The organism is Billgrantia ethanolica, assembly GCF_021404305.1.
Classification (GTDB): Bacteria; Pseudomonadota; Gammaproteobacteria; order Pseudomonadales; family Halomonadaceae; genus Halomonas; species Halomonas ethanolica.
Genome location: NZ_JABFTX010000002.1, coordinates 394,647 through 507,898, shown reverse-complemented (window position 1 = coordinate 507,898; position 113,252 = coordinate 394,647). Strand labels below are relative to the sequence as shown.

General features: G+C 65.8%; 103 protein-coding genes (1 of these 103 only partly in view). 42 read left to right on the top strand and 61 right to left on the bottom strand.

The genetic code is table 11. The features are described from left to right. The 8 genes from pyk to HOP53_RS11125 all read right to left on the bottom strand — a co-directional run. Positions 1 to 913, bottom strand: partial view of a pyruvate kinase gene (pyk, locus tag HOP53_RS11160; protein ID WP_234270108.1) — the 5' portion only. Its footprint begins 572 nt before the window's first position; the window shows 913 of its 1,485 coding nt (coding positions 1-913); its start codon is at positions 911 to 913; the stop codon falls past the left edge of the window. Beyond that, positions 910 to 2,214: a glycerate kinase type-2 family protein gene (locus HOP53_RS11155; protein ID WP_234270107.1), complete on the bottom strand. Its 1,305-nt coding sequence runs from the start codon at positions 2,212 to 2,214 to the stop codon at positions 910 to 912. Before HOP53_RS11155 ends, pyk begins: the two co-directional genes overlap by 4 nt. 219 nt (positions 2,215 to 2,433) lie before the next feature. Beyond that, positions 2,434 to 3,321: a 2-hydroxy-3-oxopropionate reductase gene (locus tag HOP53_RS11150; RefSeq protein WP_234270106.1), complete on the bottom strand. Its 888-nt coding sequence runs from the start codon at positions 3,319 to 3,321 to the stop codon at positions 2,434 to 2,436. Between the two features lie 113 nt (positions 3,322 to 3,434). Continuing rightward, complete coding sequence (gene hyi, locus HOP53_RS11145; RefSeq protein WP_234270105.1) at positions 3,435 to 4,211, bottom strand: hydroxypyruvate isomerase; 777 nt, start codon at positions 4,209 to 4,211, stop codon at positions 3,435 to 3,437. Between the two features lie 23 nt (positions 4,212 to 4,234). Then, entirely contained in the window at positions 4,235 to 6,010 is a 1,776-nt protein-coding gene (gene gcl, locus HOP53_RS11140; RefSeq protein WP_234270104.1) for a glyoxylate carboligase, read from the bottom strand. Between the two features lie 185 nt (positions 6,011 to 6,195). Then, positions 6,196 to 6,681, bottom strand: a complete 486-nt coding sequence (locus HOP53_RS11135) for an ureidoglycolate lyase (RefSeq protein ID WP_234270103.1) — start codon at positions 6,679 to 6,681, stop codon at positions 6,196 to 6,198. A gap of 203 nt (positions 6,682 to 6,884) precedes the next feature. Next, on the bottom strand, positions 6,885 to 7,718 hold the full coding sequence (locus HOP53_RS11130; RefSeq protein WP_234270102.1) for a bifunctional allantoicase/(S)-ureidoglycine aminohydrolase: 834 nt from the start codon (positions 7,716 to 7,718) through the stop codon (positions 6,885 to 6,887). Positions 7,719 to 7,916: 198 nt separating this feature from the next. Continuing rightward, a complete protein-coding gene (locus HOP53_RS11125) occupies positions 7,917 to 8,759 on the bottom strand; it encodes a MurR/RpiR family transcriptional regulator (RefSeq protein ID WP_234270101.1) in 843 nt (280 codons plus the stop codon). 220 nt (positions 8,760 to 8,979) lie between these two features. Here HOP53_RS11125 and HOP53_RS11120 point away from each other — a divergent pair, with 220 nt between their 5' ends. Next, positions 8,980 to 10,428 carry a YfcC family protein gene (locus tag HOP53_RS11120; RefSeq protein WP_234270100.1) on the top strand — a complete coding sequence of 483 codons (1,449 nt, stop codon included), beginning with the start codon at positions 8,980 to 8,982 and terminating at the stop codon, positions 10,426 to 10,428. Between the two features lie 130 nt (positions 10,429 to 10,558). Here the strand turns inward: HOP53_RS11120 and puuE are convergent, their stop codons facing one another. Further along, positions 10,559 to 11,485, bottom strand: coding sequence for an allantoinase PuuE (puuE, locus tag HOP53_RS11115; protein ID WP_234270099.1), 927 nt, complete (start codon positions 11,483 to 11,485; stop codon positions 10,559 to 10,561). 622 nt (positions 11,486 to 12,107) lie between these two features. Between puuE and HOP53_RS11110 the strand changes: the two genes are divergently transcribed. Further along, a complete protein-coding gene (locus HOP53_RS11110) occupies positions 12,108 to 12,854 on the top strand; it encodes an aspartate/glutamate racemase family protein (protein ID WP_234270098.1) in 747 nt (248 codons plus the stop codon). Positions 12,855 to 12,994: 140 nt separating this feature from the next. After that, entirely contained in the window at positions 12,995 to 14,386 is a 1,392-nt protein-coding gene (locus HOP53_RS11105) for an NCS1 family transporter (RefSeq protein ID WP_010626999.1), read from the top strand. A gap of 155 nt (positions 14,387 to 14,541) precedes the next feature. Here the strand turns inward: HOP53_RS11105 and HOP53_RS11100 are convergent, their stop codons facing one another. Continuing rightward, positions 14,542 to 15,306 (bottom strand): FadR/GntR family transcriptional regulator, encoded by a 765-nt coding sequence (locus tag HOP53_RS11100; RefSeq protein WP_234270097.1) that lies wholly within the window; start codon positions 15,304 to 15,306, stop codon positions 14,542 to 14,544. A gap of 168 nt (positions 15,307 to 15,474) precedes the next feature. Between HOP53_RS11100 and HOP53_RS11095 the strand changes: the two genes are divergently transcribed. From HOP53_RS11095 to HOP53_RS11085, 3 genes are all read left to right on the top strand, one after another. After that, the gene (locus tag HOP53_RS11095) at positions 15,475 to 16,359 is read left to right on the top strand and encodes a fumarylacetoacetate hydrolase family protein (protein WP_234270096.1); all 885 of its coding nucleotides are present in this window, start codon (positions 15,475 to 15,477) and stop codon (positions 16,357 to 16,359) included. Between the two features lie 69 nt (positions 16,360 to 16,428). Then, complete coding sequence (locus HOP53_RS11090; RefSeq protein ID WP_234270095.1) at positions 16,429 to 17,523, top strand: type 2 periplasmic-binding domain-containing protein; 1,095 nt, start codon at positions 16,429 to 16,431, stop codon at positions 17,521 to 17,523. Between the two features lie 68 nt (positions 17,524 to 17,591). Beyond that, complete coding sequence (locus HOP53_RS11085; RefSeq protein ID WP_234270094.1) at positions 17,592 to 19,550, top strand: tripartite tricarboxylate transporter permease; 1,959 nt, start codon at positions 17,592 to 17,594, stop codon at positions 19,548 to 19,550. A gap of 42 nt (positions 19,551 to 19,592) precedes the next feature. Here the strand turns inward: HOP53_RS11085 and HOP53_RS11080 are convergent, their stop codons facing one another. The 3 genes from HOP53_RS11080 to uraH all read right to left on the bottom strand — a co-directional run bounded on the left by HOP53_RS11080 (position 19,593) and on the right by uraH (position 22,235). Beyond that, complete coding sequence (locus HOP53_RS11080) at positions 19,593 to 20,321, bottom strand: GntR family transcriptional regulator (RefSeq protein ID WP_234270429.1); 729 nt, start codon at positions 20,319 to 20,321, stop codon at positions 19,593 to 19,595. Between the two features lie 147 nt (positions 20,322 to 20,468). Next, on the bottom strand, positions 20,469 to 21,671 hold the full coding sequence (locus tag HOP53_RS11075; protein ID WP_234270093.1) for a urate hydroxylase PuuD: 1,203 nt from the start codon (positions 21,669 to 21,671) through the stop codon (positions 20,469 to 20,471). A gap of 210 nt (positions 21,672 to 21,881) precedes the next feature. Continuing rightward, positions 21,882 to 22,235 carry a hydroxyisourate hydrolase gene (uraH, locus tag HOP53_RS11070; protein WP_103969505.1) on the bottom strand — a complete coding sequence of 118 codons (354 nt, stop codon included), beginning with the start codon at positions 22,233 to 22,235 and terminating at the stop codon, positions 21,882 to 21,884. Between the two features lie 187 nt (positions 22,236 to 22,422). On the opposite strand from uraH, the gene uraD reads away from it, so the two are divergent. From uraD to HOP53_RS11055, 3 genes are all read left to right on the top strand, one after another. Next, positions 22,423 to 22,953 carry a 2-oxo-4-hydroxy-4-carboxy-5-ureidoimidazoline decarboxylase gene (uraD, locus tag HOP53_RS11065; protein WP_234270092.1) on the top strand — a complete coding sequence of 177 codons (531 nt, stop codon included), beginning with the start codon at positions 22,423 to 22,425 and terminating at the stop codon, positions 22,951 to 22,953. 318 nt (positions 22,954 to 23,271) lie between these two features. Beyond that, a complete protein-coding gene (locus HOP53_RS11060) occupies positions 23,272 to 24,654 on the top strand; it encodes a uracil-xanthine permease family protein (protein ID WP_234270091.1) in 1,383 nt (460 codons plus the stop codon). A gap of 137 nt (positions 24,655 to 24,791) precedes the next feature. Beyond that, on the top strand, positions 24,792 to 25,403 hold the full coding sequence (locus HOP53_RS11055) for a phosphoribosyltransferase (RefSeq protein WP_234270090.1): 612 nt from the start codon (positions 24,792 to 24,794) through the stop codon (positions 25,401 to 25,403). Positions 25,404 to 25,467: 64 nt separating this feature from the next. On the opposite strand, the gene HOP53_RS11050 is transcribed toward HOP53_RS11055, so the two are convergent. Both HOP53_RS11050 and HOP53_RS11045 read right to left on the bottom strand, forming a co-directional pair. After that, positions 25,468 to 25,821 (bottom strand): phasin family protein, encoded by a 354-nt coding sequence (locus tag HOP53_RS11050; protein ID WP_234270089.1) that lies wholly within the window; start codon positions 25,819 to 25,821, stop codon positions 25,468 to 25,470. 117 nt (positions 25,822 to 25,938) lie between these two features. Next, positions 25,939 to 26,646 (bottom strand): glutathione S-transferase N-terminal domain-containing protein, encoded by a 708-nt coding sequence (locus HOP53_RS11045; protein WP_234270088.1) that lies wholly within the window; start codon positions 26,644 to 26,646, stop codon positions 25,939 to 25,941. Positions 26,647 to 27,191: 545 nt separating this feature from the next. Here HOP53_RS11045 and HOP53_RS11040 point away from each other — a divergent pair. Beyond that, positions 27,192 to 29,024 carry an L-lactate permease gene (locus tag HOP53_RS11040; protein ID WP_234270087.1) on the top strand — a complete coding sequence of 611 codons (1,833 nt, stop codon included), beginning with the start codon at positions 27,192 to 27,194 and terminating at the stop codon, positions 29,022 to 29,024. 91 nt (positions 29,025 to 29,115) lie between these two features. Here HOP53_RS11040 and HOP53_RS11035 read toward each other — a convergent pair whose 3' ends face one another. The 10 genes from HOP53_RS11035 to HOP53_RS10990 form a co-directional block, all read right to left on the bottom strand. Then, complete coding sequence (locus HOP53_RS11035) at positions 29,116 to 29,640, bottom strand: gamma carbonic anhydrase family protein (RefSeq protein ID WP_234270086.1); 525 nt, start codon at positions 29,638 to 29,640, stop codon at positions 29,116 to 29,118. A 19-nt stretch (positions 29,641 to 29,659) separates the two neighbouring features. Further along, a complete protein-coding gene (gene ltaE, locus HOP53_RS11030) occupies positions 29,660 to 30,694 on the bottom strand; it encodes a low-specificity L-threonine aldolase (RefSeq protein ID WP_234270085.1) in 1,035 nt (344 codons plus the stop codon). A 92-nt stretch (positions 30,695 to 30,786) separates the two neighbouring features. Further along, positions 30,787 to 33,804, bottom strand: a complete 3,018-nt coding sequence (locus HOP53_RS11025) for an FAD-binding and (Fe-S)-binding domain-containing protein (protein ID WP_234270084.1) — start codon at positions 33,802 to 33,804, stop codon at positions 30,787 to 30,789. Positions 33,805 to 33,834: 30 nt separating this feature from the next. Continuing rightward, positions 33,835 to 35,040, bottom strand: a complete 1,206-nt coding sequence (locus HOP53_RS11020) for a pyridoxal-phosphate-dependent aminotransferase family protein (RefSeq protein WP_234270083.1) — start codon at positions 35,038 to 35,040, stop codon at positions 33,835 to 33,837. A gap of 66 nt (positions 35,041 to 35,106) precedes the next feature. Beyond that, entirely contained in the window at positions 35,107 to 36,390 is a 1,284-nt protein-coding gene (locus HOP53_RS11015; protein ID WP_234270082.1) for a TRAP transporter large permease, read from the bottom strand. Next, positions 36,387 to 36,974 (bottom strand): TRAP transporter small permease, encoded by a 588-nt coding sequence (locus tag HOP53_RS11010; RefSeq protein WP_234270081.1) that lies wholly within the window; start codon positions 36,972 to 36,974, stop codon positions 36,387 to 36,389. The genes HOP53_RS11015 and HOP53_RS11010 overlap by 4 nt, the downstream gene beginning before the upstream one ends. Before the next feature lie 89 nt (positions 36,975 to 37,063). Next, positions 37,064 to 38,038: a TRAP transporter substrate-binding protein gene (locus HOP53_RS11005; protein WP_234270080.1), complete on the bottom strand. Its 975-nt coding sequence runs from the start codon at positions 38,036 to 38,038 to the stop codon at positions 37,064 to 37,066. Positions 38,039 to 38,185: 147 nt separating this feature from the next. Continuing rightward, complete coding sequence (locus HOP53_RS11000) at positions 38,186 to 38,647, bottom strand: GlcG/HbpS family heme-binding protein (protein WP_234270079.1); 462 nt, start codon at positions 38,645 to 38,647, stop codon at positions 38,186 to 38,188. 47 nt (positions 38,648 to 38,694) lie between these two features. Continuing rightward, positions 38,695 to 39,867, bottom strand: a complete 1,173-nt coding sequence (locus tag HOP53_RS10995; protein WP_234270078.1) for a CaiB/BaiF CoA transferase family protein — start codon at positions 39,865 to 39,867, stop codon at positions 38,695 to 38,697. 66 nt (positions 39,868 to 39,933) lie between these two features. Then, positions 39,934 to 40,728, bottom strand: coding sequence for an enoyl-CoA hydratase/isomerase family protein (locus HOP53_RS10990; protein ID WP_234270077.1), 795 nt, complete (start codon positions 40,726 to 40,728; stop codon positions 39,934 to 39,936). 342 nt (positions 40,729 to 41,070) lie between these two features. On the opposite strand from HOP53_RS10990, the gene HOP53_RS10985 reads away from it, so the two are divergent. After that, positions 41,071 to 41,595, top strand: a complete 525-nt coding sequence (locus HOP53_RS10985; protein ID WP_234244420.1) for a gamma carbonic anhydrase family protein — start codon at positions 41,071 to 41,073, stop codon at positions 41,593 to 41,595. A gap of 77 nt (positions 41,596 to 41,672) precedes the next feature. On the opposite strand, the gene HOP53_RS10980 is transcribed toward HOP53_RS10985, so the two are convergent. From HOP53_RS10980 to gabD, 7 genes are all read right to left on the bottom strand, one after another. Next, on the bottom strand, positions 41,673 to 43,109 hold the full coding sequence (locus HOP53_RS10980) for an FAD-binding oxidoreductase (RefSeq protein WP_234270076.1): 1,437 nt from the start codon (positions 43,107 to 43,109) through the stop codon (positions 41,673 to 41,675). A gap of 54 nt (positions 43,110 to 43,163) precedes the next feature. Next, positions 43,164 to 44,687 carry a tripartite tricarboxylate transporter permease gene (locus HOP53_RS10975; RefSeq protein ID WP_234270075.1) on the bottom strand — a complete coding sequence of 508 codons (1,524 nt, stop codon included), beginning with the start codon at positions 44,685 to 44,687 and terminating at the stop codon, positions 43,164 to 43,166. Between the two features lie 18 nt (positions 44,688 to 44,705). Next, positions 44,706 to 45,179: a tripartite tricarboxylate transporter TctB family protein gene (locus HOP53_RS10970; protein ID WP_234270074.1), complete on the bottom strand. Its 474-nt coding sequence runs from the start codon at positions 45,177 to 45,179 to the stop codon at positions 44,706 to 44,708. A gap of 100 nt (positions 45,180 to 45,279) precedes the next feature. After that, positions 45,280 to 46,248 carry a Bug family tripartite tricarboxylate transporter substrate binding protein gene (locus tag HOP53_RS10965; RefSeq protein ID WP_234270073.1) on the bottom strand — a complete coding sequence of 323 codons (969 nt, stop codon included), beginning with the start codon at positions 46,246 to 46,248 and terminating at the stop codon, positions 45,280 to 45,282. A 177-nt stretch (positions 46,249 to 46,425) separates the two neighbouring features. Continuing rightward, a complete protein-coding gene (locus HOP53_RS10960) occupies positions 46,426 to 47,385 on the bottom strand; it encodes a LysR family transcriptional regulator (protein ID WP_234270072.1) in 960 nt (319 codons plus the stop codon). A gap of 82 nt (positions 47,386 to 47,467) precedes the next feature. Then, the gene (locus HOP53_RS10955) at positions 47,468 to 48,364 is read right to left on the bottom strand and encodes an NAD(P)-dependent oxidoreductase (protein ID WP_234270071.1); all 897 of its coding nucleotides are present in this window, start codon (positions 48,362 to 48,364) and stop codon (positions 47,468 to 47,470) included. Between the two features lies 1 nt (position 48,365). Then, positions 48,366 to 49,895: an NADP-dependent succinate-semialdehyde dehydrogenase gene (gene gabD, locus HOP53_RS10950; RefSeq protein ID WP_234270070.1), complete on the bottom strand. Its 1,530-nt coding sequence runs from the start codon at positions 49,893 to 49,895 to the stop codon at positions 48,366 to 48,368. Between the two features lie 300 nt (positions 49,896 to 50,195). On the opposite strand from gabD, the gene HOP53_RS10945 reads away from it, so the two are divergent. The 7 genes from HOP53_RS10945 to HOP53_RS10915 all read left to right on the top strand — a co-directional run bounded on the left by HOP53_RS10945 (position 50,196) and on the right by HOP53_RS10915 (position 57,352). Beyond that, positions 50,196 to 51,500, top strand: a complete 1,305-nt coding sequence (locus HOP53_RS10945; protein WP_234270069.1) for an L-fuconate dehydratase — start codon at positions 50,196 to 50,198, stop codon at positions 51,498 to 51,500. 22 nt (positions 51,501 to 51,522) lie between these two features. Then, positions 51,523 to 52,539, top strand: a complete 1,017-nt coding sequence (locus HOP53_RS10940) for a 4-hydroxythreonine-4-phosphate dehydrogenase PdxA (RefSeq protein ID WP_234270068.1) — start codon at positions 51,523 to 51,525, stop codon at positions 52,537 to 52,539. A 147-nt stretch (positions 52,540 to 52,686) separates the two neighbouring features. Beyond that, the gene (locus tag HOP53_RS10935; protein ID WP_234270067.1) at positions 52,687 to 53,679 is read left to right on the top strand and encodes a TRAP transporter substrate-binding protein; all 993 of its coding nucleotides are present in this window, start codon (positions 52,687 to 52,689) and stop codon (positions 53,677 to 53,679) included. Between the two features lie 86 nt (positions 53,680 to 53,765). Continuing rightward, positions 53,766 to 54,233 carry a TRAP transporter small permease gene (locus HOP53_RS10930; RefSeq protein ID WP_234270066.1) on the top strand — a complete coding sequence of 156 codons (468 nt, stop codon included), beginning with the start codon at positions 53,766 to 53,768 and terminating at the stop codon, positions 54,231 to 54,233. A gap of 9 nt (positions 54,234 to 54,242) precedes the next feature. Next, the gene (locus tag HOP53_RS10925; protein ID WP_234270065.1) at positions 54,243 to 55,517 is read left to right on the top strand and encodes a TRAP transporter large permease; all 1,275 of its coding nucleotides are present in this window, start codon (positions 54,243 to 54,245) and stop codon (positions 55,515 to 55,517) included. Between the two features lie 18 nt (positions 55,518 to 55,535). Next, positions 55,536 to 56,429: an NAD(P)-dependent oxidoreductase gene (locus HOP53_RS10920; RefSeq protein ID WP_234270064.1), complete on the top strand. Its 894-nt coding sequence runs from the start codon at positions 55,536 to 55,538 to the stop codon at positions 56,427 to 56,429. Between the two features lie 11 nt (positions 56,430 to 56,440). Next, positions 56,441 to 57,352 (top strand): amidohydrolase family protein, encoded by a 912-nt coding sequence (locus HOP53_RS10915; protein ID WP_234270063.1) that lies wholly within the window; start codon positions 56,441 to 56,443, stop codon positions 57,350 to 57,352. A gap of 73 nt (positions 57,353 to 57,425) precedes the next feature. On the opposite strand, the gene HOP53_RS10910 is transcribed toward HOP53_RS10915, so the two are convergent. Beyond that, entirely contained in the window at positions 57,426 to 58,079 is a 654-nt protein-coding gene (locus HOP53_RS10910; protein ID WP_234270062.1) for a GntR family transcriptional regulator, read from the bottom strand. A 98-nt stretch (positions 58,080 to 58,177) separates the two neighbouring features. Continuing rightward, positions 58,178 to 58,954 (bottom strand): transcriptional regulator GlcC, encoded by a 777-nt coding sequence (glcC, locus tag HOP53_RS10905; RefSeq protein WP_234270061.1) that lies wholly within the window; start codon positions 58,952 to 58,954, stop codon positions 58,178 to 58,180. Between the two features lie 207 nt (positions 58,955 to 59,161). Here glcC and glcD point away from each other — a divergent pair, with 207 nt between their 5' ends. The 4 genes from glcD to HOP53_RS10885 all read left to right on the top strand — a co-directional run bounded on the left by glcD (position 59,162) and on the right by HOP53_RS10885 (position 63,610). Then, positions 59,162 to 60,667 carry a glycolate oxidase subunit GlcD gene (gene glcD, locus HOP53_RS10900; RefSeq protein ID WP_234270060.1) on the top strand — a complete coding sequence of 502 codons (1,506 nt, stop codon included), beginning with the start codon at positions 59,162 to 59,164 and terminating at the stop codon, positions 60,665 to 60,667. A gap of 2 nt (positions 60,668 to 60,669) precedes the next feature. Next, a complete protein-coding gene (gene glcE / locus HOP53_RS10895; RefSeq protein ID WP_234270059.1) occupies positions 60,670 to 61,761 on the top strand; it encodes a glycolate oxidase subunit GlcE in 1,092 nt (363 codons plus the stop codon). A 19-nt stretch (positions 61,762 to 61,780) separates the two neighbouring features. Next, positions 61,781 to 63,043, top strand: a complete 1,263-nt coding sequence (gene glcF, locus HOP53_RS10890) for a glycolate oxidase subunit GlcF (RefSeq protein WP_234270058.1) — start codon at positions 61,781 to 61,783, stop codon at positions 63,041 to 63,043. Between the two features lie 165 nt (positions 63,044 to 63,208). Further along, positions 63,209 to 63,610, top strand: coding sequence for a GlcG/HbpS family heme-binding protein (locus tag HOP53_RS10885; RefSeq protein WP_234270057.1), 402 nt, complete (start codon positions 63,209 to 63,211; stop codon positions 63,608 to 63,610). Between the two features lie 86 nt (positions 63,611 to 63,696). Here the strand turns inward: HOP53_RS10885 and HOP53_RS10880 are convergent, their stop codons facing one another. After that, complete coding sequence (locus HOP53_RS10880; protein WP_234270056.1) at positions 63,697 to 65,301, bottom strand: BCCT family transporter; 1,605 nt, start codon at positions 65,299 to 65,301, stop codon at positions 63,697 to 63,699. Positions 65,302 to 65,609: 308 nt separating this feature from the next. Here HOP53_RS10880 and HOP53_RS10875 point away from each other — a divergent pair, with 308 nt between their 5' ends. Beyond that, entirely contained in the window at positions 65,610 to 65,861 is a 252-nt protein-coding gene (locus tag HOP53_RS10875) for a hypothetical protein (protein WP_234270055.1), read from the top strand. Between the two features lie 107 nt (positions 65,862 to 65,968). Here HOP53_RS10875 and HOP53_RS10870 read toward each other — a convergent pair whose 3' ends face one another. Next, positions 65,969 to 66,394, bottom strand: coding sequence for a hypothetical protein (locus HOP53_RS10870; protein WP_234270054.1), 426 nt, complete (start codon positions 66,392 to 66,394; stop codon positions 65,969 to 65,971). A gap of 193 nt (positions 66,395 to 66,587) precedes the next feature. Here HOP53_RS10870 and HOP53_RS10865 point away from each other — a divergent pair, with 193 nt between their 5' ends. From HOP53_RS10865 to HOP53_RS10855, 3 genes are all read left to right on the top strand, one after another. After that, positions 66,588 to 67,487 (top strand): DMT family transporter, encoded by a 900-nt coding sequence (locus tag HOP53_RS10865; protein ID WP_234270428.1) that lies wholly within the window; start codon positions 66,588 to 66,590, stop codon positions 67,485 to 67,487. After that, positions 67,484 to 68,053, top strand: a complete 570-nt coding sequence (locus HOP53_RS10860) for a gamma-glutamylcyclotransferase (protein WP_234270053.1) — start codon at positions 67,484 to 67,486, stop codon at positions 68,051 to 68,053. The genes HOP53_RS10865 and HOP53_RS10860 overlap by 4 nt, the downstream gene beginning before the upstream one ends. An 83-nt stretch (positions 68,054 to 68,136) precedes the next feature. Further along, the gene (locus HOP53_RS10855; protein ID WP_234270052.1) at positions 68,137 to 69,414 is read left to right on the top strand and encodes a GGDEF domain-containing protein; all 1,278 of its coding nucleotides are present in this window, start codon (positions 68,137 to 68,139) and stop codon (positions 69,412 to 69,414) included. Positions 69,415 to 69,416: 2 nt separating this feature from the next. Here the strand turns inward: HOP53_RS10855 and HOP53_RS10850 are convergent, their stop codons facing one another. The 5 genes from HOP53_RS10850 to HOP53_RS10830 form a co-directional block, all read right to left on the bottom strand. After that, complete coding sequence (locus HOP53_RS10850) at positions 69,417 to 70,184, bottom strand: glutaredoxin (protein WP_234270051.1); 768 nt, start codon at positions 70,182 to 70,184, stop codon at positions 69,417 to 69,419. A 49-nt stretch (positions 70,185 to 70,233) separates the two neighbouring features. After that, the gene (locus HOP53_RS10845; protein WP_086511768.1) at positions 70,234 to 71,076 is read right to left on the bottom strand and encodes a carbohydrate ABC transporter permease; all 843 of its coding nucleotides are present in this window, start codon (positions 71,074 to 71,076) and stop codon (positions 70,234 to 70,236) included. Beyond that, the gene (locus HOP53_RS10840) at positions 71,073 to 71,933 is read right to left on the bottom strand and encodes a carbohydrate ABC transporter permease (RefSeq protein WP_234270427.1); all 861 of its coding nucleotides are present in this window, start codon (positions 71,931 to 71,933) and stop codon (positions 71,073 to 71,075) included. Before HOP53_RS10840 ends, HOP53_RS10845 begins: the two co-directional genes overlap by 4 nt. A 280-nt stretch (positions 71,934 to 72,213) precedes the next feature. Further along, entirely contained in the window at positions 72,214 to 73,548 is a 1,335-nt protein-coding gene (locus tag HOP53_RS10835) for an ABC transporter substrate-binding protein (protein WP_234270050.1), read from the bottom strand. Further along, positions 73,545 to 74,741: an ABC transporter ATP-binding protein gene (locus HOP53_RS10830; RefSeq protein ID WP_276574620.1), complete on the bottom strand. Its 1,197-nt coding sequence runs from the start codon at positions 74,739 to 74,741 to the stop codon at positions 73,545 to 73,547. The genes HOP53_RS10835 and HOP53_RS10830 overlap by 4 nt, the downstream gene beginning before the upstream one ends. 278 nt (positions 74,742 to 75,019) lie before the next feature. Between HOP53_RS10830 and HOP53_RS10825 the strand changes: the two genes are divergently transcribed. Further along, positions 75,020 to 76,591 carry a bifunctional GNAT family N-acetyltransferase/carbon-nitrogen hydrolase family protein gene (locus tag HOP53_RS10825; RefSeq protein ID WP_234270049.1) on the top strand — a complete coding sequence of 524 codons (1,572 nt, stop codon included), beginning with the start codon at positions 75,020 to 75,022 and terminating at the stop codon, positions 76,589 to 76,591. Between the two features lie 4 nt (positions 76,592 to 76,595). Then, positions 76,596 to 77,411, top strand: coding sequence for a M90 family metallopeptidase (locus HOP53_RS10820; RefSeq protein ID WP_234270048.1), 816 nt, complete (start codon positions 76,596 to 76,598; stop codon positions 77,409 to 77,411). Here the strand turns inward: HOP53_RS10820 and HOP53_RS10815 are convergent. From HOP53_RS10815 to ltnD, 10 genes are all read right to left on the bottom strand, one after another. Further along, the gene (locus HOP53_RS10815; RefSeq protein WP_234270047.1) at positions 77,408 to 78,295 is read right to left on the bottom strand and encodes an NAD(P)-dependent oxidoreductase; all 888 of its coding nucleotides are present in this window, start codon (positions 78,293 to 78,295) and stop codon (positions 77,408 to 77,410) included. The genes HOP53_RS10820 and HOP53_RS10815 overlap by 4 nt on opposite strands. 31 nt (positions 78,296 to 78,326) lie before the next feature. Continuing rightward, positions 78,327 to 79,787 carry an aldehyde dehydrogenase family protein gene (locus tag HOP53_RS10810; RefSeq protein WP_234270046.1) on the bottom strand — a complete coding sequence of 487 codons (1,461 nt, stop codon included), beginning with the start codon at positions 79,785 to 79,787 and terminating at the stop codon, positions 78,327 to 78,329. A 40-nt stretch (positions 79,788 to 79,827) separates the two neighbouring features. Next, a complete protein-coding gene (locus tag HOP53_RS10805) occupies positions 79,828 to 81,102 on the bottom strand; it encodes a TRAP transporter large permease (protein ID WP_234270045.1) in 1,275 nt (424 codons plus the stop codon). After that, positions 81,099 to 81,680, bottom strand: a complete 582-nt coding sequence (locus HOP53_RS10800) for a TRAP transporter small permease (protein ID WP_234270044.1) — start codon at positions 81,678 to 81,680, stop codon at positions 81,099 to 81,101. Before HOP53_RS10800 ends, HOP53_RS10805 begins: the two co-directional genes overlap by 4 nt. Positions 81,681 to 81,796: 116 nt before the next feature. Further along, positions 81,797 to 82,795 carry a TRAP transporter substrate-binding protein gene (locus HOP53_RS10795; RefSeq protein ID WP_234270043.1) on the bottom strand — a complete coding sequence of 333 codons (999 nt, stop codon included), beginning with the start codon at positions 82,793 to 82,795 and terminating at the stop codon, positions 81,797 to 81,799. Positions 82,796 to 82,865: 70 nt separating this feature from the next. Beyond that, positions 82,866 to 83,831: a D-erythronate dehydrogenase gene (gene denD / locus HOP53_RS10790; RefSeq protein WP_234270042.1), complete on the bottom strand. Its 966-nt coding sequence runs from the start codon at positions 83,829 to 83,831 to the stop codon at positions 82,866 to 82,868. Positions 83,832 to 83,905: 74 nt separating this feature from the next. Continuing rightward, a complete protein-coding gene (gene otnI, locus HOP53_RS10785; protein ID WP_234270041.1) occupies positions 83,906 to 84,703 on the bottom strand; it encodes a 2-oxo-tetronate isomerase in 798 nt (265 codons plus the stop codon). Between the two features lie 36 nt (positions 84,704 to 84,739). Beyond that, a complete protein-coding gene (gene otnC / locus HOP53_RS10780) occupies positions 84,740 to 85,387 on the bottom strand; it encodes a 3-oxo-tetronate 4-phosphate decarboxylase (RefSeq protein ID WP_234270040.1) in 648 nt (215 codons plus the stop codon). After that, a complete protein-coding gene (gene otnK, locus HOP53_RS10775; protein ID WP_234270426.1) occupies positions 85,384 to 86,679 on the bottom strand; it encodes a 3-oxo-tetronate kinase in 1,296 nt (431 codons plus the stop codon). The genes otnC and otnK overlap by 4 nt, the downstream gene beginning before the upstream one ends. 2 nt (positions 86,680 to 86,681) lie before the next feature. After that, the gene (gene ltnD, locus HOP53_RS10770) at positions 86,682 to 87,605 is read right to left on the bottom strand and encodes an L-threonate dehydrogenase (protein ID WP_338073299.1); all 924 of its coding nucleotides are present in this window, start codon (positions 87,603 to 87,605) and stop codon (positions 86,682 to 86,684) included. A gap of 209 nt (positions 87,606 to 87,814) precedes the next feature. Here ltnD and HOP53_RS10765 point away from each other — a divergent pair, with 209 nt between their 5' ends. Together HOP53_RS10765 and HOP53_RS10760 are read left to right on the top strand one after the other, a co-directional pair. Next, on the top strand, positions 87,815 to 88,843 hold the full coding sequence (locus tag HOP53_RS10765) for a LacI family DNA-binding transcriptional regulator (protein ID WP_234270039.1): 1,029 nt from the start codon (positions 87,815 to 87,817) through the stop codon (positions 88,841 to 88,843). Between the two features lie 78 nt (positions 88,844 to 88,921). After that, positions 88,922 to 89,611, top strand: a complete 690-nt coding sequence (locus HOP53_RS10760) for a TVP38/TMEM64 family protein (RefSeq protein WP_234270038.1) — start codon at positions 88,922 to 88,924, stop codon at positions 89,609 to 89,611. Here the strand turns inward: HOP53_RS10760 and HOP53_RS10755 are convergent. Next, a complete protein-coding gene (locus tag HOP53_RS10755) occupies positions 89,565 to 90,542 on the bottom strand; it encodes a LysR family transcriptional regulator (protein ID WP_234270037.1) in 978 nt (325 codons plus the stop codon). The genes HOP53_RS10760 and HOP53_RS10755 overlap by 47 nt on opposite strands. Before the next feature lie 104 nt (positions 90,543 to 90,646). Between HOP53_RS10755 and HOP53_RS10750 the strand changes: the two genes are divergently transcribed. The 3 genes from HOP53_RS10750 (at position 90,647) to HOP53_RS10740 (ending at position 93,691) form a co-directional block, all read left to right on the top strand. Further along, positions 90,647 to 91,528, top strand: coding sequence for an alpha/beta fold hydrolase (locus HOP53_RS10750; protein WP_234270036.1), 882 nt, complete (start codon positions 90,647 to 90,649; stop codon positions 91,526 to 91,528). 25 nt (positions 91,529 to 91,553) lie between these two features. Next, positions 91,554 to 92,627 carry a tartrate dehydrogenase gene (locus tag HOP53_RS10745; protein ID WP_234270035.1) on the top strand — a complete coding sequence of 358 codons (1,074 nt, stop codon included), beginning with the start codon at positions 91,554 to 91,556 and terminating at the stop codon, positions 92,625 to 92,627. 188 nt (positions 92,628 to 92,815) lie between these two features. Next, a complete protein-coding gene (locus HOP53_RS10740; protein WP_234270034.1) occupies positions 92,816 to 93,691 on the top strand; it encodes a PRC-barrel domain-containing protein in 876 nt (291 codons plus the stop codon). A gap of 121 nt (positions 93,692 to 93,812) precedes the next feature. On the opposite strand, the gene wrbA is transcribed toward HOP53_RS10740, so the two are convergent. Continuing rightward, the gene (wrbA, locus tag HOP53_RS10735; RefSeq protein ID WP_234270033.1) at positions 93,813 to 94,409 is read right to left on the bottom strand and encodes an NAD(P)H:quinone oxidoreductase; all 597 of its coding nucleotides are present in this window, start codon (positions 94,407 to 94,409) and stop codon (positions 93,813 to 93,815) included. Positions 94,410 to 94,514: 105 nt separating this feature from the next. Further along, positions 94,515 to 95,405, bottom strand: a complete 891-nt coding sequence (locus HOP53_RS10730) for a class I SAM-dependent methyltransferase (RefSeq protein WP_234270032.1) — start codon at positions 95,403 to 95,405, stop codon at positions 94,515 to 94,517. Positions 95,406 to 95,597: 192 nt separating this feature from the next. Here HOP53_RS10730 and HOP53_RS10725 point away from each other — a divergent pair, with 192 nt between their 5' ends. The 7 genes from HOP53_RS10725 (at position 95,598) to iadA (ending at position 102,287) form a co-directional block, all read left to right on the top strand. Next, complete coding sequence (locus HOP53_RS10725) at positions 95,598 to 96,584, top strand: succinylglutamate desuccinylase (RefSeq protein ID WP_234270031.1); 987 nt, start codon at positions 95,598 to 95,600, stop codon at positions 96,582 to 96,584. A 239-nt stretch (positions 96,585 to 96,823) separates the two neighbouring features. Next, entirely contained in the window at positions 96,824 to 97,594 is a 771-nt protein-coding gene (locus tag HOP53_RS10720; protein WP_234270030.1) for an ABC transporter ATP-binding protein, read from the top strand. Positions 97,595 to 97,604: 10 nt separating this feature from the next. Next, positions 97,605 to 98,306, top strand: a complete 702-nt coding sequence (locus tag HOP53_RS10715) for an ABC transporter permease (protein ID WP_234270029.1) — start codon at positions 97,605 to 97,607, stop codon at positions 98,304 to 98,306. A 1-nt stretch (position 98,307) separates the two neighbouring features. Next, positions 98,308 to 99,039, top strand: a complete 732-nt coding sequence (locus HOP53_RS10710; RefSeq protein WP_234270028.1) for an ABC transporter permease — start codon at positions 98,308 to 98,310, stop codon at positions 99,037 to 99,039. Positions 99,040 to 99,160: 121 nt separating this feature from the next. Then, entirely contained in the window at positions 99,161 to 99,928 is a 768-nt protein-coding gene (locus HOP53_RS10705; protein ID WP_086508345.1) for a transporter substrate-binding domain-containing protein, read from the top strand. Between the two features lie 361 nt (positions 99,929 to 100,289). Further along, on the top strand, positions 100,290 to 101,075 hold the full coding sequence (locus HOP53_RS10700) for a transporter substrate-binding domain-containing protein (RefSeq protein WP_086508344.1): 786 nt from the start codon (positions 100,290 to 100,292) through the stop codon (positions 101,073 to 101,075). Positions 101,076 to 101,138: 63 nt separating this feature from the next. Further along, positions 101,139 to 102,287: a beta-aspartyl-peptidase gene (iadA, locus tag HOP53_RS10695; RefSeq protein WP_234270027.1), complete on the top strand. Its 1,149-nt coding sequence runs from the start codon at positions 101,139 to 101,141 to the stop codon at positions 102,285 to 102,287. Here the strand turns inward: iadA and HOP53_RS10690 are convergent. Beyond that, a complete protein-coding gene (locus HOP53_RS10690; protein WP_234270026.1) occupies positions 102,284 to 102,901 on the bottom strand; it encodes a C39 family peptidase in 618 nt (205 codons plus the stop codon). The genes iadA and HOP53_RS10690 overlap by 4 nt on opposite strands. A 13-nt stretch (positions 102,902 to 102,914) precedes the next feature. After that, positions 102,915 to 103,370, bottom strand: coding sequence for a Cd(II)/Pb(II)-responsive transcriptional regulator (cadR, locus tag HOP53_RS10685; RefSeq protein WP_234270025.1), 456 nt, complete (start codon positions 103,368 to 103,370; stop codon positions 102,915 to 102,917). A gap of 226 nt (positions 103,371 to 103,596) precedes the next feature. On the opposite strand from cadR, the gene HOP53_RS10680 reads away from it, so the two are divergent. Both HOP53_RS10680 and HOP53_RS10675 read left to right on the top strand, forming a co-directional pair. Beyond that, positions 103,597 to 105,855, top strand: a complete 2,259-nt coding sequence (locus HOP53_RS10680; RefSeq protein ID WP_234270024.1) for a heavy metal translocating P-type ATPase — start codon at positions 103,597 to 103,599, stop codon at positions 105,853 to 105,855. An 8-nt stretch (positions 105,856 to 105,863) separates the two neighbouring features. Further along, the gene (locus HOP53_RS10675) at positions 105,864 to 107,114 is read left to right on the top strand and encodes an NAD(P)/FAD-dependent oxidoreductase (RefSeq protein WP_234270023.1); all 1,251 of its coding nucleotides are present in this window, start codon (positions 105,864 to 105,866) and stop codon (positions 107,112 to 107,114) included. 15 nt (positions 107,115 to 107,129) lie between these two features. On the opposite strand, the gene HOP53_RS10670 is transcribed toward HOP53_RS10675, so the two are convergent. The 5 genes from HOP53_RS10670 to HOP53_RS10650 all read right to left on the bottom strand — a co-directional run bounded on the left by HOP53_RS10670 (position 107,130) and on the right by HOP53_RS10650 (position 113,231). Beyond that, complete coding sequence (locus tag HOP53_RS10670; RefSeq protein WP_234270022.1) at positions 107,130 to 107,849, bottom strand: glutamine amidotransferase-related protein; 720 nt, start codon at positions 107,847 to 107,849, stop codon at positions 107,130 to 107,132. Between the two features lie 103 nt (positions 107,850 to 107,952). Then, positions 107,953 to 109,134: an iron-containing alcohol dehydrogenase gene (locus HOP53_RS10665; protein WP_234270021.1), complete on the bottom strand. Its 1,182-nt coding sequence runs from the start codon at positions 109,132 to 109,134 to the stop codon at positions 107,953 to 107,955. A gap of 19 nt (positions 109,135 to 109,153) precedes the next feature. Next, positions 109,154 to 110,539: an aldehyde dehydrogenase family protein gene (locus HOP53_RS10660; RefSeq protein WP_234270020.1), complete on the bottom strand. Its 1,386-nt coding sequence runs from the start codon at positions 110,537 to 110,539 to the stop codon at positions 109,154 to 109,156. A 164-nt stretch (positions 110,540 to 110,703) separates the two neighbouring features. Further along, positions 110,704 to 112,083 (bottom strand): glutamine synthetase family protein, encoded by a 1,380-nt coding sequence (locus HOP53_RS10655; RefSeq protein ID WP_234270019.1) that lies wholly within the window; start codon positions 112,081 to 112,083, stop codon positions 110,704 to 110,706. A gap of 92 nt (positions 112,084 to 112,175) precedes the next feature. Further along, positions 112,176 to 113,231 carry a TRAP transporter substrate-binding protein gene (locus HOP53_RS10650; RefSeq protein ID WP_103968584.1) on the bottom strand — a complete coding sequence of 352 codons (1,056 nt, stop codon included), beginning with the start codon at positions 113,229 to 113,231 and terminating at the stop codon, positions 112,176 to 112,178. Positions 113,232 to 113,252 lie beyond the last annotated feature (21 nt).

The window sequence follows — 113,252 nt, the reverse complement described above, 5'->3', positions numbered from 1 at the left end:
TGGGCAGCGGTGAGGAGATCATCGACTCCATCATCTGCGTCGCGGTGATCACCGCGCGGTTGAGGGTGCGGGCACGCTTGATGATGCGTTTCTGCATGCCGATCAGCTTCTCGTCGCCGATCTCCACGCCGAGATCGCCACGCGCCACCATCACCGCCTCGCTGGCCTCGATGATGCCGTTGAGGGTGTCGTCGTCGGCCACCGCCTCGGCGCGCTCGAGCTTGGCCACCAGGCCGATCTCCTTGCCCGCTTCGCCGAGCAGGCGACGCGCTTCGCGCATGTCCTCGGCGTGGCGCGGGAAGGAGACGGCGAGATAGTCGACGCCGATCTCGATGGCGGTCTCGAGGTCGGCCTTGTCCTTGTCGGTGAGCGCCGGAGCCGAGAGTCCGCCGCCCTGCTTGTTGATGCCCTTGTTGTTGGAGAGTTTGCCGCCGGTGACCACGACGGTATGGACCTGCTGCCCCTCGATGCGCTCGACGTCGAGCACCAGGCGGCCGTCGTCGAGCAGCAGGCGGTCGCCGGGAGCGACGTCGTCGATCAGCTGCTTGTAGTCGCAGCCGACGCGGCTGGCGTCGCCGGCATCGCTGTCCAGCGCCATGTCGAGGACGAAGGGCTGGCCCTCGGCAAGCGTCACGGCGCCGTCGCGAAAGCGGGCGATACGGATCTTGGGCCCCTGCAGGTCGCCGAGGGCGGCCACGCTCCTGCCCAGGCGGTCGGCGATCTGACGCACGGCGATCAGCCGGCGGCGATGGTCGGCGGCGCTGCCATGGGAGAAGTTGAGGCGCACCACGTCGACGCCGGTGCGGATCATCGCCTCCAGCACGCCCTCACGGTCGCTGGCCGGGCCCAGGGTGGCGACGATCTTGGTGCGGCGGATGGGGGCATGAATGGGAGCGTGTGGCGGAAGCGTCATGGTGTCCTCGGCAAGACCAGGATGGCACGGAAGTCGTTGACATTGGTGCGGGTCGGACCGGTGACGATCAGTCGATCCAATGCCTGGAAGAAAGTATACGCGTCGTTGCGTGACAGGTAATCGGCAGGCTGTAGCCCCTGCTCACGAGCGCGGGCCCAGTCGTCGGGCGAGAACAGCGCGCCGGCGTTGTCTTCGGAGCCGTCGATGCCATCGGTGTCGATGGCCAGGGCATGAATGCCCTCGGCACCGGCCAGGGCCTCGAACAGCCCCAGCAAGTACTCCACGTTGCGCCCACCGCGCCCATCGCCGCGCACGGTGACGCTGGTCTCGCCACCGGAGAGAATCAGCAGCGGCGCTTCGATCTCGTCGCGCGCCGCCAGCGCCAGGCGCGCCTGGGTGCGGCCCAGCTCGCGGGCCTCGCCCTCCAGGTCGTCGCCCAGGACTTCAACCTTCACCCCGGCCGCTTCCGCTGCGGCCCGAGCGGCTTCCAGCGCATCATGAGCGCGGGCCAGAGTCACGCTGTCATCACGCGTGAAAGTCTCGTCGTCGGGGGATGGCGCTCCCCGGGCCTGCTCCAGATGGCGGCGCACGTGGTCGGGTATCTCGATGGCGTAGCGCTCGAGCACCGCCAGCGCATCGGCCGGGGTCGACCGATCCGGCAGGGTCGGCCCCGAAGCGATCTGCGTGGCCACGTCGCCGGGAATATCGGAGATCAGCCAGGTCACCACCTGGGCGGGGTGTGCCGCCGCCGCCAGGCGCCCGCCCTTGATCGCGGAAAGGTGGCGGCGCACGGTGTTCATCTGGCCGATCGGCGCGCCGCAACGCAAAAGCTCGCGATTGATCGCCTGCTTGTCGGCAAGCGAGATGCCCTCGGCGGGCAGCGTCATCAGCGCCGAGCCGCCGCCGGAGATCAAGGCGATCACGCGGTCGTCCTGGCCCAGCTCCGCGACCGCCTCAAGCATGCGCCGGGCCGCCTTCTCGCCCAGGTCGTCGGGCATCGGGTGGGAGGCTTCGAGCACCTCGATCACCTCGCACTCCTCAGCGTGACCGTAGCGGGTCACCACCAGGCCGGTGAGCGGCGCATCGGGGCAGCGTGCCTGCCAGGCGCGCTCCAGCGCCGCAGCCATGGCAGCCGCCGCCTTGCCGGCACCGACCACCACGGTGCGCCCGGGCGGAGGGTCGGGCAGCAGGTCGGCGACCAGGGAATCCGGATGCACGGCGGTCACGGCCACGTCGGCAAGCCGGCGCAGCCATGTCGCGATGTCTGTCGTGTGGTCCAGGGAAGGAAGTTGTTGTGACATGGGCACACCTCGAGCGGATGACAGCAACGACGGTAACAGCAGGGTAGGCAGGAAAAAAGCCCGGCGGCGGGCGGGTTCCACTGGGGATCCCGCCGCCGGACGCAAGGGCCGCTGACGCGGCCGGTTGGCAGGCGACGGCCTGACGCCTGCCAGGAGGGAACACTGACTCACCGTCTGCGCGACTGGCTGGCAGGGTGCTGCCTCCTCAGATGGGACGGATCAGCTGCCCACCTCGTGATCGGCCAGGGCCTCCAGGGCGCGCAGGATGCCAGCGTGATCCCAGTTCTCACCGCCATGCGCAACACAGGCCTGGAACAGCTGCTGGGCATTGGCGGTGCCGGGCAGCGCCAGGTTGAGGCTGCGGGCGCCTTCCAGGGCCAGGTTGAGGTCCTTCTGGTGCAGCTTGATCTTGAAGCCCGGGTCGAAGGTACGCTTGATCATGCGCTCGCCGTGCACGTCGAGGATCTTCGACTGGGCCAGGCCGCCGAGCAGCGACTCGCGCACCTTGGCTACGTCGGCGCCCGCCTTAGAGGCGAACAGCAGGCCTTCGGCCACCGCCTCGATGGTGAGTGCCACCACGATCTGGTTGGCCACCTTGCAGGTCTGCCCGGCACCGTGGCCGCCGATGTGGGTGATGGTCTTGCCCATCACCTCGAGGATCGGCCGGGCGCGCTCGAAGCCCTCCTGGGTGGCACCGACCATGATGGTCAGGGCCGCGTTGATGGCACCGCCCTCGCCGCCGGAAACCGGCGCATCGACGTACTCACCGCCGGCCTCATGGATGCGCTTGGCAAAGCCTTGGGTGGCGATGGGGGCGATGGAGCTCATGTCGATCACCAGGGTGCCCGGTTTGAGTCCTTCGACGACACCATGCTCACCGAACAGCACCAGCTCCACGTCGGGGGTGTCCGGCACCATGGTGATGACGACCTCGGCCTGCTCGGCCACCGCCTTGGGATTGGCCGCCACCCGGGCGCCCTTGTCGGCCAGCTCGCGGGGAATGGCGCTGCCGTGCTCGACTGTGATGATCTCGTAGCCGGCGTCCAGCAGATGCCCCGCCATGGGACGACCCATGATGCCGAGGCCAATGAAACCGATCTTGCTCATGATGATTCTCCTTTCAGCTTGTCTTTGTGTTTTCTATGTCAGGACACGCCTTGCAATGACTGAAGGGGCTTGCCGCCGGATCAGCTCATCGGGGCAGGATGCTTGCTACCCCATCAGCGGACGCTATCGAGCCAGCCCAGACCTTCACGGGTCGTCGTCTTGGGCTTGTACTCGCAGCCGATCCAGCCGTCGTAGCCCAACCGGTCGAGATGGGCGAACAGGAACGGGTAGTGGATCTCGCCGGTGCCCGGCTCGTGGCGACCAGGGTTGTCAGCCAGCTGCACGTGGGCGATGCGAGCCAGGTGCTTCTCGATGGTCGGTGCCAGGTCACCCTCCATGATCTGCATGTGGTAGATGTCGTACTGCAGCTTGAGGTTGGGGCTGCCCACCTCGTCGAAGATCGCCAGGGCCTGCTCGGTGCGATTGAGGAAGAAGCCCGGAATGTCGCGGGTGTTGATTGGCTCGGCCAGCAACAGGATGCCGGCGGCTTCGAGCTTCTCCGCAGCGTAGCGCAGGTTCTCCACCAGGGTGCGCCGCGCCTGCTCCAGGCTCACGCCCTGAGGCTGGATGCCAGCCAGGCAGTTGACCTGCTTGCAGCCGAGCACCGTGGCGTAGTCGATGGCCTTCTCCACGCCGGCACGGAACTCCTCGACCCGATCCGGGTGGCAGGCGATGCCACGCTCACCGGCGCCCCAGTCACCGGCCGGCAGGTTGTGCAGCACCTGGGTCAGGCCGTGCTCATCGAGCCGCGCCTTGAGCTCGACGGCGGAATAGTCATAGGGAAAGAGGTACTCGACGCCCTTGAAGCCGGCCTCGGCGGCGGCCTTGAAGCGGTCGAGGAAATCCTCCTCGGTGAACAGCATGCTGAGGTTGGCGGCAAACTTGGGCATGGTTGTCTCCTTGGGACGGTTTCCTAGGTGAGTTGGGCGATCGAGGTCGGCGCATCCGCGCCCTCATCGGCCAGCGCCTCGAACTCGTTGATGGCGTCGAGATCGGTGCCCATGGCGATGTTGGTCACCCGTTCGAGGATCACCTCCACCACCACCGGCACCCGATATTGAGCCATCAGCTCGCGGGCCTCCTTCAGGGCAGGCACGATCTCGTCCGGCCGGGTGACGCGCAGGGCCTTGCAGCCGAGCCCCTCCACCACCGAGACGTGATCCACGCCGTACTCGTTGATCTCCGGGCAGTTGACGTTTTCGAACGAGAGCTGCACGCAGTAGTCCATGTCGAAGCCGCGCTGGGCCTGGCGAATCAGCCCCAGATAGGAGTTGTTCACCAGCACGTGGATGTAGGGCAGGTTGAACTGCGCGCCCACGGCCAGCTCCTCGATCATGAACTGGAAGTCGTAGTCGCCGGAGAGCGCCACCACTTCCGCGCTGGGGTCGGCCTTGCACACGCCGAGCGCAGCGGGAATGGTCCAGCCCAGCGGGCCGGCCTGGCCGCAGTTGATCCAGTGACGCGGCTTGTAAACGTGCAGGAACTGGGCGCCGGCGATCTGCGACAGGCCGATGGTGCTGATATAGCGGGTGTTCCTGCCGAAGACCTTGTTCATCTCCTCGTAGACCCGCTGCGGCTTCACCGGCACGTCATCGAAGTGGGTCTTGCGCAGCAGGGTGCGCTTGCGCTCCTGGCACGACTCGGCCCAGGCGCTGCGATCCTTGAGCGTACCCGCTGCCTTCCTCTCGCGAGCCAGTTCGACGAACAGTTCGAGCGCCGCCTTGGCGTCGGAAACGATGCCGTAGTCGGGGCCGAAGATGCGCCCGATCTGGGTCGGCTCGATGTCGACGTGGACGAATTTCCGCCCCTTGGTGTAGGTCTCGAGGTTGCCGGTGTGGCGGTTGGCCCAGCGGTTGCCGATGCCCATCACGAAGTCGGACTCGAGCAGCGTGGCGTTGCCATAGCGATGTGAGGTCTGCAGCCCGACCATGCCGGCCATCAGCGGGTGGTCATCGGCAATGCTGCCCCAGCCCATCAGGGTGGGAATGACCGGCACACCGGTGAGCTCGGCGAACTCCTGGAGCAGCGCGCTGGCGTCGGCGTTGATGATGCCGCCGCCGGCGACGATCAACGGCCGCTCGGCCTCGTCGAGCATGGCCATGGCCTTCTCCGCCTGAGTGCGGGAAGCACGCGGCTTGTAGGCCGGCAGCGGCTCGTAGGTGTCCGGATCGAACTCGATCTCGCTCATCTGCACGTCGATGGGCAGGTCGATCAGCACCGGGCCCGGCCGCGACGAACGCATCAGTTGGAAGGCCTGCTGGAACGCACGCGGCACCTGAGCCGGCTCCAGCACGGTAACCGCCCACTTGGTCACCGGCCCGGCAATAGCCTGGATGTCGACGGCCTGGAAGTCCTCCTTGTGCAGCCTGGAACGCGGCGCTTGGCCGGTGATGCACAGGATCGGGATGGAGTCCGCGCTGGCCGAATAGAGCCCGGTGATCATGTCGGTGCCGGCGGGGCCGGAGGTGCCGATGCACACGCCGATGTTGCCGGCTTGGGTGCGGGTGTAGCCCTCGGCCATGTGCGAGGCGCCCTCGACGTGGCGCGCCAGCACGTGATCGATACCGCCGACCTTGCGCAGGGCAGCGTAGAACGGGTTGATGGCGGCACCCGGCACGCCGAAAGCGACATCGACACCTTCCTTCCTGAGAACGTGAACGGCGGCTTCTGCTGCGGTCATTCGAGCCATGACGGTTCCTCCCGTGGGTGGCTTTGTTCTTGTGGAGAGTTGTTTTTGGAAAATATTTCTGTATTTCGAGATTAGAAGCCACGACCCGCCTCGTCAACACATACTGGAAAATATTTTCATAAATTCACTCAAGCACAAAAAACCCAGGCCAAAACAGCAGCCTGGGTCATTCTTTCCCCGTGAGCTCAGAGCGTGATGCGCAGCGCCAGCGGATGCTCGTCGCAGTTGTTGCCCTCACCGCCGCGATCCACCACCAGAAACTCCCCTTCGCGATCGAGCACCGACTGGATGGCGTGCCAGGTGCCGGCGCGATAGTTCACCCCCTGGCGGCCATCGGTGACGAAGGCGCGCACCTCGGCCGGGTCGATGCTGTCGCCCGGCGGCGCCACCACAATCACGAAGCGCTCCTCGTGCAGCGGCATGAAGGCCTGGCTGCCCTGGGGGTGACGTTCGAGGAAGTCGAGTTCCAGCGGGATCGACACCGGCTGGCTGACGAAGATACTGATCAGCGCCCTCGCCTGCTCGCCCAAGGTCTCGACCTTGGCCAGGTCATGGTAGCGCCGGGTGCGCCCGGCATTGATGTGAAAGTAGTCCGCCGTGCGGGTGTCGATGACGTCACCGAAGGGCACGAAGGCCTTAGTCGTCAGCGGCTCGGCTTTGAGTTCCAGCATGTTAGCCCCTCGATTCATTCGGCAATCAGTCTTTATCACCGGGGCTGATCCGGCGGCAGGCCTGCGAGGAGGCGCTGTGAACCCATCCCTGGGCGCTACTTTTGCCATCCCTGGCAAAAGACCTCCTCTCCGGCCTGCCCCCGGCGCCCCTAACGTCGCTGAGATCGGAAAACTCGGCGACGTTACTGCAAGCCCCCTGTGTCTCAGCGAGTACCCAGCCGCAGCGCCGCGTGACGGTTCACGTCCTTGTACAGCAGGTAGCGGAACGGCCCCGGCCCCCCGGCGTAGCACGCCTGCGGGCAGAAGGCGCGCAGCCACATGAAATCGCCCGCCTCGACCTCGACCCAGTCCTGGTTGAGATGGTAGACCGCCTTGCCCTCGAGCACGTAGAGGCCGTGCTCCATGACGTGGGTCTCGTCGAAAGGGATCACTGCCCCGGGCTGGAAGGTGACGATGTTGACGTGCATGTCGTGACGTATGTCATTGGGGTCGACGAAGCGAGTGGTGGCCCAGCGCCCTTCGGTGCCCGGCATCGGGTTGGGCTCGAGGTCGTTCTCGTTGACCACGAAGGCCTGCGGCACCTCGATGCCCTCGACGAATTCGTAGGCCTTGCGCACCCAGTGGAAGCGCACCGGCGCATCCGATTCGTTGCGCAGCTGCCAGTGGCAGCCCGGCGGCAGGAAGGCGTAGCCGCCCGGCGCCATCTCGTGGCGCTCGCCGGCAATGGTCAGGGTCATCTCGCCCTCGACCACGAACAGGACACCCTCGGCACCAGGGTCGAGCTCGGGCTTCTCGCTGCCGCCACCCGGCCCCACCTCCATGATGTACTGAGAGAAGGTCTCGGCGAAACCGGAGAGCGGACGCGCCAGCACCCACAGCCGGGTCTGCTCCCAGAACGGCAGGTTGCTGGTCACGATGTCGCCCATCACGCCCTTGGGAATGAAGGCGTAGGCCTCGGTGAACACCGCCCGGTCGGAGAGCAACTGGGTCTGGGGCGGGTGTCCGCCGTGGGGGGCGTAATAGGTGCGGTTGGTCATGAGCGGCTCCTCATAGGCGGAATCGGCCTTGGCACAGGCCAAAAAATCATTTCATAACTTGTGAAACTAACGTCTCACAAGTAACGTGTCTAGCAACTTTCGTTTCATACATCGACGGCACAAGAGGCTACCGGCATGCCCTTCTCCCATGCCCACCCGCCGAAGGTTGTAAGCGGTCGCAGCGTCTATCCTTCCCTATCAGGAAGAGAGTTCGTCAAGCCCCTGATAAAGTTCGGTGACGGCATCGATGCGGGCCCGCCCCTGGGCCAGCCGCTGGTGCAGCAAACCGTTGGCCAGCAGACTGACAAGACTCATGGCGCTGGCGTAGCTGTCGAAGGCCGAAATACTGTCCAGCGGACACTCCAGCCACCAGTCGGTTCGCTCGGCATGGCTCGCCGCAGTGCCATCCCCGATCAGCAGCACCCGACAGGGCAGGGCCGCGAGGGTCTCCACCAGTTCCTCGAACAATCGCGGACGCCGACGGAAGCCGAACAGAATCACCAGATCCTCCGCCCCCAGACCGACCAGCTCCTCGGCCAGGGACTGATTGGGCTGGGGCGCGAGGCTCACCTCGTCACGAGCCTGAATCAGCTGCTGACGAAAGTGCATGGCCAGGGGATAGCTGTTGCGAAACCCTACCAGCAGCAGCCGTCGCGCCTGATCCATTGCCTGCAGGATCGCCTCGAAGGTATGCGGCTCGATGGCACCGAGGGTTCTGCGCAGGTTCTCCTGCTCCCGTGCCAGATGACGCTTGAAACGTTCGCCATCTCCGCTCGCCGCCTGGGCATCGGTGACCAGGGGCATACCCAAGTTGCGCAGCTGGCGAGCATGGTGCTTCACCGCCTGGAAGCTTTCGAAGCCAAGGCGCTTGAACAACCGGCTGACCGTCGATTTCGACACCCCGGTAACGCGTGCCAGATCGGTCGCGCTATATACCGCCAAGTCGTCGAAATGCTCGAGAATGAAGGCCGCGACACGCTGCTCCTGAGCGCTCAGCTCGGCATATTGGGCCGATATTCGCTGACCGATGTGAGGCGTCATGGCCGTCTGATGCGTCCGCAAAAAAGCTCTCCTCTAACCCGGCCACAGCGCCGGGCGCGCGCCCCTAGGCGTCATTATTCTGTACCCACAATGAGCGGAAGGAATCGCCACCGATACCCGGCCTTACCGTCTCCGCCATCTCCCCGCGACGCTCGCTTCTCGAAGCGAAACAGCGCCGCATCACTATAGCGAGATCATCAACAACAACGCGAGGTGCCCCATGACGAAACCCACTCCCTCAAACAGCCCAACAGGAGCCCAAGACTCCAAGCGGTCTCATTGGCAGATTCCGCATATCTACGTCATCCTCTTCGTATTCATCGCCATGGCGGCCGTGGCGACCTATTTCGTGCCCGCTGGCCAGTACGAGAGAGTGCCCGGGCCCGAAGGCCGCACCACCATCGACGCAGAGTCGTTCCAATACGTCGAGCAGAACCCGACGAGCCTCGTCGACTTCATGCTGGCGATACCCAATGGCTTGATGAGTGCCGGTGAAGTCGTGTTCTTCACCTTCATGATCGGCGGCATGTTCATGGTGCTGCGCCGTACCGGCATCATCGAAATCGGTGTCGACAAGCTGAGCCGACGCTTCGCCAATCGAAGCCTGCTGATGATTCCAGTCTTGATGACGGTCTTTGCCCTGGTCGCGACGATCATCGGCACCCAGGAGCTGGCCCTGGTTTACGTGCCGGTCATTCTGCCGTTGATGATTGCCCTGCGCTTCGACTCGGTAACCGCTGCGGCCGTGGCGCTGTGCGCCACCACCGCCGGTTTCGCTTCGGGTGTACTCAATCCGATCAATACCGGGCTCGGTCAGCAGCTCTCCGACCTGCCGCTCTACTCCGGTTTCGGCCTGCGAGCAGCCGCCTTTGCCATCATCCTGGGTGCTGCCATCTACTTCGTCATGCGCTATGCGCGCCAGGTTCGCGACAACCCCGAATTGAGCCTGATGGCGGGCGACGAAACGGAAGAGGAAAAGCGCTCGCTCTACCAGCACGCCACCGATGAGGGAGCCCTGACCGCCAACGGCCGCCAGAAACTGGCAGCGGTCGCCACCTTCGCCTTCTTCGGCCTGCTGGTCTATGGCGTGCTGCGCCAGGGCTGGTTCATGATGGAGATGGCCGGGCTGTTCATCATCATGGGCATCGTCGTCGGTCTCATCGCCGGCTTGAGCACCACGGCCATCAGCGAAGCCTTCAACAAGGGCTTCCGCGACGTGCTGGTGGGCGCCATGATCGCTGGCGTGGCCCGTGGCGTAGCCGTCGTGCTGGAAGATGGCCAGATCATGGATACCCTGGTCATGGGACTCGGCAGCCTGGTTGGCGAACTGCCGACCATGCTGTCGGCCATCGGCATGTACTTCGCGCAGCTGGCCTTCAACTTCGTGGTGCCCTCGGGCAGCGGGCAGGCCCTGGTGACCATGCCGATCATGGCCCCGCTCTCCGACCTGATCGGCGTGACCCGCCAGACCGCCGTGCTGGCCTTCCAGCTCGGCGACGGCATGGGCAACATCCTCTACCCCACTTCTGGCTATTTCATGGCGACTCTCGCCATTGCCGGCGTGCCTTGGCAGAAGTGGGTAAAGTTCTTCTTCCCGCTGTTCTGTCTCTGGGTAGCGATCGCCATCGGCTTCCTGGCTTTTGCACAAGCCACCCAGTGGGCCGGCTGAGCTTCTTCGCTCTAGCCATCCACTACCCTGCCAGGCCCTGCCCGGCATCGCCGGACAGGGTCTTGTCAGGGTGGCCGGCACCCTCACCGGAACCTCCGCGTTCATCAGGGTCTCAGCGCTCGCCAGATGCTCAGCGCGCCGGCGCCGGATGGTGCTCCACCCAATGCCGCGCGATGTCCACCCGCCGGGCGACCCACACCCGGTCATGGGCCTCGATGTGATCGAGGAAGCGCTGCAGGGCGCGGAAACGCCCGGGGCGGCCGAGCAGCCGGCAGTGCATGCCCACCGAAAGCATCTTGGGCGACTCCTCGCCTTCCGCGTAGAGCACGTCGAAGGCGTCGCGCAGGTAGGTGAAGAAGTGGTCGGCGGTGTTGAAGCCCTGGGGCGCGGCGAAGCGCATGTCGTTGCTGTCCAGGGTATAGGGCACGATCAGATGGTCGTGCTCGACGCCTTGGCTGTCGGCCTCCCGGGTCCAGAACGGCAGGTCGTCGCCGTAGTAGTCGCTGTCGTAGAGGAAGCCGCCCTCGTCGAGGACCAGCCGCCGGGTGTTGGGGCTGTCGCGGCCGGTATACCAGCCTTGGGGCTTCTCGCCGTAGAGGCGCTGAAAGATCTCCATGGCGCGCTGCAGATGCTCGCGCTCGACGTGCTCGGGCACTTCCTGGTAGTGAATCCAGCGGTAGCCATGACAGGCGATCTCGTGGCCCAGCTCCTTGAACGCCTGAGCCACCTCCGGGTGGCGCTCCAGGGCCATGGCCACACCGAACACGGTGAGCGGCAGGCCGCGCCGTTCGAACTCCCGCAGGATGCGCCACACGCCGGCCCGTGAGCCGTACTCGTAGATCGATTCCATGCTCAGGTGGCGATCGGGATAGGCGGCCGCGCCGATGATCTCGGAGAGAAACTGCTCGGAGCCGGCATCGCCATGCAGCACGCAGTTCTCGCCGCCCTCTTCGTAGTTGAGCACGAACTGCACGGCGATCTTCGCCCGCCCCGGCCAGTTGGCGTGGGGTGGGTTACGGCCGTAGCCGATCAGGTCACGGGGGTAATCAATGCTCATCTAGCACCTTCCTCTTTGTTCTGTGTTGCGCAGTTCTGTTTTGCGCAATCTATGTCGCGCAGTTCTGTGCCGCTGTACGAATAACGGGCCAGGCGGCGTCGCGAGCAAAATGTATACAGGATAGAAAATAGACTGTATCCAGCAGTGTTGCAACCAGGCATACCGGCCCTCGCAGGCTAGCGCGATGCCCTCGAGTCCAGGGCCGGCAGCGACGGCGCTTCGCGCCAGCAGGCATTGTTCGGGGGTTGGCTTGGTCGGACGCCACCACCATATTTTTGTATACAAAAATCATTCGACTGACAAGTCCACATCATGCGCTTCGAGCCCCACGGCTATCCGCTTGCTCGATACCGAGACAAACCGCAGGCGAAGCTGGAAAAATTCATCATGTATACAATACAAGTCACATTCGGTACCCAAATTCTCAGGGCTCTTCTCTCTCTTAGACCTATGTATAACAGTCAAGCCATCCGGCACTCCTGCTCGATTGACCGCCAAACCATTGAGATAAAACAAAAAATCCTCGCAGCCCCTGAGGGTAACAAATTTCTTGCGCTGAAGAGTCGCAGCACCTATTTTGTGTACAAAGACATTTTTTATTGTTCACAAAGAGAGAGACTACATGCGACTGCGCGTCATCAACCCCAACACCACGGCTGCCATGACCCGCAAGATCGGCGAAGCGGCACAGCGGATCGCCGCCCCCGGCACGACCGTCGTCACCACTCAGCCCGCTGACGGGCCGGTATCCATCGAGAGTCATTTCGATGAAGCGATCAGCGCCGTGGGCGTGCTGGAAGAGGTGCTGGCGGGAGAGAAGGAAGGCACCGATGCCTATGTGATTGCCTGCTTCGGTGACCCGGGCCTGCTGGCGGCTCGCGAGCTGACCCGCGCCCCGGTGATCGGCATCGCCGAGGCGGCCTTCCATGCCGCCAGCCTGATCAGCACCCGGTTCTCGGTGGTCACCACCCTGTCGCGTACCGGCATCATCGCCGAGCACCTGCTGGAGCAGTACGGCTTTCGCCACCACTGCCGCCGGGTGCGTGCCGCCGAGATCCCTGTGCTCGATCTGGAGGAGGATGGCTCGGCAGCGCTCTCGCGCATCATCGACGAGTGCCGCCGCGCCCGCGACGAGGATGGCATCGGTGCCATCGTGCTGGGCTGCGGCGGCATGGCCGACCTGACCCAGCGCATTTCCCAGGAAGTCGGGCTGCCGGTGGTCGAGGGCGTCACGGCTGCCGTGAAGCTGGCCGAGGCGCTCGTTGGGCTGGGCCTCGGCACCAGCAAGCACGGCGACCTGGCCTTCCCGCGCCCCAAACCCTTCACCGGCCGCTTCGAAAGGTATTCGCAGCTTTCCAACGAGCGCTGAAACGCATCACGACTACGCATCACGCTACGCATCAGGACTACGAATCACCGCAACGCAACGCACCTTGAGCACGTCACGCCAAGCCCGCTGGCAGCATTGGGCACAAACACAACAGAGCCATGACCTGCGAGGATAGACACATGCAGAACAACAACCCGCACAGCACGGCGGCCGCTCCCGCCACTGCCCCGGCATCGCCCACTGCCGGAACGACCGCTGGGGCCACCAAGGCCCCGGGGGCCGAATCGCTCGCTCCTCAGCAAACCCGCATCATGGGGCGGACCTCCTACTTTCTGGCCTGGTTCGGCGGCTGTGTCTCCATCGGCACCTTCGCCATGGGCTCCAGCGTGGTCGGCACGCTGAACTTGATTCAGGCGACTCTGGCCATCGCCATCGGCTGCTTCGTGATCGGTATCGCGCTGGCCATCAATGGCGCCGCCGGCTACAAGTACGGCATTCCCTTCATGGTTCAGGCCCGTAGTGCGTTCGGCTTCGCCGGCACGCGCATTCCCGGCCTGGTGCGCGCGGTGCCGGCGGTGGTGTGGTACGGCTTCCAGAGCTGGATCGGCGCCGGCGCCCTGAACATGGTGTCGGCCACCCTGTTCGGCTTCGACAACCTGATCTTCTACTTCATCGCCTTCCAGTTCCTGCAGATCGGCCTGTCGGTGATGGGCTTCCAGGGCATCAAGTGGCTGGAGAACATCGGCAGCGTGTTCATTCTCGCCTCGCTGACCTACATGTTCTACGCCACGGTGCAGCGCTACGGCGACGAGCTCTCGGCCAACCTGCTGACCATGGAAGGCTCGTGGGGCATGCCGTTCTGGGGTGCCACCATGCTGTTCCTCGGCATCTACAGCACCATGATGCTCAACGTCAGCGACTATTCGCGGGAGCACAAGCACGGTACCCGCCCCAGCATCCTGACCACCATCTATGCCATGTCGATCCTGCCCTGCACCCTGTTCATGGGCCTGATCGGCTACATGGTCTCCGAGGCCACCGGCACCGCCGACCCCATCCAGGTGTTTGCCAACGCGGTGGACAACACCCCGCTGCTGATGACCACGCTGCTGTTCATCGCCTTCGCCCAGGTCACCACCAACGTGCTCAACAACGTGGTGCCGCCGACCTACGTGCTGATGGATGTGTTCAAGCTCAAGTTCGCCACCTCCACGGTGATCGTCGGCCTGCTGGCCTTTGCCACCTTCCCCTGGAAGCTGGTGCAGCCCGAATCCGCCGCCGGCCTGCAGCTCTTCGTGCAGACCTACTCCGCCTTCCTCGGCCCGATCTTCGCCATCCTGGTGGTGGACTACTACCTGATCCGCCGCCGCACGCTGGACCTCGGCAAGCTCTATGACGAGACCGGCCCCTATCAGGGCGTCAACTACGCCGCGCTCATCGCCACCCTGGTGGGTATCGCCGCCGCCCTCACCTTCTCCGCCGTCTCCTGGTACGCCAGCCTGATCCCGGCCGGCCTGACCTACTACCTGCTGATGAAGCACTGGGCACCCTGCCAGCGCTTCCGCCAGTGAAGCATCGGCAAGATAGCTGGCCGGCAAGGTAATGGCCCACTACCAGAAAAAAGTGGGATCGACCCGGCCAGCGGTCTCACGCTGGCCACAACGCAAGCCGCCGGACGCCCTTGGGCGTCCGGCGGCTTGGTTATCCGGCATGTGTCGCGTCGATATCAGCGTCGGCCGAAAAGGTTACGCTGCACCTCCAGCAAGTGCTCTTCCAGCAAGCCCCTCGCCGTGTCTTCGTCGCGGTCGCGCAGCGCGGCCACGATGGCGCGATGCTGCATCTCGTAGCGCTCACGCCGCTCCGGCGTCAGCGAGATCCGCTTGAGCCGCCCCCACTCCCCCTCTTCGCGCACCACGTTGGTCAGCTCCAGGATACGCAGGAAGAAGTTGTTGTGCGTGGCTTCGGCAAAGGCCTGGTGCAGGGCGCCATCCCAGTGCTCGAACTCCTCGATGCTGCCGGCCGCCTCGGATCTCACCAGACACTCTTGCATGCGCTCGAAATCGTCGGCCGTGGCGAAGCGCACGATGAGGGAAACCATCTGCGGCTCGATCAGCAGGCGGGCATCCATCAACTGGGCCGGGCTGACCTGCCCCGCCATGCCGCTCGACTCGGCCATGCCAGTGGCTTTCGTCGCTGGGCCGAGCGGCGCGCCCCCTTCCGCCACGAAGGTACCGCTCCCCACCACCTGAGTGATCAAGCCCAGGGACTTGAAGTGGCCCAGCACCCTGCGTACCGCGCCACGTGACGCGCCGAAGCGCTCGCTCAGTTCACGCTCGGTAGGCAAGCGGTGACCGGGGGGGAAACGTCCGCTGGCAATCTCCGCCTGGATGTATCGCGCCAGGGCTCGTGCACCATCGGAGCGGATCCCGCTCTCGGCCAAGGACTCCTGGAAATCGCTGTCATCGGCGGTACGCACTGGCCTATCGGTCACTTGGCTTCCTTTTCACATCAACCATTACGGGTCCAATCCCTGCTGAATCTAGTCCATTTGGTACATCAAGGCAAAATTTTGGGCTGAATTAGTACTTGAAAGAGTACCAATCGCCTTCTAGGCTCGTTCATTACGGAACCAAACCAGAACCAAGGAGAGCCAATTCACATGAAATTCGCCACTCTGCGGCCGGCGCCCGACCAGCCCACTCTCGTCGCCCTGATCGACGCCACGGGCCAGCGTTACTGGCCGTTGAGCACCCTGCTTCCCGACTTTCAGGGCGACATGCAGCAGCTGATTCGCGACTGGTCCGAGCTGGGCGGTCGTATCGCCCCCAAGGGCGAAGGCCAGCCTCTCGAAGGTACACGCCTCGAAGCTCCGCTTCACCCGCATCGCAACATGTTCTGTGTCGGCAAGAACTATTTCGAGCATGCCGCCGAGTTCAGCAGCTCCGGCTACGACAGCAGTACCAGCGCCGACGACGTGGTACCCAAGCACCCCATCGTCTTCACCAAGGCCTGGAACACCCTGATTGCCCATGGCGATGAGATTCCACGCCATGCCGGGGTCACCGAGCAGCTCGACTACGAAGCGGAGTTCGCCGTCATCATCGGCAAGGGCGGCCGCGGCATCAAGAAGGCCGATGCTTACGATCACGTCTGGGGTTACACCATCGCCAACGACGTCACCGCCCGCGACCTGCAGCAGCGCCACAAGCAGTGGCATCTCGGCAAGTCGCTCGACGGCCTCTGCCCCATGGGGCCGTGGCTCGTCACAGCCGACGAGATTGATCGCGACACTGCCACGATCAAGTGCTGGGTCAATGGCGAACTGCGTCAGGACGCTCGCCTCGACCAGCTGATCTTCGACGTGCCGACGCTGATCGAGACCCTTTCGGCCGGCATCGCGCTCGAGCCCGGCGACGTGATCCTGACCGGCACGCCGGTGGGCGTCGGCATCGGCTTCACCCCGCCCAGATTCCTGCAGACCGGCGACATCGTGCGTATCGAGGTCGCTGGCCTGGGCACACTGGAAAACCGGGTCGGCCGCTGACCGACCTGAACGCGTCGAGCCCAGGTTCATCGTGCGCACCGCGCGCCACAACAATACCAGGAGCACGCCATGATCCTTCCCGATACTCCACTCAAGTCCCTCTCCGCCGCCGTGCTGGTCGCTGCCGGGGGGCTCGCCGCGGCTCCCGCCATGGCCGATGACTTCTACAGCGGCAAGACCATCGAGATGGTGGTGCCGTTCGGCGAGGGCGGCGCCACCTACGTGGCGGCCAAGTTCCTCGAACCCTTCCTCGAGAAGCATCTGCCGGGCAACCCGCAGGTCAACGTACGCACCCGCCCGGGCGGCGGTTCGATCCTCGGGGCCAACTGGTTCCAGCAGAATGCCGAGCCCGACGGCGAGACGATCCTGTTCACCACCTCTTCCACCTCGAACCCCTACGTGCTGGGCATGGAAGAGGTGGAGTACGACCTGGCCGCGATGAGACCGGCCTACAGCCTGCCCTTCGGCGCTGTGATCTACGTCTCGCCGCGCACCGGCATCGAGACACCGACCGACCTGCACTCACCGGACATGCCGCTGATCTACGGCGGTATCGCCGCTGCCGCCAGCGACCTGCCCGTGCTGCTGGCCTTCGAGTTGCTCGACCTCGACCTGCGCGCGGTGCTCGGCTTCGACGGCCGCGGTCCGGCCCGCCTGGCCTTCGAGCGCGGGGAAACCAACATCGACTTCCAGTTCACCCCGGCCTACATGTCGCAGGTGGTGGACATGGTCGAAGCGGGCTCCGCGGTGCCGATCATGACCGGCGGCTCGGTGGGTGACGACGGCGTGCTGAGCGCCCGCGATCTGGCCTTCCCCGACTACCCCTCGGTCTACGAGGTCTACGAGGAGCTCCACGGCGAGCCGCCTTCCGGCGTGGAGTGGGACGCCTTCCAGGCCATCGGCGCCACTACCTTCAACTTCGGCCTCACCGCCTACCTGCCGGAGGGCACGCCGGACGAGGTCATCGAGATCTTCGAGCAGACCATCGCCGCCATCAACGACGATCCCGACTACCAGGAGCAGAGCCAGGACGCCATCGGCGGCTACGACCTGCTGCCGGCTTCGGCGGTCACCGACTCGTTGAGTGAGGCCCTGCAGCCCTCCGACGCGGTGCGCGACTACCTGCGCACCCTGCTCAGCGAGAAGTACGACGTCGAGCTGTAGGCTCGCAACCGATACGGCCGGCCTCTCGGGGCTGGCCGTACTCGACGCTCCCGCATAGGAATCGCAACGTGCTCGAGAATATCGTTTCGGCCCTGGACATCCTGTTCCAGCCCGCGCGGCTGCTGGCGCTCTTTGTCGGCATGCTGGCCGGGATGGTGTTCGGCATGCTGCCGGGGCTGGGTGGCGTGGCCGCCGTTTCCATCCTGTTGCCGTTCATCTATCTGATGGACGGCTACGCCGGCCTGGCCATGCTGCTCGGCGCCATTTCGGTGATTTACACCTCGGATACCATCACCTCGGTGCTGCTCGGTGCACCCGGCTCCCCGGCCTCGGCGCCCACTGCCATCGAGGGCCACGCCTTGGCCAAGCAGGGCAAGGCAGCGCTGGCGCTCGGTGTCGGCTTCCTGGCCTCCATGGTGGGCGGGCTGTTCGGCGCACTGATTCTGTCCGTCGCCATTCCCATAGCCGGCCCGCTGGTGCTGGCCCTGGGCACGCCGGAGCTGTTCATGTTCGCCCTGGTGGGGCTGTGCTTCGCCGCCAGCATGGTCAGCAGGGATATCGCCCTGGGGCTGGCTGCCGCCTGTTTCGGCATTCTGCTGGGCGTGGTCGGCGCCGCACCGGCCGCCGCCAACTACCGCTTCATCTTCGGTCAGTCCTACCTGATGGATGGCCTGTCGCTGCCTATCGTGGCGCTGGGGCTGTTCGCCGTGGCCGAGTTGATCAGCATGGTCGCCTCGGGTGGCGGCATCGCCGGCAAGCCCATGGCCCTGGGCAAGTGGGGCGAGAGCTTTCGCGAATTCTGGCGCAGCCGCTGGCTGGTCTGTCGTGCTTCGGTGATCGGCATTTTCGGTGGCTTCGTCCCGGCGGTAGGCGCCAGCGCCTCCACCTGGATCGCCTACGGTCACGCCATGAGCACCTCCAAGGACAAGCGTCGCTTCGGCAAGGGCGAGATCCGCGGTGTGGCAAGCGCCGAGGGGGCCAACAACGCCACGGTGATCTCCGATCTGGTGCCCACCATGCTGTTCAGCGTGCCGGGCGGCCCCGCCGCGGCCATCTTCCTCGGCGCACTGTTCTCGTTCGGCTTCTATCCCGGCCCACGGATGGTCAGCGAATCGCCGGACCTGATGTACATGATCGTGTGGAGCGTGGCGCTGGCCTCGGTGCTGGGTGCCGCCATCTGCTTCGCCGTGACGCCCTACATCGCCCGACTGACCCGGGTGAACTTCGCCCTGATCGCCGCCCCGCTGCTGCTGATCATGGTGGCCGGCGCCTATCAGGGCACCCAGACCTTCGGCGACATCCTCGCCCTGCTGGTGCTCGGCATCGTCGGCTGGCTGATGAAGAATGCCGGCATTCCCCGGGCGCCGGTGCTGGTCGGCTTCGTGCTGGCCACGCCCATGGAGCAGTACTTCTGGCTGACCACCCAGATCCACGGCTTCACCTGGCTGACTCGCCCCGGCGTATTGATCATCGCCTCGCTGATCGCCATTCCCCTGGTGCTGAACGCGGTGCGCTGGCTACGTCGGCGTCGCACCGCCGTGCCCCAGACGGAGACCGCCGTACCCGGCGAGGAGCCACCGGGCCACGACAGCGGCATCGTGCTGTTCACCGCACTGCTGATGGTGGCGGCCTTCGGCTATGCACTGGTGGAGATGCTGGGCTTTCGCCCCAACGCCCGGCTGATGCCGAGCCTGGGCATCGTGCCCGGTCTGCTGCTGAGCCTCTACGTACTGGGGCGCCAGCTGTTCCGCCTTCATCGTCAGGGGCGCGTTGCCAACCTGGCCAGCCGCCGCGAGCTGCCCATCCTGGGCGGCATCCTGAGCTATGGCCTGGCCATGTGGCTGATCGGCTTCAACCTGGCCACGCCGCTGCTGCTGGGCTGGCTGCTGCTCGGCTGCGCGCGGATGCGCTGGCACACCGCCCTGCTCTACGGGCTGGCGGTGTACGCCGTCGCCCAGGGCATGTTCACGCTGATGCGCCTGACGCCACCGCGAGGCACGCTGCTGGACCTGCCCATGCCGTGGTGAACGTGAACAAGACTCGCTCGATGAGCAGCATCAGCAACAGACTCAGACGCCGAAGATCTCATGCAGGTCGGGTGCCTCCTGCTCCTCCTCGACGATAGACAGCGAGGCCTCGATGGCCTTCAGGTGGCGGCCCATGAACGCAGTTGCCCGCTCGCCGTCGCCCGCTTCGAGAAAGCCGATGAGATCATCGTGGTCGTGGGACTCGCAGCCCAGGTGGCCCGAGCTGCCGTAGACGGCGAGAATCAGGGAAGAGCGCGAGCATAGCTGGCCGACGAAGGCCGCCAGGGTGGCATTGCCCGAGAGCTGGGCCAGACGCTCGTGGAAGGCGGCGGAGAGCTTGATCGCGCGGCTCTGCTCGCCCGACTTGAGCGCCTCGCGCTCACGCCGGGCCATGTCGCGCAGTTCGCGCACGTCGTCGGGCTTGATGTGGCGGGCGACCTCCGGCATCAGGCCGCACTCCACCATCTGGCGGGCGTCGAACACGTCCTTGGCTTCCTCGGCGGTGGGTCGGGTCACGCTGGCACCGCGCCGTGGCGTGAGGGTCACCAGTTGCTCCAGGGCCAGGCGCTGGAGAATCTTGCGCACACCGGTACGGCTGGTGCCGAACACCTCGGCCAGGGCATCCTCGCGCAGGCGCGCGCCGGGCTTCAGGCGGTGCTCGATGATGGCATCGCTGATGGTGCGATAGATCGCCTCGTGGCGCTCCGCCCCGTCGCCGTTCTTGCCCAGGCGCCGAGGCTTTGCCCCGCCCGACTCGCCGGCATCGGTCATGCTCTGCCGCTGATTCATGATCCCCTCCTCGCAGCCCATTCCTGGCTGCCATTGTATACGTATCTTCCTGGAAGTATCGAACCGACGGCAACGCCCCCGGTACCGCAGCGAGCGGCCCGGGGGCGTACCAGCGTGAAGCGGTCAGGGCTATTCCGACCAGGCGGCGATCACCTCGCGCTCCTCGTCGGTCATCCCGGTCATGTTGCCGAGCGGCATGTACTTGCTGCCCACCACCTGCTGGATCTGATTCTTCTGGCGCAGGATCTGGTCCCAGTTGTCGTAGGCCACGCCGGCCGGGGGTGAGGCAAAGCCGGGCTGGGTCGGCTCCCGCGAATGGCAGGCGACACAGTGCTGGTCGATCATGGCATGCACCTCCTCCTGGCTGGGCGCCTCGGCCGTGCCGTTGGCGGCGGGGGTCGCCCCGCCCGGCATCGCCAGCCAGAACGCCACCAGGATCAGCGCCGCCCCGGCCACAGGATAGGCCGGCTGGATCTTGCCTGCGTGCATCAGCACGAAGAACTGGCGAATCAGCGCGCCGGCGAAGATGAACAGCGCCATGAGCACCCAGGCGTATTCGTGGTTGTACACGAAGGAGTAGTGGTTGCTGATCATCAGCAGCACCACCGGCAGGGTGAAGTAGGTGTTGTGTACCGAACGCTGCTTACCGCGCTTGCCATCGAGCGGATTGGGCTGCTCGCCGGCCTTCATCGCGTTGACCATTCGCCGCTGGCCAGGAATGATCCAGAAGAAGACGTTGGCGGACATGGCCGTGGCCATCACCGCCCCGGTCAGCAGGAAGGCCGCGCGGCCCGAGAACATCTGTACGCTGAGATAGGCCACCACGATCATCAGCACGGCGACCGCCAGGCTGAGGATGCCGTCGCGCTCCATGTTGGGACTGATGCGCTTGCACATCTCGTTGTAGACCACCCAACCCGCCAGCAGGAACGCCAGCGCCAGCACGTTGGCCTGCCAGCCGCTCATGTTGGCGGCCCACTCCCAGCTGCTTTCGGGGTTGACCAGATAGAACCCGGGGTTGGTCATGTACATCAGCACGAACAGGGCGAAGCCCGACAGCCAGGTGGTATAGGACTTCCAGAACGACCAGTGCAGGTCCTCGGGCAGCTTGGCGGGAGCCGTGGCATATTTCTGGTTGTGGTAGAAGCCGCCGCCGTGCACGGCCCACATCTCGCCGAAGACGCCCTTCTCACGGTCCTCGGCGGCCTTGGGCTTGCGCAGGCCGTTGTCCAGCATGACGAAATAGATCGACTCGCCGATCCAGGCGATGGCCGCGATGACGTGCAGCCAGCGCAGCATGAAATTGACGAATTCGAGTAGGTAAGCTTGCATCTGAGGGATCTCGGTCGGTGTTGTTGTTCAGTGGCCCGGGGCCAGCGCAGCCAGTTTGAGCCAAACAAGGGATGTGCTGATCAATTGGCGAGCGGGATGAAGAACAAGGCGCACAGCGCACAGAAACCGGAGCCTATGGGGTATAGGTGAGGATTTCGAGCACTGCGCAACGCAGTGATTCGCCCGCGCAGCCATTGGCTCAGTGCTTCCCTAGCTGCCGCGGTAAGTGGAATAACCGTAGGGCGACAACAGCAGCGGCACATGATAGTGCTGGCTGGCATCGGCCACGCCGAAGCGCAGCGGGATGACATCCAGGAAGCGCGGCTCGTCGGCCTGAATGCCCTGCTGACGCAGGTAGTCGCCGGCGTGGAAGACCAGCTCGTATTCGCCCGGCTGGAAGTCGTCGCCCTCGAGAATGGGCGCATCGCAGCGGCCGTCGTCATTGGTGGTAACCGTCTTGAGCGGCGTGCGTCCGCTGCCCGAGAGCCGAAAGACCTCGATTCGGATGCCCTCGCCGGGGCGGCCCTGGGCGGTGTCCAGAACATGGGTGGTGAGTCGTCCCATTGCATTACTCCCTTTTCGTTGGCCCGAGAGTCGTGGAGCGGGTCCGGGCTGGTCAGTGCTGGGCGGGCGCAAGGACCGCCATCGTCATGAAGACAGTTTTAGCGCTTTTGGTAGTACATTTCAAAATTTTTTTGTATACACTTTCACAAGGCACGGCCCGACAAGCATCCTGACTATGGAGACCACCATGACAGACCCCATTCTGGAACCACGCCCCAGCACGCTGACACGCGACGAGTTCGTCTCCCGCTTCGGCGACATCTACGAGCACTCGCCCTGGGTGGCGGAGCTGACCTGGGAGCGCGGGCTTACCTCGGACCAGGACACGCCAGCCGGGCTGGCGGAAGCCATGGGGCAAACGCTGCGAGAGGCTTCCGTAGAGCGCCAATTGGAGGTGATCCGCGCCCACCCCGACCTGGCGGGCAAGGCCGCTATTGCCGGAGAGCTGACGGACGACTCGACCCGTGAGCAGGCCGGGGCCGGGCTGGACCAGTGCACGCCCGAAGAGATGGCACGCTTCGAGCGGTTCAACGGCGCCTACAAGGAGAAGTTCGGCTTTCCCTTCATCATGGCCGTGAAGGGCAGCAACCGGCATGCCATTCTCGCTGCCTTCGAGACCCGCTTGGAGAACACGCCCGCCGAGGAGCGGCGCACCGCCGTCGAACAGATCAACCGCATCGCCCTCTTCCGCCTGGACGACCGCGCGTCACGGTCTTGATCCTCACGACAGCGCCGGCCCGCTCGGCGCTGTCCCTCTTCTCTCACCTGACCCTGCATGTCCCGCCCGTTTTTTCCTTTCTTTTCTTCTCCTGCCCGCTCCTCCTCTCTCTAGCGTGCCCCTTGTTTCCCAGCCAAGAAAATATGACCAAACGGTCAAAACATTGAGCACAAACCATTGTTCTAAATACATATTAGACACTCGTAGACAAAAATAACTTCAAATTGTCTTTCAAAAGATGATCTATTGTGTACATTAATTTTGGAATGTGGTGCACAGATAAGCACTACCAAGACAACAACAACCGAGAGCCTGATCATGACCTACGCTGGACCCGCTCCTCAGCCAACCAAGCCCTCACGTACCGTCAATCAGAACCCGGACGCCATGCCCCCGCTGAGCAAGGCGATTCCGCTGGGCATCCAACACATCATGGCGATGTTCGCCGGCAACGTGACGCCGCCGATCATCATTGCCGGCGTCATCGGCGCCACCACCGGCGAGCAGATCTTTCTCATTCAGGTCGCTCTGTTCGTGGCGGGCATCGCCACCCTGATCCAGACCATCGGCGTGGGCCCCATCGGCGCCCGCCTGCCCATCGTGCAGGGCACCAGTTTCGGTTTCCTGCCGGTGGCGCTGCCCCTGGCCGGCACTTTCGGCCTGCCCGCCGTGCTGGGCGCCTCCCTGGTGGCCGGCCTGCTGCAGGTAGGGTTGGGGGCCTTTCTGAAGAAGATTCGCCACTGGTTCTCGCCGGTGGTGACCGGCATCGTGGTGCTGCTGATCGGCATCACCCTGATGCCGGTGGGACTCAACTACGCCGCCGGCGGTGTCGGCGCCGATGACTTCGCCTCACCCACCAACCTGGGTCTGGCGCTGTTCGTGCTGGTGGTGACCATCATCGTCCACCAGTTCGGCCGCGGCTTCCTCAAGGCCGCTTCCATCCTGGTGGGCCTGGTGAGCGGCTACCTGGTAGCCATTGCGCTGGGCATGGTCGACTTCTCCAGCGTCGCCAATGCCGCCTGGTTCTCCATCCCCAGGCCTTTGCAGTACGGCATGGAGTTCCAGCTGACCGCCATCATCGGCATGACCCTGATCATGTTCGTAGTGGGCCTGGAAACCATCGGCAACATCTCCGCCATCACCATCGGCGGCGCCGGTCGTCAGGCTAAGGACCGCGAACTCTCCGGCGGCGTGATGGCAGACGGCGTGGCTACCTCTTTCGCCGCGGTGTTCAACACGCTGCCCAATACCGCCTATGCCCAGAACGTGGGCTTGATCACCCTGACCGGCGTGGTCAGTCGCCACGTGGTGACCATCGGCGGCATCCTGCTGATCTGCATGGGCCTGTTCCCCAAGCTGGGCGGTCTGGTCGCCGCCATGCCCCATGCCGTTCTGGGCGGTGCCGGCGTGGTGATGTTCGGCATGATCGCCTCGGCCGGCCTCAAGATCATCCAGGAGTGCGAGCTGAACCAGCGCGCCATGCTGATCATTGCCGTGGCCATGAGCCTGGGCATCGGCCTGCCGGCGGTGGAAGCCATCGCCGAGACCATGCCCGGTCAGGCCGGCCTGCTGCTGAAGTCGGGCCTGGTGCCGGCGGCACTCGCCGCGCTGCTGCTGGACGCCGTTCTGCCGGGCAAGCCACAGCGGAAAGCGCCTGAGGAAGCCACGGCCAAAGGCGAAGAAGTCAGCCCCACGCCCTGAACGAAGGGGCCGGTCAGACAGGATCCGACCGGCCCTACCCTGCCCTCGCCCCACCGTACTTTTTCTGCCGCTGCTCGCGAGCCACGCGCATGCGCCATCTACACTGGTGACATGCCTACCCACCCGGAGGATGCGACATGTTTCGTGACCGCCTGGACGCCGCCGAGCATCTCGCCGAACGACTCTCCCATCTCAAGGGTTCCAACCCTCTCGTGCTGGCCATTCCTCGCGGCGGAGTGCCCATGGGGCGCTACCTGGCCGACGCCCTGGAAGGCGAGCTCGACGTGGTGCTGGTGCGCAAGCTGCGCGCCCCCGGCAATCCCGAGTTCGCCATTGGGGCCATCAGCGAGGACGGCACCATGAAGCTCGACGAGGCGGCGTCGCACTATCCGCAAGCGGCGATCGAGCGCGAAGCCGAACAGCAGCGCAAGCTGTTGCAACAGCGGCGCCAGCGATACGCCCCGGTGCGTCCGCCGATTGCGCCGGAAGGTCGAACGGTGGTGATCGTGGATGATGGTAGCGCCACGGGCGCCACCATGGAGGCGGCACTGAAGACCTTGCAAGGCCGTGCCGAACGCCTGATTGCCGCGCTCGGTGTCGCTTCCACCAGCGCCTTCGACAGGCTGGCGGCGGTCGCCGACGAAGTGGTGTGCCTGGAAGTCCCGACACGCTTCATGGCGGTCGGCCAGTTCTATCTCGACTTTGGGCAGGTCGAGGAAGAGGAAGTGATGGAGCTGCTCGTGGAGTGAGGCCAGCGTAAAAAAAAGGCCGCCGCCCAGATGGGCGGCGGCCTCGTGCGATGCCGGCGGCGACTTACTTGGTCGCGGCGCTGGCGGCCTTGACGTTCTGCTCGGCCAGCTGCTGACCTTTCTGCAGGAACTCCTGGCTCAGGTCGACCACCTTCTTGGTGTCGCCCTGCAGACGCTCGCCCAACTCCTTGGCAGCCTTCTGCTGAGTTTCGAGTACCTGCTTGAGGCCATCGGAGTCCTTGACGTCGACCCAGGCACGGGCCTGGGCCAGGGTCAGATCGGAGTAGCTGCGGAAGGCTTCCATCTGGGCCGACAGCAGCTTCTCGTAGTATTCCAGCGTCAGCGAGCCATAGGCACGCGCCGGGGCGATGAACAGGCTTTCGAACTGCTGGGTCGCCTTGTCTTGGGTCTTGCTCATGAGACACCTCCTACGTTGCGTTGCCAAGGCAGGAATGAGCCTTGTTGCAGTGCAACATAGCAGTTCGTTTTGTGCAGTGCAACATTTTCTTTCTCGGCGACGACTCCTCGGGCGGCCTCACCGGTAGGCGCCTTCGATGTCGGTGATTCTCATGGCCTGCCGCCCCAGGCCGTCGTGCAGGTCCAGCATTCGCTCGATCCAGCCGTAGACCGGATCGGCATTCGACACCAGGTCGGCGGTCGACACCACCCGCGCCCACATGAAGGCCCCGAACACCAGGTAGTCGGCAGCGGCCGGCGCCCGGCCATCGATGAAGTCGGCGTCCTTCAAGCAGCCACGCAGCGGCTCGAGCGCCGCATCCAGCTGAGACAGGCCCTTGGCCGGTGAGTGGAACTCCTCCAACGTGCGGCCGAAACGCTTTTCCCGCGTCTCGCGAAAATAGTCGCGATCCCGGGGATCGATGGCATTGAGCAGGTCCATGACGATGGTGCGCATCATGGCCGGCTGCAGGGCACGTTCGGTGTAGTGCTTGAAGAAGCGCGCCCGCGCCTCGGCAACGCCCTCTCCCAGCAGCGGTGCCGCCGGGTAGGTGTCATCGAGATAGCGCAGGATCGCATAGCTGTCGGTGACCGTGGTCTCGCCATCGACGAGCACCGGCACCTTGTCGTAGTCGGCAAAGGCCAGGGCCCCCTTGTCGGTGAAGTGCCATGGCCGCGTCTCGACATTGAGCTGCTTGTGCGCCAGCGCATAGCGTACGCGCCAGCAGTATGGGGAGAAGCGAAGTCCTTCATCGATACCGCAGAGATCGTAGAGAACCCGTGTCATGCCGCCTCCGATGGATGTCGTTTTGCCGTTCTCGGATATTTCGCCGTTCTCGGATGTTTCGCTGCTCTTGGATAGTGCCAGCCTTACTCATGGGATGCCAACCGAGCCGGGCTCGACTACGCTGGAAGCGGAAGCCTGTCCATTAGTCTAATAACGAATTCCTTGCCGGCCGCTATCGGCATCCGCTATTCAAGCACATGCGATTGTTTTCTTTGCGAAAAAATCCCTGACTTCAATTGCCGCACCGCATCATGGATTGGTAAGACCAATGATCCACGGATGGCAACTTGCGCTTTCTCTTCGTATCGTTGCCTTCCTTGCCGGCGAAGGCTCGGCAGTGGCCCTTGTCGGGTGGCTTTCACCCGCCAGCTCTAAGGAAACACTGCACAAATGCCTGCGCGAGCGAATCACTGCGTTGCGCGGTGCGCGGAATCCTCACATATACCCCATATGCTCCGGTTCCTGTGCTCCGTGCGCCTTGTGCTTCATCCCGCTCGCCGATTTGTTCAGCGCTTCCCTAACAAGGAGAAAACCGAGGAAACGTCATGACCGATACGACCCTAGCGCTACTAGCCTTCACGCCGCTGATACTCGCCGGCGTGCTGCTCATCGGCTTTCGCATGGCGGCCAAGACGGCCATGCCGATCGTCTACCTGGTCACGGCCGTCATCGCCCTGTTCGCCTGGGAGATGAGCTTCAACCGCGTCCTGGCCTCGACCTTTCAGGGCCTGATACTCACCGCCTCGATCCTGTGGATCATCTTCGGCGCCATCTTGCTGCTCAATACCCTGAAGCACTCGGGCGGCATCACGGCGATCCGTAACGGCTTCTCCGGGATCAGCCCCGACCGCCGCGTCCAGGCAATCATCGTCGCCTGGCTGTTCGGCTGCTTCATCGAAGGCGCCTCGGGCTTCGGCACCCCCGCGGCGGTGGCCGCACCGCTGATGGTGGCACTCGGCTTCCCCGCCCTGGCCGCCGTCGTGGTCGGCATGATGATCCAGTCCACTCCGGTCTCCTTCGGTGCCGTGGGCACGCCCATCGTGGTGGGGGTAACCGGCGGCATCAACCAGAGCGCCATCACCGAGCAGCTGGAAGCCGGTGGCTACACCTGGCTCGAATACTTCCGCCTGATCGCGGCGGAAGTGGCCATCGTGCACGGCATCATCGGCATCCTGATGCCGCTGATCATGATCGTGATCATGGTCAAGTTCTTCGGCGCCAACAAATCGTGGAAAGAGGGGCTCTCGATCACCCCCTTCGCCCTCTTCGCCGGGGTTGCCTTCGTGGTGCCCTACATGCTGGCAGGCGTGCTGCTGGGGCCGGAATTCCCGTCGATGATCGGCGCCATGGTCGGTCTGGCCATCGTGGTTCCCGCCGCCCGTCGCGGCTTCCTGATCCCGAAGGACACCTGGGACTTCCCCGAACGCAGCAGTTGGCCGGACAACTGGATCGGCAAGATCGAGATCAAGATCGACGACATCGCCGGCAAGACCCCGCTCTCCACCTGGATGGGCTGGCTGCCCTACGTGCTGCTGGCCGTGTTCCTGGTCGCTTCGCGCACCATCGACCCGCTGCGTGAGGCTCTCAACGCCTGGACCTTCGGCTGGAGCAACATCCTGGGTGAAGCCGGCGTCTCGGGCAGCCTCGCGCCGCTCTACCTGCCCGGCGGCATCCTGCTGATGGTGGTGCTGGTCACCGCCGTGCTCCACCGTATGCGTGCCGGTGAGCTGAAGGCGGCCTTCGGCGAGTCCTCGCGCACCATCTTCGGCGCCGGCTTCGTGCTGATCTTCACCATCCCGATGGTGCGTATCCTGATCAACTCCGGGGTCAATGCCGGCGATCTGGTCTCCATGCCGGTGGCGATGGCGCAATTCGTGGCCGACGGGGTGGGCGACGTCTATCCCTTCTTCGCCCCCGCCGTGGGCGGTCTGGGTGCCTTCATTGCCGGTTCCAACACCGCGGCGAACCTGATGCTGGCCGAATTCCAGTTCAACGTCGCCCAGCAGCTCGGCCTCTCCACGGCCTTCATGGTGGCGCTGCAGGCCGTGGGTGCCGCGGCGGGCAACATGATCGCCATCCACAACGTAGTGGCGGCATCGGCCACTGTCGGCCTGCTCGGCCGTGAAGGCGAGACCATCCGCAAGACCATCCTGCCGACGATCTACTACCTGGTGTTCGCCGGGGCGATCGCCATGATCGGCTTCTACGTGCTCAACGTCAGCGACCCGCTGATGGAAGTGGGCGCCACGGAGCCTGCCATCGTCGAGCAGATGGAGCAGGAGCCTGCGGAAGCGGCTGAACCTGACGAGGAAGCGGAGCAGGAGGCGCAGACAGAGCCTGAACCCGAGCCCTTCGAAGAGGCGGAGCAGGAAGACTGAGTCTGAGCTGACCGCCCTGTAACGGACCGCGCCCCCACGGCATCTGCCATGGGGGCGCTCTCTTATGCGGTGCCTTGGCCAGTCTCGCCGCCTAGTCGATTCGCTCGAGTCCTTCCTTGTGCTGACGTGCCTTCTCCACGTAGACCGCGGCATTGAGGCGCAAGCCCTCGAGGGCGCTGTCATCGAGTTCTCGTACTACCCTGGCAGGGGCGCCGACGATCAGCGAGTTGGGTGGAAACTCGGCCCCCTCCTTGACCACGGCGCCGGCCGCCACCAGGCAGTTATCCCCTATCACCGCACCATTGAGAATGACCGCCTGGATGCCGACCAGACTGCCGTCGCCTATGGTGCAACCGTGCAGCATCGCCTGGTGACCAACCGTGACTCCCCTGCCCACCTTGAGCGGAAAACCGGGGTCGGCGTGTAATACCGCGCCGTCCTGGATATTGCTCTGCGCTCCGATCTCGAGATGGTCGGAGTCACCGCGTAGCACTGCCTGATACCAGACGCTGACGTCCGCGTTGAGCGTTACCTGGCCGATCACCTCGGCGCTTTCGGCCACATAGACGCTTTCATGGACTTCGGGGCGGTGTTCGCCCAAGCGGTAGGTCGCCATGATGATTCCTCACTGGTTGTCAGATCGCCGAGACCGGGTGCTCACTGCCAGCCTCGGAAAAAAAGTCGTTCACGGCCGAGATCACCCGTTCGATGGCATCGGCACTCACGTCCATGTGGGTCACCAATCGCGTGACTGGCCCCACTGCGGCCAGGATGCCCCGTGCCTCCAGGCGGGCCTGAAGCGCGCGACAGCGGGCCTCTGGAAAGGCCACGAAGACCATGTTGGTATCGCAGGCGCGAACTTCCACCCCCGGCACGGTCCCCAGGCCCTCGGCCAGACGTCGGGCGTTATCGTGGTCCTCGGCCAGACGCTCGACGTGATGTTCGAAGGCATGGTGGCACGCCGCTGCCAGCACCCCCGCCTGTCGCATGCCGCCGCCGAGGGTCTTGCGCCAGCGCCTTGCCCTGGCAATGAAGTCGGCCTCACCCAGCAGCAGCGAGCCCACCGGTGCACCGAGCCCTTTGGAGAAGCAGAGCGACACCGAATCGAAGCCCTCACAGAGCTCGGCCAACGACAGCCCCGTGGCCACCGAGGCATTGAACAGACGCGCCCCATCCAGATGAGTGGCCAGACTCTGGGCGTGGGCCTGGGCCGTGGCGGCAAGGGTGTAGTCACGAGGCAGCACCTTGCCGCGGAAGGTGTTCTCCAGCGCCAGCAGGCACGAGCGAGCGTGGTGGATATCGTCGCCCTTCACCGCAGCGTGCAGGGCCTCGAGCGCCAAGCTGCCATCGGCTTCGTGGGGCAGTGGCTGCACCGTGACACTGCCGAGCGCCGCCGCCCCGCCCCCCTCGTCGCGGAAGATATGGGAGAACTGCCCGGCGATCACCTCCTCGCCGCGCTGACAATGTGTCAGCAAGGCGCAGAGATTGCTCTGGGTTCCCGAGGGGAGGAACACTGCAGCGGCCTTGTTGGCGCGCTCGGCCACGGCCTGCTCGAAGGCGTTGACGGTGGGATCGTCGCCCCACACGTCGTCGCCCACCTCGGCGCGGGCCATGGCCTCGCGCATGGCCGCGGTGGGTCGGGTCACGGTGTCACTGCGTAGATCGATCATGAAAGGCCTTGTCTCCTTGTCATTGGGCCGGCAGCGGCAAGGGGCGACATCCGTCGCCCCTTTCGCTGACCATGATGATGACTCACCCGCGCTCACGCCAACGCCTGTACAAGAAGTCGCGCCACGTGGATCGCCTCGCGCCCGCTGCCGTCGCGGATCTGGTGGCGACAGCTGGTGCCGTCGGCCACCAGCACAGCGCCCTCCTCGGCTTCGCGAATCGCCGGCAGCAGAGAAAGCTCGGCCATCTTGAGCGACGCCTCGTAGTGTTCCGCCTCGTAGCCGAAGCTGCCCGCCATGCCGCAGCAGGAGGATTGGATGGTTTCCACCTCGAGCTGCGGGATCCAGCCCAGTACCTGCTCCACCGGGCGCAGGGCGTCGAAGGCCTTCTGGTGACAGTGGCCATGCAGCAGGGCCCGTCCCGGCAGCGGTTTGAGTTCGAGGGGCAGCTCGCCTACCTCACGGGCCCGGACCAGAAATTCCTCGAAGAGGAAGGCCGACTCGGCCAGCGCCCGGGCTTCGTCGCCGAAGCCGTACTGCAGGAATTCGTCACGCAGGGAAAGCAGGCAGGAAGGCTCGAGGCCGACGATGGCCACGCCGCGCTCGACGAACGGCATCAGCGCCTCCAGGGAGCGTTTCGCCTCGGCCCTGGCCTTGTCGAACTGGCCCGAGGAGAGATAGGTACGGCCGCAGCAGAGCGGCCGCTCCCCCGGTTTGACGTTGAGGTGAACGCGATAGCCGGCCGCCTCCAGCACCTGCTTGGCGGCCCGGGCGTTGTCGCTCTCCATATAGTTGTTGAAGGTGTCGACAAAGAGCACCACCTCGCGGGTGGCCTGATCGGCAGGCCCCTGGGCAGACGAGGTCGCCGAAGGGTGTGACTCCCCGAGGAAGTCGCCGGTGAAGGCCGGAAAGCGGCGCTCGGGGGCCAGGCCCAGCGTCTTCTTGAGAGGACGGGACAGAAACTCCAGGCGCTCTACTGCATCCAGCAACCTGGCGAACTTTCGCGCCCATGGGGCATAGCGCGGCATCTCGCCGACCAGGCGGTCACGCAAGGCGAGCCCCTTGACCTTGGCACGCGCGGCACGGGCCTCGATCTTGAACTTGGCCATGTCCACGCCGGTGGGGCAATCGCGCTTGCACCCCTTGCAGGAGACGCAGAGATCCAGCGCCTCCTTGACCTCGTCGCCGGCCAGGCCCGCCTCGCCCAACTGGCCCGAGAGCACCAGGCGCAGGGTGTTGGCCCGCCCCCGGGTGAGGTGCTGCTCGTCCTTGGTGATACGGTAGCTGGGGCACATGGTACCGGCGTCGAACTTGCGACAGTGGCCGTTGTTGTTGCACATCTCCACCGCCATCGCCAAGCCGTGAGTGGCATCGCCGGCGCTGCCAGGCTCGCCCAGCGCGCCGGTCAGCGGATCGCGGGTGACGTTCCAGGCCGACCAGTCAAACAGCGGCGTCAGCGGGATTCGCTGATAGCGAGAGGGAAAACGAAAGAAACGCTCATCGTCCATCTTCGGTGTATCGACGATCTTGCCTGGGTTGAGCAGATAGCTCGGATCGAAGGCGCTCTTGACCGCACGGAAGGCATCGTTGAGCGTCTCGCCGAACTGCCAGGCCACCCATTCGCCGCGGCACAAGCCGTCGCCGTGCTCGCCGGAGTAGGCTCCCTTGTACTCGCGCACCAGGACCGACGCCTGCTCGGCGATCTCGCGCATCTTCTCGGCCCCGCCTCGGCGCATGTCGAGAATCGGCCGCACATGCAGGGTGCCAACGCTGGCATGGGCGTACCAGGTACCCTCGGTGCCGTGGCGGTGGAACACCTCGGTGAGCTTGTCGGTGTACTCCGCCAGGTGCTCCAGGGGCACCGCGCAGTCCTCGATGAAGGAGACCGGTTTACCGTCACCCTTCATGCTCATCATGATGTTGAGGCCGGCCTTGCGCACGTTCCACAGCGCCGCCTGCTCGGCGGGCTCGGGCATCTCCACCACGCTGCCGGGCAGGCCCAGATCGGCCATCAGCTCGGTGAGGCGCTTGAGCGAGGCGAGCTGGGTCGCCCGATCCTGTCCGGCGAACTCCACCAGCAGCACGGCCTGGGGTTGGCCGATCAGGGCCTTCTCGATCACCGGGCGGAAGGCCGGATTTTCCAGCGACAGATCGATCATGGTGCGGTCGACCAGCTCCACTGCCGTAGGATCGAGGGTGACGATATGCTGGGTGAACTCCATCGCCTGGTAGAAAGTGGGGAAATTGATCACGCCGAGCACCTTGTGCTCAGGCAGCGGCGAGAGGCGTAGCGTGATGCGCCGGCTCACCCCTAGCGTCCCCTCGGAGCCCACCAGCAGATGGGCGAGATTGACACGGCCATCCGGATCGTAGGGCTTGGGATTCTGGCAATCGAAGAGATCCAGGTTATAGCCGCCGACCCGACGCAGCACCTTGGGAAAATGCTCGCGAATCTCCGGGGCGACCCCGCTGGCGATTGCCTTGACTCGCTCGGCCAGTGCCCGCAGGGGACCACGCTCCGGCAGCTCGTCGACAAAGCCGAAGTGGCCTTCGCTGCCGTCGGCCAGCCAGGCGTCCACTCCCAGCACGTTGTGCACCATGTTGCCGTAGCGAATCGAGCGCGAGCCGCAGGAGTTGTTGCCGGTCATGCCGCCAATGGTGCACTGGGCACTGGTGGAAACATCCACGGGGTACCAAAGCCCATGGGGCTTGAGCCAGGCATTGAGATGATCCAGCACGATGCCAGGCTCCACCACCACGGTGCGCGCTTCGGCGTCGAAGTCCACCACCTGATTGAGCCAACGTGTGGTGTCGATCACCAGCGCCTCGCCCACCGTCTGGCCGCACTGGCTGGTGCCGGCCCCCCGCGCCAGGATCGCCACCCGAGCGTCCCGGGCAGCTTCCAGCACCGTGGTCATGTCGCGCTGGTGGCGCGGGATCACCACGCCCACCGGCATCACCTGATAAATGGAAGCATCCGTCGAGTAGCGACCACGCGAGGCGCGGTCGAACAGCACCTGGCCCTCAATCTCCCGGGACAGACGAGCCGCCAGCTCGGTCTCTGGCTTGACCCGCGCATCCGAGGAGACGTTCTTGCCCGTCAGTGACGTCATCGTGTCTTCCTCATGCAACCTGTCGGGAGATTACCGCTCATCCAGCGCGTGCTCGGCAAAGTACTCCAAGCCTGCGGTCACGCCACTGCCGGAGAGAGGCACCCCGGCAAGCTTCATGCCTGCCTCGCAGCCGCCCAAGGTGGCAATCAGTGTGAGGTCGTTGCAGTCACCCAAGTGGCCGATGCGGAACATCTTGCCCTTGGCCTTGCCGAGCCCCATGCCCAGAGACAGATCGAAGCGCTCGTAGATGATCTTGCGCACGACGTCGGCATCGACTCCCTCCGGCATCACCACCCCGGTCAGCACCGGCGAGTAAACGTCTGGGTCCAGACACTGCACTTCCAGCCCCCATGCCTGCACCGCCGTGCGCACGCCGGCAGCCCAGCGCTGATGGCGGGCAAAGACGTGCTCCAGGCCCTCGTCGAGCAACATGTCGAGGGCCTCGTTGAGGCCGTAGAGCAGGTTGGTGCTCGGCGTGTAGGGCCAGTAGCCGTTCTGGTTGGCCTCGAGGATCTCGTCCCAGGCCCAGAAGCTCTTGGGCATACGGTTGTGACGGCTCGCCGCGATGGCCTTGTCGGAAAGGGCGTTGAAGCTGATGCCGGGGGGCAGCATCAATCCCTTCTGAGAGCCGGAAATGGTGACGTCCACCCCCCATTCGTCGTGGCGGTAGTCGGCACTACAAAGCCCCGAGATGGTATCCACCAGCAGCAGCGCCGGGTGGTTGGCCGCATCGATGGCGCGACGCACCGCGGCGATGTCGCTGGTGACCCCGGTGGAGGTCTCATTGTGCACTACGCAGACCGCCTTGATCTCATGCGCACTGTCCTCCCGCAGGCGCGCCTCGATCATGTCGGCCTGGACGCCCCGGCGCCATCCCTCGTAGCCCGGCAACCCGATGAACTCGGGTTCGAGCTGCAGGCGGCGCGCCATCTTGTGCCACAGGGTGGCGAAATGGCCGGTCTCGAACATCAATACCCGGTCGCCCGGCGAAAGGGTGTTGGAGAGAGCTGCCTCCCAGGCGCCGGTGCCGGAGGCTGGATAGACCATCACCGGCCCCTCGGTCTTGAAGACCTGCTTGAGCTTGGCCAGCAACTCGAGGCCGAGTGCACCGAACTCCGGTCCGCGGTGGTCGATGGTGGGCAGGCTCATGGCGCGCAGGATGCGATCCGGCACCGGCGATGGCCCTGGGATCTGCAGGAAGTGGCGGCCGGACGGGTGGAAGTCGAGGTTCAGCATCGCAAATGCTCCATCGTTGATCGTTGTCATAGGCCGCAGGCAGCGCGGCCATTGGATGCCACCCGGCTAGCGGTAAAAGAATTCCACCAAGGCCATCGGAATGGCGGGAATGTAGGTCACCAGCAGCAGGATGAAGAGCAGCACGGTGATGAAACCGAGGTTCGAACGGGTCACCGACCAGACATCCGTCTTGGCGATCGAGCAAGCTGTGATCAGCACGCTCGCCACCGGCGGGGTCTGCTGGCCGATGGCCAGGTTGAGGCATACCACTAGGCCGAAGTGAACCGGATCGATGCCGGCCGCCCCGACCAGCGGCATGACGATGGGCACCACCAGGATGATCGCTGCCGCCGAGTGCAGGAAGAGCCCGATCAACAGGAAGAAGACGTTCAGCATCATCAGGATGGCGTACTTGTTGTCGGTCAGGCTGAGCACCGCCTGGGCCAGCTGCTGAGGCATGCGCATCTCGGTCAGGAACACCCCGATCAGCGCCGAAGCCGCCACCAGCAGCATCACCACGGCGGTCTGCTGACCGCCATCGATGATGGCCTTGTACAGAGTGCGCAAATCCAGCTCGCGGTAGATCACGGCGCTGATGAAGATCGCCGCCGCCACCGCCAGGCCGGCCCCTTCAGTGGCCGTCACGAAGCCGCCGAAGATGGAACCAAGGATGATGATCGGCAGGGTCAGCGCCCAGCCGGCCTCCCTGGCAGTCTGCCTGACGCGCTTGAACTGGAAGACCTCTTCTACCGGCCAGTTGTACTTGCGCGCATAGTAGTAGCTCAGCGCCATCAGGCCCGCCGCGCCCAGCAGCCCGGGTACGATGCCGGCGACGAACAGCTGGACGATGGAGGCGCCCGACATCACCCCGTAGAGGATCATCGGAATCGAGGGGGGGATGATTATCGCCAGGGATGCCGACGACGAGGTCACGGCCGCGGCGAAGGAACTGGGATAGCCGCGCTTCTTCATGGCCGGGATCAGCACCGAGCCGGTAGCGGCCACGTCGGCCACCGCCGAGCCGGAGATCTCGGCGAAGAACAGCGACACGCCGATGTTGATCATCGCCAGCCCGCCGCGGATGAAGCCGAACAGCGCCGAGGCAAAAGCGATCAAGCGCTTGGAAATGCCACCGGTGTTCATGATGGCCCCGGCCAGCACGAACATCGGAATGGCCAGCAGGGGAAAACTGCTCGCCCCCTCGAACATGGTCAACCCGATGTTGGGCAGCATCTCCACACCTTGGAAAACCACGATGGCTACCGTCGCCACGATCGCCAACGCCACGGCGATGGGCAGTCCCATCAGGATCAGCCCGAGCAGGCCAACGATCATCAGGGGAAGTGTCATGGCAGATCCCTCTTGGTCAGCGCATCCGCCGTGAAGCCGGCCCGTGCATTGTCGCGCTCCGCCTCGGCGATGGCGTGGCGGATCTCCTCCTCTTCCTGGGTCCGGCCGGAGCGCACCTTGGCCAGGTGCGCCGGCATGCTGAGCAGCTGGGCGATGATGAACAGTGCCGCCCCGATGGGAATGACCGACTGGGTGAAGCTGAGCGGCACCCAGCGCAGGGTGATGAGCGCCATGCCCTGCATCACATCGATCACCACCAGGCCGGCCCAGCAGAGGACGGCGAAGAAGCCGATGACCAGCGCCTCGGACAAGTAGGCAATCGGCATGCGGAACTTGATCGGCATCGCGGCCAGTACTCCGTCGACGCCGATATGTCCCCGCTTCAGCGCTGCCAGCGCTCCGGCATAGTAGGTCAGCCACACCAGCATGATGGCGGCCACCTCGTCATACCAGGAGGGGGTGCGCCAGGCGTAGCGGGTCACCACTGCGTAGAGCACCACCAGCGTCAGAGAAACCATCAGCACTACCGTGATGATCTCGAGCAGGCGCTCCAGAAGGCGGGAGATTCGATTCAAGGTACCCATGGCTCTCGACTCGTTCAGGAAGAGGGGCGGGCGTCCCACGCCCCGCGGAAGGGGCGTGGGCAGGAGCCTTGCCGTCGATGCAAGGCGGGTCAGGAGCCTTCACCAAGCTCCAGCACCCTGTCGATCAGCTCCTGAGAGCCGGGTACCTCACGGGAGAAGGCTTCGTATATCGCCTCTGAGGCTTCGATGAAGGCCGACGTATCGACCTCGTTCACCTCCGTGTTCGCCTGGCGAATCACATCGATGAGGTCCTCGTCGAGCTGAGCGGCGTGCTCGTAGACGAACGCCTGGGTCTCCTTGGCCGCTTCGAGGATGATCTCCTGCACCTCATCGGGGAGATTGTTGAAGCGACGGCCGGCAGTGAGGTAGGCCGGGGTGTAGACGTGCCCAGTGAGGGAGAGGTAGTCCTGCACCTCCTGGAAACGCTGCCCGGCAATCTGGGCCAGCGGGTTTTCCTGGCCATCCATGACGCCGGTCTGCAGGGCCATGAACACTTCGGAGAGCGACATCGGCGAAGGCTCGGCGCCGTACTCCTCGAACATCCGCACACGCCATACGCCCTGAGGCACCCGCAGCTTGATGCCGCGCAGATCCTCCGGGGTGTTGATCGGACGGCGGTTGTTGGTGATGTGGCGGAAGCCGTTCTCCCATACGGCCAGAATGCGGTAACCGTTCTGCTCGGCCAGAGGCGCAAGGTGCGGCCAGAACACCTCTTCCTCCACCCGCTTCATGTGCTCGCGATCCTGGATCAGATAAGGCAGTTCGAAAAGACCGAACTCGTCCGCCACCGAGGACATGATGGTCGAGGGCAAGGCAAGGTCGACGGTGCCAAGCCGCATGCGCTGGAGCAGCTCCGAGTCGGTGCCCAGTTGGCTGGAGCCGAACACCACCACCTCGTAAGGCTCCGGCAGGCGCTCGTTGACCAGCTCGGCGAAATGATCGGCGGAATCGGCAAACAGCGAGTCGGGGCCGCCGACATGACCGAAGGTTATCTCGCGGGCCTGGAGGGGAGCGGAGACGAGGGCGACAGCTGCAGCAACCGCCGTGAGACGTAGCAGATACATGGCGTGTTTCCTCTTGTTCTAATGTTGGCTTTGCACTATCAGTCTTGCCATGAAACACTTACATAATGAATTCTTTATTCTAAATTCCTTATGACATTAGTCCTGCCATTCAACCGATGTCAAGCAGCGCACCGCTCCTTAATGGCTTCAGCCGGGCTCGAGCCCCGCGGCCAGGCCGGCCGCCCTGATACCCGCGAGAGCAGCGCTTTCATCCTCGTCGGAAGAGGCACCGCTGACCCCCACGGCGCCGATGATGTGCGCCTCCTCATCGAGGATAAGCACACCGCCGGCGACCGGAATGAAGTTCCCGTCGGCAGCGGCAGCCACACTGGCAAGAAAGGCAGGACGCTCGGCATTACGGCTGCCCACCACGCCGCTGGCGGCACCGTTACCGAGTGCGGCGAACGCCTTGCCACGGGCCACCGGGAAACGCAGCGGTGCACAGCCGTCCTCACGCTCGGCGGCCACCACGTGACCGCCCCCATCCAGCACCACGACGGTGATGGGCGACAGGTTCGCGCTGCGCCCATAGCCGAAGGCGCCGTCGAGGATCATTCGCGCCTGCTGCCGCCCGAGCTGCACGCTGCTGTGGAATACCTTGCCCGCCATAAGGCCTCCTCATGCGGTTATCGTCGTTCCGGCTGCCTCGCCTTGCTTCACTTGATCACCCCCTTGCGCCGCAGCTCCTCGCAGCGCGCCTCGTCGAGGCCCAGTTCGGCCATGATCTCGTCGGTGTGCTGGGCATAGAGCGGTGCAGGACGGCGAATCTGCGGCGGCGTGCCGGAGAGCTTGCTGGCAAAGCCGATGGTCTTCATCCGGCCGATGACCGGGTGTTCCATCTCCTGGACCATGCCGCGGGCCTGATAGTGCGGATCGTCCAGCGCCTGGGCGAAGTCATTGATCGGGCCGGCGGGCACGCCCGCCTGATCGCACTTGGCCAGCCAGGCCTCGCGCGTGCCATGCACGAAGATCTCCTCCAGCACCGCCTCGAGCGCTTCCACGTTCTGCCCCCTCAAGTGGTTGCTGATGAAGCGCGGATCCTGCAGCAGATCGGGGCGATCGATTACCTCGTGGCAAAGCCGCTCCCAATTACGCTGATTGGCGCAGCCCAGCATGATGTAACCGTCGCTGACCTTGATCGCCTGGTAGGGTGCCGATACGCGGTGGCGCCAACCGGTGGGCTCAGGCACGGTGCCTTCGGCGAAGAATGCCGCCGCCTCCCAGGTGAACCAGGGCAGGCCGCACTCGGCGATGGCCACGTCGACGTGTTGCCCTTCCCCGGTGCTCAGCTTGTGGATGTAGGCGGCCAGGATCGAATAGACGGCGGTGATACCCGCCCCGATGTCGTAGACGGCAATGCCGGTCTTCAGCGGACGCCGCCCCGGCTCCCCGGTCATCGACATCAGCCCCGTCATGCCCTGGGCCACCAGGTCGAAGCCCCCCTTGTGGCTGTAGGGGCCGGTCTGTCCATAGCCGGAGATGGAGCAGTAGATGATGCCGGGGTTGATGGCCTTGATGGTCTCGTAATCCACCTTCAGCTTCTTGGCCACGCCGGTGCGGTAGTTCTCGACGATGACGTCGGCTTCCTTGGCCAGGCGATAGAAGATCTCGCGTCCCTCCTCCTCCTTGAGGTTCAGCGAAATGCTCTTCTTGTTGCGGTTGATCTGGGCAAAACAGGTCGACTCCTCGTTGACGTAAGGTCCCATCTGACGGCTGTCGTCGCCGCCGTTCTTCTCCACCTTGATGACGTCCGCTCCCAGGTCGCCGAGCACCATGGTGCAATACGGGCCGGCCATGATCTGGGAAATGTCGAGAACCTTCATTTTCATTAAGGGGAGCATGCTTGCCACCTCGTTGTCATTGGGGGTGCTGAGGAAAAACTCGTGAAGCCGGCGCTACTCGCCGCGCCAGGCATGGGGGGTCTTGTCGACGAAGGCCTTGACGGCGCTCTTGAAGTCGCGACTGGTGTAACAGAGCGCGATCAGGTCCTCCTCGCTGCCAGCCGGAGGCCGCCGTGCCGCCAGCACACGGCTGACCCCCTCCTTGGAGGCGCGCAGCGTCAAGGGCGCAAAGCCACCCAGCCTCTCGGCCACCTGCCTGACTTCCGCCTCGATCTTCTCGGCGGCGACGACCTCGGTGACCAAACCCGCCTGCTTCGCCTCATCGGCACCGAACAGCTTGGCCAGCATCAGCACCTCCTTGGCCCTGGCGGCACCGACCAGATCGACCAGGCGCGACACGTTGGTAATGGAGACGCAGTTGCCGAGGGTCTTGGCGATGGGCACGCCGAAACGCAGATCGGGCGTGCAGTAGCGAAAATCGCAGGCCATGGCGATGGCCGCACCGCCGCCGACGCAGAACCCCTCCAGCAACGCGATGGTGGGTTTGCCGAGCGACTCCAGGGCGCCGATGACCTCGTCGATGCGGTGCTCGTAGTCCAGCGCGTGCTGTGCCGTTTCAAAGCCGATGAACTGCTTGATGTCGGTGCCGGCCACAAAGGCTTCTCCGCCGCTGCCGCGCAGCACCACCACGTCCACCTCCGGGTCGTCGCTCAGGGCCTGGCAGTGCCGCTCGAGCGCGTCGTACATGCCCCAGGTCATGGCATTGCGCACCTTGGGGCGATTGAAGATCAGCCAAGCGATGCGTCCATCCTTGATGAGTTCCAGCTCGGCCGTCGATTTCGGCTCCATTTGACCTCCTGCTTCATCAGCGGCTGGCAGCAGCCGTTAGGCCTCACCTGCCTTCTCAGCCGGCGCCAGAGTCGAGCTGGCGCCTCTTTTTCATAATTATGAACTCATAATTCATTTCATCAAGTTAGACCTTTGGCTATCATCGACATGTGGAGACGAAGAACTGACTAGTAAAAACAATGAGATGAACGAGATCAGAGGAACAGTATGAAATTCGTTTTGAATTCTGAATTATTGACGTCTCGGGCTTGGCTCCCTAAGTTGGAGCCATCCCTTGCATGAGCCACACCTCGGTGGCCCCACCGGCGGCAGCCCGAACGCACGACGACAAGGAGCTAGCGCATGACGACATATGCACTCGGAGAGACCCGCCCCCGCCACGACGACAGCGTGTTCATCGCCCGCGAAGCGGCCGTGATCGGCGACGTCAGAATGGGCAAGGACGTCAGCATCTGGCCGGGCGCCGTGCTGCGCGGCGACAACGAGCCCATCAGCATCGGTGACAACAGCAACATTCAGGAGAATTGCGTGCTGCACACCGACCCGGGGTTCCCGCTGAGCATCGGTACCGACGTCACCGTCGGCCATCTGGTGATGCTGCACGGCTGCAGCATCGGCAACGGCACCCTGATCGGCATGCAATCCACCGTCCTCAACGGGGCGCGTATCGGTGAGAACTGCCTTATCGGTGCCGGATCGCTGATCACCTCCAATAAGGAATTTCCGCCCAACTCGCTGATCATGGGCACGCCGGCCAAGGTGGTGCGCACGCTGAGCCCGGAAGAGGTAGCCGGTCTGACCGCCAGCAGCCAGAGCTACGTGGAACGCAAGGCGCGCTTCCTGGCCGAGCTGACACCGTTGGACTGACCCGCGGGCCAGCCGGACCGCTCAGTCCGCTCACCCTGGCCGCTAACTCCTTGCCGCTAGCTCTGGCCGGGGCTCCGTCACGACGAGGAGCGTTCGCTCGCCGGCTGGATGCGCCCTGCCCCCATCAGATCGTCGGGATCGAACACCGCCTTGATGCCCGCCAGCAGGCGGCGCTCGGTGACCGTGAGGCGGTCGAGAAAGGCCGCCTGCTTGCTGCGGCCGATGCCGTGCTCGGCGCTGATGCTGCCATCGAAGCCATCCACCACCGTGAAGATCGCTCTCTCCAGGCGCTCGAACAGGGCCGGCAGCGCCTCTGCCGGCGTCTCGGCGGGTGGCAGCACGTTGATATGCAGATTGCCGTCGCCGATATGGCCGTAGGCAATGACCTGCGAGGTGGGCGACAGCGCCGCGACCTCCGCCGTGGCCTGCTCCACGCACTCAGCAATCGATGAGATCGGCACCGAGACGTCGGTGCGCAGGTGCTCACCGCGCAGCAACTGACCCTCCACCATGCTCTCGCGAATCGCCCACAGCTGACCGGCCTGGGCGACGCTGGAGGCCAGCACGCCGTCCAGTACCACCTCGTGCTCCATGCCCGCTTCCAGCAGCCCTTCGAGCAGCCCGGACAGATCCACCGGCCCGGTGGCCGTCAGCTCGAGCAGTACATGGTAGGGATACGCCTCATCGAAAGGGTCGGCGAGCTGCGGTGCGGCCTCGAAGGCCAGCTCCAGGCACAGGCGCGGCATCAGCTCGAAGGCGGAGAGCAGGTCGCTGCAGCGCCGCCTGGTCAGGGCATAGAGCCGCACCGCGGCCTCCACCGAAGGCACCGCCAGCAGTGCGGTCTGCGACTGTTCGGGGCGCGGCGTCAGCTTGAGTACCGCCCCGGTGACGATGCCCAGCGTGCCTTCGCTGCCCAAAAAGAGCTGCTTCAGGTCGTAGCCGCGGTTGTCCTTGTGCAGCGCCTTCATGCCGCTCCAGATCTCGCCGTCGGGCAACACCACCTCGAGACCCAGCACTAGCTCGCGCATCATGCCGTAGCGCAGCACGTTGACCCCGCCGGCATTGGTGGCGATGTTGCCGCCGATCTGACAGCTGCCCTGGGCGCCCAACGAGAGCGGAAAGAAACAGTCCGCCTCCTCGGCGGCGCGCTTGACCTCCTCGAGAATGCAGCCGCCGTCCACCGCCATGCTGAAGTTGAGCGGATCGAGCCCACGGATGCGCGTCATGCGCTCGAGGCTGATGACCACCTCGGGCGTCCGGCTATCCGGCAACGCCCCCTTCACCAGGCCGGTATGCCCGCCCTGGGCGACCATGCAGATCCCGTTACGGTGGCAGTAACCCACCACTGCCGCCACCTCCTCGGTGGTCCGGGGACGCACCACGGCCAGCGGCATGCCCAGGCGGGCGCCGGCCCAGTCGCGCACGTAGCGCTCCTGGTCGGCGGCCGCGGTGATTACCCCGTTGGCTCCCAGCAGTTGGGTGAAGGCGGCGACGGCATCGTCGTGGTGCGTCATGTCGGTATCTCTTTTCAGAAAACGATTCGATGTGCTGAGCGGGCTGGCTCGGCCTCATTCGGCCGTTGCCTTGTGACCGCGCCGGCGTACCGTCATGAACAGCCGCTTGGCGAGCGGATAGAGCACGAACAGCAGGATCAGCGTCAGCAGTGTGGCCGCAATCGGGCTTCGCAGAAAGATCATCGGATCGCCGCGGGAGATGTCGAGCGCCTGGCGCAAGCTCGTCTCGAGGCGAGGCGTGAGCACGAAGGCCAGCAGCAGCGGCGCGATCGGGTAGCGGGCGGCGGTCATGAAGAAGGCCACCACCCCGGCGCCGAGCATGAACCAGACGTCGAACATGCTGTTGTTGACGCTGTAAGACCCCACCACGCACACCACGGCGATCACCGGGATCATGATCGCGGCCGGGATCAGCAGCAGCTTGACCAGGAACGGAATGATCGCCAGCGCCGCCAGTACCGCCATGACGTTGCCCAGGTACATGGACGAGATCAGCCCCCAGACGAAGTCGGGATTGTTCTGGAACAGCAGCGGCCCGGGCTGCAGGCCCCACATCATCAGCCCGCCCAGCAGCACCGCCGCGGTGCCCGAGCCGGGAATGCCCAGCGACAGCAGCGGGGCGAACGAACCGGCGGCGGCGGCGTTGTTGCCCGCCTCCGAGGCCGCCACCCCCTGGATGCGCCCTTTGCCCAGCTCGTCGCCGTTGCGGCCGACCTTCTTCTCCAGCACATAGGAGAGAAAGGAGCCGGTGGTGGCCCCGGCGCCCGGCAGAATGCCCACCAGGTTGCCGAGCACCCCGGAGCGTAGCGAAACCGGCAGGATGCTGAGCGCCTCCTTGCGATCGAGCAGGCTCTCCTTCAGCCCCAGCCGGCCGCTCAGCCCCTTGGCCGAGGGATCGACCCGGTTGACCATCATCACCAGCACCTGACTGAAACCGAACATGCCGATCACCAGCGGAATGAAGGAGATGCCGTTGAGCAGATACATGGAGTCGAACGTAAAGCGCGGCTGGCCGAAGGCCGTACCGATGCCGATCGTCGCCAGCATCACGCCGATGAAGGTCGAGATCAGGCCCTTGAGCGGGTTGTCCCCCAGCAGCCAGCCGATGGAGCAGAGCGCCAGCAGGATCAGCGCCGCCACCTCCGCCGGCCCGAACATGAGGCCCACGTGGGCCAGTATCGGCCCCATGAAGGTGAGCATGATGATGCCCACGGTACCGCCGATGAACGAGGAGATGTTGGCGGTGAACAGGGCCTTGCCGCCATGCCCCTGCTGCGACAGCGGATAGCCGTCCAGCGAGGTCACCACGGCCGGCGCATCGCCGGGAATGTTGAGTAGAATGGCACTGTACGAGCCGCCGTACATGCAGCCGTAGTAGAGCGCCCCGAGCATGATGATGCCGGTGATGGGGTCCATCTGGAAGGTGAGCGGCAGCAGCAGGGCGATGCCGGTGACCGAACCCAGGCCGGGAATGGCCCCGACGATGATGCCGAGACCGGCGCCGACCAGGGCCGCCAGGATGTTGCTGAACGTCAGCGAGGTGGCGAACCCCTGCATCAGGGACTGTAGGATATCCATACGCGACTCTTCGCTCGGTTAGGTGAACGGCGCCATGAGCGCGCCTTCGGGGAAAGCCACCATCAGCCACATGCCGAACAGCAGATAGATCGCACCGCCCGCACAGGCGCCGATCGCCACGGACTTGAGCCACGACTGCCGCTCGATCAGCGCCATCCACAGCACGATGAACAGCGTCATCGCCAGCACCATGCCGAACAGCGGTATGCTGGCGATGGCCAGCCCCATGGCCACGGCGGGCCATAGATTGCGCCAGCTCACGCGATCCGTCTCGAACCTGCGGCGCAGCAGCTCGTAGCCACCGAGCAGAGCTGCCCCCAACCCCATCACCACGGGGAAGAAGCCGGCCCCGGGGCCGTTGTGCATCCATATCCCATACTTCCACCAACCAAAGCCGGCCCAGGCGAGCCCCATCACGATGATGCCCAGTGTGACCAGCGGGGAGAGCCAGGAGCGGCCCTCGTGAACCGGCTCTTGATTCACGCTTGACATAGTGTGCGCCTCTTGCGGTAGCGGCCGACCGGAAACGAACGAGGTGGCCGCAGCAACGACCGGGGCGCAGCCACCCGTCGGCGGCCGCGCCCCGCGAGCCTCAGTCGATCATGCCGGCTTCCTGGAACAGCGCCCGGTAGCGCTCCTGCTCGCGCTGGTAGTACTCGGCGCTCTCCTCGGCCCCCATGAATGTCGGGATCAGGCCATTGTTCTCGACGTACTCCTGGGACCACTTGTCGGTTTCCGCAGCGGCACGGAAGACGTTCTCCCAGAACTCGACGGCCTCCTCGGGCATGTCGGGCGGGCCGGCATAGCCGCGGAAGATCATCAGCTCGAGGCCTTCATAGCCCAGCTCGTCGAAGGTCGGTACCTCGTCGAAGGGAGCGTCGAGGCGCTCCTCCGAATAGGTGGCCAGGAAGCGCACCATGCTCTGGTCGACCCGCGAGCCCAGCTTGAAGATGGCGGCATCGATATGGCCGCCCAGCAAGGCGGAGGTGACGTCACCGGTGCCATCGAAGGGCACGTACTGAAAGTCGACGCCCAGGTTGTCGTCGAGCATCGCGAAGGCCAGGTGGTCCTCGCCGCCGCGGCCGGCCCCACCGACGGTGATGCCGCCGGGATCCTGCTCGGCACGCTCGATCAGACCGTCGAGATCCTCGATGTCACTCTCGGCCCTGACCCCCACGAACAGCGTATCCAGCGACAGCGTGGCGAGCGGCGTGAGGTCGTCGAGCTGCACCGAGGCGTCGTTGACCACCATGCTCATCATCTGACCGCCGTTGAAGGTCATGATGGTATGGCCATCGCCGCGCTTGCTGTAGGTGTAGCTGTTGCCGACCGCGCCGGAGCCGCCGGGCCGGTTGTTGATCAGGATGTTGCGGTTGACCATGTCGGTCTCGCGAATCGCCTCGACCAGCATGCGGGCGTTGATGTCGCTGCCGCCACCGGCACTGTATGGCACCACGAACTCCACGTTGCGCTGCGGCTCCCAGGCGTGGGCGCCGCCAACCAGCGCCAGGCAGAGCACTCCGCAGAGTGCGGTCTTGCCGACCATCACTGTTTTCGTCATCTCTCGATCACCCTGTTTGTCGTTGTCGGTTCAGAAGCCGTCGCCAAGGCATGGGCGGCAACCGGCGTGTTCACGGGCGCGGGTCGGATGGGCGTCTCCCCCGCCATATGTAATTATGAACTCATAATTCATTTCATCAATGTCGACTTTGGTCTAGCCGCTGCGAATGCCCGACCGTCAGGAGGAGTGCTCCACACGCGGTCTGGCGGATGCCACCTGCCGACGCAGCTCCGCGACCAGCTCGGCGGCGGCGCTGGAGAGCGGTTCGCGCTTGCGGGTGATGATGCCGTAATAGTCCAGCGGCTTGCCGATGGTCAGCGGCAGCACGGCGTACTGGCCGCTGGCCAGGGGACGCTTGAGCACCGACCAAGGCAGCACCGCCAGCATCGGCGCGCTCAGCAACAGTTGCAGGGTGGTCTGAGTCGAGGTGGTCTCGATGGTGTCGTCGGGCGAGGCGATGCCGGCATCGGCGAGCGCGGCCTCGATGACCTGACGCATGGGGCTGGTGGGCGGATGCAGGACCCACGGCCAGTGGCGCAGCGCCGCGAGCTCGACCCGCTGCTGGCCGGCCAGAGGATGATCGTGCGCCACCACCACGCGCAGCGGCTCCTCGAGCAGCGGCTCGAAGTCGAACAGGTTGTGCTGGTTCACCGCCGTGAGCCGACCGATCACCAGATCTAGCTGCTTGTATTCGAGGGCCTGCAGCAGACGATCGCTGCTCTGCTCGTCGATGCTGACCGACAGCCGCGGCCGCTGTCGCTTGAGCGCGGCAATGGCTGCCGGCAGGATTTCGGGGGCGGCGGCCGGGATGGCACCGATCAGCAGCCGCCCGTAGCCACCCTCGCGCATGCGCTGGACGTCCTCGACCATGCGCTCGATATCATTGAGCAGGATCTCGGCATGTCTCACCAGTTGAGCCCCCAGCTCGGTCGGCACCATCGCTCGCGGCTGACGTTCGAAGATGGCGAAGCCGAAATGGGTCTCCAGGTCGCGCAGCATCTTGCTGGCCGCCGGCTGGCTCAGATGCATCTGCCGGGCGGCGGCGCGCATGTTGCGGCGCTTGTCGAGGTGGATCAGCAGCAGCAGGTGCTTGAAACGCATCCAGCCGCACAGGCCAGTCGATGACAGTTTGTCCACGTTTTCCGGCCCTCTGATAACCTATGTCGATCAGCCAACATAGGCGCCGCTGCCAGCGGGAGCAACCACGCCTTAGCCGCCGTCAGGCGTCGTGACTGCCGAGCAGACCGATCAGTTCGGGGAGCGTGGCCTGGGCATGCCCCGCCGCCTCGGCCTGCCCCAGCACCTCGTCGATACCCGCCGCGGCCACCTTCGCCGCCCCCAGGTCGCCGGCCATGGCCAGGTAGTAGCCGAGATCCTTGTGGGCGTTGGCGATGCTGAAACGGAAGCCCGAGGTATCGCGCTCCTGAATGTAGGGCCGCAGCCGCTCGAGCACGGTGCCCGCCCCGCCGCCCTTGGCCAGCACGTCGACGAAGACCTCCGGGTCGATGCCGCCCCGCTCGGCGCATGCCGCCGCCTCGGCCAGCACGGTGGAGAACCCCACCGAGACGAAGTTGTGCAGCAGCTTGAGCTGATGGCCGGCACCCACCGGGCCGGCATGGGTGATGTTCTCGGCGAAGCTCTCGAGCAGCGGCCGCTGCGCCGCGAACAGCTCGGCATCGCCCCCCACCAGCAGATTGAGCCGCCCCTCGGCGGCCTCCTTGGGCGTGCGCGTCATGGGGGCGTCGAGAAAGCGTCCGCCCGCCTCCGCCACCGCCTCGGCAATGCGCAGCGTCGAGCTGGGAATCGCCGTGGAGCAGTCGATGATCACGTTACCGGGCCTGAGCCCCTGCAGCACACCATCCTCGCGCAGCAGCACCTCCTCGACCTGGGGCGAGCCGGTCACGCAGAGAATGATGACGTCGGCATGCCGGGCCAGCTCCGCCCCCGTGGCGAATGCCTGCGCCCCGTTCTCGAGCAATGCAGCAACTGGCTGGTTGCCGGGGTGCTCGAGAAAGGCCAGCGGCCAGCCGGCGCGCTGGACGTTGGTGGCGATGCCGTGGCCCATCAGGCCGATGCCGATCATGCCCACTCGCTGTTTCGACTGCGTGTCGCTCATGTCACAACCCACCCATGCAGAGATACTTGATTTCGATGTAGTCCTCGATGCCGTACTTGGAGCCCTCCCGCCCGATACCGGACTCCTTGACGCCGCCGAACGGGGCCAGCTCGCTGGAGATGATGCCTTCGTTGATGCCCACGATGCCGCACTCCAGGGCCTCGGCCACCCGCCACACCCGGCCTACGTCGCGGGTATAGAAGTAGCTGGCCAGGCCGTAGGGGGTATCGTTGGCCAGGCGCACCACCTCCTGCTCGTCGCTGAAGCGCAGCAGCGGCGCCACGGGACCGAAGGTCTCCTCGTTCATCAGCCGCGCATCGCTGGTGACGTCGGTGAGAATCGTCGGCTCGAAGAAGTTGCCGCCCAGCGCATGTCGCTGCCCGCCCAGGTAGACGCTGGCCCCGCGCTCGCGGGCATCGGCGATGTGCTCCTCGACCTTGGTCACCGCGGCCGGGTCGATCAGCGGCCCCAGGGTCACCCCCTCCTCGAGGCCATTGCCGACCCGCTGCGCCGCCACCGCCTGGGCGAGGCGCTCGGCGAAGGCATCGTAGATCCGCTCGTGGACGAAGATGCGGTTGGCGCACACGCAGGTCTGGCCGGTGTTGCGGAACTTGGACGCCATCACCCCGGCCACCGCCTGATCGAGATCGGCGTCATCGAAGATGATGAAGGGCGCGTTGCCACCCAGCTCCATGGAGACCTTCTTGACCGTCTGGGCACAGGCGGCAAGCAGCACCTTGCCCACCTCGGTGGAACCGGTGAAGGAGAGCTTGCGTACCAGCGGGTTGGCGGTCAGCTCGTCGCCCACCGTACGGGCACTGCCGGTCACCACGTTGAGCACGCCCCGGGGCACGCCGGCACGCTCGGCCAGCTCGGCCAGGGCCAGCGCCGAGAAAGGCGTGCTGGATGCCGGCTTGACCACCACCGTGCAGCCGGCCGCCATGGCGGCGGCGGCCTTGCGGGTGATCATCGCGTTGGGGAAGTTCCAGGGCGTGATGGCGGCCACCACGCCGACCGGCTCCTTGGTGACCACGATGCGGCGATCTCCGGCATGGGCCGGGATGACGTCGCCGTAGATCCGCTTGGCCTCCTCCGCGAACCACTCGATGAAGGCGGCGCCGTAGGCGATCTCGCCCCGGGCTTCGGCCAGCGGCTTGCCCTGCTCCAGGGTCAGGATACGGGCCAGATCCTCCTGATGGGCCATGCACAGCTCGTACCAGCGCCGCAGGATGGCGGCTCGCTCCTTGGCGGTCCTGGCCTTCCATTGCGGCAGGGCGCGGTCGGCCGCCTCGATGGCCTCTCGCACCTGGGCCTGGGTCAGGCGGGGTACGCTGCCCAGCCGCGTGTCGCTGGCCGGATCGACCACCTCGATGATCGCCTCGTCGCTGGCATCGACCCAGCTTCCGTCGATGTAGGCGTGCTGCCTGAACAGCGCCGGGTCCTGCAGCTGCGGCTGCCGACCGCCGGTCGCGCTGCGCTTTTCTCCAATGTCTTCGTCTCCCCTATTCTCGCTTCCCATGTCCTCGCGCATCTTCTCCTGCCTCCTCTCACATCGCGGGCTGTCTGACCACGGACTGTTTAATCACGGACTGTCTGACGTAGAATGATCCTGAACTTTGAATTATGAATCCAAAATTAAGAATCATACTTTCGTCGACAGGAACCTGGACGCGCCGCATCCTCGAGGGCCATGGCAGGCCCTGTAGCGCGAATCGATAACCTCTGGTTAACGTAGATACGAAAAAAACGATTGGCAGGTTATTGAATTGGCCGCCAGGCTGGGTTGGACAACAAATCTTTACTTCTCTTAGACCTTGCTGGAATTGTCGCCATGACCACCATCACCCGCCTCGAGGTTCAGGACATCCGCTTTCCTACCTCGCGCTCGCTGGACGGCTCCGATGCCATGAACGCGGCACCGGACTACTCTGCCACCTACGTCACCCTGCACACCGATGCCGGAAACGGGCTCAGCGGCCACGGCCTGACCTTCACCATCGGCCGCGGTAACGAAATCTGCGTCAAGGCCGTCGAGTCGCTGGCCTATCTGATCGAGGGTCGCCGGCTCGACGACATCACCACCGAGATGGGCCGCTTCTGGCGCGAGCTGACCAGCGGCGACAGCCAGCTGCGCTGGATCGGGCCGGAAAAGGGCGCGATCCACCTGGCCACGGCGGCCATCGTCAACGCCGTCTGGGATCTGTGGGCCAAGACGGAAGGCAAGCCGGTGTGGAAGCTGCTGGTCGACATGCCCCCCGAGCAGCTGATCCGCTGCCTAGACTTCCGCTTCGTCACCGACGCCCTGACGCCCGAGGAAGCGCTAGGGTTGCTCCGGCGCAATGCCGCCGGCCGCGCCGACCGTGAGCGGGAGATGCGCGAGCAGGGCTACCCGGCCTATACCACCTCGGCCGGCTGGCTCGGCTACGACGACGACAAGGTGCGGCGCCTGGCGCGCGAGGCGCTGGCCGAAGGCTGGACGCACTTCAAGCAGAAGGTGGGCGGCAACCTGGAGGAGGACCGCCGCCGCGCCCAGATCCTGCGCGAGGAGATCGGCTGGGAACGCGCCCTGATGATGGATGCCAACCAGATGTGGGACGTCGACGAGGCGATCGCCAACATGCGCCGGCTGGCCGAATTCGATCCGCTGTGGATCGAGGAGCCGACCAGCCCCGACGACATCCTCGGCCACGCCGAGATCCGCCGCCGGCTGGGCTCGATCGGGGTGGCCACCGGCGAGCACTGTCACAACCGGGTGATGTTCAAGCAGCTGCTGCAGGCCGGCGCCCTCGACTACTGCCAGGTCGACGCCGCCCGTCTTGGCGGGCTGAACGAGGTCATCGTGGTGCTGCTGCTGGCCGCCAAGCATGGCGTGCCGGTCTGCCCCCACGCCGGCGGCGTCGGGCTCTGCGAGTACGTGCAGCACGTCTCGCTGTTCGACTATATCGCCGTTTCGGGCTCCCTCGAGGGGCGCATCCTCGAGTACGTCGATCATCTGCATGAGCACTTCTTGCACCCCGTGACGATCCGCAACGGCCGCTATCAGGTGCCGACCGCGCCCGGCTACAGCATCAGCCTCCACCCCGAGTCGCTGTCGCGACACCTCTACCCGGACGGCGCCGCCTGGCAGGACGGCTGACCCACTGCGAAGGAGACCCAAGATGACCCACGCAAGACCCTGCATCGCCGTACCTCTGGGCGACCCGGCGGGCATCGGCCCCGAGCTGGTCGCCAAGCTGCTGGCCGAGCGTCAGGCAATCGATGGAGCCGACGTCGTGGTAGTGGGCGACCCCTGGCTGTGGCAGGAAGGCCAGCGGGTGGCCGGCACCGCGCTCACGCTGCCCGAGATCGCCTCCTGGGAGCAGGCCCGCGGCCAGGCCGGCCCCGTACTGCTGCCGCTGGACACCATCCGGCCAGAGGTGGTCGAGTTCGGCCGGGTCGATGCCGCCTGCGGCGCCTCGGTGCTGAAGGTGCTGGCCCACTGCCTGGACGCCGCCCAGGCGGGACGCATCGATGCCATCTGCTTCGCGCCGCTCAACAAGCTGGCCATGAAGCAGGGCGGACTGCGCCATGAGGATGAGCTGCACTTCTTCGCCGAATACCTCAAGGTGTCCGGCGAGGTGTGCGAGTTCAACACCCTCGGCAGCCTCTGGACCTCACGCATCTCCTCCCATGTGCCGCTCAGCGAGGCCGCCCGCTACGTCACGCCGGAGCGCATCCTGAACGCCACCCGCCTGATCCACGACGCCCTGATGGCAGCGGGTGTGGCGCAGCCACGCATCGCCGTGGCGGCGATCAACCCCCACGCCGGCGAGGGCGGCACCTGCGGTCGCGAGGAGATCGACGTCATCGCGCCGGCCGTCGAGGCCTGCGTCGCCGCCGGCTATCCGGCCCAGGGCCCCTTCCCCGCCGATACCCTCTTTCGCCGCGCCCGCGACGGCGAGTTCGACGCCGTCGTCACCATGTACCACGACCAGGGACAGATTGCCCTCAAGCTGCTGGGCTTCGAGCGCGGCGTCACCGTCCAGGGCGGGTTGCCGATTCCCATCACCACCCCGGCCCATGGCACCGCCTTCGACATCGTCGGCCAGGGCAAGGCCAGCGTCGAGGCCATGCGCCACGCCTTCGCCATCGCCTGCCGCATGGGGAAGCACCATGCGCACAACCGCGGCACCTAGCCCAATCGACAGATAGGAGTAGACGAAAGTATATGTAAAAATAATGAATTATGAGTTCATAATAACATCAGCACCTTGAAGGCACGCCCGCGTCCTGGGCCAGGCCCAGGCCACGGCACCCGTCCTACAACAACAACGAGGTCCACCATGACGCTCAAACACCGGTTCCCACTCACCCTTGCGGCAGTCTTTGTCCTTGGGCTTGCCTCCGCCTCCGTCTCCGCCACCACGCTGCGTTACGCCCACGTCGGCGCGGAAGGCGATGCACAAACCCGCTTCGCCTCGGAAGCCTCCGCCGCCATCGAGGAAGCCACCAACGGCGGTGTCAGCATCACCATCTTCCCTGCCAGCCAGCTGGGCGGCGTAGCGGAGATGGTGGATGGCGTCTCGCTGGGTTCCATTTCCATGGCCCATCACGAGTTCGCCTCCCTGGCGCAATCCGTACCGGACATCGCCGTGTTCAACGCGCCCTTCATCTATCGCGATGCGGAGCATGCGCTCAGGGCCACGGACCCCACCTCACCGGTCATCAGCGAAATGAACGAGCAGCTGATCGAAGAGGCCGGCATGCGCATCATCGGCAGGATGTACCGCGGCGCTCGCCACATCACGGCCAACTTCCCCGTGGAGTCTCCCGACGATCTGGCGGGCAAGCCGTTTCGTGCCGTACCGCTCGACATCTGGATCTCCATGGTTCGGGGCTTTGGCGCCGACCCCACCCCGGTAGAAGTCTCGGAGCTTCCCACCTCCCTGATGACAGGACTGGTCGTGGGTCAGGAAAACCCCTTGACCATGATCCGCTCCGACAACCTGCACGAAGTGCAGTCGCATGTTTCCATGACCGGCCACATGCACTCCATCCTCGCCGTCTTCATCAACGAGAACGTATGGCAGTCCCTGGACGAGGAATACCAGGAGGCCATCACCAACGTGCTGACGGAAAAGGCGGAAGAGTCGCTGCGCTGGGCGCAGGAGACCGAAGAGGAACTCATCGAGGAGCTGACGCAGCGCGGCATGACCATCATCACCGAAGAGGATGGCTTGGATATCGATGCCTTCCGCGAGCAGGTGCTGGCACAGATCAACCGCGACTATCCCAATTTCGAGCCCTACATCGAGATGATCGGGGAAGTGGAGTAACGGTCCAGCTAGAGCATCTACCCAGCTACCCATACACCGGCGAGGGGCAATGGCCTCTCGCCGGAACATGACCAGACGGGTGAAAAATGAGATACGGACAAAAATGGCTCGAGATCTTCTGCGCCTTGCTTCTCGCCGGCATGATCCTGGTCCCGTTCCTGCAAGTGCTTTCTCGTGACCTGCTCGGTACCTCGATCCCCGGCTCCGGCGAGCTGACGCGCTTTCTCTTGATTTGCCTCGTCTTTTCATCCTACCCGCTGGTCATCGCCAGCGGCGAGAACATACAGATGGCGGAGCTGCGCGACTCCCTTCCGGTAATGCCGAGACGATGGCTGAACCGGCTGATCATGGTGGCCTCCATCATCATCTGCCTGTTCGTTGCCTACTCCGCCGCCACCACCGTACAGACAAATTTCAACAGGGCGACCCCGGTACTGAAAATCCCTTACTGGATCTTTTTCGGCACCACCGTTCTTGGCCTCCTGGGCGCAGCCCTGGTGCATCTTGTGCAAGGCACGAGCACGACCGATAACAAATCCGACTCCGGCGTATAAGGCACCTCCATGGGCTTGATCATCCTCGGCATCTTTCTCGTTCTCTTTCTGCTCGGCTTTCCGGTCGTCTATGCGATCCTGATTCCTTCTGCGATCTACGTGCTACTCGAGGGCCTTCCACTGGGCCTGATGGGGCAGCGAGTCACCTATGCCCTGGACAGCTTCCCCCTGGTAGCCGTACCCATCTTCATCTTCGTCGGCAACCTGATGAACCAGTCGGGCATCACCGACCGGATCTTTCATTTTGCCAATACCCTGGTGGGCCGGGCGCCGGGCGGGCTGGCTCAGGTCAACATCTTCTCCAGTCTGATCTTTTCCGGCATGTCGGGCGCCGCGCTTGCCGACGTCGGCGGGCTGGGCAAGATCGAGATAGAAGCAATGAAGAAGCGCGGCTACGGAGCGCCCTTCTCCGCCGCCGTCACGGCCTCTTCCGCGGTGGTCGGCCCCATCTTTCCGCCCAGCATCCCGCTGATCGTCTACGGCTCGGTCACCAGCGTCTCGATCGTTCAGCTGCTGCTTGCCGGTATCGTGCCGGCGCTGATCTGCATCGTGCTGCTGATGATCACTGCGGCCCTGCTGGCGCTGCGCCACGACATGCCGAGAGCCGAGCGCTGGCCGACGCTGATCGAACTCAATCGTGCCCTGATCCCCGCCCTGCCCGCCCTGCTGGCCCCGGTACTGATGATCTCCGGCATGCTCATGGGCCTGTTCACCCCCACGGAGGCGGCCGCGGTAACGGCAGCCTACGTCGTCTTCATCAGCGCCGTTCTCTATCGGGAGCTCACTTGGTCGCACCTCATGTTCTCGCTGCTGGCCACGCTCAGGACGACGAGTGCCATACTGATCATCGTGGCGGCGGCAGCCATGTTCGGCTGGATACTCTCCGTGGAGCAGATCCCCCAGCGCTTCGCCACCTTCATTCTGCAGATCTCCCACGAGCCGCTGGTCCTGCTGCTGATCGCCAACCTCATCTTCCTGGTGGCAGGGATCTTCCTGGATTCCACCACCGCGACCCTGCTGATCGTCCCGATCGTGGCACCCCCCATGGTGCTCGCCGGCGTCGATCCCGTGCACCTGGGTATCGTGTGCATCTTCAACCTGATGATCGGCCTGCTGACGCCGCCGATGGGCCTCTCGTTGTTCCTCGTCTCATCCATCGCCAAGGTATCGCTGCGACAGCTGTTGAAAGCGCTGATCCCCTTCTACATCCCGCTCGTCGCCACCTTGGCCATCATCACCTTCGCCGCCGACCTGGTGCTGTGGCTGCCAAGCTTCATGCGCTGAGAATGCAAGGAGTTCACCATGACGATTTCCACCGTAGGATTCATTGGACTGGGCAAGATGGGTAGCGGCTTCGTGTCGCGGCTGATCGACGAAGGCTATGCCGTGGTCGGCTACGACATCGAAGCGGCTCACTGCGAAGCGGCAAAAGCCCGCGGCGCCGAGATCGCCGACTCGCCGGCCGCCGTGGCCGCACGTGCCGATCTCATCCAGATCTGCGTGACCACCAGCGCCGCCGTGGAGGCGGTGGTACTCGGGGAGAACGGCATCGCCGAGGTCGCTCAGGACGGCGGCAAGGTCGTGGTCGATCACTCCACCACGGAGCTGGAAACCACCCGGCACCTGGCAGCGGAGCTCGAGCGGCGCAACGGCATGGCGTTCGTGGATGCCCCGGTGTCCGGTGGGCCCGGCGCCGCCGCGGAAGGTCGCCTGGCCATCATGGCAGGCGGCACGACAGAGGCCATCGCAGCCGTAACGCCGATCATGGAGCGGCTCGGCCAGTTCACTCATATGGGCGAGGTGGGGGCGGGCCAGGCCACCAAGCTGATCAACCAGGCGCTGGTGCTCTCGAACTACTGCGTGATCGCCGAAGCCTGCAACCTCGGCAACCGCTTCGGCATCGACGTGAGCAAGATCCCCGAGGCGCTCTCCTCGGGCTATGCCGGCAGCAATCTGCTCAACGACCTGCTGCCACGCATGGTGGAGAACGACTTCGAGCCGCGCGGCTATGCGCGCCAGATCCTCAAGGACCTGCACATGCTGCAGGACGCGGCCAATGCGTTGAACGTCGCCATGCCCATGGCCGGCATGGCCAACTCGCTCTACAGCATGCTGATCGCCCAGGGCAAGGGCGAACTCGATGGCGCCGCCATCGTGACACTGCTGGAAGACCAAGCGCGACAGGGCAATGCATGAGAGGCCATAGCATGAACGACTTTCCGATCATCGATGCCCATCAGCACTTCTGGGATCTCGAGCGCAACTATCTGCCCTGGCTGTGCGACAAGACGCCTATTCCCTTTCGCTACGGCGACTACAGCGCCATTCGCCGCAACTACATGCCCGCGGATTATCGCCAGGATACTCGGGGCTTCAACGTGGTCGGCAGCGTGTTCGTGGAAACGGAGTGGGACCCGCGCACGCCGGTAGCGGAAACCCGCTGGGTGCATGAGCTGGCCGAACGTGAAGGGCTACCGACGGTAATGGTCGCCCAGGCCCGGCTCGACCGGCCCAATGTGGCAGAGGTACTGGCCGCCCACTGCGACCATCCGCGCGTGCGCGGCATTCGCCACAAGCCCGCCGCCGCAAGCTCGCCCGACAAGGTGTTCCCCGGCGCCCCCGGCTCGATGGGCGACCCGGCCTGGAGGCGGGGTTTCGCCCAGCTTGCGGCCCATGACCTCTCCTTCGACCTGCAGACGCCCTGGTGGCACTTCGAGGAGGCCGCCGAGCTGGCGGCGTCTTATCCCGAAACCCAGATCGTCATCAACCACACCGGCCTGCCGGCGGACCGCAGCGAAGCCGGGCTCGCCGGCTGGCGCCGGGCGATGGAGCGAGTGGCCGCCCAGCCCAACGTGGCGGTGAAGATCTCCGGCATCGGCGTGCCGGGACAGCCCTGGAGCGTCGAGGCCAATCGCCGCGTCGTGCTCGACACCATCGAGGTCTTCGGCGTCGAGCGCTGCATGTTCGCCAGCAACTTCCCCGTCGACAGCCTGGTGGCGAGCTTCGAGACGATCTTCTCGGGCTTCCTGCACATCACCGAAGGCTTCACGCCCCAGGAGCGTCGCCGGCTGTTTCACGACAACGCGGTGCGTTTCTATCGCATGTCGCTGGGGCAATGAGCACCAAACGCAGATGCCACCCTTGGGGGTGGCATCTGCGTACTGCGTGGAACGGATGTGGGGCCATCTGGCGCTACTCGGCCATCTCCTCCAGCGCCGAGACCTCGACCTTGTTGCGCAGGTGGCAGCTCAGGATGCTGCCCAGTTCCTTGCCGTCACGCTTTCTCAGCGCCTCGATCATCGCTTCGTGCTCGCTCACGGCCTGAGACCAGTAGTCGCTGCTGAGCTCGGCAGTGAACCGCACCCGGCGCACGCGATGGTTGAGGTTCTTGTAGACGTCGATGAGCACGTCGTTCTGCGAGGCGACCACGATGGCTTCGTGAATCTGCTGATTGGTCAGCAGGTACTCCTGCATGTTGCCGCTCTTGTAGTGCGCCAGCATCTGATAGTGCAGCGCCTCGATGTTGGCCAGCTCCGGGTCGGAGATCCGCGCTCCGGCCAGCTCGCCCGCCAGGGCCTCGAGGCTCTGCATCACTTCGAAGGTGTTCTTCAACGTGGTGCGGGTCAGCTTGGCGACCCGCGCGCCCCGATTGGGCAGCAGCTCGACGAAGCCTTCGTGAGCCAGCACCTTGAGTGCCTCGCGCAAAGGGGTACGGGAGACGCCGAACTGTTCGCACAGCTGTTTTTCGGGAACCCGACTGCCGGGGGCCAATACGCCCTGCGCAATCAGATCGCGAACCCTTTCCGCCACTTCACCGTGAAGCGTACTTTGCCTGATCTTGTCCATTGGCTTCACTTCTAAAACGAATAAATCTAATTATGCATTCAAAAAAAAGGAGCGTCAATTTCGTTGCGGTGCTTGCGGCGCGCCACTCAGCCCTCTTGTCACCCCCACTCATCGAGACGCATGGCCGAGCGCTCCAGGCGCTGATCCTCGGCCTCGATCTCGCGCAGCTGCGACTCGATGCCGTGGAGATGATCGAGCGCCGCTCTCCGGGCTGCCTGAGGCTTGCCCTCCATCACGGCCCGATAGAGCCGCGCATGCTGACGATTGATCATGGTCCGCGGCCTCTCACGATGATAGAGGTTCTTTACCGAGGCGAACACGGAGCTGAGCAGCAGATCGGTAAGCGACTGCAGCGTATGCACCAGCACCGGGTTGTGCGAGGCCTGACAGATTGCCAGGTGAAAGGCGTGGTCGAGGAGGGCCAACCGCTCCACGTCTATCGCCTGGCCCGCCTCGACGTATTCCGCCATCGCCTCGTAGCGGCGCTGGATCAGCACCCGGTCGGCCGGCGTGGCCCGCTCGGCCGCCAGCCGGGCCGACTCCCCTTCCAGCAGCGAGCGCACCTCCAGCAGATCGTAAAGGGTCCGCGGATGGTCGCGGAAGAGATGCATCAGCGGGCTGTCGTCGCGACCTGCCACCAGCTCGGCCACCTCCGAGCCCCGCCCCTGGCGAGTGACGATGATGCCCTTGCTGCGCAGCACGCGCAGCCCTTCGCGAAGCGAGGTGCGCGACACGCCGAGGCGTTCGCACAGGCGTCGCTCCGAAGGCAGCAGTTGCCCGGGGCGGAACACGCCGTCGAGAATCATCCGCTCCAGGCGTTCCGCCACCGCATCGGGCGTCAGCGTCGCTGAGACGCGCTCATGTTCCTGCTGCATTGGTTCTCCCAGGGTCCACAGGCATGCTTGCTAACCTGGCGCTTAAGCGCCGTAGCTGCCATGCTGTATCATGAAAATAATTTCCAATATAGCGCCGAACAACTGGTCATACCAGTAGACCGCAGGCTGGACAGAGGGCGCACCAGAGCGCACATTGGGGGCCTTGGCGTACGAACCCCCTGCCGCATGACTCGCAGAGAGGCACTCATGAACATCCTCTATGACGAACGGCTCGACGGCCCGGCCCCCGAGATGGACAGGGCCGGCATCCGCGACGCGCTGCTGAAGGCCATCCCGGGCATGACCCTGCTGCACCGCGAGGAGGACATGCGTCCCTTCGAGTGCGACGGCCTCTCCGTCTACCGCACCCTGCCGCTGCTGGTGGCGCTGCCCGACTCCCTCGATCAGGTCCAGCGCCTGCTGGTGGAATGCCATCGCCTCGGCGTACCGGTGGTCACCCGCGGCGCCGGCACGGGGCTCTCCGCCGGCGCGCTGCCGCTCACCCACGGCGTGCTGCTGGTGATGTCGCGCTTCTCGCGCATTCTCGAGATCGACCCCGAGGCGCGCATTGCCCGGGTCGAACCCGGCGTGCGCAACCTGGCCATCTCCGAGGCGGCCTCGCCCTACGGCCTCTACTACGCCCCGGACCCCTCATCGCAGATCGCCTGCTCCATCGGCGGCAACGTGGCCGAGAACGCCGGCGGCGTGCACTGCCTCAAGTACGGCCTCACCGTACACAACGTGATCAAGGTCGAGGTGCTCACCATCGAGGGCGAGCGCATGACCCTGGGCAGCGATGCGCTGGACGCCCCCGGCTTCGACCTGCTGGCGCTGTTCAACGGCTCCGAGGGCATGCTCGGCGTGGTCACCGAGATCACCGTCAAGCTGCTGCCCAAGCCCGAGGTGGCCAAGGTGCTGATGGCCAGCTTCGACGACGTGGAGAAGGCCGGCAATTCGGTCGGCGCCATTATCGCCGCCGGAATCATCCCCGGCGGCCTGGAGATGATGGACAAGCTGGCCATCATCGCCGCCGAGGACTTCATCGGCGCCGGCTACCCGGTGGACGCCGAGGCGATCCTGCTGTGCGAACTCGATGGCGTCGAGGCCGACGTCGACGACGACTGCGAAACCGTGCGCCAGGTGCTGGAGAAGGCCGGCGCCACCGGCATCCGCCAGGCCCGCGACGACGCCGAGCGGGCCAAGTTCTGGGCCGGGCGCAAGAACGCCTTTCCCGCAGTGGGCCGCATGTCGCCGGACTACTACTGCATGGACGGCACCATCCCGCGGCGCGAGCTGGCGCGGGTGCTCAAGGGCATCAGCGACCTCTCCGAGCGCTACGGCCTGAAAGTGGCCAACGTCTTCCACGCCGGCGACGGCAACATGCATCCGCTGATCCTGTTCGACGCCAACCGCGAGGGCGAGCTGGCCGTGGCCGAGGCGCTGGGCGGCGAGATCCTCGAACTGTGCGTCGAGGTGGGCGGCACCATCACCGGCGAACACGGCGTCGGTCGCGAGAAGATCAACCAAATGTGCGCCCAGTTCCGCCCCGACGAACTGGCCACCTTCCGCGCCGCCAAGGCCGCCTTCGACCCGCACGACCTGCTCAACCCGGGCAAGAACATTCCCACCCCGGCACGCTGTTCGGAGTTCCGCACCATCAAGAGCGCGGCGGCCGACACCACCCCCGGCGTTCAGCAGGGCGGACAGGAGTGACCATGACCAACGCCACGACTCACAAGGATCACGACGCCAGCGCGGCCCTGGCCGAACGCATTCGCCAGGCCAATGCTGAGGGTACGCCGCTGCGGATCGTCGGCGGCGACACCCGCTACTTCTACGGTCGCGAGGTTCAGGGCAGCGAACTCTTCACCCACGAGCATCGCGGCATCAGCTTCTACGATCCGGTGGAACTGGTAGTCTCGGTGCGCGCCGGCACCCCGCTGGCCGAGCTCGAGGCGGCCCTGGCCGAGCAGGGCCAGATGCTGCCCTTCGAACCGCCCCGCTACGGCATCGCCAGCACCGTGGGCGGCATGGTCGCCACCGGCCTCTCCGGTCCGCGCCGCCCCTGGGCCGGCAGCGTGCGCGACTTCGTGCTCGGTGCGCGGGTGATCAACCACGCAGGCATCGAACAGCGCTTCGGCGGCGAGGTGATGAAGAACGTCGCCGGCTACGACATGTCGCGGCTGATGGTGGGTGCCCAGGGCGGCCTGGGGCTGATCACCGAGGTCTCGTTCAAGGTGCTGCCGATTCCCGGCGCCACCCAAAGCCTGCACCTGGAGCTCTCTCTCGACGAGGCCCGCCTGCGCCTGGCCGAGTGGGGTCGCGAACCGCTGCCGATCAGCGCCGCCGCCTGGCTCGACGGCGCCCTGCACCTGCGCCTGGAGGGCGGGCCGAGTTCGGTGGCCGCCACTCGCGCACGCATCGGCGGCGACGATCTCGACAACGGCTTCTGGACCGCCCTGCGCGACCAGCGCCTGTCCTTCTTCAGCGAAGGTCGGGCGCCTCTGTGGCGACTCTCGCTGCCCCACCGCACGCCGGCGCTGGAACTGCCCGGCGTCGACGAGCGGCTGATGCTTCACGACTGGGCCGGCGCCCAGCGCTGGCTGCGCGCCGAGCTCGATGCCGACACCCTGCGCCGCGCCTGCCAGGCCGCCGGCGGCCACGCCACCTGCTATGGCCCGCGCCCGGCCGACGTGGAGCCCTTCACGCCGCTGCCCGAGGTGCTGATGAAATACCACCGCAACCTCAAGGCTCAGCTCGACCCCAAGGGCATCTTCAATCCCGGCCGGCTCTACGCGGCGCTCTGAGACGCACAGGATTTTCGACATGCAGACGCATTTCACCGAGGAAGCCCTCAAGCAGCCGCACATCCAGGAGGCCGACCGCGTCCTGCGCAGCTGCGTGCACTGCGGCTTCTGCAACGCCACCTGCCCCACCTACCAGTTGCTGGGCGACGAGCGCGACGGGCCGCGCGGGCGCATCTACCTGATGAAGCAGATGCTGGAAAACCCGGACGACAGCGAAAACGTCACCGAGCAGACCCGCCTGCACCTGGACCGCTGCCTGACCTGTCGCAACTGCGAGACCACCTGCCCCTCGGGCGTGGAGTACCACAAGCTGCTCGACATCGGCCGCGCCGAGATCGAGCGTCGGGTGCCGCGCAGCACCGCCGAGCGCGCCCAGCGCTACGCCCTGCGCAAGGCCCTGGTGGAGCCCAAGCGCTTCCAGGCGCTGCTCAAGCTGGGCCAGACCTTCAAGCCGCTGGTGCCTGGCAAGCTCAAGGACAAGCTACCGCCCAAGCCGGTGGATGCCGGCACGCGCCCCGACCACAAGCGCCACGCACGGCAGATGCTGATCCTCGAAGGCTGCGTGCAGCCGGGGCTCTCGCCCAACACCAATGCCGCCACGGCGCGGGTGCTCGACCGTCTGGGAATCGGCCTCACGCCGGTGGCCGAAGCGGGCTGCTGCGGCGCCGTCGACTTCCACCTCAACGCCCAGGACGACGGCCGCGCCCGCGCGCGGGCCAACATCGACGCCTGGTGGCCGCATATCGAGAAAGAGGGCGAGGCAGGGGTGGAAGCAATAGTGCAGACCGCCAGCGGCTGCGGCGCCTTCGTCAAGGAGTACCGCGACATCCTCAAGGATGATCCCGCCTACGCCGACAAAGCCAAGCGTGTGAGCGAACTGGCCAAGGATCTGGTCGAGGTGTTGCGTGACGAGGAGCTGACGAGCCTCGAGGTCAGCGCAGGCCGCCGGCTGGCGTTCCACTGCCCCTGCACCCTGCAGCACGCCCAGAAGCTCGGCGGCGCGGTGGAGGGCGTGCTGGTCAAGCTCGGCTTCACCCTCACTCCGGTCCAGGATGCCCACCTCTGCTGCGGCTCGGCGGGCACCTACTCGATCACCCAGCCGGAGCTGGCAACCCAGCTGCGCGACAACAAGCTCAACGCCCTTGAGGCCGGCAGCCCGGAAACCATCGTGACCGCCAACATCGGCTGCCAGACGCACCTCAACGGCGCAGGGCGCACGCCGGTCAGGCATTGGATCGAGATCGTCGATGAATCGTTGCCTCCCTCGGCGGGCAGCGCTTAGAGAGTATCCAGCAACGCAACAGATGAGCGCCGGGGACAAGCCAAAGCGAGGGTCTTTTGCCAGGGATGGCAAAAGTAGCGCCCAGGGACGGGTTCACAGCGCCCTCGCGTGGCTTTGTCGCCGGGAAGCTCATCACCGACAACATTGCGACTCAAGGAGAACCCCATGAAGACCAAACCCGTACTCACCCTGTCCGACGTCAACGCCATCCTCGATGCCGCTCAGAAAGAAGCGGAAGCCAACGACTGGAAGGTAACCATTGCCGTGGCCGACGACGGCGGCCACCTGCTCGGCCTGCGCCGCCTCGACGGCGCCCCGGCCATGACCCCCGACATCGCCACCCAGAAGGCCCGCAGCTCAGCGCTAGGCGCCCGCGAAACCCAGGCCTTCGAGGACATGATCAACGGCGGCCGTAACGCCTTCCTCTCCGCGCCGATGCAGGGCCTGCTCGCCGGCGGCGTGCCGGTGATGGTCGAGGGCCAGATGGCCGGCACCGTGGGCGTTTCCGGCGTCAAGCCCGACCAGGACGTACAGGTCGCCAAGGCCGGCATCGCCGCCGTCGCCTGAGGCGAAGCCGAACGGGCCGGCCGCGGCACCCCTGGATCGACAGGGAGCCGCGGCCGGCCTTTTTCATGGGCAACCGTAGCGCTCGATCACGCCTTGCCGGGACGCCGGGGGCGCAGCTCCCCGTTCAGCGCCTTGATGATGGTGTAACACATCAGCAGCATCACGATGGAGAACGGAATCGCCGTGGCCGTCACCCCCGCCTGCAGCGCGGCAAGACCGCCGCCGAGCAGGAGTACGATGGCGACCAGGCCCTCCACCACGGCCCAGAACATCCGCTGCGGCCGCGGCGCATCGATCTTGCCGCCGGCGGTGATGGTGTCGATCACCAGCGAACCGGAATCCGACGAGGTGACGAAGAAGATCAAGGCCAGCACGATGCCGACGGTCGACATCAGCGCGGTCAGCGGCAGCTCGTTGAGCATGCCGAACAGCGACAGCTCAGGGCGGTAGCTGTCGATCACGTACTCCTTGACCAGGCTGGTCTCCGGTGCGGCATAGAGCTGATCGAGAGCGACGCTGCCGAACACCCCCATCCAGATGAAGATGAACAGGCTGGGGATCAGCAGCACGCAGATCACGAACTCGCGTACCGTGCGCCCTCGCGACACCCGGGCGATGAACATGCCCACGAACGGCGCCCAGCTCACCCACCAGGCCCAGTAGAAGATCGTCCAGTCCTGACGGTAGGCATCGTCCTCGCGGCCGAAGGGAGCCGACAGCGGCACGAACTCCGTCACGTAGGTCGCAAGGCCCGTCCAGAAACCGCTCAGCGCCACCAGCGTCGGGCCAGCCAGCAGCACGAAGAAGAAAAACAGCACCGCCATGGCCATGTTGAACTCGGAGAGCTTCTTCACCCCGCCCTCCAGCCCCCGCCACACCGACACCAGGGCCACCGCCGTGACCAGCAGGATGATGATCACCTGGGCCGTGGCGCTGACCTCGAGGCCGAAGACGAAGTTCATCCCCGCATTGGCCTGCTGCGCGCCCAGACCCAGCGAGGTGGCCAGCCCGAACAGCGTGGAGAACACCGCCAGGATGTCGATCACGTGCCCCCACCAGCCCCACACCCGCTCGCCCAGGATCGGAAAGAAGGCCGAACGGATGGAGAACGGCAAGCCCTTGTTGTAGGTGAAGATGGCCAGTGCCAGCGCCATCACCACGTAGACCGCCCAGCCGTGAATGCCCCAATGCAGGTAGGTGCCGGCCAGACCCAGGGCTGTCGCCTCACCGATGGCCGTGGGGTCTAGCTCGCCGTCGGCGCCGAACGGCGAAGGGATGCCCAGCGGCAGGGAGACGTTGGCGTGATAGACCGGCTCCAGCACGCCGAAGAACAGCAGGCCGATGCCGATGCCGGCGGAAAACAGCATCGCGAACCAGGAGAGATAGCCGTAATCCGGACGGGCATCGGGACCGCCCAGGCGCACCGAGCCGTAGGGCAGCAGGACGAGGGCGATACAGAACAGGATGAAGAAATCCACCACCAGCATGAAGTACCAGTCAAGGGTGCCGGTGGCGAAGCCGACGATGGCCTGGAAGATGGCGCCCGCTCTTTCCGGGAACAGCAGGGTGAGAATGATGAAGACGACGGAGGCGAGCGCCGAGACGGCGAATACCCGGTTGTGGATGTCGAAGCCGATAGGTCCCAGCCGCCCCTCGATATTGTCCTGACCCACGGTGTAATCCGTGTGCATGTCGCTGATCGATGCTGGATCGCCTGGACTACCCATAACGATATTCTTCCCTTTTATCCACAATGAATAATAATTAATTATACACCCTATGAGTTAACCCCTCCTGTCGCTAGCTCCCGTCGATTGCGTCATAGCTACCATTTCATCGTTTCGGTAGGAAGCGCAGCGGCCATCTATACTGACAGCGCCAGACCGGAACACGGTGCGTCACCGGCTTGAGTGGCGCCCGGACGGTAGCGGGATATCGACAAATTGCAGGGCCGGCCAAGTGGCAACGACGGGGCTGCGCCCGACGGGAGGAACCCACAATGATCAAGAAGCTCTTTGCCGCAATGGTGCTGATGGCCTTCATGGCGCCCGCCTGGGCCGGCCAGTGCCCCATGCTCATGTCAGAGATCGACGAGGCGCTGGCGGATGACGCCAAGGTTGCCCAGCTCAGCGAGGACGAACTCGCACGGGTGCGCGAGCTGCGTGAACAGGGCGAGCAGTACCACAACGATGGCGACCACGCCCAGTCCGAAGAGGCGCTGAACGAGGCCAAGGAGATTCTCGGTATCTGAGCTGCGAGCTAGCACTAGGTACTAGCCAGTATAAATGCAGCAGATAGCAGCGAGCCCCACCTCGGTGGGGCTCGCTGCGTTCAAGTTCGCACATGCGTGGGTGTCGCTCACTCGCCGGGCCCGGGGCAGCGCATCAGGGTTATCTCGAGGTCCTCGCGGTCGAGGTAGGTCAGCGTCAGCACGTCATCTTCCGCCTCGTCTCCCGCTTCGAGCGACATGCGAATCCGTTCGTCCGTGGCCATGTCATCGGCCGGGCAATCGAGCTGGGCCTCCCAGAGGTTGTCTCCCTCTTCCGTGACCTCCATGTCACACGTGGCCTCGCCGCCCTCAATACGTGACGGGCCAAGTGTAATGGCTTGATCCTCCTCGTCTCGCGCACACAGGGCTGGCTCGGTCGCCCAGCGGCCCGCATAGGCGACGGCGTCCTCGAGGGCGGGGTCGTCGCCGTGCGATTCGGCCTGCACGTGGCCGGCGAAGACGATCAGCCCCAGTGCGGTACACAGTGCCATCCATCCGTAGTGTCGATGCTCCATGGTTCACCTCGACGTTAGCGTTGTGTGTGTTGGCATAACTCGCCCTTATTAGGGTAGACCAAGCCCAGCGAACGCCAGCCCGACGCCCGGCAACCGGTTAGCTTCCTCATGATTTGCACCCAGGCACCAGACCGATATCATGTGGCTTTCGCGAGCCCCGGCACAGCGGGGCCACACCATGTCGAGAGGCACCATGCCGCTGCTCTATTTCCTGCCCCCGCTGGGTGCCGTGCTGATCTGGTCGGGCAACATGACCATCAATCAGCTCACCGTAGGCGCCATCGCCCCCAGCAGCATCGCCTTCCTGCGCTGGGTGCTGGCGCTGCTGGTGCTCACGCCCTTCCTGCTGCCGGCCGCCTGGCATCATCGCCAAACCATCCGCCGCGAATGGGCCAAGCTCGCCACTCTGGGCCTGCTCGGCATGGGGCTGTGGCAGGGGCTCGCCTACGTGGCCGCCGAGACCACCTCGGCCACCAACATGGGCATCCTGGCCGCCATGGTGCCGCTGCTGACGGTGTTGCTCAGTGCACTGATCCTGCGCGAAGCACCCAGCCTCGGCGGCACCGTCGGCGGGCTCGTCGCCCTGTTCGGCGTGCTGGTGCTGCTCGGTCGCGGCGACCCGCTCTCGCTGCTGGAACTGGAAGTGGCGCTCGGCGACCTGCTGATGGTGGTGGCGGCGACCTGCTACGCGCTCTACGGGGTGATGCTCAAGCGCTGGCCGCTGGACCTGCCGCCCTGGGTGCTGCTCTACGCCCAGGTGGTGTTCGCCGTGCTGTTCCTGCTGCCGCCCTACCTGATGGGGCCGATGACCCCGGTGGAGAGCCATAACGTCTGGCTGATCCTGTATGCCGGCATACCCGCCTCCATCGTCACCACCTATCTGTGGATGCGCGCCATCCGCCAGATCGGCGCCAGTCAGGCCAGCATCTTCATCAACCTCATGCCGCTGTTCAGCGCGCTGATCGCCATGGCCTACCTCGGCGAACGCATTGCCCTGTTCCATCTGGTCGGTGGCGTGCTGGTGCTGGCCGGGGTACTCATGGCCCAGACGCTGACCCAACCGCTCATACGCAGAACCACACGCAACATATGACCGTCGATACCACGTCACTCAATCGACAAAGAAACTTCTTCGCGACCGACCAGACCCTGTGGCTGTTCGGCTATGGCTCGCTGATCTGGAAGGCGGAGTTCCCCTTCCACGAGCGCCGCCCCGCCCATATCCAAGGCTGGGCGCGACGCTTCTGGCAGGGCTCCCACGATCATCGCGGCACGCCGGGGGCGCCGGGGCGCGTGGCAACGCTGATCGAATCTCCCGGCGCGCTCTGCCAAGGCATGGCCTATCGTATTGACGCCGAGGTGCTTGGCCCGCTCGACGTGCGCGAGAAGAACGGTTACCTGCGCGAGCGGGTGACGCTGCATTTCGCCGAGGGCGACCATGCCGAGGGGCTGATCTATCTGGCCACGGCGGACAATGCCGCCTTTCTCGGCGCCGCCCCGCTCGACGAAATGGCCCACCAGATCGCCGTCGCTCACGGCCCCAGCGGCGCCAACCGCGACTACCTTCTGCATCTGGCCGATGCTCTGGCAGAACTCGGCGCCGAGGACCGGCACGTCTTCGGGCTGGCAGCGCGGGTAAGAGGCATAACAGAGGCATAAAAAAGTTAAGTTAGGTAATGAGCGGCCGATATCCCTTCCAGAGCACCATGATCGAGAACGGTGCCAGCGATGGGGGACCGGCCGTGAAAGACACCTTATTGAGCGCCGTAGAGGCCGACCTGCTCAGGCCCTGGTATCGCCTGCGCTTCAGCCCTGCGGTAGAGGCCCGCTTCGAGGCCGACACCTCCGCCCGGCGTAGCCATCTCTTGGTGATCGCCGGCCTATTGGCGCTGGTCATCTACAATCTGTACATCTTCAATGACTATGTGATCAGGCCCGAATCCCTGCTGACCGCGGCCTGGCTGCGTTTCGGCCTGATGACGCCCTTGGGCCTGGCGGCCCTCTACGCCATCTACCGCGGACTCTCGCCGATCCTGCGCGAGGCGACCATGGCGGCCACCATCGTCATCGCCATGCTGCTCTCCAACGTGAACTTCTACCTCTCGGATTCCCCCTACTCGTTTCTCGATACCTTCTCGTTCGGCTTGATCCTGCTGGTGGGCAATATCGTCTTCTCGTTGCGCTTCGGCTTCGCCCTGCTCTCCTCGCTGCTCTGCGCCATCATCATGACGAGCTTCGTGATTCCTTATGGGCACACCGACAATGCCGTGAAGATCAACACGTTGGTTGTCTTTACCTCGAGTGCCGTCTTCACGCTGCTGGCCAACTACCGACTGGAGTTCAGCGAGCGCCAGGCCTATCTGCTGCTGCTGCGTGAACGACTCGGCAACGAAGCCACGCTGCAGGACAACCAGACCCTGGCCAGGATCTCGACCACCGACCCCTTGACCGGGGTGGCCAATCGTCGCCATTTTGACGAGGTGTTGGCGCAGCGCTGGAACGAGGCCATCGCCGAGCGAACGAGGCTCGGCATGCTGGTTCTCGATATCGACTGCTTCAAGAACTACAACGACCGCTACGGTCATCTCGAGGGCGACGTCTGCCTGCGCCAGGTTGCGCAGGAGATACAGCACCATGTGCGCCACGAGCTCGACCTGGTGGTGCGCTATGGCGGCGAGGAGTTCGTCGTGCTGATGCCCAACGCCTCAGCCTCTTCGGCGTTCCAGGCCGCCGAGCGTATTCGCCAGGGCATCGAAGCCCTGGCCATACCCAACGCAGGCGTACCCCACTCAGCGGTGGTCACGATCAGCATCGGTGTTGCCGTGGCCCGCCCCACCTCAGCCATGCCGCCCTCGACGCTGCTGTCGCTAGCCGACGAAGCGCTCTATCAGGCCAAGCGCGAAGGGCGTAACCGCTGCGTACTGGCGCAGCTACAGGAAGGTGGCCCCTCGACACAGGCGCAGCGGAACATGCCTCATGCCGAGCCACTGCCGGCACGCGATGCCGAGACGAAACGCTGAGGCTATAGGAGGTACATGCGCAGCGGCATCCATAGCCCCATGGCGATCATGATCAAATTCTCGGTGAGCGACACGAAGCCCAGCGGCACCTTGCTGTCGCCACCCACGCAGGCGCACTTGAGTTCTCGCTTGTCGATGTAGACCGCCTTGAACACCGAGACGGCGCCCACCGTGCCGATGAACAGCGCCACGGGAGCGGCCAGCCATACCAGCGCCCCGGCCAGCATCAGAATGCCTGCCAGCGTCTCGGCATAGGGATAGACGTAGCCATAGCGCACCTGGCGCTGAGCCAGCAGGTCGTAATTGAGAAACATGGTGCTGAAGCTCTCCACGTCCTTGAGCTTCTGCAGCCCCAGCAGGGTCATGGCAATGGCCACGAAGTACTCCGGCATTCTCGCGCTCACCAGCGAGCCGGTTGCGGTCCAGCTCACGGCGAAGCCCATCAGCAGCGCCGTGGCGAACAGCGCGATCACCGGCTGGTAGGTGGTCTCATCCTCGCCCGGCGAATCCAGCCCGAAATGCTCGCGCAGCTCGTCGTAGCCGCCGATACGCTGGCCATCGATGAAGGCCTGGGGCGTAGTATCGACGCCCTGCTCTTCCTTGAACGCCTCCGTCTCCTCCCGCGTGGACAAATGGTGATCCTCCACCTCGAAGCCCTTGCGCTCCAGCAGGTCCTTGCTCTTGAGGCCGAAGGGGCACAGGTGCTCCTTCATGACCATGCGGTATAGCTTGGCCTGCTTGCCCTGCCCCACTGGCTGTCCTTGAGCCATGACATCTCTCCTTGGGTGCATTCACCCCCAAGGGTAGTCAATGAGAACGTCAGCGAATCCCCGCCCTGAGGAACGACTGCACGAACTGGCGCTGGAACAGCAGGAAGGCGACCAGCAGCGGCGCGATGCTGAGCAGCGTGGCGGCGCTGACGGTGGCCCAGTTGACGCCGGTTTCCGGCGCCGAGAAGATGCCGAGCCCCACGGTGAGCGGGCGGCTCTCCACCGAGTTGGTGACCACCAGCGGCCACAGGAAGTTGTTCCAGTGGTGGCTGATCGAGACCAGGCCGTAGGCCAGGTAGGTGGGCTTGGCCAGGGGCACATAGACCTTGAGCAGGATCGCCATCCAACCGCAGCCCTCCACCCGGGCGGCCTCCTCCAGCTCGCGGGGGATGGTCTTGAAGGTCTGGCGCAGCAGGAAGATGCCGAAGGCGCTGGCCACGTAAGGCAGGCCGATGCCGGTGATGGTGTCGACCAGCCCCAGCCCACTGGCGATACGGTAGTTCTCCACGATCAGCACCTCGGGGAACACGAACAGCTGGATCAGCACCAGCATGAACAGCACGTCGCGCCCGGGAATGGGAAAGCGGGCGAAGGCGAAGGCTGCCAGGGTGCAGACCACGAACTGCGCCAGCACCACCCCGGTGACCAGCAGGAAGGTGTTGAGGTAATAGCGGGCAAACGGCGCCTGGGCCCAGGCGTTGGCGAAGTTGTCCAGCGTGATCGGAGCGAACAGATCGAAGCGCACCATGTAGGCCGGCGGATGGAAGGCGGCCCAGATGGCGTAGAGCAGCGGAAAGATCCAGATGATGGCCAGCAGCCAGGCGGCCGTGGTCTCGAGACTCGGCACGCGCAGGGCGAAGCGGCTGGCGGCGGGGCTGATGGCTCGGTTCATTGATAGTGCGTCCTGCGGTCGATCACGGTGAACTTGAGCGTGGCCACCACCGCCAGCACCAGCAGGATCACCACGGTGATGGTGGCGGCATAGGTGCGGTCGAAGAACGAGAAGGCATTCTCGTAGACGTAGTAGAGCAGCAGGTTGGTGGCGTTGTTGGGCCCGCCCTTGGTCAGGATGAACAGGTGATCGACCACCCGCACGGCGTTGATCAGGGCATTGATCAGCACGAACAGCGTGGTCGGCATCAAGAGTGGGAAGGTCACCCGCCAGAAGAAGCTCCAGCGGCTGGTGCCCTCCAGATCCGAGGCCTCCTTCAGCTCCGGCGGGATGCTCTGCAGCGCCGCCAGGTAGAAGATCATGAAGAAACCGGCCTCCTTCCATACCGTCATCACGATCACCGAGGTCAGCGCCACGCTGGGGTCGCCCAGCCAGTTGACCCCGGAGAGCCCCAGCGCGCCAAGCAACTTGTTGAACAGGCCGATCTGCGGCGCATAGAAGAACATCCAGATGTTGGCCGCGGCGATCATCGGCAGGATGGTCGGGGTGAAATAGGCCATGCGCACGAAGCCGCGCCCCGGCAGGCGGGCGTTGACGAACAGCGCCATGCCCAGCGCCAGGGCGATGGAGGTGGGGATGGTGCCGAGGGCATAGATCAGGTTGTTGCGCGCCACCCGCCAGAAGGTGCGGTCCTCCACCAGCATGGCGTAGTTCTCCAGCCCGACGAACTCCGGCGGCGCGCCGCGAAAGCCGGGCAGGAAGAAGCTGTTGATCAACGTCGCCACGGTGGGCAGGTAGGCGAAGGTGCCGAGCAGCACCGCCGCCGGCAGCAGCAACAGCGCACCGTAGATCTGCATACGACGGTCGGCGTTTCGTATCACTCGGGTTGGCCTCCTGCGCCATGGCGGCACCGGCGGCAAAGCCTAGGAGGAGACGCTGTGCATCCTTCCCTGAACGCTACATTTGCCCTGCGGCGCTCTCGCATCCTTCTCCGCTTGCAGGGCCGGTGCTGGCCATCCATGGCCAGCCCGTTCGGAGCAATGCTCCTCACCCCCAGCAAATGACCTCCTCTTCGACCTTGCCCCCAGCGCCCTATCTGTGTCGGTTCGATTTTTCGACGTTATGCCCTTCGAAGCCTCAGCGAGAGCGCGCGTAGCGGCGCAACGCCGCGTCCGCCTCCGCCTGGGCCTGCTTGAGCGCCTCCTCCGGCGACATCTGGCCGGTCAATGCCGCCTGCACGGCGTTGTCCAGCGCCCGGCGCACCCGTCCGCCCTGGTAGGTGGCCAGCTCCGCGGTGGCGTGCTCGAGCTGGTCGCGGGCCACCGCCGCCGGCGCGAACTCCTCGACGTAGTTGCGCAGCGCCTCGGTCTCGTAGGAGGCCGGACTCACGCCCATGTAGCCGGTCTCGATCGACCAGGCCGCGGCGCGCTCGGGGTCGGTCATCCAGCGAATGAAGGTCATCGCCGCGCGCTGCTCCTCCTCGGTGCTGTCCTTGAACAGGTAGAAGTTGCCGCCTCCGGTGGGGCTGCCACGCTGGGTGTTCATGGGCAACATCGCCACGCCGAAGTCGAAGCCGGCCTCGTTACGCACCGCGGTGAGGTTGCCGGTGGTGTGCCACATCATGGCCGTGGCCTGCTCGATGAAGTTCTGACGCAGCGTGCCCCACTCGATGGTGCCGTCGGGCATGGCCTGATGCTCCTGGGAGAGGGAGACCCAGTACTCCAGCGCCTCGATGGCGGCGGGGTCGTCGAAGTAGACCTCGGTGCCCTCTTCGTTCATCAGCCGGTGACCGTTCTGGAAGGCGAAGGCCTGGAACATCCAGTAGGGATAGCCGGTGGACGGCACCATCACGCCCCACTGCTGGCCGTTGCTGGCCTCGCGCACCGCGGCGGCCATCTCCGCCATCTCCTCCCAGTTCTCGGGCGGCGTCTCGGGGTCGAGCCCGGCGGCCTCGAAGGCGTCCTTGTTCCAGTAGAGCACGATGGTGGAGCGCTGGAAGGGAATGCCATAGGTCTCACCGTCGATCTGGCCGTTCTCCATCAGACCGGGGTAGAAGCCGTCGAGCCATTCGCGCTCCTCGTCGGTTTCGATCACCGAGTCGAAGGAGACGATGGCGTCCTGCTCCAGCAGGTCGAACAGGTCGATGGAGAACAGTACCGAGAGCTGCGGCGCATTGCCTGCCTCGATGGCCGACATTGCCCGTACTCGGGTGTCGTCGTAGTTGCCGGCGTAGATGGCATTCACCGAAATATCCGGATGCTCGTTCTCGAACTCGGCCACCAGACCGTCGATCACGTCGGTCAGGGCACCGCCCACGGCCACCGGGTAGTACATGGTCAGCTCGGTCTGGGCCTGGGCGCTCAGCGAACCGGCGGCCAACAGCCCGGCCACCGCCGCGGCACCCAGCCTGCCGCCCTTGACGAGACTGCCACCTGCTGAACAGCCACCTGATAGAGAGAAGCGTGCGTTCATCGTTTCACTCCTGAAGAGTCGTTCCCTGCGGGATGGGACGAGGCTCGCGCCTCGCGTTCTTGGGTCGAAGCGCCGGCAAGGCCCGGCTCGAAGCGATGGCGGCCAGGCGGTGCGGCCAGGTCGTGCCCCGCTATCGCCAGCCGCTGTCCATCGCCTGCATCGAAGAAGTGCGCCGATTCACGGCGCCACTGCAGCCGACAGGGCGAGCCGGCAGCGAGCGACGGCCTGCCCTCGAGACGGGCGCGCAGTTGCTGGTCACCCACCTTGAGCCGTACGATGCTGTCGGCGCCGAGGTATTCGGCATCGATCACCTCGGCGGGCACGCCGGGAGCGTCGGGCGGCAGCAGGCGGATATCCTCCGGGCGAACGCCCAGCCAGTGCCCCTTGGCCTCGTGGGGCGCCACGCTGCAGCGAGGCTCGCCGTCGATCACGGCGCCGTCCGCCGCCACCGCGAGCGTGACCAGGTTCATCGCCGGGCTGCCGATGAAGCCGGCGGCGAAGGCGCTGGCCGGGCGCTCGTAGAGCTCGCTCGGGGTGGCGTCCTGCACGATCCGGCCGCCCTGCATCAGGATCACCCGGTCGCCCATGCTCATCGCCTCGACCTGGTCGTGGGTGACGTAGATAACCGTCATTCCGAGCCGCTGCTGCAGCGCCTTGATCTCGCGACGCATCTCGCCGCGCAGGCGGGCGTCGAGGTTGGACAGCGGCTCGTCCATCAGGCAGATGGGGTGTTCGGAGATGATTGCCCGGGCCAGCGCGACCCGCTGACGCTGGCCGCCGGAGAGCTGGGCCGGCTTGCGCTCGAGATAGGCTTCGAGATCGACCAGTTGGGCCACCCGCGCCAGCCGCTCGCGGCGCTCGGCCTTGGGCACCTTGCGGCTACGCAGGCCGAAGACGATGTTGTCGGCCACGCTCAGGTGGGGAAACAGCGCGTAGGACTGGAACACCATGCTGATGCCGCGGTCGCCCGGCGGCAGATGGGTGACGTCGCGCCCCCCGATCTCGATGCGACCGGCAGTGGCCTGTTCGAGCCCGGCGATCATGCGCAGCGTGGTCGACTTGCCGCAGCCCGAGGGGCCGAGCAGGATGACGAACTCCCCCGGCGCCACGTCGAAGCCGATGGCGTCGACGGCAGCGGTATCGCCCCAGCGCTTGCTCACGGCCTCGAGCCGGATGCGCTGGTGATCTCGCATGGGGACGTGCGAGCCGGATGGCTGGCGCTGCGGGCTCTGATCCTGCCCCTGATTATTGTTGTCTGGGTTCATACTGCTTCCGCGTTGCCCGTGAAGGCGTGGCATGGCTGTCATCGACTCTCCCGAAACTCAGCGTAGCCGCTAATTCGACGAAGTGCGGCCATGCTGACGACTTTCGATGACAGCGCCATGACACGATGACGACTCGGCCATGTTACGGAGGCAGCGAGCCCGGCATGCTAGACTGCTGGCTTTCCCCTGATCAGGAACCGAGCGCAATGTCCCTTGAAGACCTGCACCTCAATCTCCGCAACCTGACGCAGGACGATTACCCTCAGCTCAAGCAGCTGATGGATGCCGTCTACGACGACATCGGCGGCGCCTGGCCGCAGCACTCCATCGACCGGCTGATCCAGGAGTTCCCCGACGGCCAGATCGCCATCGAGGACGACGAACGGCTGGTGGGCGTGGCGCTCACCGTGCGGGTCGACTACGACGAGTTCTCCAACCCGCACAAGTACGACGACCTGGTGGGCAACCGCGAGATCATCTTGAACGACCCCGAAGGCGACGCCATGTACGGGCTCGACGTGCTGATCCACCCCGACTATCGCGGCTACCGCCTGGGCCGGCGCCTCTACGAGGCACGCAAGGAGCTGTGCCGCTCGCTCAACCTGCGCGCGATCCTGGCCGGTGGTCGCATCCCCCAGTATCACGAGCACGCTGGCGAGCTTTCGCCCACCGCGTACATCGAGCGGGTAGCGCGCAAGGAGATCTACGACCCGATTCTCTCCTTCCAGTTGGCCAACGACTTCCAGGTCAAACGGTTGCTGCGCAAGTACCTGCCCGAGGACGAAAAGTCCCAGGGCTACGCCACTCTGCTCGAGTGGAACAACATTCTCTACGAGCCCGCCGAGCGGGTGCTGGAGAACCGCCCCACTCAGGTACGCGTGGGCGCCGTGCAGTGGCAGATGCGCGAGTGCGCATCAATGGAGTCAGTGCTGCAGCAGGTGGAGTATTTCGTCGATGCCATCTCCAGCTACCAGAGCGATTTCGCCGTCTTCCCGGAGCTGTTCAATGCGCCGCTGATGGGCCTGCAGGATCGCGCCACCCAGCAGGACCAGCTCGCCGCCATCCGCTACCTGGCCGGCTTCACGGAGCAGTTCAAGACCGAAATCTCGCGCATGGCGGTCTCCTACAACATCAACATCGTCGCCGGCTCGATGATCGAGGTGGGCGAGGACGACCGGCTCTACAACGTCAGCTACCTGTGCCATCGCGACGGCGACGTCGAGAAGCAATCCAAGCTGCACATCACGCCCCAGGAGCGCCGCGAGTGGGTGATCGAGGGCGGCGACGAGCTGCGCGTGTTCGAGACCGATGCCGGTCGTGTCGGCATCCTGATCTGCTATGACGTGGAGTTCCCCGAACTCGGCCGGCTGCTGGCCGATCAGGACATGGACATCCTGTTCGTGCCGTTCTGGACCGACACCAAGAACGGCTACCTGCGGGTGCGCCACTGCGCCCAGGCGCGGGCCATCGAGAACGAGTGCTACGTGGTGCTGTGCGGCAGCGTGGGCAACGTGCCGTCGATCCGCAACCTCGACATCCAGTACGCCCAGTCGTCGGTGTTCACGCCCTCGGACTTCGCCTTTCCCCACGACGCGGTGCTCTCCGAGACCACGCCCAATACCGAGATGGTGATCTTCTCCGACCTCGACCTCACCCGGCTCACCGTGGTGCGCGCCGAGGGCTCGGTGACCAATCTCAAGGACCGGCGCAAGGATCTGTTCGACCTGCGCTGGCGCGACTGGTCGTGGAAGTCCGGCTCACGCCAGGAAGAGAGCTGACGCCATGTTTCGCCGCCTGCGCCGCTGGCGGGCCGAGCGCTTCGAGGCCCGCCATCCGTTTCCCCAGGCAGCCTGGGCCGAGGCCCGCTCGCGCCTGCCGCTGTTGACCTTTCTCGGCGACGAGGAGGCCGAGCGCCTGGGTCGGCGCGCCTGGTACTTCCTGCATGCCAAGCGCACCAGCATGCATCCCGATCTGACCGCCCACACCACTTTCGACGAGCCCGCCCAGTTGGCCCTGGCGGCCCAGGCCTGCCTGCTGACGCTGGGCTGGTCGGACGACGACCACGACGAGGCGTTCAGCGGCTTCCACGAGCTCCTGATCCTGCCGGAAGCCTTTCACCGTCAGGTGGAAGAGATGGACGAGTTCGGCGTGATGCACGCCTACGAGGACGAGCGCGCCGGCGAGACCTCGGCCCAGGGGCCGGTGGTGCTGGCCTTCCCCGACCTGATGGAGAGCGGCGACTTCAGCGGCTTCAACGTGGTGATCCACGAGCTCGCCCACAAGCTCGACATGGGCAATGCGCTCGACGTCGACGGCTTCCCGCCGCTGCCCCGGGACATCGACCCCAAGGAGTGGCACCGCGTCTTCACCGCGGTGTGGGACGACCTGCAGGCGCACCTGGAGCGCGGCGAAGAGCCGCCCATCGACGACTACGCCGCCACCCATCCCGGCGAGTGCTTCGCCGTTTGCTGCGAGGCCTTCTTCTCAGCCCCGGACGTGCTCAGCGGCGCCTACCCTGAGCTCTATGACCTGCTCACCCGCTACTTCCGTCAGGACCCGTTGAAGCGTCTCCCACCGCTCGAGCTCGAAGAAGACTAGTCTCTGCCCCGCTCCAGCAACCCGACCAGCTCCGGCACCGACTTGTCCGCATGGCCGGCGTCGCTGGCCTGGCGATAGAGCGCCAGCACCGCTTCGGCCACCCCGCCCTCGGCGGTGAGGTCCTCGGTCATGGTGCGGTAGTAGCCGATATCCTTGAGCGCGTTGGCCACGCTGAAGCGAAATCCCGAAGGGTCGCCGGCTTCGATGTAGGGGCGCAGTCGCTCCAGCACCACGCCACCACCGCCGCCCTTGCCGAGCACGTCGAGCAGCGCCGCATCGTCGATGCCGGCCCGGCGCGACGCCGCTGCGGCTTCGGCCAGCACCGCGGTGAAGCCCAGCGAGACGAAGTTGTGCAGCAGCTTCAGAGTATGCCCCGCCCCCACCGGCCCGGCGTGGGCGATGTTCTCGGCGAAGCATTCGAGCAGCGGGCGCACCTCGGCGAACAGCGCCTCGGGCGCGCCGACGATCAGGTTCAGCCGCCCCTCCTCGGCTTCCTTGGGCGTGCGGGTCATGGCGGCGTCCATGAAACGCCCGCCCGCCGCTTCCACCCGGGCGGCAACTCGCTCGGTGGAGCTCGGCAACGCCGTGGAGCAGTCGATCACCAGCGTGCCGGGGGCCAGCCCCTCGAGCACCCCGCCCGGTTCGAACAGCACCGCTTCCACCTGGGGCGAGCCGGTGACGCACAGGATCACCACTTCGGCGGCCTCGGCCACCTCGCGTCCGCTACCCTTGGCCACCCCACCGGCGCCGAGCAGGTCTTCCACCGGTTGGTTGCCCGGATGATCCAGAAAGCAGAGCGCATGACCGCCGCGCAGAATGTTGGCGGCAATGCCGTGCCCCATCAGGCCGACCCCGATCAGGCCGACCCTGCGTGATGCCTTCATGTCTCTCTCCTCTCGCTGTGAATCGTTCGTCTCAACCATGCCGGATCGCCACGGTCTTCAACCGCGTATAACTGCGCAGCCCCTCGAAGCCTTTCTCGCGGCCGTGCCCGGAGCGCCCCACGCCACCGAACGGCAGCTCGATGCCACCCCCGGCGCCGTAGTTGTTGATGAACACCTGACCGCTGCGGATGCCCTTGGCCAGACGCAGCTGACGGCCGCCATCGCGGGTCCACACACCGGCACAGAGGCCGAAGTCGGTGGCGTTGGCCAGGCGCAGCGCCTCGGCCTCGTCGCGGAAGATCTGTACCGCCAGCACCGGGCCGAACAACTCCTCGCGCAGCACGGCATGGCCAGCGGGGATGTCGGTGAGCAGGTGGGGCACCACGAAATAGCCGCCCTCGGGGGCTCCGGCGGCCAATGCCCCCTTCGCCGCCACGCGCACACCGTCGGCCTGGGCGGCTTCCAGGCGTGCCTCCAGGCCGGCCTTCTGGCGCGCATTGATCAAGGGGCCGCAGTCGGCGTTGGCTTCGCCCGCATCGCAGCGCAGCGCCGAGAAGCGCTCGACCAGCTCGCCCAGCACCTCCTCGGCGCAGCTCGCCTCCACCAGCAGGCGACTGCCGGCCGAGCAGGTCTGGCCGGCGTTCTGGATGATGGCGCGCACCACGGCATCCAGCGCGACTTCCATGTCGGCGTCGGCGAAGACGATCTGCGGCGACTTGCCGCCCAGCTCCAGGGTCACCGGCACATGGTGCGCCGCGGCGGCCTGGGCCACCTGAGTGCCGGTCTCGGGCGAACCGGTGAAGGAGAGGTGATCGATGGCCGGGTGCGCAGCCAGCGCCGCGCCCGCTTCGCGCCCCAGCCCCGGCACCACGTTGAGCACGCCGGCCGGCAGGCCCGCCTCGCAGGCCAGCTCGGCCAGGCGCAGCACGCTCAGGCAGGCGTCTTCGGCGGGCTTGAGCACCACGCTGTTGCCGGTAGCCAGCGCCGCCGCCACGCAGCGCCCGAAGATCTGCGCCGGATAGTTCCAGGGGATGATCTGCGCGCACACCCCATAGGGCTCGCGCAGGGTGAGCACGGTGAAGCCTTCATCGAAGGGCAGCGTCTCACCGTGCAGCTTGTCGGCACCGCCGCCGTAGAAGCGGAAGTAGCGCGCGCAGGCGCGAATGTCGGCCTCGGCCTGGGTCATCGGCTTGCCGGTGTCGGCGCACTCCAGTGCCGCCAGGTTGGCGTGGTCGGCGTCGATGGCGTCGGCGAACTGCAGCAGCCACTCGCCGCGGCGCTTCGCGCTCCAGCGTGCCCACTCGCCAAGGCTGCCGGCGAAGGCGCGGCGCGCGGCGTCGACGGCCACCATCACCTCCTCGGCCTGGCAGCGGGCGATCTGGGCGATGGTCTGACCGCTGGAGGGCGTCTGCACGTCGAGCAGCGCCTGGGTCGGCACCCATTCGCCGCCGATCAGGGCATCGCTGCGGGGGGTTACGGGTAGCGCCTTCATACATTCTCCTTGTGCATTTGTTGTTATTGCTCCCTTGCCGCTAGTACACCAGCCTCACCAGACCCAGCGAGATCCACGGCATGTAAGTGATTGCCACCAGGCAGGCCAGCACCACCAGCACGAAGCGCACCAGCCAGGGCAGCATCTGATCGATGGAGATCTTGGCTACCGCACAGGCGGCGAACAGGTTCACTCCCAGCGGCGGCGTGATCATGCCCAGCGCCAGGTTGACCACCATGATCAAGCCGAAGTGCACCGGATGGACGCCGAACTGGATGGCGATCGGCGTCAGTATCGGCGCCAGCACCAGGATGGCGGCCGAGGTCTCGATGAACATGCCGACGATCAGCAGCAGCACGTTGACCGCCAGCAGGAAGGCCATGGGGCTGTCGAACACGCCGGTCACCCAGCCGGCGATATGCCCCGGCAGGCCCGTCCGGCTGATCAGGAAGCTGAACAGCGACGCCGCGGCGATGATCAGCATCACCGCGGCGGTGGAGATCACGCTCTGACGCAGGATCGGCCACAGATCGGCCATCTTGAGTTCGCGGTAGTAGAGCCCGCCCACCAGCAGGGCGTAGAACACCGCCACCGCCGAAGCCTCGGTGGGGGTGAATACGCCGCCGTAGATCCCGCCGATCACCACCACCGGCATCAGCAGCGCCGCCCAGGCGCGCTTGAACGAGATCACGAAGCTGGTGCTGTCCTTGTGGTCCTCCAGACCGAAGCCACGCACCTTGCAGAACAAATAGAGGAACAGAATCAGTGCGGTGCCGATCAGCAGGCCAGGCCCCACTCCGGCCAGGAACAGCTGGCCGATGGAGGTATCGGTGCTGACACCGAACAGGATCAGCGGAATCGACGGCGGAATCAGCACCCCGAGCTCCGCCGACGAGGCTTGGATCGAAGCCGCCAGCGGCTTGGGGTAGCCATGGCGCACCATGGCCGGAATCAGGATGGCGCCGATTGCGAAGGTGGTCGCCACGCTGGAGCCGGACACCGCGGCGAACATCATGCAGGTCAGCACGCAGGTCATCGCCAGGCCGCCCTGCACCCCACCGACGATGGACTTGGCCAGGTCCACCAGACGCTGGGAGATACCGCCGGCGGCCATCAGATTGCCGGCGAGGATGAAAAACGGGATCGCCATCAGCGGGAACTTGTCGATGCCTATGAACATCTGCTGGGGTACCAGCAGCAGCGGCAGCCGGGTGAAGAACTCGATACCGATGATCGAGGCCAGCATGATCGACACGGCGATCGGCACGCCGAAGGCGAACAGGATGATCAGCGACAGACCGATGACCAGGTTCATGAGCGCGGCCCTCCGCGCTCGACGTCCTCGGCGGTCTCGGGCATGGTCTGGCGCAGGTCGTGCATCTCCACCTCGGCCTCACCCAGGTCGGGACCCACCGCCTCGCGGCCGGTCAACTGGGCCAGCAGCCGGGCAACGACAGAGACGATGGCGAAGCCGGCGCCGATGGGAATGGCGGCATAGGCGTAGGCCATGGAGATGTTCATCCCCGACATGGTCTGGTTGGCGACGCGCCGGGTCATGAGGATGCCGTAGTGGACCAGCACCGCCAGCACCAGCAGGCAGCACAGCACGATGGCGATTTCGAGCACCAGCAGCAGACGCTGTGGTACCACCTTGTAGATCGCCTCCACGGCCATCATGTAGCCGCCACGGAAGGTCGCGGCGGCGGCCATGAACACGCACCAGATCATCGCTGTGCGCGCCGCCACCTCGGTCCAGGTGGAGGGCGCATTGAAGACGAAGCGGGTCAGCACCTGATAGAAACTGAACGACACCGACACCACCAGCATGATGACGGCGACGACCATGGCCAGACGCGTCAGCTGACGTTCGAAACGAAGAAAGAGATCCACCATGGGCTCACGATTCCTGCCGACGCGCTCCCGGCATGCACCGGGAGCGCAGTTGGGTAACTCAGCGTAGACAAGTGCCCGCGCGCCGCAGTGACGTCATGCGGGCATTCACGCTCTTCTCAGCAGCTGGCCGCCTTCTCCTGGATCCTCTCCAGCATCTCGCTGCCGTGCTGGCGGGTGAAGATCTCGTAGGCCGGCTCGACCGCCTGCTGGAAGGGGCCGATGTCGATCTCGGTGTTGACCGTCATGCCGTTGTCGCGCAGCAGGGCCACGCCCTCCTCCTCGAGCCGCGACACCTCGCCGCGGGTCGCCTCGGCCGAGGCACGCGCGGCTTCGTGGAACCACTCGCGCTCCTCGTCGCTGAGCCCGTCGAGCAGCAGCGGCGAACCCAGCACGGCGGCGGGGGAATAGACGTGACCGGTGAGCGAGAGATGGTCCTGCACTTCCCAGAAGTTGGTGGCGACGATCACCGTGATGGGATTCTCCTGGCCATCCACCACACCCTGCTGCAGCGCCGTGAAGAGCTCCGGGAAAGCCATCGGGGTGGGCCGTGCGCCCAGCTGACGGAAGGCCTCCTGATGCACCTCGTTCTCCATGGTGCGCACCCGCAGCCCTTCGGCATCGCCAGGGCTGGTCACTTCGCGACGGCTGTTGGTGAGGTGGCGGAAGCCGTTCTCCGACCAGGCCAGGCCGACCAGGTCGTGCTGGCCCATCTTCTCCAGCAGCTCGTCGCCGAGCTCGCTGTCGAGCACGCAGCGGGCCTGGTCGTAGCTCTCGAACAGGAACGGCAGGTCGAGCACGTAGGTCTCCGGCACGAAGTTGCCGAGCGGGCCGGTGGAGGTGATGACCACGTCCACGGTGCCGATCTGCAGGCCTTCGATCATCTCGCGCTCGCCGCCCAGCGCGCCGGAGGCGTATTCGGTCACCGTGAAGGCGCCGTCGCTGAGTTCCTCCAGAGTCTCCTTGAAGGCCCGGGCACCCACCGCATAGTGGGAGGTGGAAGAGAGAGTGTGACCCAGGCTGACCTCCTGGGCGGCCTGGGCATTGGCGACCAGCGCGGCGGCGGTGATGCCGCCGATGGCGGCGGTGAGGGCGTGGCGTACGAACTGCGTTTTCATTGTTGTGACCTCTTCGTCGTAAAACACCTCGGTGGTTGTCGGCGGCCTGTCGGCCGCGGCTGTGTGCTCGCTATCGGCTGCGCTCCTCGAGGAACGCCATGACGATATCGTGCAGGCTGCGGTCGCCGGCGAAGCCCAGCGCCCGCGCCCGGCGGGTCTCGAAGCGTGCCGGCCAGCTGGCGACGATCGCCTCGATACGCGGATCGGGTTCGTGGCGCACCCGCGCCAGCGCCTCGTCACCCGCCACCTGACGCAGGGTATCGAGCATCTCGGCCACGCTGACCGTGATGCCCGGCAGCATGAAGGCGCGAAACGGCGCCAGCGCCTCACCCGGCACCTCGGCGCCGTGCACCAGCGCCTCGATCACCTTGGCCGGCGACATCACGAACAGTTCCAGGGACTGAGCCACGGGACAGATGGCCTCCTCGTCGTTGAGCGGCTCGCGCAGGATGCTGGAAGCGAAGCTCGAGGCGGCGGCGTTGGGTCGCCCTGGACGCACGATGATGGTCGGCAGGCGCAGCACGCAGCCGTCGACCAGACCGCGCCGGCTGTAGTCGTTGATCAACAGCTCGCACATCGCCTTCTGGGTGCCGTAGGAGTTCTGCGGCTGCAGCGCGGTCATGTCGTCGAGCACCGCGGGCAACTCGCCACCGTAGGCGGCCACCGAGCTGGCCATGATCAGACGGGTCGTGGCCAGCCCCCGCTCGCGGCAGCCCTCCAGCAGTGCCCGGGTGGCATCGAAGTTGACCTCCATGCCGAGATCCAGATCGGCCTCGGCGGCGCTGCTGACCACCGCGGCCAGGTGATAGACGACGTGCGGGCGCGCATCGAGCACCGAGTCCAGCGCGCCGAGCTCGGTGATGTCCAGCGCCAGCCCTTCGACGTCGACCGTGTCGCTGGGCGGGCACGGCGGCTCGAGCTGATCGACCAGCGTCAGGCGCTGAACGGCCTCACCTCTCAGCTCGCCCCGCGCCAGCAGGCGCGCGGCAAGTCGCTGGCCGAGGAAACCGGCGCCGCCGGTAATGACGATGTGCATGTCTGGCATCCTGTTGTTGTCGTTTTGTCGTTGTCGCTGTGTTTTGTCGTTGCGGCTTGTTCTTGTCGTTGCGCTCAGACCGTGAGCCCGTAGTCGCGCCCCCAGCTCAACCCTTCCCGGGTGCCCGCCGCCGGGCGGTACTCGCAGCCGACCCAACCCCGATAGCCGAGCCGCTCCAGCCGCTCGAACAGGGCGGGATAGTGCACCTCGCCGACATCCGGTTCGTGGCGCTCCGGTACGCCGGCGATCTGGACATGGGCGATGGCGGTGAACTGCCGCTCCAGATGGCGGATCAGGTCGCCCTCCATGATCTGGCAGTGATAGAGGTCGAACTGCAGACGCAGGCTGCCGTTGGCCCCGACCTGCTCGAGCACCGCCATGGCCTGGGCCTGGCGTGAGAGGAAGTAGCCCGGCATGTCGCGGGTGTTGATCGGCTCGATCAGCACCTGGCATCCCACCTTGGCCGCCTCGGCGGCAGCGAAGCGCAGATTGCTTACGTAGGTGGCGTGATAGCGCGCCAACGTTTCGGCATCGGCGCCGACCGGCAGCAGCCCAGCCATGGCGTGCACCCGGGGGCAGTCGAGGGCTTCGGCGTAGCGCAACGCCTCGACCACACCGTCGCGAAACTCCGCCTCACGCCCTGGCAGGCTGGCCAGACCGCGCTCGCCGGCCTCCCAGTCGCCCGGCGGCATGTTGAACAGCACCTGTTCGACGCCGGCCTCCCTCAGCGCAGCGGCCAGCTCCTCGGGTGCGTAGGCATAGGGAAACAGGTACTCCACGCCGCGAAAGCCCGCCGCCGACGCTGCTCGGAAGCGGTCGAGGAAGTCGTGTTCGGTGAACAGCATGCTGAGGTTGGCGGCCAGTCGAATCATGTTTCGCGTCTCGTGTTCTTGGGTCGTGTGGCGGCATCAGTCACGTGGAAAGCGCGCTTCGAGTTCGGCGACCTGCTCGGGCGTCAGCCCGCGTGGATTGTGGCCGCGCAGCAGCAGGTAGAGCTTGGCGGTTTCTTCCAGCTCCTCGGTAGCATAGACCGCCGCCTCCAGGTTCTTGCCCGCCACCACCGGGCCATGGTTGGCCAGCAGCACGGCGCTGTGCTTGCCGGCCAAGCCGCGCACGGCGTCGCCCAGCGCCGGATCTCCCGGCACGTGGTAGGGCACCAGGGGCAGGCGCCCCACCCGCATCACGTAGTAGGCGGTGAGCGGCGGGATGCAGTCGCAGGGATCGACGTCGGGCAGGCAGGAGACTGCCACCGAATGGGTCGAGTGCAGATGCACGATGGCGCCGGCGCGGGGACGCTCGGCGTACATCGCCATGTGCAGAAACTGCTCCTTGGTCGGGGCGTCGCCGTCGAGCAGGTGGCCGTCGCGGTCGAGGCGCGAGATCCGCGCCGGATCGAGCCGGCCCAGGCAGGCGTTGGTCGGCGTCATCAGCCAGCCGCCGTCGTCCAGGCGCACGCTGATGTTGCCGCTCGAGCCCATGGTCAGGCCGCGATCGAACAGCGACTTGCCGAGCGTGGCGATCTGCTCGCGCAGGCAGTTTGTGTCCTGGAGGCTCATGGCAGCACCTCGAAGGCGCGCAGGAAGAAATCCTCGCCGCCGAAGTTGCCCGACTTCAGCGCCAGCGTCAGCGGCGCCTGGCGGCCGGCCAGCATGGCCTGGGTCCAGGGTACGCCGGGGTCGATCTGCTCGCCGATGCGCAGGGCGCAGACGCCCAGCGCCGACACCACGGCCCCGGAGCTTTCGCCGCCCGCCACCACCAGGCGTCCCACGCCCTCGTCGACCAGCCGTCGGGCGAGCTCTCCCAGCGCCTTCTCCACTAGTTCGCCGGCCCGCTCGCGTCCCAGCCTCTGCTGCACCCGGTGCACCCGCTCGGCATCGGCCGAGGCGTAGATCAGCACCGGGCGGCCACCGGTCAGGTGTCGACGAGCAAAGGCCAGCGCCCGCTCCAGATGGTCGGGCCCTTCAGCCAACGAGGCCGGATCGAGGGGAAAGCCGGGAAAGCGCGTGAGAAAGGCGTCGACCTGGGCCAGGGTGGCCCGCGAGCAGCTACCCGACAGCACCACAGCATTGCCCGACGCCGGCTGCAGCGCCCCCGGCGCCGCGACCTCGCCCAGCCAGCCGCGTCGGCGGTACGCGGCGGGCAGCGTCTGGCCCAGCCCCGAGCCGCCGGTCACCAGCGGCAGGTCGGCCGTCGCCTCGGCCAGCACGGCCAGGTCGCGCTCGTCGAGGGTGTCGCAGATCACCTGCCGCACGCCCTGGTCGGCCAGTTCGTCGAGCCGTGCCCTGGCGGCCTGGGCACCCTGGGCCAGCGTCGGCCACGGCAGCAGCCCTACCGGGTGTCGGCTCTGACGCGCCAGCACGCGGACCAGATCGGCATCGTGCATCGGATTGAGCGGATGGTGCTGCATGCCGCTTTCGTTGAGCAGCTGGTCGCCGACGAACAGATGGCCCTGATAGACAGTGCGACCGTTGGCCGGGAAGGCCGGCACCATGACGCTCAGCGGCGCGCCGAGACGCCCCAGCAGCGCCTCGCCGACCGGGCCGATGTTGCCGGCCTCGGTGGAGTCGAAGGTGGAGCAGTACTTGAAGAAGAGTTGGCGGGCGCCCTCGCCGCGCAGCCACTCCAGTGCCGCCAGCGAATCGCGTATGGCCTCGTCAGTCGGACAGGAGCGCGATTTCAGCGCCACCACCACCGCATCGATCTGCTCCGCGTCCTCGACCAGCTCTGCCAGGGGGCGCTGGGGCACGCCGATCAGCTGCACGCAGCGCATGCCGCCGCGCACCAGATTGTTGGCCAGGTCGGTGGCCCCGGTGAAGTCGTCGGCAATGGCGCCCAGCACGATCGCCATGCTCACGCCCCCTCGTCGTTGGCCGCCTCGGGCAGGGCAATGCCCGAGAGGCGCTGGTAGACCTTGATCACCGCCGAGTCGTCCTCGCGGCCGAATCCGGCGCCCTTGGCGGCGGTGAACTGCTGCAGCGCGCTGGCGGCGATGGGCGTGGCCATGGCCAGCTCGCGGCCGGTCTCGTGGACGATGTTGAGATCCTTGACGAAGATGTCCACTGCCGAGAGCGGGGTATAATCGCCCTCGAGAATGTGCGGCACACGGTTCTCGAACATCCAGGAGTTGCCGGCGGATTGGGTGATCACCTCGTACACGCGGCGCGGTTCCAGCCCCATGCGAACGCCCAGCGCCACCGCTTCGGCAGCAGCGGCGATATGCACGCCGGCCAGCAGCTGGTTGACCAGCTTCATGCTGGAGCCGATGCCCGGGGCATCGCCCAGGCGATGCACGATCTCGGCCATGGCATCGAGCACCGGGCCGGCCTTGTCGAAGGCCTCGGCGCTGCCGGATGCCATCACCGAGAGCCGCCCTGCCCGCGCCTTGGCCGCCCCGCCGCTGATCGGTGCGTCGAGCATCAGCAGGCCGCGCTCGGCCAGCCGGGCGCCCAGCCCCTCGGCCAGACTCGGCGCTACGGTGGCACACTGGATCACCAGCGCGCCAGGCGCCAGAGCGTGGGCGAGCCCGCTCTCGCCGAACAGCACCTGCTCGACCTGAACGGCATTGACCACCACGATCAGCACCACGTCGCACTGCGCGGCAAGCTCGGCGGGCGTCGTCACGCAGCGTCCGCCGGAGTTCTCGAAGGCGCGGCAGGCCGATTCGGCCACGTCGCAGCCGACCACCGTCAGGCCACGCTCGTGCAGCGCCGTCGCCGTACCCAGGCCCATGGCGCCCAGGCCGATGACGCCCACTCTTGGAGTACCGTCGCTCACCGCCGCTCTCCTGTTTATTTGTTCGCTTTTGCGCCAGCCGTTCTATTCGTGCTGCCCATTCTGTCCGCTCTAGCCGCTCGACGTCCTTTGCTTCCGGTGGCGTTTTTGAGCTGGTTGGATTCGCCATGTTAGCGCTATCATGTTAGCGCTAACATCGTTGTAGTAGATTCACCGACTCGCAGCAAGGGGCGGTCAGGAGGACACGACCATTGTCTAACGATGCGCACAACTCGCGTCGACGACGCAGCACCGAGCAGCCCACGCTCAAGCAGGTAGCCGATGCCGCCGGCGTCTCGGCCATCACCGCTTCGCGCGCACTGAATCGCCCCGATCAGGTCAACGAACTCACCCGTGCGCGGGTTCTCGAGGCCGTGGAGCGCCTGGGCTACGTGCCCAACCTGGTGGCCGGCAGCCTGGCATCGGCCCGCTCGCGCTTCATTGCCGTCATCGTGCCTTCGCTGGCCAACAGCGTGTTCATCGAGGTGATCCAGGGGCTGCAGGAAACCTTCGAGGCCCAGGGCTACCAGATCCTGCTGGGCAATACCGAGTATGACCTGGAGCGGGAATACCAGCTGATTCGCACCTTCCTCGGCTGGTCCTGCTCGGCGCTGGTCACCGCGGGGCTGCGCCACAACGAGGCCTGCCGCACCCTGCTCGCCAACTGCGACAAGCCGATCATGGAGGTCATGGAGCTGGGCGAGGCGCGGGATCTCAACGTGGGGTTGGACCATACCGAAGCCGGCCGCTGCATGGCGCGCCACCTGCTCGAGCGGGGCCATCGCCAGACGCTCTTCATCGGCGCACGGCTGGCCGGCGACTATCGCGCCGGGATGCGCTACGAGGGCCATCGCGAGATATTCGAGCAGGCCGGCCTCACCGCACCGCTGCTCGAACTCGAACGGGGCGGGCTCGACGCCGGCGCCGCCGGGCTGGAACGGGCGCTCGCCGAGCATCCCGACATCGGGGCGATCCACTTCGCCAACGACGACCTGGCCACCGGCGCCCTGCTCCACGCCCAGCGCCTGGGCCTGGCGGTACCGCAAAGGATAGCCATTGCCGGCTTCAACGGGCTGCCCATTGGCCAGCACGTCACCCCGCGCCTGACCACCATCCGCTCCCCGCGCCACGCCATGGGCGAACTCGCCGCCACGGCAGTGATACGCCGCCTCGAGGGCCAGCGCGTAGCGCGCCGACAACACGACGTGGGCTTCGAGCTGCTGGTGGGCGATAGCACCTGAGATCACACCGCGTCGCCACTTGGTCAATGCAGTAGGGGCGGCCTATGCTGAAGCCACGTTCCCGTGCAGGCCATCCGCATGTCCCGCAAGGTGCTTCTCGTCCTCGCCGCTCTGGTGACACTCGCCCTGCTGGGCTTCCTCTGGGGCTGGCTGGCCGCGCACGACCTGTTCGACGCCAACACTCTCCTCGCAATGCTGCAAGGTTCGCTGGCCTGGCGCGATGCGCCCTGGGCCGGCGTGGTGGTGGTGGTGGCCTTTCTCGCCGCCTCGCTGACCCTGTTTCCGCTGAGTGTGCTGGTGGTGCTGGCGGGCCTGCTGTTCGGCCCGTGGTGGGGATTCTTCTACTCGCTGATCGGCACGCTGGTCGGCTCGATAGCGACCTACTGGCTGGGCCGAAGGCTCGGGCGCGATGCCCTGCTGTACTATGGCGGCACGCGCCTGATCAACATGTCGCGCTATCTGGCCGGGCACGGCGTACGTACCATGACCGTGCTCAACCTGCTGCCCCTGGCCCCCTTCACCCTCACCAACCTGCTGGCCGGCGCCTTCCACATCCGCTTTCGCGACTACATGCTCGGCACCTTCATCGGCGCCACGCCGGGGCTGGCCGGTATCATCCTGCTCAGCAGCCAGCTCGGCACCCTGCTGACCGCCGAAGACCGCCGCGAGCTGGCCTGGGCGGCCGCCGGCATCGTGCTCGCCCTAGTGCTGCTCTATGGGCTCAAGCGCTATGCGGATGCGCGTCAGCGACGCCGCCGCCGCGCCTGACCCCCGGCTGCCCGGCGCCGGGCAGCGGCGGTACCCGCTCGGGCATCCGCTCCTCGAGAAACGCCACGAAGGCACGCAGGCGTGCCGGCACGTGCCGGCGCTGCTGATAGACGGCGTGAAAGTCGGCCGAGATGCCCCGCCACTGCGGCAGCAGTTCGACCAGCGTGCCGCTGGCCAGGTGTTCATGCACGTCCCACCAGGAGCGCAGCGCCACACCGTGGCCATCGAGCGCTAGCTGCACGATCACTTCGCCGTCGTTGCTGGCCAGGGGCCCCGCGATCTTGACCGCCTGCTCGCGCAGCGGGTCGTCGCGGTGCTGAAAGCGCCACACGGCGTAGTCGCTGTCGTTCTCGCGCAGTATCAGGCAGGGATGTGCGGCAAGGTCCGCCGGTGTCGTCAGCGCTGCCATGCGTGCCACGTAGTCAGGGGCGGCACACAGCACCCGTCGATTGGTCAGGATGCGTCGCGCCACCAGGCGCGAATCGGGCGGCTCACCGACGCGAATGCCGACGTCAAAGCCCTGCTCACCGAGGCTCAGGGGATAGTTGGTGAGCTCCAGCACGCCTTCGACGCCGGGATTGAGGGTACAGAATGCCGACAGCAGCGGCGCCACGTGGCGGCGGCCGAAGCCGAAGGTAGCGTTCACCTTGAGCGGCCCCGAGAGTGACGCCTGCTGTTCGCCCAGCGCCTCTTCCAGCTCGGAGAGCTCTTCGAGGATCACCGAGCCGCGGGTGAGATAGCGCTCCCCTTCGGCAGTCAGCGTCAGGCGCCGCGTCGTGCGGCTGGCCAGCTCGACGCCCAGGCGCGCCTCGAGCTGCTTGAGACGCTTGCTCACCGCCGACAGCGACAGGCCCAGCTCCCGCGCCGTGGCCGTCAGGCTGCCCGCCAGGGCCAGTTGGCGGAAGAAAACCAGGTCGTCGAGCTGAGCCATGTGACTCTCCACTTTCAGTCAATAATACATTTCCATATAGCCTGATTATTCTCACCTAGCCAAGGGCTAGACTGGGGACAGCCAAAGATTCGGAGGAAGCACTCATGTTCGAGGGATTCCGCACGTTCGACATCGCTTGCGGCGACATCAACATCCATGGCCGCATCGGCGGCTCGGGACCGCCGCTGCTGCTGCTCCACGGTCACCCCCAGAGCCATGTGATCTGGCACCGTCTGGCCGAACCGCTGGCGAGCCGCTTCACGGTGGTGGCCACTGATCTACGTGGCTATGGCGATTCGTCCAAGCCACCCGGCGAGCCGGACCACGCCAACTACAGCAAGCGCGCCATGGCCGAGGATCAGGTCGCAGTGATGCGTGAGCTGGGCTTCGAGCGCTTCTTGCTGTGCGGCCACGACCGCGGTGGACGTGTCGCCCACCGCCTGGTCATGGATCATCCGGACAGGGTAGACAAGCTGATGCTGCTCGATATTGCCCCTACGCTTGCCATGTACGAGCAAACCGACCGCACCTTCGCCACCGCCTACTTCCACTGGTTCTTTCTGATCCAGCCCTCGCCGCTGCCGGAAACCCTGATCGAGGCTTCACCCAACGACTACATCACCCGCACCATGGGTGGGCGACACGCCAGCCTCGACGCCTTCGATCCGGCAGCCATCGCCGAGTACCAGCGCTGCCTGGCCCAGCCCGGCGCCGCCCATGCCCTGTGCGAGGACTATCGCGCCAGCAACGCCATCGACCTGGAACACGACCGCGCCGACCGTGAAGCGGGACGCCGTATCGCCTGCCCGGTCAGCGTGCTGTGGGGCAAGCACGGCATCATCGAGCGCTGCTTCGACCCACTGGCGGAATGGCGCGCCGTGGCCGAACGGGTCGAAGGCGAGGCACTGCCCTGCGGCCACTACATCCCCGAGGAGGCGCCAGAGGGCCTGCTCGACCGTATCACCCATTTCATGACCCGCGATTGATCCACCACCATCCGAGGAGTCCACCATGACCCATCGTATCGCTGTCATTCCCGGCGACGGCATCGGCAACGAAGTGATGCCGGAAGGCCTGCGCGTGCTCGAAGCCGTTGCCAAGCGCTTCGACATCGACCTGGCCTTCGAGCACTTCGACTTCGCCTGCTGCGACTACTACGCCAAGCACGGCAAGATGATGCCCGACGACTGGTTCGAGCAGCTCAAGGACTTCGACGCCATCTTCTACGGCGCGGTGGGCTGGCCCGACACGGTGCCGGACCACGTCTCGCTGTGGGGCTCGCTGCTGCAGTTCCGCCGCCAGTTCGACCAGTACATCAACCTGCGCCCGTGCAAGCTGCTGCCGGGCATCAAGAGCCCGCTGGCCGACCGCAAGCCCGGCGACATCGACTTCTACGTGGTGCGCGAGAACACCGAAGGCGAATACTCCAGCGTCGGCGGCAAGATGTTCGAGGGCACCGAGCGCGAGGTGGTGATCCAGGAAACGGTGATGACCCGCCACGGCACCGACCGGGTGCTCAAGTTCGCCTTCGAGCTGGCCCAGAGCCGGCCGCGGAAGAAGCTCACCTCGGCCACCAAGTCCAACGGCATCGCCATCACCATGCCGTGGTGGGACGAGCGGGTCGTGGCCATGTCGGGCAACTACCCCGAGGTCAGCGTCGACAAGTTTCACATCGACATCCTCACTGCCAACTTCGTCATGCACCCCGACTGGTTCGACGTGGTGGTGGCCAGCAACCTGTTCGGCGACATCCTCTCCGACCTGGGCCCGGCCTGCACCGGCACCATCGGCGTGGCGCCCTCGGCCAACATCAACCCCGAGGGCAAGTTCCCCAGCCTGTTCGAGCCGGTCCACGGCAGCGCTCCGGACATCGCCGGCAAGGGCATCGCCAACCCCATCGGCCAGATCTGGTCCGGCGCTATGATGCTCGAGCACCTGGGCCATAAGGAGGCCGCCGACGCCATCATCGCCGCCTTCGAAGCGGTGCTGACGGAAGCCGATCCGGCAGTGCTGACGCCGGACATTCGCGGCCAGGGCACCACCCAGACCCTGGGCAAGGCCATAGCCGAGCGTGTTGCCCAATAAGCACCGCGGCTCTCCCTGCCCCAGCCGGACATCGTCCGGCTGGGGCCATCGAAACGAAAACCCTCCCGCGTAACTTCTCGCTTTGTTTTAGTTACTTCCCGGTAAGCCCTGGCCTTGGTTGCCAATCCCTCGTCTAGCCTGATGTGTGCAAGCTCGAAAGGGCAACGCGCAACGAAAGGAGGAAGGGCATGAAAAGGACAGCAATTGCCATTGCAGTAGGCGCCCTGAGCACCGGGCTCAGCCACGGCGTCCTTGCTCAGGACGTCCAGGACGAGGATCCTCAGCATCATTTGGGCGAACCGCAGCAGATGACCGATGAGGACGCCCAGAATCAGGAGCAGTTCGACGAAGAGCAGGCGGGCGAACCGGGCGAGACCGGCTTCGATCCACATGGCCAGGGCCAGCAGCCATACGCTGACGACAACGAATTCGAGAATGACGAGTTCGACAACGAAGAGTTCGAGGACGAGGAAGAAGAGATTGGCATTGCCGACGATGCCGATGATGACAACGGCCTGGATGGGGATACCCAGGTAGAGGCCAGTCCGGGCGAGACCGACGTCGAGGTCGACCAGGAGCCGGCCGAGATCGAGGTCGAGCAGGAGCCGCCTGAAGTCACCGTAGAGCAGCAATCGCCCGACGTGACCATCGAGCAGCCCGAGCCCGACGTCGAAGTCGATCAGGACGGCATGTTCGATGACGACCAGAATGGTCAGGATCAGGCCGCACAGGATCAGGTCGGCCAGCAGATGGACATGCAGGTAAGCGATCTCGAAGGCCGCGACATCGTCACCCAGGACGGCGACGAAGTGGGTGACGTCGAGAGAGTGGTGCGCGACACCCAGACCGACCAGACCTACGTCATCGTCAGCGAGGGCGGCTTCCTCGGCTTCGGCGGCGACGAGGCGGCCTACCCGATCGACAACCTGGAGATTCGCTCCGAAGGAGAGATAATCCTGCAATCGCAGAGCGGTGAGCGCTCCGTCGATGATTTCGACCAGGACAACCTCGAGGAGTTGGACGGTGACGACAATCTGGGCGAAGGCGAGCAGAACCTGAACTGATACGACCGCCCGGCATCAGCCACCAACGGCACATGAAAAAGGCGCGGCCCATGCCGCGCCTTTTTCTTTACGTCGCCTCTCAGCGGTCGCTCTCATGCGGCCAGCTTTGGCCGCCTCAATCTTACGCGCCCAGCTTGGCCGCTACCTGGGCAACGCTGCGCCCCTGCAGTCTGGCCAGCTCGAGCTCATGCTCGGTGGGCTGACGCGAACCGTCCGCCCCGGCCAGCGTCGAGGCGCCGTAGGGCGAGCCGCCCTGGACGCTGGAGATGTCGAACTGCGACTCGAGCCCGTAGCCCACCGGCAGGATCAGCATGCCCTGGTGGGCCAGGGTGGTCCAGGACGTGAGGATGGTGGTTTCGTTGCCGCCGCCGGTGCCGGTCGAGGTGAACACGCTGCCCACCTTGCCGCGCAGCGCCCCCTTGGCCCACAGGCCGCCGGTCTGGTCGAGAAAGTTGCGCATCTGCCCGGTCATGTTGCCGAAGCGCGTCGGGGTACCGAAGATCACCGCATCGTAATCGGCCAGCTCCTGGGGCGAGGCTTCCGGCGTGTCGAAGGTCTTGCCGCCCGCCTTGGCAAAGGTTTCAGGGTCCATGGTCTCGGGTACGCGCTTGACGTCGACCTCCACGCCATCGACCTGCCTGGCTCCCTCGGCGACGGCTTGGGCCATGGTGTGGATATGGCCATACATCGAATGGTAGAGCACGAGCACCTTGGTCATCGTTCACCTCCTGTAGAAAAGACGACATCAGCACTGATGACACTCGTCAGCGTAGAAGGCAGGGCGGTGAAGAAAAGCAAAGCTTTTAGCACGTCTGGTTCGATTTCATCGACCGGTGCGCTGCCAGACGCCGGCCAGCACTTTGACTTTTCCGGTCGCCAGGTTGTCGCGCAGGTTGCGCCCCATCAGAGCAAAATCATCGCCGAAGATCAGCGCCGGCCCCGGCAGCGCCCGGGCCGCCTGCTGGGCGCCGCTTTCGCGTTTTGCCCGGGTCTCACGCCAGCTCAGGGCGGCCTCCGTCACGTCCTCGATGGCGAGCGGCTCGAAGCCCGCCAGGGCCAGGGCGCGCTCCAGTTGCTCTCGGCAGCGTAGATGGCTGTTGGCTGGGGTGCGCGCCCAGGGGACGGGCAGCGCCAGCGGCTCGGGATTGTCGCCGGCCACCACCTCGTGCAGCAGCACGCGACCGCCGGGCACGAGCAAGCGCCGCCACTCGGCCAGCACCCGCGGCACCTGGGGCATGTTCATCAGCGCATGCTGGCACCACACCGCCTCGATGCTGCTTGTCGTCAGCGGCACGCTGGCAGCATCGCCACACACGAAGCGGGTGCGCCCGGCCAGGCCGGTCGCCCTGCTCAGCCAGCGTGCCACCTCGACGAAGGCGGCAGTGATATCGATTCCCATCACATCGCAGTCGTACTCGGCGGCCAGCAGACGGCTGGCACCGCCGGTACCGCAGCCGACGTCGAGCACTCGCTCGCCCCCCGTCAGCTTGCCCATATCCGCCAGCACGCGACTGGCGCTGCGCCCACCGAGATGCAGCTGGTCGATGCCGGCGATGTCGTCGACACTCAGGTTCTCCGGGTCCCGCCCAGCAGCCCGAAAAGCCTCGCGCAGGCGTACCTGTAGGGGGTGGCCTTGGCTGGCGCTGGCCGCATCGTAGTGATCGTCGAGACGGCCACCATGGCCGAGCGAAGCGTTACCTTGGGCAGTTGGCATGGCGGGCTCCTCGCCGCAAAAAAGTTTCAGGCAGCTTAGTCGCTGCCCGCCCGCGCCCCCATTGGGCAAAGGTCGGCACGCAGGAGTCGTTTTCAATATCGCACCCGGGCTTTCACCAGCCCGACGCCCGCGCTTGAGATAATGCCCTGTCCGCAGGAAGGTGAGCGAGGACCCACAGCCCCCGGACGAAGCATGTTGTCGGAATGGATCGAACTCAGCCTCGAAGAGACCCGCCCCGCGGCACACAGCGGCCGCCTGCGCGGCGGTAGCTACCGGCTTCACGCCCCGGGCATTCTCGAGCTGACGCCTACCGAGTGCCGCGCGACGGCGCGCGCCTGCGTGTTTTCGGTGGGCATCCACGGCAACGAGACGGCGCCCATCGAGCTGCTCGGCAGCTGCCTGGCCCGCATCGAAGCCGGCCTGCTGCCACTGGGGGCTCCGGCGCTGATCATCCTGGGCAATCTCGAGGCCATTAGCCGCGCCGAGCGCTACGTGAACACCAATCTCAACCGCCTGTTTCGTCGCGACCTGGACGAGACCGGCATGGAGCCGGATCGCGCCCGACAGCTGATGAGCGCCGTGGACGATTTCTACGCCCGGCATGCCGGGCGCGAGCGACTGCACTATGACCTGCACACGGCGATCCGCGACAGCCGCTTCCCGCGCTTCGTGGTCGAACCCTTCGCCGAAACGATCACCCGGCCCGAACAGTGGCGTTGGCTGGCCGAGGCCGGCATCCAGGCGGTGCTGCACCAGCATCGGCACAGTTGGACCTTTTCCCACTACTCCAAGCACTATCATCAGGCCCAGGCCTTCACCCTGGAGCTGGGGCGCGCCCTGCCCTTCGGCCACAACGACCTGACTGCCCTGGCCCCCATGACACGTCTTCTCAAAGCCCTGCTGGAAGGGCGCGAGCCGCGAGGGGCCGACCCGGCACGTATGGCGTTCTTCCGCGTCGCCCACGAGCTGATGCGGCAATCACAGGACTTCCACTTGTGCTTTCCCGACGATACGCCGAACTTTACCGAATTCGCGCCCGGTACTCGGCTTGCCGAAGACGCCAGCGCCGGCCCTTGCATCGTTCAGGACGAACCGCTGAGCGTGGTCTTTCCCAATGCGGCGGTGGAGCTTGGCGCCCGCGCCGTCCTGCTGGCTCGCCCTGCAACGCCGCCCGGCTAGCGACAGGGAAAACGACCCCGAGCCCCAATCGCTTCAGCAATATTTTTTGTGATACAACAATAACTAGGAGCCTTTTGATGCTTTTCTCGCCTCACTTCCTCGACCATCGTCGCATGACACGGGCTTTACCTCCCTCTGCCCAAAGCCCTCAGGCCTGTTAGAATCGCCCCTTTTTCGTGCCTGCCCGATTGAACCGGCCCGTCGCCACAGGCGACCCGTCCCGACCTGGAGCCCGTCCCATGGCCGATACCCCGATTCCACTCGAAGTGCGCAACATCAAGAAGCGCTTCGGTGACACCGAAGTCCTCAAGGGACTCTCCCTCGAGGCCAGAAAGGGCGACGTGATCACCCTGATAGGAGCCTCCGGCTCCGGCAAGAGCACCTTCCTACGCTGCATGAACCTGCTGGAGCAGCCCGACGAAGGCGACCTGATCGTGCATGGCGAGGAAATTCGCTTCAAGCACACCAAGCACGGTCGCGAGCCCGCCGACTGGAAGCAGGTGGTGCGCATGCGCGCCCGGCTTTCCATGGTGTTCCAGAGCTTCAATCTGTGGTCGCACATGACCCTGCTGGAGAACATCATCGAGGCCCCCATCCATGTCCTCGGCAAGTCGAAGAAGGAGGCTATCGAGCATGCCCGCGCCCTGCTCGAGCGGGTCGGCCTGACCGCCCGGGCGGACGCCTATCCGGCGCAGATGTCGGGCGGCCAGCAGCAGCGTGGCGCCATTGCCCGGGCGCTGGCCATGGATCCTGAGGTAATGCTGTTCGACGAGCCCACCTCGGCGCTGGATCCGGAGCTGGTCGGCGACGTGCTCAAGGTCATGCGTGACCTGGCCGAGGAAGGCCGCACGATGGTGGTGGTGACCCATGAGATGGGCTTCGCCCGCGACGTCTCCAGCCAGGTCATCTACCTGCACCAGGGCCTCGTCGAAGAAGCCGGCCCGCCCCAGGAGGTACTGGTCAATCCCACCTCACCCCGGCTCAAGCAGTTCCTGGCGCCGAAGTATTGAGGGTTCCCGCATGATCGATCTACATGGCTACGGGCCGCGACTGCTGGAGGGTGCCGGCGTCACCCTCCAGCTCGCCGTGCTGTCGCTGATTTTCGCCCTGATCCTGGGGCTGCTCACCGCCAGCGCCAAGATGTCGCGCAACTGGCTGCTGCACAAGGTGGCCACGCTCTACACCACAGTGATTCGTGGCGTGCCCGACCTGGTGCTGATGCTGCTGCTGTTCTTCGGCGGCCAGATGGCGCTCAACGTCGCCACCGATGCCATCTACGACCGGTTCGGGGTGGACTGGTACATCAACCTCAACGCCTTCGCCGCCGGGGTGCTCACCATCGGCTTCATCTTCGGTGCCTACATGGGCGAGACCTTCCGTGGCGCCTTCATGGCCGTGGAGCACGGCCAGATCGAGGCCGGCAAGGCCTACGGCATGAGCCCCTGGCTGGTGTTCCGGCGCATCCGCTTTCCGCAGATGATGCGCCATGCCCTGCCGGGCATCTCCAACAACTGGATGGTATTGCTCAAGACCACCGCGCTGGTTTCGGTGATCGGGCTCTCGGACATGGTACGCGTGGCCGCCGAGGCGTCGCGCGCCACCCACGAGCCGTTCACCTTCCTGCTCCCGGTGGCCGCCGTCTATCTGCTGATCGCCAGCGTGTCGGAGTGGATGTTCGCCCGGCTGCAGAAGCGCTACAACGTCGGCTTCGGAGGGCACTGAGATGACAGAATTGACCTGGCTCAACGAGCTGCTCGCCGGCAACCGCATCTTCACCCCGCAGACCATCGGCTATTACTGGGACGGGCTGGTGCTCACCACCCAACTGGTGTTCCTGTCGCTGGTCGCCGGCCTGGTGCTGGCGATACCGCTGGCCATCGGGCGCAGCTCGGGGCGTCGCTGGATCAGCCTGCCGATCTATGCCTACACCTACGTGTTCCGCGGCACGCCGCTGCTGATCCAGCTCTACATCATCTACTACGGCGTGGTGTTCTTCGACGGCATTCAGCAGACCTTCCTCTGGCCAATCCTGCGCGAGGCCTTCTACCCGGCGCTGATCGCCTTCACCCTCAACACGGCGGCTTACACCACCGAGATATTCCGCGGGGCGATCAAGGCCACGCCACAGGGTGAAATCGAAGCGGCCAAGGCCTACGGCATGTCGCAGGGGCTGATGATGCGGCGCATCGTGCTGCCCAGCGCCTTCCGCCGCGCCCTGCCGGCCTACGGCAACGAGGTGATCTTCATGCTGCATGCCAGCGCCATCGCCAGCGTGGTCACGCTGATGGACATCACCGGCGCAGCACGCTTCGTCTATGCGCGTTTCTATGCGCCGTTCGAGGCCTTCCTGTTCGCGGCGGCGATCTACCTCTGCCTGACCTTCGCCATCCTCTACTTCTTCCGCTACCTGGAGAAAAGGCTGCTGGCTCACCTCAAGCCCCAGAGCGGCAATTGAACAACGTCAAACAGGCGTTGGAAAAAGCTCGCGCCAGGGCTTTCGACCCCGGCGTGGCTGCGCTAAATTCAGGCGCGACGTCACCGAAACGGTGCCGAACGAAAACAAAGGGAAACGAAACATGAAAAAACTGCTGACAGTATCCCTGCTGGGCGTGGCCCTCGCAGCCGGTACCGCCCAGGCCCGCGATTACGATCACGTGCGCTTCGGCGTCGACGTTCCCTACGAGCCGATGGAATACCGCACGCCGGACGGTGAGCTGACCGGCTTCGACATCGACCTGGGCAACGCCCTGTGTGCCGAGATGGGCATCACCTGCGAGTGGATCGAGCAGGAGTGGGACGGCATCATCCCCGGCCTGCTGGCGCGCAACTACGACGCCATCATGTCCTCGATGACCATCAACGACGAACGCCGCCAGACCCTGCTCTTCTCCGATCCCTACATCACCATCCCCGGTGCCTGGTTCGCCCCGGCCGGTAGCGATGTCGAAGAGATCAACGAAGAGACCCTGGCCGGCAAGAGCATTGGCGTGCAGCGCGGTACCACTTTCGACAGCTACGTCACCGACAACTACGGCCGCGTAGCCAACGTCAGCCGCTACTCCACCGCCGACGACATGGTGCTCGACCTTCAGGCCCAGCGTCTGGACCTCGTCTTCCTGGAGTTCATCGTCGGCCAGGCCACCCTGCTCGACAATCACAGCGGTGAGTTCGAGGTGGTAGGCGAGATGGTCACCGAGCCGGAAGAGTACTTCGGCGAAGGCTTCGGCATCGCCTTCCGTCCGCGTGACGAGGCTCTGGCCCAGCGCTTCAACGAGGCCCTGGCCACGCTGAAGGAAGACGGCACCTACGACGAGATCTACCAGCGCTATTTCGGCGAAGAGTAAATCGGCATCTTGCCCACCCGGCCTGTGGCCGGGTGGGCTTGACAAGCGCACCACCTTTGCGGAAAGTCGAACTGCAAGTCACGCAACGCCTCATCGGACACCGTCCCATGATCGATCGCTTCCCACAAACCATCTCTGAGGTCTACTGCTGTTTCTTCGACAGCTTCTACCTCAGCGAGTGGTTCGACGAATAAGCCCCCTTCCCGCGGCCTTCCCGGTCGCATCGGCACGCCCGTGCCATCGACACGTCCTTGCCTGAACGGCAACGCTCGTGTGCCTTGTCGCGCCTGAAGCGCGACGATCCTGCCGACTTCGGCAATTGAAACTCGTGAAAAACAACACCTTCCCAGGAGGAAGTCTCATGCGTGCTCTCAACATGATTCTGGCTGCCACTCTGGCGGCCGGCCTGACCGCTGGTACCGCTCAGGCCCGCGACTATTCCGAAATCCGTCTGGGTGTCGACATTCCCTACGAGCCCTTCATGTACCGTCAGCCGGACGGTGAACTGACCGGCTTCGAGATCGAGCTGGGCAACGCCGTATGCGAGTACCTGGAGGTCACCTGCACCTGGGTGGAGCAGGATTGGGACGGCATCATCCCCGGGCTCATGGCCCGCAACTACGATGCCATCATGTCGTCCATGGCGATCACCGAGGAGCGTGCCGAGCGCGTGCTGTTCTCCGAGCCCTACTACACCACCCCGAGCGCCTGGATCACCACGCGTGACCGCGACATCGACATCGAGGATCGCGACAGCCTCGCGGGGCTGGTGGTCGGTGTACAACGCGCCACGCTGCAGGACAACTACGTCAGCGAGCTCTACGGCGACCTGGTGGAGATCCGTCGCTACACCAGCGCCGACGACGTCGTGACCGACATGCGCGCCGGCCGTCTCGATCTCACCTTCATGGACTACCCGGTGGCCGAAAACACCATGGGTATCGACACCTCGGGTAGCCATTTCAAGCGCATCAGCGGCTTCATCAAGGAGCCCGAGCACATCTTCGGCAAGGGCGTGGGCGTGGCCTTCCGTCAGCGCGACGAGGCCTTGGCCGAGCGCTTCAACGAGGCGCTGGCCGCGCTCAAGGAAGACGGCACCTATGATGAGATCATGGAGCGCTACTTCAACTACGACATCAAGCTGTAACCCATAGCGTCATTCTCCGCGAACGCCGGCAGCAGCCGGCGTTCGCCTTCACGAGGAGCCGGAATGCTGACCCTGCTGAAGAATGCCCAGCTGCATGCGCCACGCCACCTGGGGCTGTGCCATCTGCTGATCGCCGACACCCGCATCGCCGCCGTGGTGCCGGCCGACCAGCCCCTGCCCGCTGCCGGCCCCGCCATCGATGAGATCGACCTCAAGGGTCGCCGGGTCATCCCCGGTCTGGTCGACCCGCTGGTGCATTTCATCGGCGGCGGCGGCGAGGGCGGCTTCGGTACGCGCACCGCCGAGCTGACCCTCGACGACGCTCTGGCCTCGGGAGTCACCACCCTGATCGGCGCGCTGGGCACCGACGCCCTGACCCGCACGCCGGCCAACCTGCTGGGCAAGGCCCGCGAGCTGGCCGCCGGCGGTCTCACCACCTACTGCTATACCGGCTCCTATCAGTTGCCGCCGGTAACGCTGACCGGCTCGGTAGGCAGCGACATCCTGTTCATTCCCGAATTCATCGGCGTGGGCGAAGTGGCGATCAGCGATCACCGCGGCTCACAGCCCACCGCCTTCGAGCTGGCGCGCCTGGCCTCCGAAGCCCGCACCGCCGGCATGCTGGCGGGCAAGTCGGGCATCGTCTTCATCCATACCGGCGATGCCCCCACCCATCTGGAGCCGCTGCGCGAGGCAGCCCGGGGCAGCGCCATTCCGCTCGCGCAGTTCCTGCCCACCCACATCAACCGCACCCCGGCGCTGTTCGAGGACGGCCTGCGCTTCGCCCGTGAGGGCGGCCGCATCGACTTCACCACCAGCACCACCGCGGAGCTGCTGGCCGGTGGCGAAGTGCCCGCCGCCGAGGCCGTGGCCCGCGCTCTGGAGGCCCGCGTCGAGCCGTCACGCATCACGCTCTCCTCCGATGCCAATGCCTCGCTGCCGCGCTTCGACGCCGAACGCCGCTTCGTCGGGCTCGAACCCGGCCGCCTCGCCAGCCTGTTCGAAGTCGTCGGCGAGTGCATCGAGAAGCACGGCGTCCCGCTGGAACATGCCATCGGCACCGCCAGCACCCACGCCGCCGACGCCCTCAAGCTCACCGCCAAGGGGCGCCTCGAGCCCGGCCGTGACGCCGATCTGCTGGTACTGAGCGATGGTGAATGGGCCATCGACGAGGTATGGGCCTTGGGCCGACAGGTGTATCGACGCGGCTAGCCGCGCCGTATCAGGATGCCGCGCCCGGCGAAGAAGCGCTCGAACACCGAAGGCGCGAGGCGGGCGTCCGCCTGATTCGCTCCGGGCAGCCCGGAAGGGTTGTGAAAGCGCAGGCGCCCGCTCTCGTCGCGCCCGAAGAGATAAACCAGATGCCCGCCCCGCTGCGGCGGGTCCTGCTCGGGCGTGCGAATCGAAGGGTGCACCGAGGCGATGACGCGATGCCCCTCGTCCAACCATTCGGCAATCCGCACGGCCTCGACGTGCTCCACGATGTCGGCCTCTAGCGCGTGACGCTCCCTCAGCAGTTGCACCAGAGGCCGATAGTAGAGGCCCTTGATACCGGCCTCCGAAACCACATAGCCGCCGACTTCCCGGCACCTTTCGAGCAGCTCGAACAGGGTCGCCCGCTCGCCGCGCAACTCCTCGAGCAGCATCTTGGTGCAGGCCATGCCGCAGATATGCGAGGCCCAGCGCGCGTACGCCTCGGCGCTGGGTGCACCGGACTCGACCCAGCGGGGATCGTCGGCGGCGTGCAGGCGTCCGGCGAGCAGATCGGGAATACGCTCACTGGAAACCCATTGAGAGTAATAGGCAGGAACGTCCCTGTTCGACATCGGTGTCTCTCGATCAATGGCCCTTGTGAGGACCCGGCACGTGGCTTGGCTCCCGCGGCTCCACGAGCCGTTCCGCCACCGGCTGGGCCAGTTCCTGGAGAATACCGCAGTGGCTGGAGTCGGTCTCGCCGTTGCAGCGCGAGCGCAGGGTGACGAGGGCCTGGCGCAATGCCTGAAGCTGCTCGATACGCGCCTCGACGTGGGCCAGGTGGTCGTCGATCAAGCCGTTCACCACGTTGCAGGGCTGACGCGGCCGGTCGTGATAATCGAGCAGGGTACGGATCTCCTCCAGCGTCATGTCCAGCGTGCGGCAGTGACGGATGAAGCGCAGCCGCTCGGCATGGGGCTCCGCATAGAGGCGATAGTTGCCGCTGGAGCGGGCAGGCTCGGGCAGCAGCCCCTCGCGCTCGTAGTAGCGGATGGTTTCCACCGCGCAGCCGGTGCGGGTGGCCAGCTCACCGATTTTCATGTGGGGCCTCGCATGGACTTGGGGAACGCTCTAGAAATTGGCGAGCAAGATGAAGCGCAAGGCGCCCGCAGCGCAGTAACCGGAGCCTATGCGGTATAGGTGAGGATTACGAGCAGCGCGTAACGCAGCGATTCGCTTGCGCAGCCATTTATAGCGCGTTTCCAGCTTGACTCTATAGTGGCTACAGGGTGTCTCATCAGCCTATACGATGACACGGAGTCCTGCCATGACCGAACGCACCTGCTGCTCGAGCTGCACCGCGCCTGCCGCGCCCGCCGCACGGAAGCGCGACCGGCTGCCGCCCGGCACGCAGTCGCTGCGCCTGCATATCGAGGCGATGGACTGCCCCACCGAAGAGGCGCTGCTGCGCCGGGCGCTGGGCGACACGCCAGGCATCGAGCGGCTCGACTTCGATCTGGTCAACCGCGTGCTGACGGTGCACCACCGCAACGCGGTGGAGGAGGCGATCGAGCGCCGCATCGCCTCCACCGGCATGAGCGCACGGCGCCACGATCCGGCCCAGCGTACCCCCGCGGCGAGCAGTACGGAGAACTGGTGGAAGCTGGGCGCCGCCGCACTGCTGGCACTGGCCGCCGAAGCCAGCGACTGGCTGGCACTGGCCGAGCCGTGGCTGGCCGCCGCGCTGGCGCTGACGGCCATCGCCCTGGTCGGCCTGCCGACCTGGAAGAAGGGCTTCATCGCCCTGCGCCACCGCACGCTGAACATCAATGCGCTGATGAGCGTGGCGGTGACCGGCGCGCTGCTGATCGGCCAATGGGCCGAGGCGGCCATGGTGCTGGTGCTGTTCACCCTGGCCGAGCGCATCGAGGCGCGTTCGCTGGGTCGCGCGCGCAACGCCATCCGCGAGCTGCTCTCGCTGGCGCCGGAAAGCGCCAGCGTGCGCCAGGCCGATGGCGCCTTTCGCAGCATGCCGGCCAGCGAAGTCGCCATCGGCAGCCTGGTGCGGGTGCGGGCAGGCGAGCGCCTGGCGCTGGACGGCAGCGTGGCCGAGGGCCATCCGGCGCTGGACGAATCGCCCATCACCGGCGAGAGCCTGCCGGTGGACAAGGCCCCCGGCGCGGCCGTGTTCGCCGGCAGCGTCAACCAGGGCAGCGAATTCCTCTACCGCACCACCCGAGCGGCAAGCGACACCACCCTGGCACGCATCATCCATACCGTGGAGCAGGCCCAGGCCAGTCGCGCGCCCACCCAGCGCTTCATCGACCGCTTCGCCGCCGTCTACACGCCGGTGGTATTCGGCATCGCCCTGCTGGTAGGGCTCACCTGGCCATGGCTGTTCGGCGTCAGCTGGCTGGAGGGCATCTACCGCGCCCTGGTACTGCTGGTGATCGCCTGCCCCTGTGCGCTGGTGATCTCCACCCCGGTCACCGTGGTCAGCGGGCTGGCCGCCGCCGCCCGTGCGGGCATTCTGATCAAGGGCGGCAACGTGCTCGAACAGGGCCATCGCCTGGTCACCCTCGCCTTCGACAAGACCGGTACCCTGACCCAGGGGCGCCCCTCGCAGCGGACCTGGCATCCCCTCGACAGCACGCTGGACGCGGCCGGCCGCGAGCGCCTGCGCGCCCTGGCGGCGGGGCTCGCCGGGCGCTCGTCGCACCCGGTGTCGGCAGCGCTGGCGCGCGCTGCCGAGGCCAATGGCGTCGACCCACTGGAAGTGAGCGAGGTGCGCGAGCTGCCCGGCCGCGGCGTGGTGGCAAGTCATGCCGGTCGCACGCTGTGGCTCGGCAACCGGCGGCTGATGCAGCAGTTCGCACCGTTGGACGCGACCCTCGACGCCCACCTGGCCGAGCACGAGGCGCGCGGCGAGACGCTGGTGATCCTGGGGGAAGAGGCTCGCCCGCTGGCGCTGTTCGCCGTCGGCGACCCGCTGCGCGAAGAGAGCCGCGAGGCCATCGAGGCGCTGCACCGGCTGGGCGTGACCACGCTGATGCTCAGCGGCGATACCCCGGCCAGCGTGGCCGCGGTGGCGGCCCAGGCCGGCATCGACGAGGCCCACGGTGCCCTGCTGCCGGAGGACAAGCTGGCGATGATCGAGGCGCGTGCTCAGCACGGTCCGGTGGGCATGGTGGGCGACGGCATCAACGACGCCCCAGCGCTGGCCCGCGCCGACATCGGCTTCGCCATGGGCGCGCTGGGCAGCGACGCCGCCATCGAGACCGCCGACGTGGCGCTGATGGACGACGACCCGCGCCGCCTGGCCGATTTCCTGCGCCTCTCGCGTGGTACGCGCCGGGTGCTGATGCAGAACATCGCCATCGCCCTTGGCCTCAAGGCGGTGTTCATGGCGCTCGCCTTCACCGGCCACGCCACCCTGTGGATGGCGGTGTTCGCCGACATGGGCGCCAGCCTGATCGTGGTGGCCAACGGCCTGCGCCTGCTGCGCCATGGCAGGCGGCCAGGCGTTGAAAAGCCGCGGTGCGATCTCGGGCATGATAGGGCCTTCGTGGAAAACAGGGTGCAGTAAGGGCTGCCATGAGGGAGACACCACAACACGCCGAGGTGCTGGTCGTCGGCGCCGGTATCGTCGGCCTGGCCTGCGCCTGGCACCTGCAGCGGCGAGGCTTCGAGGTCACCCTGCTGGACCCCGAGCCGCCGGGCTCTGCCGCCTCCTCGGGCAACGCCGGCGTGCTGGCCAACTACGCCATCGAGCCCTTGGCCCAGCCCGCCATCTGGCGGCAGGCGCCGGGGCTGCTGCTGTCGCCGCACTCGCCCTTCCACCTGCGCTGGCAGCACCTGCCCGGGCTCGCCCCGTGGCTGTGGCGCTTCATGCGGCGCGCCAATCGTCGCAGTGCCGCCCAGGCGACCCAGACTCTGAGCGAATTGCTGTCACCGGCGGTCGACGACTGGCGCCACATCCTCGATGACCTGGAAGAGAGCGGCAGCCTCGTGCAGCAGCGTGGCAGCCTGTGCTTCTATCTCAGCGCCAGGGGCTGGCGCGAGGCCCAGGCCGAGCTCGCCGAGCGCGAGCGCTTCGACGTCAATCAGCAACGCCTCGACGCCAAGGCACTGGCGGAGCTGGAACCGGCCCTCGAAGGCCTGGCCCAGGGCGGCATCCTGTTTCCCGAGGCCTGCCACGTCAACGACCCGCTTACGCTGGCCCGGCGGCTGGCCGAGCGCGTGCAAGGCCGCGGCGCCGCGCTGGTGCCTGCCAGGGTCCAGGGGCTTGCCCGCAACAAGGGCGGCGTGCGTATCGCTACCGACCAGGGGGCCTGGCAGGCTGAAAAGGTGCTGATCGCCGCGGGCACCTGGTCGCGACCGCTGGCGCTGGCCTGCGGCGACCGCATTCCACTGATCTCCGAGCGTGGCTATCACCTGGAGTTTCCCGCCGCCAGCGAGCTGGTCAGTCGCCCCTGCAGCCCCGGGGAGTACGCCTTCTACTTCACGCCGATGCAGGGTCGACTGCGTATCGCCGGCACCGTAGAGCTGGGTCACAACGACGACCCGATCAATCCCCGGCGGCTCGACTACATTCGCCGTCACGCCGAGAGCCTGTTCGGCTCTCTCGGCGAGCCGAGCCACACCTGGCTGGGCCTGCGCCCCTCGCTGCCCGACTCGCTGCCGGTGATCGGCCCCGCGTCGGCCCTGCCCGGCGTGAGCTATGCCTTCGGCCACGGGCACCTGGGGTTGACCCTGGCCGCCACCACCGGACGCCTGCTGGCCGAGAGCCTGGCGGGCGAAGCGCCCGGCTGGTTGACCGCCTGCGGCGCCGGTCGTTTCCGCTGAATCGGGGCCTCGAACTCAAGCGCGTGCCGCTATCGCACGCCGCAGGAAATTGAGAATCCAGCGCGCCATCAGGGTGTCGTCGACCGGGGCGGCCAATGACGTTTCTCCCTCGCTCACCCGCTCGTCGCCCACCAGTTCCCGACGCAGCGCCATCAGGTCGCGGGAGTAGGCCTTGGTGAATTCCGGATGGCCCTGCACGCCGAGGAAGTGCTCGCCGATCTGCATCAGGTAGTGGGGGCAGAAGTCGCTGCCGCCCACGATGGTGGCCTCGGGGGGCAGGACCTCGACCTGGTCCTGGTGGCTGACCAGCAGATCGATGCCCGGCTGCCACGGCTCCATCCATGCCGCCCGTGCCGTGACACGGTTGAACGACATGCCCACGCCCCAACCGCGCTCGCTCTTGACCACCTCGCCGCCCAGCGCCTTGGCCATCAGCTGATGGCCGAAGCAGATGCCCACCAGCGGCTTGCCGGCCCGCCACAGCTCGCGCACGAAGTCGCACAGCTGGTCGACCCAGGCCAGCCCGTCGTTGACGCCATGCTTGGAACCGGTGGTCATCCAGGCATCGACGGCGTCGATGTCGTCGGGGATCTCGCCGTCCAGGCAGCGCCAGACGCGAAATTCGAGCGTCGGGTCGACCCGTTGGAACAGGGCCGCGAACATCTCCGGATAGTTGCCGTGGGCCTCGCGCAGCTCCGGCGCCACGTCATCGCACTGCAGTAGCCCGATACGCATCGATCACTCTCCTGTCATGTCACCGTCCCTGGCGTCCCGGCCTGCGGCCGCGCACTGCCAGACGAATCTCCTGGGCTTCGCCCGCAGGCGTTCAGGACGCAGCCTACAGGCGGCCCTCCACGGCGGCAACGAAGATGCCGCGATACTCGTCGGCATCGAAGGCGACCGGGTTGGTACCCGACGAGGGGTCCGCCACCGCCATGCGCCCGACCTTGTCGGCCTGACGAGTATCGATGCCGAGCTCCGCCAGGCTGTGCGGAATGCCGAGCCGCTCGCGCAGGCCGAGCACCCACTCGATCACCGCCGCCGTACCCGGCTGATCTAGGTTGAGATAGCGCCCCAGGCGCACCATGGGCTCGCCGATGGCACGCTCGTTGGCGCGCAGCACGTAGGGCATCAGCACCGCGTTCAAGGTGCCATGGTGAGCGTCGTAGAGCGCGCCGAGCGGGTGCGCCAGGGCGTGCATGGCGCCCAGGCCGCGCTGGAAGGCGGTGGCGCCCATGCTCGAGGCGACCAGCATGTTCATGCGCGCTTCGAGGTCCGCGCCGTCGCTGTAGGCGCGCTGCAGGTAGAGGTCGATACGACGCATGCCCTCCACCGCGATGCCCTCGGCCATGGGGTGGTAGAGCGGCGAGCACCACGCCTCCATGCAGTGCGACAGCGCATCCATGCCGGTAGCGGCGGTGACCGTCGGCGGCAGCCCCACAGTGAGCTCGGGGTCGAGGATCACCGTGGCCGGTACCATGCCGGGGTGGAAGATGATGCGCTTGACGTGCTCCGCCTCGTCGGTGATCACCGAGGCGCGCCCCACCTCGGAGCCGGTGCCGGCAGTAGTGGGCACGGCGACGACGGGGGCAATGGCCCGGGCGTCGGCGTTCTTCCAGTTGTCGCCGATGTCTTCCAGCGACCACAGCGACAGCCCCTCGCGCTGATTGGCCATCAGCGCCACCGCCTTGGCAGCATCGAGCCCTGAGCCGCCGCCGAAGGCGATCACGCCGTCGTGGCTGCCGCCGCGGAAGGCGGCGATGCCGTCGAGCACGTTGCGCCCGGTGGGGTTGCCCTTGATCTGGCTGAACACGGCGGTGCGCAGGCCGGCATCCTGGCACGCCTGCACGCAGGCCTGCACCATCGGCAGCGCCGCCAGGCCGGGGTCGGTGACCAGCAGCGGCGCGCCCATGCCCAGAGCCTTGCAGGCTTCAGGCAGGTCGCGAATCCGCCCCGCTCCGGTCAGGATGTTCGAGGGGTAGTTCCAGCCCATGGTGTAATGATTCATGTCGTAGCTCATGGCGCTCTCCTGGGCCGGCTCAGGCGTGTTTGAGGTGGAACGACTTGGGGCGGGTCAGCGTCTCGTAGCCGACACGGGACAGCGAACAGCCGCGCCCCGACTGCTTGACACCGGTCCAGGCCAGCTCCGGATCGAGATAATCGCAGCGATTGGTAAACACGGTGCCAGCTTCCAGGCGCCGAGCGATGGCCTCGCCTGTCGCCAGGTCGCGGGTATAGACCGCCGCGGTGAGGCCGAAGTCGCTGTCGTTCATCAGCCGCACGGCCTCGTCGTCGTCCGCCACCGGCATGATGCCGACCACCGGGCCGAAGCTCTCCTCGTGCATCACCCGCATCGAATGATCGACCTCGGTCAGCACCTGCGGCGCCAGGTAGGCGCTGCCCGGCCGCGACAACGGATAGTCGCCGGGGTCGATCCAGGCCCTGGCGCCGGCGGCCACCGCCTCCTCGATCTGGCCGCGCACGAAGTCCGCCGCCGACGGGCGCACCAGCGGCCCCAAGGTGGTCGCGGGGTCGGTGGGATTGCCGAGCTTGAGCTGGCGCACCCAGGCTACCGCGCGCTCGACGAAGTCGTCGAAGATCGACTCGTGAACGTAGATGCGCTCGATGCCGCAGCAGCTCTGGCCCGAGTTGAAGAAGGCGCCATCCATCACCCCGGGCACCGCCTCGTCCAGATTGACGTCGGCACGGATGTAGGCCGGGTCCTTGCCGCCCAGCTCCAGGCCAGTGGCGATGAAGCGCCCGGCGGCGTTGCGCTCGACCATCGCCCCGCCGGCCACCGAGCCGGTGAAGGAGACGTGGGCGATACGGGCGTCGCGTACCACGGCCTCGGCGGCATCGTGGGAAAGGTGCAGGTGCTGAAACACGCCCTCGGGCAGCCCGACCTCGTCGAAGGCCTGCTGGAAGCGCTCGGCGCACAGCGGAGTCTGGGCGGAGTGCTTGAGGATCACCGCATTGCCGGCCATGATCGCCGGCACCACGGCGTTTACCGCGGTCATGAAAGGGAAGTTCCAGGGGGCGACGATGAACGATACGCCCAGCGGTTCGCGGGTGATGTAGCGGGTGAAACCCGGCTTGTCGGCCAGGCGAATCGGCGCCAGGGCCGCCTCGGCCATGGCGATCATGGTGCGCGCCCGGTCTTCGAAGCCGCCGATCTCGCCGCCGGCCACGGCGATCGGACGGCCCATCTGCCAGGTCAGCTCCAGTGCCAGCTCGTCGCGCCGGGCGACGAAGGCATCGACCATCCTCGAACACAGCCGCGCGCGCTCGGCCAGGCTCGTCTCGCGCCAGGTTCGCTGCGCCGTCACCGCCCTTTCCAGCGCCGCCTCGACCCGCGCCGGGTCGGCCAGCTCCCGCTCGACGTAGACGGAGCCGTCGACCGGAGAAATCGTTTTCTGTATGGCCACTTGGCGTTCTCCTGCTAATTCATTGCCTCAAGTACAAGGTGAGCGCTGAGCGAGCGGTTCGCAGGCAAGGCGGAGCGAAAAGGAGCGAGCGGAGTTGACTGTAGTCAATGAGCATCGCGAGTTTTCGCTCCAACACAGCCTGCGGATCGCGCAGCCAGTGCGGATCAAATAATCTCGAAGTAGCGATCGAGCTCCCAATCGGTGATGTGCCTGCGGAACTGGCGCTCCTCCCATTCCCGGGTGGCCGCGAAGTGCTCGACGAAGGCGTCGCCGAACAGGCTGCGCGCCGCGTCGGAAGCTTTCAACCGCTGGGCGGCCTCCCACAGCGTGCGTGCCAGTGCCTGGTGCTCGGGGTGGGCCAGCTCGTAGGCATTGCCGGTCACCATCTCGTCGGGCTCGAGCTGGTGCTCGATGCCGTAGAGACCCGAGCCGATCGCCGCGGCCAGCGCCAGGTAGGGGTTGGCGTCGGCGCTGCCCAGGCGGTACTCGACCCGCTGCGACTTGGCGCTGCCGGGAATCACCCGCAGCGCGGTGGTGCGATTCTCCACCCCCCAGGTGGCATCGGTGGGCGCCCAGAAGCCGGGAATCAGGCGGGTGTAGCTGTTCACCGTGGGGGCGAACATGGCCAGGAACTCCGGCATCAGCTGTTGCTGGCCGGCGACGAAGTGACGCTGGATGTCGCTCATGCCGTGAGGCTTGTCGACATCGAAGAAGGCCGACTCGCCGCTGTCGGCACGATTCAGCGAGAGGTGGATATGGCCGCTCTGGCCGGGGTAGTCCGGCGACCACTTGGCCATGAAGGTGGCCATCAGCCCGCGGCGCTGCGCCCACACCTTGGTGAAGGTCTTGAACAGCGCGCCCTTGTCGCCGGCGGCCAGCGCTTCGTCGACGCGGATCGCCGCCTCCAGCACGCCGGGGCCGGTCTCGGTGTGTAGCCCCTCGATGGGGAAGTCCATCGACTCGGCCATGGCCAGCAGCTCGTGGTAGAGCTCGCCGTGCACCGAGCTTCGCAGCATCGAGTAGCCCATCATGTCCGGCGTGAAGGGCTTGAGGTTGCGAAAGCCTTTCTCGCGCACCGACTCCGGGGTTTCCTGGAACAGGAAGAACTCGTACTCCAGCGCCCCGCAGGCGGTGAAGCCCATCGCCTCGGCCTTGGCCAGAACGCGGCGCAGCAGCCCGCGCGGGCAGATCTCCCCGGCCGGGCCGGTGAACTCGGCCAGGAACAGCAGCATGTCGCCCTCGCAGGGCAGCTCGCGGCAGCTCTCCGGAATCAGCCGCAGCGCGGCATCCGGATAGCCGGTATGCCAGCCGGTGAACTTCACGTTGTCGTAGAGTTCGTCCTTGCTGTCCCAGCCCAGCACCACATCGCAGAAGGCGAAGCCCTCGCTCAGGGCGTGGAAGAACTTGTCGCGGCGCATGTACTTGCCGACCATCACGCCGTCGATGTCGAACATGCCCACCTTGACGTGACTCAGCCCGCGCTGCTCGACGATACGCCGGGCGTCGTCGGCGTTTCTTACGTCTCTTGCCTGGAGTCGGCTCATCTTGGCTTCCTCACGCCTCTTGTCGTTGTCGTTATCGCTCGTTGCTTCGGCACTTCAGCTAGGGCGGGCACCAGGGCGCCCGCCCCTTACCCTCAACCATAGCGGTAAGGTGGGCCCGCCTGCTGCATGGTCTGACGATAGTCCTTGAGGATCTGCACCACCCGGGCGCTGCGCTCGCTCTCGGCGGCGATCTCGTCCCAGAAGGCCAGCGCCTCGTCCTCCAGCTGCTGCCACTCCGACTCCGGTATCGAGGTCAGCTCCAGCTTGCCGCCGGTGGTGCGGTAGTGGGCCTCGCCCCACCAGTACCAGTGCTGGCGATAGTAGTGGGAGCTGTCCATGCACAGCTTGAACAGCACCTGCAGGTGTTCGGGCACCTCGTTCCAGCGGTCGGTATTGGCGAAGTAGGAGCCGGCCCAGGCGCCGGAGATGTTGTTGGTCAGGTAGTAGTTGCTGACGTCGGCCCAGCCCACGGTGTAGGCCTCGGTGATGCCGGCCCAGGCGATGCCGTCGAGTTCGCGGGTCTGCATGGCGACCTCGATGTCCTCCCACGGCAGAGTCACCGGCACCACGCCGAAGCGGCTGAGGAAGCGCCCCGCGGTAGGGAAGGTGAACACGCGCTTGCCGCGCAGGTCCTCGAGGCTCCTGATCGGGTCGCGGGTGACGAAGTTGCACGGGTCCCAGGCGCCGGAGCCGAGCCAGGTGACGCCATCGATCTCGCCGTAGGCCTCCTCCCAGATCTCCTTGAGCCCGTAGTGGTGGAACAGCGCCGGCACGTCCAGGCTGTAGCGCGAGGCGAAGGGGAAGTAGCCGCCGAACACCGAGACGTCCACCGGGGCGTTGATCGAGTCGTCGTCGCTCTGCACGGCGTCGATGGTGCCGCGCTGCATGGCGCGGAACAGCTCGCCGGTGGGTACCAGCTGGTCGGCGTAGTAGAGCTCGATCTCCATCTCGCCGTTGGCGGCCTTGTTGAAGGCGTCGATGGAGGGCTTGATGACGTGGGCGGCCAGCGCCGGCCCGGCGTAGGTCTGCAGGCGCCAGCGGATCGGTCGGCGCTGGGCATGCACGTAGGGCGCCGCAAGGGTCGTGGCCCCCACGGTGGCGGCGGTGGCCAGGCCCGCCTTCTTGAGGAAATCGCGACGGTTGGTCATTGCTCTTCTCCTGCTTCTTTT

Excerpts from the sequence above, each read along its gene's own strand:
- HOP53_RS10680 (WP_234270024.1), top strand. The coding sequence starts at position 103,597 with ATGACCGAACGCACCTGCTGCTCGAGCTGCACCGCGCCTGCCGCGCCC.
- uraD (WP_234270092.1), top strand. The coding sequence starts at position 22,423 with ATGACAGACCCCATTCTGGAACCACGCCCCAGCACGCTGACACGCGAC.
- HOP53_RS11025 (WP_234270084.1), bottom strand. The coding sequence starts at position 33,804 with ATGACGTCACTGACGGGCAAGAACGTCTCCTCGGATGCGCGGGTCAAG.
- gabD (WP_234270070.1), bottom strand. The coding sequence starts at position 49,895 with ATGCGCGAGGACATGGGAAGCGAGAATAGGGGAGACGAAGACATTGGA.
- HOP53_RS10955 (WP_234270071.1), bottom strand. The coding sequence starts at position 48,364 with ATGAGCGACACGCAGTCGAAACAGCGAGTGGGCATGATCGGCATCGGC.
- HOP53_RS10940 (WP_234270068.1), top strand. The coding sequence starts at position 51,523 with ATGACCCACGCAAGACCCTGCATCGCCGTACCTCTGGGCGACCCGGCG.
- hyi (WP_234270105.1), bottom strand. The coding sequence starts at position 4,211 with ATGCCCAAGTTTGCCGCCAACCTCAGCATGCTGTTCACCGAGGAGGAT.
- HOP53_RS10755 (WP_234270037.1), bottom strand. The coding sequence starts at position 90,542 with ATGGCTCAGCTCGACGACCTGGTTTTCTTCCGCCAACTGGCCCTGGCG.
- cadR (WP_234270025.1), bottom strand. The coding sequence starts at position 103,370 with ATGAAAATCGGTGAGCTGGCCACCCGCACCGGCTGCGCGGTGGAAACC.
- HOP53_RS10840 (WP_234270427.1), bottom strand. The coding sequence starts at position 71,933 with ATGCAGATCTACGGTGCGCTGTTGCTGCTGCCGGCGGCGGTGCTGCTC.
- HOP53_RS11060 (WP_234270091.1), top strand. The coding sequence starts at position 23,272 with ATGACCTACGCTGGACCCGCTCCTCAGCCAACCAAGCCCTCACGTACC.
- HOP53_RS10715 (WP_234270029.1), top strand. The coding sequence starts at position 97,605 with ATGATCGATCTACATGGCTACGGGCCGCGACTGCTGGAGGGTGCCGGC.
- HOP53_RS10880 (WP_234270056.1), bottom strand. The coding sequence starts at position 65,301 with ATGCACACGGATTACACCGTGGGTCAGGACAATATCGAGGGGCGGCTG.
- HOP53_RS10800 (WP_234270044.1), bottom strand. The coding sequence starts at position 81,680 with ATGGTGGATCTCTTTCTTCGTTTCGAACGTCAGCTGACGCGTCTGGCC.
- HOP53_RS10820 (WP_234270048.1), top strand. The coding sequence starts at position 76,596 with ATGTTTCGCCGCCTGCGCCGCTGGCGGGCCGAGCGCTTCGAGGCCCGC.
- glcE (WP_234270059.1), top strand. The coding sequence starts at position 60,670 with ATGACCAACGCCACGACTCACAAGGATCACGACGCCAGCGCGGCCCTG.
- HOP53_RS10945 (WP_234270069.1), top strand. The coding sequence starts at position 50,196 with ATGACCACCATCACCCGCCTCGAGGTTCAGGACATCCGCTTTCCTACC.
- HOP53_RS10985 (WP_234244420.1), top strand. The coding sequence starts at position 41,071 with ATGACGACATATGCACTCGGAGAGACCCGCCCCCGCCACGACGACAGC.
- HOP53_RS11045 (WP_234270088.1), bottom strand. The coding sequence starts at position 26,646 with ATGACACGGGTTCTCTACGATCTCTGCGGTATCGATGAAGGACTTCGC.
- gcl (WP_234270104.1), bottom strand. The coding sequence starts at position 6,010 with ATGGCTCGAATGACCGCAGCAGAAGCCGCCGTTCACGTTCTCAGGAAG.
- ltaE (WP_234270085.1), bottom strand. The coding sequence starts at position 30,694 with ATGATCGATCTACGCAGTGACACCGTGACCCGACCCACCGCGGCCATG.
- HOP53_RS10675 (WP_234270023.1), top strand. The coding sequence starts at position 105,864 with ATGAGGGAGACACCACAACACGCCGAGGTGCTGGTCGTCGGCGCCGGT.
- HOP53_RS11050 (WP_234270089.1), bottom strand. The coding sequence starts at position 25,821 with ATGAGCAAGACCCAAGACAAGGCGACCCAGCAGTTCGAAAGCCTGTTC.
- HOP53_RS11090 (WP_234270095.1), top strand. The coding sequence starts at position 16,429 with ATGATCCTTCCCGATACTCCACTCAAGTCCCTCTCCGCCGCCGTGCTG.
- HOP53_RS11095 (WP_234270096.1), top strand. The coding sequence starts at position 15,475 with ATGAAATTCGCCACTCTGCGGCCGGCGCCCGACCAGCCCACTCTCGTC.
- HOP53_RS11110 (WP_234270098.1), top strand. The coding sequence starts at position 12,108 with ATGCGACTGCGCGTCATCAACCCCAACACCACGGCTGCCATGACCCGC.
- HOP53_RS10815 (WP_234270047.1), bottom strand. The coding sequence starts at position 78,295 with ATGAAGGCATCACGCAGGGTCGGCCTGATCGGGGTCGGCCTGATGGGG.
- otnI (WP_234270041.1), bottom strand. The coding sequence starts at position 84,703 with ATGATTCGACTGGCCGCCAACCTCAGCATGCTGTTCACCGAACACGAC.
- HOP53_RS11020 (WP_234270083.1), bottom strand. The coding sequence starts at position 35,040 with ATGCTGAACCTCGACTTCCACCCGTCCGGCCGCCACTTCCTGCAGATC.
- wrbA (WP_234270033.1), bottom strand. The coding sequence starts at position 94,409 with ATGACCAAGGTGCTCGTGCTCTACCATTCGATGTATGGCCATATCCAC.
- HOP53_RS10850 (WP_234270051.1), bottom strand. The coding sequence starts at position 70,184 with ATGGCTCAAGGACAGCCAGTGGGGCAGGGCAAGCAGGCCAAGCTATAC.
- HOP53_RS10805 (WP_234270045.1), bottom strand. The coding sequence starts at position 81,102 with ATGAACCTGGTCATCGGTCTGTCGCTGATCATCCTGTTCGCCTTCGGC.
- HOP53_RS10970 (WP_234270074.1), bottom strand. The coding sequence starts at position 45,179 with ATGTCAAGCGTGAATCAAGAGCCGGTTCACGAGGGCCGCTCCTGGCTC.
- HOP53_RS11135 (WP_234270103.1), bottom strand. The coding sequence starts at position 6,681 with ATGCTGGAACTCAAAGCCGAGCCGCTGACGACTAAGGCCTTCGTGCCC.
- HOP53_RS10865 (WP_234270428.1), top strand. The coding sequence starts at position 66,588 with ATGCCGCTGCTCTATTTCCTGCCCCCGCTGGGTGCCGTGCTGATCTGG.
- HOP53_RS10915 (WP_234270063.1), top strand. The coding sequence starts at position 56,441 with ATGAACGACTTTCCGATCATCGATGCCCATCAGCACTTCTGGGATCTC.
- iadA (WP_234270027.1), top strand. The coding sequence starts at position 101,139 with ATGCTGACCCTGCTGAAGAATGCCCAGCTGCATGCGCCACGCCACCTG.
- HOP53_RS11080 (WP_234270429.1), bottom strand. The coding sequence starts at position 20,321 with ATGACCGATGCCGGCGAGTCGGGCGGGGCAAAGCCTCGGCGCCTGGGC.
- HOP53_RS10810 (WP_234270046.1), bottom strand. The coding sequence starts at position 79,787 with ATGAAGGCGCTACCCGTAACCCCCCGCAGCGATGCCCTGATCGGCGGC.
- HOP53_RS10720 (WP_234270030.1), top strand. The coding sequence starts at position 96,824 with ATGGCCGATACCCCGATTCCACTCGAAGTGCGCAACATCAAGAAGCGC.
- HOP53_RS11125 (WP_234270101.1), bottom strand. The coding sequence starts at position 8,759 with ATGACGCCTCACATCGGTCAGCGAATATCGGCCCAATATGCCGAGCTG.
- HOP53_RS10730 (WP_234270032.1), bottom strand. The coding sequence starts at position 95,405 with ATGCCAACTGCCCAAGGTAACGCTTCGCTCGGCCATGGTGGCCGTCTC.
- HOP53_RS11040 (WP_234270087.1), top strand. The coding sequence starts at position 27,192 with ATGACCGATACGACCCTAGCGCTACTAGCCTTCACGCCGCTGATACTC.
- HOP53_RS10700 (WP_086508344.1), top strand. The coding sequence starts at position 100,290 with ATGCGTGCTCTCAACATGATTCTGGCTGCCACTCTGGCGGCCGGCCTG.
- HOP53_RS10845 (WP_086511768.1), bottom strand. The coding sequence starts at position 71,076 with ATGAACCGAGCCATCAGCCCCGCCGCCAGCCGCTTCGCCCTGCGCGTG.
- otnK (WP_234270426.1), bottom strand. The coding sequence starts at position 86,679 with ATGGCGATCGTGCTGGGCGCCATTGCCGACGACTTCACCGGGGCCACC.
- HOP53_RS10910 (WP_234270062.1), bottom strand. The coding sequence starts at position 58,079 with ATGGACAAGATCAGGCAAAGTACGCTTCACGGTGAAGTGGCGGAAAGG.
- HOP53_RS10990 (WP_234270077.1), bottom strand. The coding sequence starts at position 40,728 with ATGGAGCCGAAATCGACGGCCGAGCTGGAACTCATCAAGGATGGACGC.
- HOP53_RS10655 (WP_234270019.1), bottom strand. The coding sequence starts at position 112,083 with ATGAGCCGACTCCAGGCAAGAGACGTAAGAAACGCCGACGACGCCCGG.
- HOP53_RS10935 (WP_234270067.1), top strand. The coding sequence starts at position 52,687 with ATGACGCTCAAACACCGGTTCCCACTCACCCTTGCGGCAGTCTTTGTC.
- HOP53_RS10870 (WP_234270054.1), bottom strand. The coding sequence starts at position 66,394 with ATGGAGCATCGACACTACGGATGGATGGCACTGTGTACCGCACTGGGG.
- HOP53_RS10710 (WP_234270028.1), top strand. The coding sequence starts at position 98,308 with ATGACAGAATTGACCTGGCTCAACGAGCTGCTCGCCGGCAACCGCATC.
- HOP53_RS10830 (WP_276574620.1), bottom strand. The coding sequence starts at position 74,741 with ATGCGAGATCACCAGCGCATCCGGCTCGAGGCCGTGAGCAAGCGCTGG.
- HOP53_RS10760 (WP_234270038.1), top strand. The coding sequence starts at position 88,922 with ATGTCCCGCAAGGTGCTTCTCGTCCTCGCCGCTCTGGTGACACTCGCC.
- HOP53_RS11105 (WP_010626999.1), top strand. The coding sequence starts at position 12,995 with ATGCAGAACAACAACCCGCACAGCACGGCGGCCGCTCCCGCCACTGCC.
- HOP53_RS11035 (WP_234270086.1), bottom strand. The coding sequence starts at position 29,640 with ATGGCGACCTACCGCTTGGGCGAACACCGCCCCGAAGTCCATGAAAGC.
- HOP53_RS10750 (WP_234270036.1), top strand. The coding sequence starts at position 90,647 with ATGTTCGAGGGATTCCGCACGTTCGACATCGCTTGCGGCGACATCAAC.
- HOP53_RS10965 (WP_234270073.1), bottom strand. The coding sequence starts at position 46,248 with ATGACGAAAACAGTGATGGTCGGCAAGACCGCACTCTGCGGAGTGCTC.
- denD (WP_234270042.1), bottom strand. The coding sequence starts at position 83,831 with ATGCACATCGTCATTACCGGCGGCGCCGGTTTCCTCGGCCAGCGACTT.
- HOP53_RS10885 (WP_234270057.1), top strand. The coding sequence starts at position 63,209 with ATGAAGACCAAACCCGTACTCACCCTGTCCGACGTCAACGCCATCCTC.
- puuE (WP_234270099.1), bottom strand. The coding sequence starts at position 11,485 with ATGAGCATTGATTACCCCCGTGACCTGATCGGCTACGGCCGTAACCCA.
- HOP53_RS10975 (WP_234270075.1), bottom strand. The coding sequence starts at position 44,687 with ATGGATATCCTACAGTCCCTGATGCAGGGGTTCGCCACCTCGCTGACG.
- glcD (WP_234270060.1), top strand. The coding sequence starts at position 59,162 with ATGAACATCCTCTATGACGAACGGCTCGACGGCCCGGCCCCCGAGATG.
- HOP53_RS10980 (WP_234270076.1), bottom strand. The coding sequence starts at position 43,109 with ATGACGCACCACGACGATGCCGTCGCCGCCTTCACCCAACTGCTGGGA.
- HOP53_RS11120 (WP_234270100.1), top strand. The coding sequence starts at position 8,980 with ATGACGAAACCCACTCCCTCAAACAGCCCAACAGGAGCCCAAGACTCC.
- HOP53_RS10835 (WP_234270050.1), bottom strand. The coding sequence starts at position 73,548 with ATGAACGCACGCTTCTCTCTATCAGGTGGCTGTTCAGCAGGTGGCAGT.
- uraH (WP_103969505.1), bottom strand. The coding sequence starts at position 22,235 with ATGGGACGACTCACCACCCATGTTCTGGACACCGCCCAGGGCCGCCCC.
- HOP53_RS10665 (WP_234270021.1), bottom strand. The coding sequence starts at position 109,134 with ATGAGCTACGACATGAATCATTACACCATGGGCTGGAACTACCCCTCG.
- HOP53_RS11130 (WP_234270102.1), bottom strand. The coding sequence starts at position 7,718 with ATGACCAACCGCACCTATTACGCCCCCCACGGCGGACACCCGCCCCAG.
- glcC (WP_234270061.1), bottom strand. The coding sequence starts at position 58,954 with ATGCAGCAGGAACATGAGCGCGTCTCAGCGACGCTGACGCCCGATGCG.
- HOP53_RS10745 (WP_234270035.1), top strand. The coding sequence starts at position 91,554 with ATGACCCATCGTATCGCTGTCATTCCCGGCGACGGCATCGGCAACGAA.
- HOP53_RS11005 (WP_234270080.1), bottom strand. The coding sequence starts at position 38,038 with ATGTATCTGCTACGTCTCACGGCGGTTGCTGCAGCTGTCGCCCTCGTC.
- HOP53_RS11075 (WP_234270093.1), bottom strand. The coding sequence starts at position 21,671 with ATGCAAGCTTACCTACTCGAATTCGTCAATTTCATGCTGCGCTGGCTG.
- HOP53_RS10705 (WP_086508345.1), top strand. The coding sequence starts at position 99,161 with ATGAAAAAACTGCTGACAGTATCCCTGCTGGGCGTGGCCCTCGCAGCC.
- HOP53_RS11015 (WP_234270082.1), bottom strand. The coding sequence starts at position 36,390 with ATGACACTTCCCCTGATGATCGTTGGCCTGCTCGGGCTGATCCTGATG.
- HOP53_RS11155 (WP_234270107.1), bottom strand. The coding sequence starts at position 2,214 with ATGTCACAACAACTTCCTTCCCTGGACCACACGACAGACATCGCGACA.
- HOP53_RS11150 (WP_234270106.1), bottom strand. The coding sequence starts at position 3,321 with ATGAGCAAGATCGGTTTCATTGGCCTCGGCATCATGGGTCGTCCCATG.
- HOP53_RS10920 (WP_234270064.1), top strand. The coding sequence starts at position 55,536 with ATGACGATTTCCACCGTAGGATTCATTGGACTGGGCAAGATGGGTAGC.
- HOP53_RS10670 (WP_234270022.1), bottom strand. The coding sequence starts at position 107,849 with ATGCGTATCGGGCTACTGCAGTGCGATGACGTGGCGCCGGAGCTGCGC.
- HOP53_RS11010 (WP_234270081.1), bottom strand. The coding sequence starts at position 36,974 with ATGGGTACCTTGAATCGAATCTCCCGCCTTCTGGAGCGCCTGCTCGAG.
- HOP53_RS10925 (WP_234270065.1), top strand. The coding sequence starts at position 54,243 with ATGGGCTTGATCATCCTCGGCATCTTTCTCGTTCTCTTTCTGCTCGGC.
- HOP53_RS10650 (WP_103968584.1), bottom strand. The coding sequence starts at position 113,231 with ATGACCAACCGTCGCGATTTCCTCAAGAAGGCGGGCCTGGCCACCGCC.
- HOP53_RS10995 (WP_234270078.1), bottom strand. The coding sequence starts at position 39,867 with ATGAAAATGAAGGTTCTCGACATTTCCCAGATCATGGCCGGCCCGTAT.
- HOP53_RS10690 (WP_234270026.1), bottom strand. The coding sequence starts at position 102,901 with ATGTCGAACAGGGACGTTCCTGCCTATTACTCTCAATGGGTTTCCAGT.
- HOP53_RS10875 (WP_234270055.1), top strand. The coding sequence starts at position 65,610 with ATGATCAAGAAGCTCTTTGCCGCAATGGTGCTGATGGCCTTCATGGCG.
- HOP53_RS11000 (WP_234270079.1), bottom strand. The coding sequence starts at position 38,647 with ATGGCGGGCAAGGTATTCCACAGCAGCGTGCAGCTCGGGCGGCAGCAG.
- otnC (WP_234270040.1), bottom strand. The coding sequence starts at position 85,387 with ATGAGCCTCCAGGACACAAACTGCCTGCGCGAGCAGATCGCCACGCTC.
- HOP53_RS10825 (WP_234270049.1), top strand. The coding sequence starts at position 75,020 with ATGTCCCTTGAAGACCTGCACCTCAATCTCCGCAACCTGACGCAGGAC.
- HOP53_RS10930 (WP_234270066.1), top strand. The coding sequence starts at position 53,766 with ATGAGATACGGACAAAAATGGCTCGAGATCTTCTGCGCCTTGCTTCTC.
- HOP53_RS10725 (WP_234270031.1), top strand. The coding sequence starts at position 95,598 with ATGTTGTCGGAATGGATCGAACTCAGCCTCGAAGAGACCCGCCCCGCG.
- HOP53_RS10795 (WP_234270043.1), bottom strand. The coding sequence starts at position 82,795 with ATGAAAACGCAGTTCGTACGCCACGCCCTCACCGCCGCCATCGGCGGC.
- glcF (WP_234270058.1), top strand. The coding sequence starts at position 61,781 with ATGCAGACGCATTTCACCGAGGAAGCCCTCAAGCAGCCGCACATCCAG.
- HOP53_RS10740 (WP_234270034.1), top strand. The coding sequence starts at position 92,816 with ATGAAAAGGACAGCAATTGCCATTGCAGTAGGCGCCCTGAGCACCGGG.
- HOP53_RS10860 (WP_234270053.1), top strand. The coding sequence starts at position 67,484 with ATGACCGTCGATACCACGTCACTCAATCGACAAAGAAACTTCTTCGCG.
- HOP53_RS11055 (WP_234270090.1), top strand. The coding sequence starts at position 24,792 with ATGTTTCGTGACCGCCTGGACGCCGCCGAGCATCTCGCCGAACGACTC.